The 105441-nt window shown below is 38.4% G+C and carries 86 protein-coding genes, 3 tRNA genes, 3 rRNA genes, 3 pseudogenes and 3 riboswitches; of the genes and pseudogenes, 81 read left to right on the forward strand and 14 right to left on the reverse strand.

The annotated features are described in order from the left end of the window. The 8 genes from FAR12_RS18690 to tsaD form a co-directional block, all read left to right on the forward strand. A 23S ribosomal RNA gene (locus tag FAR12_RS18690) occupies positions 1-92 on the forward strand; the annotation flags it as partial. 70 nt (positions 93-162) lie between these two features. Then, a 5S ribosomal RNA gene (gene rrf / locus FAR12_RS18695) occupies positions 163-279 on the forward strand. Between the two features lie 66 nt (positions 280-345). Then, positions 346-419, forward strand: a tRNA-Met gene (locus tag FAR12_RS18700). Positions 420-467: 48 nt separating this feature from the next. Next, a tRNA-Asp gene (locus FAR12_RS18705) sits at positions 468-544 on the forward strand. Positions 545-730: 186 nt separating this feature from the next. Next, entirely contained in the window at positions 731-1186 is a 456-nt protein-coding gene (gene tsaE / locus FAR12_RS18710) for a tRNA (adenosine(37)-N6)-threonylcarbamoyltransferase complex ATPase subunit type 1 TsaE (protein WP_126410303.1), read from the forward strand. Continuing rightward, the gene (tsaB, locus tag FAR12_RS18715) at positions 1183-1890 is read left to right on the forward strand and encodes a tRNA (adenosine(37)-N6)-threonylcarbamoyltransferase complex dimerization subunit type 1 TsaB (RefSeq protein ID WP_126410304.1); all 708 of its coding nucleotides are present in this window, start codon (positions 1183-1185) and stop codon (positions 1888-1890) included. The genes tsaE and tsaB overlap by 4 nt, the downstream gene beginning before the upstream one ends. A gap of 14 nt (positions 1891-1904) precedes the next feature. Further along, positions 1905-2354 carry a ribosomal protein S18-alanine N-acetyltransferase gene (gene rimI, locus FAR12_RS18720; RefSeq protein WP_126410305.1) on the forward strand — a complete coding sequence of 150 codons (450 nt, stop codon included), beginning with the start codon at positions 1905-1907 and terminating at the stop codon, positions 2352-2354. Next, a complete protein-coding gene (gene tsaD, locus FAR12_RS18725) occupies positions 2354-3376 on the forward strand; it encodes a tRNA (adenosine(37)-N6)-threonylcarbamoyltransferase complex transferase subunit TsaD (protein ID WP_126410306.1) in 1023 nt (340 codons plus the stop codon). The genes rimI and tsaD overlap by 1 nt, the downstream gene beginning before the upstream one ends. 210 nt (positions 3377-3586) lie before the next feature. Here the strand turns inward: tsaD and FAR12_RS18730 are convergent, their stop codons facing one another. Continuing rightward, positions 3587-5509 (reverse strand): ABC-F family ATP-binding cassette domain-containing protein, encoded by a 1923-nt coding sequence (locus tag FAR12_RS18730; protein ID WP_126410307.1) that lies wholly within the window; start codon positions 5507-5509, stop codon positions 3587-3589. A gap of 165 nt (positions 5510-5674) precedes the next feature. On the opposite strand from FAR12_RS18730, the gene moaC reads away from it, so the two are divergent. Next, the gene (moaC, locus tag FAR12_RS18735) at positions 5675-6169 is read left to right on the forward strand and encodes a cyclic pyranopterin monophosphate synthase MoaC (RefSeq protein WP_126410308.1); all 495 of its coding nucleotides are present in this window, start codon (positions 5675-5677) and stop codon (positions 6167-6169) included. Between the two features lie 48 nt (positions 6170-6217). Next, on the forward strand, positions 6218-6889 hold the full coding sequence (locus FAR12_RS18740; RefSeq protein WP_126410309.1) for a redox-sensing transcriptional repressor Rex: 672 nt from the start codon (positions 6218-6220) through the stop codon (positions 6887-6889). A 19-nt stretch (positions 6890-6908) separates the two neighbouring features. Here FAR12_RS18740 and FAR12_RS18745 read toward each other — a convergent pair whose 3' ends face one another. Together FAR12_RS18745 and FAR12_RS18750 are read right to left on the reverse strand one after the other, a co-directional pair. Then, complete coding sequence (locus FAR12_RS18745; RefSeq protein WP_126410310.1) at positions 6909-7118, reverse strand: YdiK family protein; 210 nt, start codon at positions 7116-7118, stop codon at positions 6909-6911. Then, on the reverse strand, positions 7115-7852 hold the full coding sequence (locus tag FAR12_RS18750; protein ID WP_126410311.1) for a CPBP family intramembrane glutamic endopeptidase: 738 nt from the start codon (positions 7850-7852) through the stop codon (positions 7115-7117). The genes FAR12_RS18745 and FAR12_RS18750 overlap by 4 nt, the downstream gene beginning before the upstream one ends. Before the next feature lie 329 nt (positions 7853-8181). Between FAR12_RS18750 and groES the strand changes: the two genes are divergently transcribed. The 4 genes from groES (at position 8182) to FAR12_RS23560 (ending at position 12215) form a co-directional block, all read left to right on the forward strand. Continuing rightward, entirely contained in the window at positions 8182-8469 is a 288-nt protein-coding gene (groES, locus tag FAR12_RS18755; RefSeq protein ID WP_126410312.1) for a co-chaperone GroES, read from the forward strand. Between the two features lie 93 nt (positions 8470-8562). Beyond that, positions 8563-10194, forward strand: coding sequence for a chaperonin GroEL (groL, locus tag FAR12_RS18760; RefSeq protein WP_126410313.1), 1632 nt, complete (start codon positions 8563-8565; stop codon positions 10192-10194). Between the two features lie 673 nt (positions 10195-10867). Continuing rightward, positions 10868-12025: an SDH family Clp fold serine proteinase gene (locus FAR12_RS18765; protein ID WP_170972251.1), complete on the forward strand. Its 1158-nt coding sequence runs from the start codon at positions 10868-10870 to the stop codon at positions 12023-12025. Positions 12026-12047: 22 nt separating this feature from the next. After that, a complete protein-coding gene (locus tag FAR12_RS23560) occupies positions 12048-12215 on the forward strand; it encodes a hypothetical protein (protein WP_170972252.1) in 168 nt (55 codons plus the stop codon). A 264-nt stretch (positions 12216-12479) separates the two neighbouring features. Here the strand turns inward: FAR12_RS23560 and FAR12_RS18770 are convergent, their stop codons facing one another. Continuing rightward, on the reverse strand, positions 12480-14255 hold the full coding sequence (locus tag FAR12_RS18770; protein ID WP_126410314.1) for a glycoside hydrolase family 13 protein: 1776 nt from the start codon (positions 14253-14255) through the stop codon (positions 12480-12482). Between the two features lie 513 nt (positions 14256-14768). Between FAR12_RS18770 and FAR12_RS18775 the strand changes: the two genes are divergently transcribed. The 6 genes from FAR12_RS18775 to FAR12_RS18800 all read left to right on the forward strand — a co-directional run bounded on the left by FAR12_RS18775 (position 14769) and on the right by FAR12_RS18800 (position 22755). Continuing rightward, a complete protein-coding gene (locus tag FAR12_RS18775) occupies positions 14769-16028 on the forward strand; it encodes an extracellular solute-binding protein (protein WP_126410315.1) in 1260 nt (419 codons plus the stop codon). A gap of 284 nt (positions 16029-16312) precedes the next feature. Continuing rightward, positions 16313-17587, forward strand: coding sequence for a sugar ABC transporter permease (locus FAR12_RS18780; protein WP_126410378.1), 1275 nt, complete (start codon positions 16313-16315; stop codon positions 17585-17587). A 2-nt stretch (positions 17588-17589) separates the two neighbouring features. Next, a complete protein-coding gene (locus FAR12_RS18785; protein WP_126410316.1) occupies positions 17590-18441 on the forward strand; it encodes a sugar ABC transporter permease in 852 nt (283 codons plus the stop codon). Positions 18442-18479: 38 nt separating this feature from the next. Then, a complete protein-coding gene (locus FAR12_RS18790) occupies positions 18480-19322 on the forward strand; it encodes a DUF1189 family protein (RefSeq protein ID WP_126410317.1) in 843 nt (280 codons plus the stop codon). A gap of 52 nt (positions 19323-19374) precedes the next feature. Then, positions 19375-21705 carry a glycoside hydrolase family 31 protein gene (locus FAR12_RS18795; RefSeq protein WP_126410318.1) on the forward strand — a complete coding sequence of 777 codons (2331 nt, stop codon included), beginning with the start codon at positions 19375-19377 and terminating at the stop codon, positions 21703-21705. Positions 21706-21735: 30 nt separating this feature from the next. After that, positions 21736-22755, forward strand: coding sequence for a LacI family DNA-binding transcriptional regulator (locus tag FAR12_RS18800; RefSeq protein ID WP_126410319.1), 1020 nt, complete (start codon positions 21736-21738; stop codon positions 22753-22755). 120 nt (positions 22756-22875) lie between these two features. Here FAR12_RS18800 and FAR12_RS18805 read toward each other — a convergent pair whose 3' ends face one another. Next, on the reverse strand, positions 22876-24255 hold the full coding sequence (locus FAR12_RS18805; protein WP_126410320.1) for a polysaccharide deacetylase family protein: 1380 nt from the start codon (positions 24253-24255) through the stop codon (positions 22876-22878). 576 nt (positions 24256-24831) lie between these two features. Between FAR12_RS18805 and FAR12_RS18810 the strand changes: the two genes are divergently transcribed. The 12 genes and pseudogenes from FAR12_RS18810 (at position 24832) to sipW (ending at position 40651) form a co-directional block, all read left to right on the forward strand. After that, complete coding sequence (locus tag FAR12_RS18810) at positions 24832-25956, forward strand: 3D domain-containing protein (protein WP_126410321.1); 1125 nt, start codon at positions 24832-24834, stop codon at positions 25954-25956. A gap of 270 nt (positions 25957-26226) precedes the next feature. Further along, positions 26227-27129 carry a sugar-binding protein gene (locus FAR12_RS18815; protein WP_246010446.1) on the forward strand — a complete coding sequence of 301 codons (903 nt, stop codon included), beginning with the start codon at positions 26227-26229 and terminating at the stop codon, positions 27127-27129. Then, the gene (locus FAR12_RS18820; RefSeq protein WP_126410323.1) at positions 27110-28549 is read left to right on the forward strand and encodes a sensor histidine kinase; all 1440 of its coding nucleotides are present in this window, start codon (positions 27110-27112) and stop codon (positions 28547-28549) included. Before FAR12_RS18815 ends, FAR12_RS18820 begins: the two co-directional genes overlap by 20 nt. Then, on the forward strand, positions 28530-29942 hold the full coding sequence (locus FAR12_RS18825; protein ID WP_126410324.1) for a response regulator: 1413 nt from the start codon (positions 28530-28532) through the stop codon (positions 29940-29942). Before FAR12_RS18820 ends, FAR12_RS18825 begins: the two co-directional genes overlap by 20 nt. Positions 29943-30056: 114 nt before the next feature. Beyond that, positions 30057-31339: pseudogene (locus FAR12_RS18830) on the forward strand (ABC transporter substrate-binding protein). Positions 31340-31523: 184 nt separating this feature from the next. Then, the gene (locus tag FAR12_RS18835; RefSeq protein ID WP_425456201.1) at positions 31524-32408 is read left to right on the forward strand and encodes a carbohydrate ABC transporter permease; all 885 of its coding nucleotides are present in this window, start codon (positions 31524-31526) and stop codon (positions 32406-32408) included. Then, positions 32409-33230 carry a carbohydrate ABC transporter permease gene (locus FAR12_RS18840; RefSeq protein ID WP_126410326.1) on the forward strand — a complete coding sequence of 274 codons (822 nt, stop codon included), beginning with the start codon at positions 32409-32411 and terminating at the stop codon, positions 33228-33230. It begins immediately after the preceding gene. 438 nt (positions 33231-33668) lie between these two features. Next, positions 33669-37967 carry a S8 family peptidase gene (locus FAR12_RS18845; RefSeq protein ID WP_126410379.1) on the forward strand — a complete coding sequence of 1433 codons (4299 nt, stop codon included), beginning with the start codon at positions 33669-33671 and terminating at the stop codon, positions 37965-37967. Between the two features lie 77 nt (positions 37968-38044). After that, positions 38045-38365: a hypothetical protein gene (locus FAR12_RS18850; RefSeq protein WP_126410327.1), complete on the forward strand. Its 321-nt coding sequence runs from the start codon at positions 38045-38047 to the stop codon at positions 38363-38365. A gap of 177 nt (positions 38366-38542) precedes the next feature. Then, positions 38543-39145 (forward strand): TasA family protein, encoded by a 603-nt coding sequence (locus FAR12_RS18855; RefSeq protein WP_126410328.1) that lies wholly within the window; start codon positions 38543-38545, stop codon positions 39143-39145. 126 nt (positions 39146-39271) lie between these two features. Next, the gene (gene tapA / locus FAR12_RS18860; protein WP_126410329.1) at positions 39272-40030 is read left to right on the forward strand and encodes an amyloid fiber anchoring/assembly protein TapA; all 759 of its coding nucleotides are present in this window, start codon (positions 39272-39274) and stop codon (positions 40028-40030) included. 45 nt (positions 40031-40075) lie between these two features. Beyond that, positions 40076-40651, forward strand: coding sequence for a signal peptidase I SipW (sipW, locus tag FAR12_RS18865; protein WP_126410330.1), 576 nt, complete (start codon positions 40076-40078; stop codon positions 40649-40651). 169 nt (positions 40652-40820) lie between these two features. Here sipW and FAR12_RS18870 read toward each other — a convergent pair whose 3' ends face one another. Beyond that, positions 40821-42524, reverse strand: a complete 1704-nt coding sequence (locus FAR12_RS18870) for an IS200/IS605 family accessory protein TnpB-related protein (protein ID WP_126410331.1) — start codon at positions 42522-42524, stop codon at positions 40821-40823. A gap of 230 nt (positions 42525-42754) precedes the next feature. Here FAR12_RS18870 and FAR12_RS18875 point away from each other — a divergent pair, with 230 nt between their 5' ends. The 29 genes and pseudogenes from FAR12_RS18875 (at position 42755) to FAR12_RS19015 (ending at position 75167) form a co-directional block, all read left to right on the forward strand. Further along, positions 42755-43519 carry a MurR/RpiR family transcriptional regulator gene (locus FAR12_RS18875; protein ID WP_126410332.1) on the forward strand — a complete coding sequence of 255 codons (765 nt, stop codon included), beginning with the start codon at positions 42755-42757 and terminating at the stop codon, positions 43517-43519. Between the two features lie 121 nt (positions 43520-43640). Further along, positions 43641-45230 carry a PTS transporter subunit EIIC gene (locus tag FAR12_RS18880; protein WP_126410333.1) on the forward strand — a complete coding sequence of 530 codons (1590 nt, stop codon included), beginning with the start codon at positions 43641-43643 and terminating at the stop codon, positions 45228-45230. A 32-nt stretch (positions 45231-45262) separates the two neighbouring features. Then, positions 45263-46588 carry a 6-phospho-alpha-glucosidase gene (locus tag FAR12_RS18885; RefSeq protein WP_212734398.1) on the forward strand — a complete coding sequence of 442 codons (1326 nt, stop codon included), beginning with the start codon at positions 45263-45265 and terminating at the stop codon, positions 46586-46588. Positions 46589-46842: 254 nt separating this feature from the next. Beyond that, positions 46843-47334 carry a PTS sugar transporter subunit IIA gene (locus FAR12_RS18890; RefSeq protein WP_170972254.1) on the forward strand — a complete coding sequence of 164 codons (492 nt, stop codon included), beginning with the start codon at positions 46843-46845 and terminating at the stop codon, positions 47332-47334. A gap of 173 nt (positions 47335-47507) precedes the next feature. Further along, a complete protein-coding gene (locus tag FAR12_RS18895; RefSeq protein ID WP_126410335.1) occupies positions 47508-48929 on the forward strand; it encodes an aldehyde dehydrogenase family protein in 1422 nt (473 codons plus the stop codon). Positions 48930-49184: 255 nt separating this feature from the next. Beyond that, positions 49185-50006, forward strand: a complete 822-nt coding sequence (locus FAR12_RS18900) for an MBL fold metallo-hydrolase (RefSeq protein WP_126410336.1) — start codon at positions 49185-49187, stop codon at positions 50004-50006. Positions 50007-50265: 259 nt separating this feature from the next. Further along, positions 50266-50350: riboswitch (cyclic di-GMP riboswitch) on the forward strand. A gap of 124 nt (positions 50351-50474) precedes the next feature. Next, positions 50475-51845 carry a sodium-dependent transporter gene (locus FAR12_RS18905; protein WP_126410337.1) on the forward strand — a complete coding sequence of 457 codons (1371 nt, stop codon included), beginning with the start codon at positions 50475-50477 and terminating at the stop codon, positions 51843-51845. Positions 51846-51866: 21 nt separating this feature from the next. Next, complete coding sequence (locus FAR12_RS18910) at positions 51867-53507, forward strand: pyridoxal phosphate-dependent decarboxylase family protein (RefSeq protein ID WP_126410381.1); 1641 nt, start codon at positions 51867-51869, stop codon at positions 53505-53507. A 626-nt stretch (positions 53508-54133) separates the two neighbouring features. Continuing rightward, entirely contained in the window at positions 54134-55273 is a 1140-nt protein-coding gene (locus tag FAR12_RS18915; RefSeq protein ID WP_425456202.1) for a methyl-accepting chemotaxis protein, read from the forward strand. A 466-nt stretch (positions 55274-55739) separates the two neighbouring features. Next, entirely contained in the window at positions 55740-56483 is a 744-nt protein-coding gene (locus tag FAR12_RS18920) for a MurR/RpiR family transcriptional regulator (protein WP_126410339.1), read from the forward strand. A gap of 144 nt (positions 56484-56627) precedes the next feature. Continuing rightward, a complete protein-coding gene (locus FAR12_RS18925; protein ID WP_126410340.1) occupies positions 56628-58088 on the forward strand; it encodes a 6-phospho-beta-glucosidase in 1461 nt (486 codons plus the stop codon). 75 nt (positions 58089-58163) lie between these two features. Further along, a complete protein-coding gene (locus FAR12_RS18930) occupies positions 58164-60083 on the forward strand; it encodes a BglG family transcription antiterminator (protein ID WP_126410341.1) in 1920 nt (639 codons plus the stop codon). A gap of 191 nt (positions 60084-60274) precedes the next feature. Further along, positions 60275-61030, forward strand: a complete 756-nt coding sequence (gene chbG, locus FAR12_RS18935) for a chitin disaccharide deacetylase (protein ID WP_126410342.1) — start codon at positions 60275-60277, stop codon at positions 61028-61030. After that, a complete protein-coding gene (locus tag FAR12_RS18940) occupies positions 61023-61352 on the forward strand; it encodes a PTS sugar transporter subunit IIA (protein WP_425456200.1) in 330 nt (109 codons plus the stop codon). The genes chbG and FAR12_RS18940 overlap by 8 nt, the downstream gene beginning before the upstream one ends. Before the next feature lie 104 nt (positions 61353-61456). Then, positions 61457-61762 carry a PTS sugar transporter subunit IIB gene (locus FAR12_RS18945; protein WP_126410343.1) on the forward strand — a complete coding sequence of 102 codons (306 nt, stop codon included), beginning with the start codon at positions 61457-61459 and terminating at the stop codon, positions 61760-61762. A gap of 36 nt (positions 61763-61798) precedes the next feature. Next, positions 61799-63151, forward strand: a complete 1353-nt coding sequence (locus tag FAR12_RS18950) for a PTS sugar transporter subunit IIC (protein WP_126410344.1) — start codon at positions 61799-61801, stop codon at positions 63149-63151. Between the two features lie 15 nt (positions 63152-63166). Then, entirely contained in the window at positions 63167-63400 is a 234-nt protein-coding gene (locus FAR12_RS18955) for a hypothetical protein (protein WP_126410345.1), read from the forward strand. Between the two features lie 85 nt (positions 63401-63485). After that, entirely contained in the window at positions 63486-64427 is a 942-nt protein-coding gene (locus FAR12_RS18960; protein WP_126410346.1) for an ROK family protein, read from the forward strand. Next, positions 64393-65826 (forward strand): glycoside hydrolase family 1 protein, encoded by a 1434-nt coding sequence (locus FAR12_RS18965; RefSeq protein WP_126410347.1) that lies wholly within the window; start codon positions 64393-64395, stop codon positions 65824-65826. Before FAR12_RS18960 ends, FAR12_RS18965 begins: the two co-directional genes overlap by 35 nt. A gap of 33 nt (positions 65827-65859) precedes the next feature. Next, positions 65860-67191, forward strand: a complete 1332-nt coding sequence (locus FAR12_RS18970; protein ID WP_126410348.1) for a 6-phospho-beta-glucosidase — start codon at positions 65860-65862, stop codon at positions 67189-67191. 1106 nt (positions 67192-68297) lie between these two features. After that, positions 68298-68390 (forward strand): annotated as a pseudogene (locus tag FAR12_RS18975) (AbrB/MazE/SpoVT family DNA-binding domain-containing protein); the annotation flags it as partial. A gap of 243 nt (positions 68391-68633) precedes the next feature. Beyond that, the gene (locus FAR12_RS18980) at positions 68634-68981 is read left to right on the forward strand and encodes a hypothetical protein (RefSeq protein ID WP_126410349.1); all 348 of its coding nucleotides are present in this window, start codon (positions 68634-68636) and stop codon (positions 68979-68981) included. Positions 68982-69138: 157 nt separating this feature from the next. Beyond that, on the forward strand, positions 69139-69681 hold the full coding sequence (locus tag FAR12_RS18985; RefSeq protein ID WP_126410350.1) for a cupin domain-containing protein: 543 nt from the start codon (positions 69139-69141) through the stop codon (positions 69679-69681). A gap of 169 nt (positions 69682-69850) precedes the next feature. After that, positions 69851-70297, forward strand: a complete 447-nt coding sequence (locus tag FAR12_RS18990; protein ID WP_246010447.1) for a CotD family spore coat protein — start codon at positions 69851-69853, stop codon at positions 70295-70297. 443 nt (positions 70298-70740) lie between these two features. Continuing rightward, complete coding sequence (locus FAR12_RS18995; RefSeq protein WP_246010448.1) at positions 70741-71793, forward strand: Ldh family oxidoreductase; 1053 nt, start codon at positions 70741-70743, stop codon at positions 71791-71793. A gap of 27 nt (positions 71794-71820) precedes the next feature. Further along, positions 71821-72270, forward strand: a complete 450-nt coding sequence (locus FAR12_RS19000) for a tripartite tricarboxylate transporter TctB family protein (RefSeq protein WP_126410351.1) — start codon at positions 71821-71823, stop codon at positions 72268-72270. Positions 72271-72288: 18 nt separating this feature from the next. Then, complete coding sequence (locus tag FAR12_RS19005) at positions 72289-73803, forward strand: tripartite tricarboxylate transporter permease (RefSeq protein WP_126410352.1); 1515 nt, start codon at positions 72289-72291, stop codon at positions 73801-73803. 23 nt (positions 73804-73826) lie between these two features. Next, complete coding sequence (locus FAR12_RS19010; RefSeq protein WP_246010449.1) at positions 73827-74819, forward strand: tripartite tricarboxylate transporter substrate binding protein; 993 nt, start codon at positions 73827-73829, stop codon at positions 74817-74819. A 153-nt stretch (positions 74820-74972) separates the two neighbouring features. Then, positions 74973-75167: a hypothetical protein gene (locus tag FAR12_RS19015; protein WP_126410353.1), complete on the forward strand. Its 195-nt coding sequence runs from the start codon at positions 74973-74975 to the stop codon at positions 75165-75167. A 183-nt stretch (positions 75168-75350) separates the two neighbouring features. On the opposite strand, the gene clpP is transcribed toward FAR12_RS19015, so the two are convergent. Both clpP and FAR12_RS19025 read right to left on the reverse strand, forming a co-directional pair. After that, positions 75351-75935 (reverse strand): ATP-dependent Clp endopeptidase proteolytic subunit ClpP, encoded by a 585-nt coding sequence (gene clpP, locus FAR12_RS19020; protein ID WP_126410354.1) that lies wholly within the window; start codon positions 75933-75935, stop codon positions 75351-75353. 16 nt (positions 75936-75951) lie between these two features. Further along, positions 75952-76590 carry a sigma-70 family RNA polymerase sigma factor gene (locus FAR12_RS19025; protein WP_126410355.1) on the reverse strand — a complete coding sequence of 213 codons (639 nt, stop codon included), beginning with the start codon at positions 76588-76590 and terminating at the stop codon, positions 75952-75954. Between the two features lie 926 nt (positions 76591-77516). Between FAR12_RS19025 and FAR12_RS24205 the strand changes: the two are divergent. Both FAR12_RS24205 and FAR12_RS24210 read left to right on the forward strand, forming a co-directional pair. Then, positions 77517-77771, forward strand: a pseudogene (locus tag FAR12_RS24205) (HAMP domain-containing protein); the annotation flags it as partial. Further along, positions 77766-78713, forward strand: coding sequence for a methyl-accepting chemotaxis protein (locus FAR12_RS24210; protein WP_425456203.1), 948 nt, complete (start codon positions 77766-77768; stop codon positions 78711-78713). The pseudogene FAR12_RS24205 and the gene FAR12_RS24210, both read left to right, overlap by 6 nt. 45 nt (positions 78714-78758) lie before the next feature. On the opposite strand, the gene FAR12_RS19035 is transcribed toward FAR12_RS24210, so the two are convergent. Beyond that, positions 78759-79463: an Rv1352/Rv1906c domain-containing protein gene (locus FAR12_RS19035; protein WP_126410357.1), complete on the reverse strand. Its 705-nt coding sequence runs from the start codon at positions 79461-79463 to the stop codon at positions 78759-78761. 175 nt (positions 79464-79638) lie between these two features. Between FAR12_RS19035 and FAR12_RS19040 the strand changes: the two genes are divergently transcribed. The 9 genes from FAR12_RS19040 to FAR12_RS23565 all read left to right on the forward strand — a co-directional run bounded on the left by FAR12_RS19040 (position 79639) and on the right by FAR12_RS23565 (position 88010). Beyond that, positions 79639-80028 (forward strand): hypothetical protein, encoded by a 390-nt coding sequence (locus tag FAR12_RS19040; RefSeq protein WP_246010450.1) that lies wholly within the window; start codon positions 79639-79641, stop codon positions 80026-80028. A 334-nt stretch (positions 80029-80362) separates the two neighbouring features. Next, entirely contained in the window at positions 80363-80980 is a 618-nt protein-coding gene (locus tag FAR12_RS19045; RefSeq protein ID WP_126410358.1) for a nitroreductase family protein, read from the forward strand. 390 nt (positions 80981-81370) lie between these two features. After that, the gene (locus FAR12_RS19050) at positions 81371-81943 is read left to right on the forward strand and encodes a CBO0543 family protein (protein WP_126410359.1); all 573 of its coding nucleotides are present in this window, start codon (positions 81371-81373) and stop codon (positions 81941-81943) included. A gap of 193 nt (positions 81944-82136) precedes the next feature. Continuing rightward, positions 82137-82547, forward strand: coding sequence for an RbsD/FucU family protein (locus FAR12_RS19055; protein ID WP_126410360.1), 411 nt, complete (start codon positions 82137-82139; stop codon positions 82545-82547). Positions 82548-82579: 32 nt separating this feature from the next. Beyond that, positions 82580-83593, forward strand: coding sequence for a LacI family DNA-binding transcriptional regulator (locus FAR12_RS19060; RefSeq protein ID WP_126410361.1), 1014 nt, complete (start codon positions 82580-82582; stop codon positions 83591-83593). A 200-nt stretch (positions 83594-83793) separates the two neighbouring features. Further along, positions 83794-84402, forward strand: a complete 609-nt coding sequence (locus FAR12_RS19065) for a KpsF/GutQ family sugar-phosphate isomerase (RefSeq protein ID WP_126410362.1) — start codon at positions 83794-83796, stop codon at positions 84400-84402. 16 nt (positions 84403-84418) lie between these two features. After that, positions 84419-85342 (forward strand): ribokinase, encoded by a 924-nt coding sequence (rbsK, locus tag FAR12_RS19070; RefSeq protein ID WP_126410363.1) that lies wholly within the window; start codon positions 84419-84421, stop codon positions 85340-85342. A gap of 19 nt (positions 85343-85361) precedes the next feature. After that, positions 85362-86687 (forward strand): L-fucose:H+ symporter permease, encoded by a 1326-nt coding sequence (gene fucP, locus FAR12_RS19075; protein ID WP_126410364.1) that lies wholly within the window; start codon positions 85362-85364, stop codon positions 86685-86687. A gap of 351 nt (positions 86688-87038) precedes the next feature. Beyond that, positions 87039-88010 (forward strand): N-acetylmuramoyl-L-alanine amidase, encoded by a 972-nt coding sequence (locus FAR12_RS23565; protein ID WP_170972255.1) that lies wholly within the window; start codon positions 87039-87041, stop codon positions 88008-88010. Between the two features lie 189 nt (positions 88011-88199). Here the strand turns inward: FAR12_RS23565 and FAR12_RS19085 are convergent, their stop codons facing one another. The 4 genes from FAR12_RS19085 to FAR12_RS19100 form a co-directional block, all read right to left on the reverse strand. Next, positions 88200-89057 carry a manganese catalase family protein gene (locus FAR12_RS19085; protein ID WP_126410365.1) on the reverse strand — a complete coding sequence of 286 codons (858 nt, stop codon included), beginning with the start codon at positions 89055-89057 and terminating at the stop codon, positions 88200-88202. 327 nt (positions 89058-89384) lie between these two features. Beyond that, entirely contained in the window at positions 89385-89714 is a 330-nt protein-coding gene (locus tag FAR12_RS19090) for a hypothetical protein (RefSeq protein WP_126410366.1), read from the reverse strand. A gap of 152 nt (positions 89715-89866) precedes the next feature. Then, positions 89867-90328: a YrvL family regulatory protein gene (locus FAR12_RS19095; RefSeq protein WP_170972256.1), complete on the reverse strand. Its 462-nt coding sequence runs from the start codon at positions 90326-90328 to the stop codon at positions 89867-89869. 245 nt (positions 90329-90573) lie between these two features. Continuing rightward, on the reverse strand, positions 90574-91800 hold the full coding sequence (locus tag FAR12_RS19100) for a type I restriction endonuclease (protein WP_126410368.1): 1227 nt from the start codon (positions 91798-91800) through the stop codon (positions 90574-90576). Between the two features lie 416 nt (positions 91801-92216). Between FAR12_RS19100 and FAR12_RS19105 the strand changes: the two genes are divergently transcribed. Then, complete coding sequence (locus FAR12_RS19105) at positions 92217-92954, forward strand: hypothetical protein (protein WP_126410369.1); 738 nt, start codon at positions 92217-92219, stop codon at positions 92952-92954. A 58-nt stretch (positions 92955-93012) separates the two neighbouring features. On the opposite strand, the gene FAR12_RS19110 is transcribed toward FAR12_RS19105, so the two are convergent. Next, positions 93013-93086: transfer RNA gene (locus FAR12_RS19110), tRNA-Arg, on the reverse strand. A gap of 590 nt (positions 93087-93676) precedes the next feature. Between FAR12_RS19110 and FAR12_RS19115 the strand changes: the two genes are divergently transcribed. The 8 genes from FAR12_RS19115 to FAR12_RS19150 form a co-directional block, all read left to right on the forward strand. Continuing rightward, positions 93677-94633 carry an AAA family ATPase gene (locus tag FAR12_RS19115; RefSeq protein WP_126410370.1) on the forward strand — a complete coding sequence of 319 codons (957 nt, stop codon included), beginning with the start codon at positions 93677-93679 and terminating at the stop codon, positions 94631-94633. A 1-nt stretch (position 94634) separates the two neighbouring features. Next, a complete protein-coding gene (locus FAR12_RS19120) occupies positions 94635-95855 on the forward strand; it encodes a DUF58 domain-containing protein (protein WP_126410371.1) in 1221 nt (406 codons plus the stop codon). Next, positions 95852-98062, forward strand: coding sequence for a DUF4129 domain-containing transglutaminase family protein (locus FAR12_RS19125; RefSeq protein WP_126410372.1), 2211 nt, complete (start codon positions 95852-95854; stop codon positions 98060-98062). Before FAR12_RS19120 ends, FAR12_RS19125 begins: the two co-directional genes overlap by 4 nt. Before the next feature lie 54 nt (positions 98063-98116). Continuing rightward, positions 98117-98218: riboswitch (purine riboswitch) on the forward strand. A 156-nt stretch (positions 98219-98374) separates the two neighbouring features. After that, the gene (gene guaA, locus FAR12_RS19130) at positions 98375-99925 is read left to right on the forward strand and encodes a glutamine-hydrolyzing GMP synthase (protein ID WP_126410373.1); all 1551 of its coding nucleotides are present in this window, start codon (positions 98375-98377) and stop codon (positions 99923-99925) included. A gap of 94 nt (positions 99926-100019) precedes the next feature. Beyond that, a riboswitch (purine riboswitch) is annotated at positions 100020-100121 on the forward strand. A gap of 135 nt (positions 100122-100256) precedes the next feature. Beyond that, on the forward strand, positions 100257-101561 hold the full coding sequence (locus tag FAR12_RS19135) for an NCS2 family permease (protein ID WP_126410374.1): 1305 nt from the start codon (positions 100257-100259) through the stop codon (positions 101559-101561). A 187-nt stretch (positions 101562-101748) separates the two neighbouring features. Next, positions 101749-102591: a glucose PTS transporter transcription antiterminator GlcT gene (glcT, locus tag FAR12_RS19140; RefSeq protein ID WP_126410375.1), complete on the forward strand. Its 843-nt coding sequence runs from the start codon at positions 101749-101751 to the stop codon at positions 102589-102591. A gap of 224 nt (positions 102592-102815) precedes the next feature. Continuing rightward, complete coding sequence (gene ptsG, locus FAR12_RS19145) at positions 102816-104843, forward strand: glucose-specific PTS transporter subunit IIBC (protein ID WP_126410376.1); 2028 nt, start codon at positions 102816-102818, stop codon at positions 104841-104843. Between the two features lie 383 nt (positions 104844-105226). Then, a 16S ribosomal RNA gene (locus FAR12_RS19150) occupies positions 105227-105441 on the forward strand; the annotation flags it as partial.

The raw sequence follows: 105441 nt of genomic DNA on the forward strand, positions 1-105441 counted from the left end.
AACCCTGAAAGATGATCAGGTTGATAGGTCAGAGGTGGAAGCGCGGTGACGTGTGGAGCTGACTGATACTAATCGTTCGAGGACTTAACCAAATAGATTACAACGTAATTCTTCTTCTTCAACATTATCTAGTTTTGAGGGAATAAACCTTCAATAAAATAGTCCGGTGGCGATAGCGAGAAGGTCACACCCGTTCCCATACCGAACACGGAAGTTAAGCTTCTCAGCGCCGATGGTAGTTAGGGGCTGTCCCCTTGTGAGAGTAGGACGTTGCCGGGCGAACCAATTTTTAAAAGTCTTCTACTTTATAGGAGCACGAACTGAAATAAGTTCATATAATATTATCGCGGGGTGGAGCAGTCTGGTAGCTCGTCGGGCTCATAACCCGAAGGTCGCAGGTTCAAATCCTGTCCCCGCAATCGGTTTTTTTAAGGTAAGTTATTTTCTCCTTACGTCGAAAAAACTTTGGTCCGGTAGTTCAGTTGGTTAGAATGCCTGCCTGTCACGCAGGAGGTCGCGGGTTCGAGTCCCGTCCGGACCGCCATTTTTATAAAAAGTTAGCGAAACGAAGTTTCGTTTTTTTTATGCCCAATTTTGCCTTTTGCTCATCTAAGCAAATTAAGGTAAACTACATATAGAAGAGATTGATTCCTTAGGAGAAATCCTAAGGTTTTTTCATATCTAATGAGGAGTAATTTTATTACGTCAAAATAATAAAGGATAGTTATAGATGAGTGAATATACATTTACGACAACTCAGCCTTCCGAGACGATGGATTTTGCGAAGCGTCTTGGTCAGCTTTTACAACCTTCGGATGTCATTGCATTAGAAGGGGATCTGGGAGCAGGAAAGACAACTTTTACAAAAGGATTGGCTGAAGGATTAGAGATAAAGAAAACGGTCAATAGTCCGACCTTTACGATTATTAAAGAGTATCATGGAAGACTGCCTCTTTATCATATGGATGTCTATCGCGTAGAGGATTCATACGAGGATTTAGGCTTTGATGAATATTTTGAAGGAAGTGGCGTTACAGTCGTGGAGTGGGCTCATTTAATTGAGGATCAACTACCGGACGAGCTGTTGACGATTCAGTTGAAGCACGGAGAGAATGATACGAGGACGATTAGCTTAGAGCCTAAGGGTGCTCGTTATGAGGAACTATGTAAGGAGTTATTTTCATGAAGGTATTAGCTATTGATACATCAAATTATACTTTAGGGATTGCGATCATTGATGAAGAGAAGGTTATTGGCGAGTACATAACGAACGTTAAGAAAAACCATTCGATTCGCGTTATGCCAGCAATCGAAATGCTGCTTAAAGATTGTAATTTAACCCCAAATGATTTAACAAAGATTGTTGTCGCGGAAGGACCAGGCTCCTACACAGGAGTAAGAATTGGTGTCACGATTGCAAAAACGTTAGCATGGACATTAAAGATTCCACTTGTCGGTGTATCGAGTCTAGAGATTTTAGCAGCAGCCGTCGGAAGATACTTCCCAGGTGCAGTGTCGCCTCTTTTTGACGCGAGAAGAGGGCAGATCTATACAGGTTTGTATCAATATGAAAATGGGAAGATCAAGACAGTAGAGAAGGATCAGATTTTACAATCAAAGGATTGGGCGAAGCAACTGACTAATCTTTCACAGCCAGTTCTATTTGTCGGAAACGACCTTCCGTTACATCGAGAGATTATTGTAGAAGAAATGGGAGAGCAGGCGAGGTTTGCTGAGTTAACTGAGCTGAACCCACGACCATCAGAATTAGCGTTTCTAGGAATGAATAGGGATGGAGAAGAAGTACATAACTTTGTTCCAAACTATATTCGATTAGCTGAAGCCGAAACCAAATGGATTGAGGCGAATCAAGCAAAAGACTCTAATTAAGGACGAACCAGGATATGAATAAACAAATAACACTTCGAAAAATGGTAAAAGCAGATATTGATCAAATTCTCATTATCGAGAATGAATCTTTTGCAACTACTTGGAGCAGAGAATCTTTTGAAAATGAATTAACGAAGAATCGCTTTGCTCTATACTTAGTTCTAGAGGATGAAGAAGTCATTTTTGGCTATTGTGGTGTGTGGATTATTGTCGATGAGGCCCATGTCACAAATATTGCCCTTTTGCCAAACTATCGAGGTAAAAAACTTGGAGAGACTTTATTAACTGAGATTATGAAGGTTGCCAAAGAAAAGGGAGCGAAATCGATGACGTTAGAGGTTAGAGTGTCCAATCACGTTGCTCAATCTCTTTATCGTAAATTGGGTTTCCGAGATGGTGGCATTAGAAAGAATTATTATACGGACAATCAAGAGGATGCTTTAGTAATGTGGGTGAATTTATAATGGAAAAAGATCAATATATACTCGGGATTGAGACAAGCTGTGACGAAACAGCTGTGGCAATTATTAAAAATGGGCGTGAAATTGTTGCCAATGTTGTTGCATCTCAAATTGAAAGCCATAAACGATTTGGTGGAGTTGTTCCGGAAATTGCCTCTCGCCATCATGTTGAACAGCTTACGATTGTGTTAGAAGAAGCAATGAGCCAGGCCAAACTTGAATTTAAGGATATAGATGGAATTGCTGTGACGGAAGGTCCAGGGTTAGTAGGAGCGTTACTAATTGGTGTAAATGCTGCGAAAGCTTTGTCGTTTGCGCATCAAATTCCGTTAGTACCGGTGCATCATATTGCAGGTCATATTTATGCGAATCGTTTGGTGACAGAAATGAAGTTTCCTCTTCTTTCTCTCGTCGTATCAGGTGGACATACGGAGCTTGTGTATATGAAGGAGCATGGTCATTTTGAAGTGATCGGGGAGACGAGAGACGATGCTGCCGGTGAGGCTTATGATAAGGTAGCACGGACGTTGAATATGCCTTACCCTGGTGGTCCTCATATTGATCGCTTAGCACAGGTTGGGGAGCCGAGCATTAATTTACCAAGAGCATGGCTAGAAGAGGGTTCTTATGATTTTAGTTTTAGTGGATTGAAATCAGCTGTTATTAACACAGTCCACAATGCTGAGCAAAGAGGAGAAACCATCAAGCCAGAAGATCTTGCTGCAAGCTTCCAAGAGAGTGTCATTGACGTTCTCGTAACAAAAACACTAAAGGCTACGGAAGAATATAAGGTAAACCAAGTATTGCTTGCTGGAGGAGTAGCTGCGAATAAAGGACTTCGCAATCGATTAGAAGAAGCTTTTGGAGAGAGCAATGTGGAGCTAGTTATACCACCATTGTCTCTATGTACTGATAATGCGGCTATGATTGCCGCAGCAGGGAGCATTTTCTTTGAAAAAGGACAGAGAGCTGGCCTAAATTTAAACGCTAATCCTGGATTGGATATCACCATCCACAACCAATAATTTGAACTATGACAAAATCCCCGCTTAGAAGGGGATTTTTTTGTGGATAAATGTTGATACACTGTTGATAATGTGGATAAAAACGACTTATTTTGTGGATAATGTGGAAAAGTCTGTGGAAGGCTTATATTATGGACTCCTTAATGTGAATAATTTTGTGGAAAAAAAGAACCGGGCATAGATCTTCTATCCCGGTTCTTCAGTAACGAATTATTCAGCTAATTCAGACCATTCTTCCATCAGATTTTCAAGCTCTTCTTTTGCTTGATCATTGTCTCTTGTAATGGCCAAAACGCGTTCATGGTCCTGAAAAACTTCAGGCTCACAAAGCAATTGTTCATTCGTTTCGATCGTAGCTTCAAGCTTTTCAATGAGCTCTTCGATTTCTTCCAATCTTCTTTTCCGTTGTCTTTCAAGTTTCTTTGCTTCTTTATCCTGTTGATAACTCGTTTTTTCTTGCTGCTCTGCCTGAGGAGCTGTGGATATTTTTGTAGACTCTAAGGCCTTTAGTTCTTCAATCTCTAACTTCTTCTCAATATAATAATCATAATCACCAAGGAATTCATTTGCCTTTTGAGGCTCAAGCTCGACAACTTTCGTTGCGATTCGATTGATGAAGTATCGATCGTGGGATACGAACAGAATCGTTCCTGGATAATCGATGAGAGAGTTCTCCAACACTTCCTTACTGTCTAAATCCAGATGGTTCGTTGGCTCATCCAGGATTAAAAAGTTTGCTTTTTTCATCATCAGTTTCGCTAAAACGAGTCGAGCCTTTTCCCCACCTGAGAGGGTTGAAACAGTCTTCAGAACATCATCACCAGAAAATAGGAAGTTTCCTAGTACCGTGCGAATATCCTTTTCATTTTTAAGAGGATACTCATCCCACAATTCGTTTAATACCCTTTTATTAGATGAGAGCTGAGTTTGCTCCTGATCATAGTATCCAATCGTGACGTTTGAACCGAAGTGGATCTCTCCAGCGATTGGGGATAGCTGGTCAATCAGTGTTTTTAATAGCGTCGATTTACCAATTCCGTTCGGACCAACAAGGGCAATACTATCTCCTCGAGTAATACGGAAAGAGAGATTTTCACTAACCTTTTCCCCATTATATCCGACAGCTAAAGATTCGATTTTCAAAACATCATTTCCACTTTGACGCTCGATGTCAAAGCCAAAGGAAGCTGATTTTTCATCCCCAAGTGGCCTGTCCATCACTTGAATGCGATCAAGCTGTTTTCTACGACTTTGCGCTCTTTTCGTCGTGGAGGCGCGTGCTAAATTCCGTTGGATAAAATCCTGAAGCTTTGCAATTTCCTCTTGTTGCTTCTCATACTGCTTCATTTCACGCTCATAATTGGCAGCTTTTTGATCCAAATAGGCACTGTAGTTGCCGGTGTACTTGCTAATATGCAGTCTTGAGATTTCGTACACCTGGTTAACGACCTTATCTAAAAAGTAACGGTCATGGGAAACGATTAAAATCGCTCCATCATAGCCTTGAAGATAGCCTTCTAACCAAGATAGAGTATCAATGTCTAAGTGGTTTGTTGGCTCGTCCAAAATAAGGATATCAGGCTTTGTTAAAAGTAGCTTAGCTAGGGCAAGTCTAGTTTTTTGCCCTCCACTTAAGCTCGAAATCTTTGTAGAGTAATCAAAGGAATGAAAGTTCAAGCCATGTAATACGGAACGAATATCCGATTCGTATTGGTAACCCCCATTTTCTTTAAAAGAAACCTGGAGATAGTCATACTCTTTTAAAATCCGCTCATATTCACGAGAATCATTGAAGACAGCAGGATCAGACATTTGCTCTTCTAACTTACGAAGGAGCTTCTCTTGTTTTTGTAAATCTTCGAAAACAGTCAGCATTTCATCCCAAATAGAAGAATCTGATTCCAAGCCAGTATTTTGCGCTAGATAGCCAATTTCAACACCCTTTGGCTTCACTATTTCACCAGATTCATACGAGAGTTGTCCGGCAATAATTTTAAGAAGCGTCGATTTTCCGGCTCCATTACGACCAACAAGGGCGATTCGATCACGCGTTTGAATTTCAAGCTTTATATTCGTTAAAATGGGGTCAGCCCCAAACGATTTTGAGAGTTGATTCACCTGTAATAAAATCATTTATATTCACCTCTATATGTCTAAAAATAGTGTATCCTAATCAATGGGTAAGGGCAATAAAAGAGGAGTTTCTCGAATAAACTCGAATAGTTTTATGTGAAATGGATAACAATGTTTTCACAAATTTGTCGAAATGGTGTATATTTGGAATGAGGTGTTTTCTTAATGGCAGAATTTACACATTTTAATGAAGAAGGCAGAGCCAAAATGGTGGACGTTAGTGACAAGCAGGAAACCGTACGGACAGCTGTTGCTAACTCAAGTATAACAGTGAACAAAGCAATATACGATCAAATTACGAACAATCACAACAAAAAAGGCGATGTATTGGCAGTAGCGCAGGTTGCTGGAATCATGGCTTGCAAAAAAACAGCTGACATTATTCCGATGTGTCATCCGATTCCACTAACAGGTGTGAATATTTCATTCGAATGGGAAATCGAGAATGATGACTATCGACTGATGATCACTGCATCTGCCAAAACAAAAGGAAATACAGGTGTAGAAATGGAAGCGTTAACAGCGGCTTCTGTTACGGCTTTAACTGTCTATGATATGTGTAAGGCTGTGGACAAAGGCATGGTTATTGGAGAGACGTATCTTGTCGAGAAGACAGGTGGAAAGAACGGGGATTTTAAAAGAGAAAATAGAGTGCGATAAGATTTACAATCTAATACGGACATATTTAACAGGGGTGGAGGAAATAAAATGAGCAGCGAAACGTTAAAGATTCCTCAAGCAACAGCAAAAAGATTGCCTTTATATTATCGTTTTTTAAAAAATCTACATTCCGCAGGGAAGCTAAGAGTATCCTCAGCTGAATTGAGTGAGGCGGTAAAGGTAGATTCGGCTACAATTCGCAGAGATTTCTCTTATTTTGGAGCCCTCGGGAAAAAAGGCTATGGTTACAATGTTGATTATTTATTGTCCTTTTTCCGTAAGACGCTTGACCAGGATGAGCTAACGAAGGTTGCTTTAGTTGGAGTCGGGAATCTTGGGACAGCACTATTAAATTATAATTTCTTAAAGAATAACAATACAAAAATCTCTGTTGCTTTCGATATTGATGAGGCCAAAATCGGCTCAACGATGAGTGGCGTGACGATTTATCATATGGATGATATGGAAAAGGTGTTAACGGAATTAGGAATAACAATTGCGATTCTCACCGTTCCAGCTCCTTTTGCTCAATCGATTACGGATCGCTTAGCACAAGCGAATGTAAAAGGGATATTGAACTTCACACCAGCTCGACTAACGGTTCCAGCGACGATGCGTGTTCACCATATTGATCTCGCGGTAGAGCTTCAGTCATTGGTGTATTTCTTGAAGCATTATGGGGTCAATGAGGTTGAGGAGTTAGAGGAAGTCGAAGAATAAAAAAATGAGCCATCGCGGCTCATTTTTTGTTTTTCTGGATTGTTTTAATTTTAAAATGGAAGAGGATCATCCGAATGCCGTTTCCGAAATCAAAGGTAGCTAGGATAACAAGCAAGTATGTAAAGATTCCCCACTCGCCATTTTTCTGTAAGTCTTGAACCGCGAAATAGGTAAAAAATAGTCCGAGAACTATATAAAGAATGCCTGAAAACAATGGTGTTTGTCTCATATGAAAAGACCTCCGATGAAGCTTTGAATTTTTTCTGATTGCTCGATGATTTTTTCGAGATCTTCTTTAAATACAGATTGAACTAAAACAACGAATGTATTCATCGCGACGTGTGCGAAAATCGGTACGAGAATTCGTTTTGTTTTTACATAAAGATAAGCAAATGTGAATCCCATCGCCGAATATAATAGGACATGTTCAACTTCCATATGGGCTAAGGCGAAAATAACCGAGCTGAAAAGGGCTGACAGGAAAAAGTTAAATCGCTTATAGAATGTACCGAAAATGATTTTTCGAAAGACGATTTCCTCTAAAATTGGTCCAATAATGGAGCTAACGATAATCACAATCGGAAAAGATTCGATCAGTGAGATGATTTGCTGCGTATTCTCTGACCCCATTTCAATTCCAAGCCAGCTTTCCACTGTGGCAGCTAAGCTTTGTGCGATTAAGGCAAGAAAAATTCCACATACAGCCCAAACGACGGATGCCCCTACAGATGAAGCATTTCGATCGAGTTGATTACTTTTCATTTCATTTCGGAGTAGTAATAGAACGATCAGAAGCGCTAAGGCAAAGCTGAATACAATCCAGATTACGCCGGCTAAGACGGCCATATCTTCTAGATTTTGACCAAGCAAGACGCCGCCAAAAGTAATCGCGGGAACGCCAACAAAGCTTGATAGCTGCATCCCAATATAAGTAATTAGAATATACCAATATTCTTTTTTCAAATTATGATTCCCCTTTGATATAGGCTTTTTTCTTATGTATCAATATTTATAAAGAATCTCTAATTTACGACTCATCCTACACTATAAACCATTCTACTAAGAAAAAGGAGAAAGATACAATTAGAAGTAGGAAAAAGTTCGGATATTTTCTCAAAACTTGTATATACTCTAAAGGTTGTACTTAAAAAAAGTTGTTAAATTTTATGTAAAAAATCATCCTTGACGCTTGCAAAAATTATTTGAATTCATTAATATAATAATTGTGTTAGCACTCGAGTAGATAGAGTGCTAATAAATAAAACATAGTCAAATTGAGGAGGTTGTTTCACTTGTTAAAGCCACTAGGTGATCGCATTGTTATCGAGCTTGTTGAAACTGAAGAAAAAACTGCTAGCGGAATCGTGTTACCTGACTCAGCTAAAGAAAAGCCTCAAGAAGGAAAAGTTGTAGCTGTAGGTACTGGTCGCGTACTAGACAACGGTGAGCGTGTAGCTCTAGAAGTTGCAGTAGGCGAAAGAATTATCTTCTCAAAATACTCTGGTACAGAAGTGAAGTACCAAGGTGCAGAATACTTAATTTTACGTGAAAATGACATCTTAGCTATTGTTGGCGAATAAATAAAGTAGAGTTGAATTCATTTCATAAGGACACGTCTAGTCGCTTGTGAATCAATTTTTAAAAGATAATCAATCCAAGGAGGTTTTTTACAAATGGCAAAAGAGATTAAATTCAGTGAAGACGCACGTCGCGCGATGCTTCGCGGTGTAGATGCTCTTGCAGATGCAGTAAAAGTAACTCTTGGACCAAAAGGTCGTAACGTGGTTCTTGAGAAGAAATTCGGTTCTCCATTAATTACAAATGATGGTGTAACTATCGCAAAAGAAATCGAATTAGAAGATGCTTTTGAAAACATGGGTGCAAAGCTAGTTGCTGAAGTTGCTAGCAAAACAAACGATGTAGCTGGGGACGGAACAACTACTGCTACAGTTCTTGCTCAAGCGATGATTCGCGAAGGCTTAAAGAACGTAACTGCTGGTGCTAACCCAATGGTTATCCGTAAAGGTATCGAAAAAGCGGTTATTACTGCTATTGAAGAATTAAAAGCAATTTCTAAGCCAGTTGAAAGCAAAGAATCAATTGCACAAGTTGCTGCAATCTCTTCTGCTGACGAAGAAGTTGGTCAATTAATCGCTGAAGCTATGGAGCGCGTTGGAAACGACGGCGTTATCACAATTGAAGAATCTAAAGGCTTCACTACAGAACTTGATGTAGTAGAAGGTATGCAATTCGACCGTGGATATGCATCTCCTTACATGGTTACGGATTCTGATAAAATGGAAGCTGTCCTTGATAACCCATACGTGTTAATCACTGACAAGAAAATCAGCAGTGTTCAAGAGATTCTTCCAGTTCTTGAGCAAGTGGTACAACAAGGTAAGCCACTATTAATCATTGCTGAAGATGTTGAAGGGGAAGCTCTTCCAACATTAGTATTAAACAAATTACGCGGAACATTCAATGCAGTTGCTGTTAAAGCTCCTGGATTTGGTGACCGTCGTAAAGCAATGCTTGAAGATATCGCAGTTCTTACTGGTGGTACAGTAATCACTGAAGACCTAGGTTTAGAACTTAAGTCTGCGAACGTATCACATCTTGGTCGCGCTGCAAAAATTGTTGTAACAAAAGAAAATACAACAATCGTTGAAGGTGCTGGAGATGCTGATCAAATCGCAGCTCGTGTAAATCAAATCCGTGGCCAAATGGAAGAGACTTCTTCTGAATTTGACCGTGAAAAATTACAAGAACGCCTTGCTAAATTAGCTGGTGGTGTGGCAGTTGTTAAAGTTGGTGCTGCTACTGAAACTGAGCTTAAAGAACGCAAGCTTCGTATCGAAGACGCTCTTAACTCAACTCGCGCTGCTGTTGAGGAAGGAATCGTTTCTGGTGGGGGAGTTGCCCTACTTAACGTTTACAACAAAGTGGCTGCTCTTCAAGCTGAAGGCGACGAGCAAACTGGTATCAACATTGTACTTCGTGCAATCGAAGAGCCAGTTCGTACAATCGCTGCAAACGCTGGTCTTGAAGGATCTGTCGTTGTTGAGCGCTTAAAGCACGAAGAAATCGGTATGGGCTTCAACGCTGCTACTAACCAATGGGTAAACATGATCGAAGCTGGAATCGTGGACCCAACTAAGGTAACGCGTTCAGCTCTTCAAAACGCTGCATCTGTAGCGGCTATGTTCTTAACTACTGAGGCTGTAGTTGCTGACAAGCCAGAACCACCAGGTTCCGCTTCAATGCCTGACATGAGCGGTATGGGTGGAATGGGCGGAATGATGTAATAAGGGTTTTAAAATCTTGTTATATCAACGTCTAAAATGATAATATGCTTTTCTTGTCTTCGGATTTGTCCTCGTTTTTATAAGAAACAGGGCAACCTATGACTAAAAAGCTATCTATAGGAGAAGGTCTTTCATCAGTTTGCTAAACTGTTGGGAGGCCTTTTTCCATATATGTGTCTTACGAGGAAAATTATTCATTGTAGTATTATATCTGTACATCTAAGTCGCTGTTGTATCGTTATTACCGATTCCAACTTCAATTGTAAGTGAAATGTAGGTATGTTAGAAGGAATGTGGAGTCTTGTTCTTTTCCATTTTTTAAAAGTCGTTTAAATCGACTCTCAACTACTTTTCTTAATTGTAGATATCCATCCTCACGAAAAAATTCGTTATTCTGATAATTAGGCCACTGTATAACTAATTTTATTCTGTTTAATTCGGGGGTTAACATGTAAACAACATATATACTAATACAGTGAATACACGAGTCAATTAACGCGTTTTCCAATTTTTCTGGCATTAATGTAGTTGTTGTACTCCTTAACTTTAGGTAGATTTTTTGTTGTTAACATTTTGTTCACAAGGAATTTACGAATATTTGTCAAATATATTACTATATAACAGAAGGAATTTTCAGACAAATAGAGAACTAAGGTTGTATGGAGGCGATGTTATGGGGATATTCACCGAATACTTGGAAAGAACTTTTAACTTTGAGGAGTTAAACATTGAACGAAAAAAGCAATTACAAAGAATATCTAGTTTGAGGTCAGGAAGAGACATTCTAGTTTATGCTGCCGATTATAATAAAGGCAATGCACCAATATCAATTATTTTTGATGATCTTCTTGCTATCAATGATCAATTAAGTAATTTAAACGGTAATGCATTAGATATTATAATTGAAACTCCCGGAGGATCCGGCGAAGTCGCAGAAGATATTGTAAAGCTTATCCGAGAAAAATATGATGATGTTGCTATAATAATCCCTGGTTGGGCGAAAAGTGCTGGAACAATAATAGCTATGTCCTGTGATGAAATTCTAATGGAACCGGCTTCTGCATTAGGTCCTATTGATGCACAGATAACTAGGAACGGAAAAACTTTTTCTGCTGAAGCCTTATTGAAAGGCATGGACGAAATCAAGGCGGAGGTTACATCTACAAATAATTTAAACATGGCATACATACCAATTCTTCAGGGGATTTCACCCGGTGAGCTACAAGGAGCTAAAAATGCTCTAGATTTTGCAAAGGTTCTTGTAAAAGAATGGTTAATAAAGTATAAATTTAAAGATTGGAATCATCATTCAACATCAGGTCTTCCGGTGACTGTGCAGGAGAAAGAGCAACGTGCAGAAGAAATTGCTTCAGATTTAGCTGAACATAGTAAATGGTTAACTCACGGTAGATCAATAAAAATTACTGATTTAGAAAGAATGAAACTAAAAATTAATGACTATTCTAAAGATGTAGAATTAGCAGATGCCATCCGGAGATATTATACGTTATTAAAGATGACCTTAGATACAAATATTTATAAGGTCTACGAAACTGTTGAATCACAAATTTTTAAGTCTTTACATGAACCAAACCAACCACCAGCTCATAAGCCGGACCAAGGAAATATAGCTGTATTTGATGTCAATTGTCCAAATTGCAGGAGCCTGTATAAAATACAAGCAAACCTAGGAGTAGAGAAACCAATAGAAAAAGGCCATCTAGAGTTTCCTTCCGATAACATACTGATATGTCCTAAATGCAGGTTTGAAATAAATTTATCCCAAGCTAGGCAACAAATTGAGTCTCAAACTGGAATACCTATAGTATAATTTATAGAGGGAGGAATATATCATGGAAAAATATGAAGTTATTTTCAGAAAATTAGATGAACTTAAAGAAAAAAATGAGGTAGAATTTATTTACAAGGTTATTGAAAAAAATTCTGAAAATATCCAAGAGTTAACTAAATTATCCTATGAAATAAACAATCCACAACCCTTGACTTATAGCTTTTCATAAAACTTTTCTGCCCTCTCAATCGAGAGGGTCTATTTATTAATTATTTCTTGAGTTTGATTGTCACGAAATACCGACTTGTTAAATTAGGTAAGTTATATTGCACAAGGGTTTAATACGAAAATCAATGTATTTTTGTATTGTCAAAGAACCCCTGATGAAAATAGAAAATTTAAAGGAGACTGAGATTGCATCCTTACAGGAGCAAAATTACATAATAAAAGGACTGAAATAGCATATAAAGTGCTTTCTCAGTCCCTTTCCCATTTATCCTATTATTTCCTCAAACACTCGGAATCCTAATCCATCTACCTGAATTGAATTTTCAAGCGTGATAGATGTCTTTTTAACCGAACCATCTTCCATCGCTAACTCATGAATCGTTTTCCCACAAGATAGTTGCTCTCTCGATACTTCTATCTCTTCATCGCTATTATTCAGCACGAACAATAATCTACGTTGCTCATCCGATTTTTCATAGACGACATAGCTCTTTTCCACATCCGCATGGATAAAGCGGAAATCTCCACCATTGCCAACGAGTGGATCTTCCTTACGCCATGCGATTAGTGTCTTCACATAGTTAAATAGCTCGCGGTCCTGCTTACTTTCATCCCATTCCATACAAGCACGGCAACCCGGATCCTGACCGCCTGCCATCCCAATTTCATCCCCATAGTAAATACAAGGTGACCCTATAAAGCTTAATTGGAATAGGTACAACAGCTTAACGCGTTCAGGATTATCGTTAGCAAGTGTTAAGATACGAGGTGTATCATGACTATCCAATAGGTTAAAGGCTACTTCATTCACATTTTTTGGATACATATGAAGTACTTTAACAATGGAATCAGTGAAATCTTGTGCTGAGATCGTGTCCTTCGCAAAGAAATCGATTGCACTATTGGTAAAAGGATAGTTCATAACAGCATCAAATTGATCTCCTTGTAACCAAGGCATTGAGTCATGCCAAATTTCTCCCAATATATAGGCATCATGTTTAGCAGCTTTAACTACTTTACGGAATTCTCTCCAAAACGCATGGTCGACTTCATTGGCAACATCCAAACGCCAGCCATCAATATCAAATTCCTCTACCCAATAACGAGCAACATTTAATAAATATTCCTTTACTTCCGGATTCTCTGTATTCAGCTTCGGCATTTGAGAAGTAAATGCAAATGTATCAAAATTAGGCTTTGGCTCCGTAACGACAGGGAACTCCCATAAATGGAACCAATCTTTATACGATGATTTTTCCTGGTTTTCTAATAGATCCTGGAATGCAGGGAAATAGAAGCCACTATGGTTAAACACCGCATCTAACATGACACGAATTCCACGTTTATGACATTCCTTTACGAGTCGGCGAAAAGTTTCTTTATCCCCAAACTGAGGGTCAATTTCTATATAGTCAATCGTGTCATATTTGTGATTCGAATATGCTTTAAAAATAGGGGTGAAATAGATACCGCTAATTCCTAGTTCAACGAGATGATCTAAGTGGTCGATGACTCCTTGAAAATCCCCACCGAAAAAGTTACTAGGAGTAGGAACAGTGCTTCCCCATTCTAGCGTCCCTTTTGGATTAATTGAAGAATCTCCATTCCCAAAGCGCTCTGGGAAAATTTGATACCAAACCGTGTCCTTTACCCAATCTGGTGCTTGAAAGACATCGATATTATTGAGATATGGGAAACAAAAATAGTTTGCAATTTCAGTTGGTTTATTGGAGAAGAAACCACCCTCCGTGAAATATAATGTTTCCTTTTCATCTGAGCATTTAAACCCGTAGCGCATACGATGGAATGTTGGTTCTATTTCAATAATCCAATAATCATAAAGTGAAGTAGTACCAGATTTAGTCATAGGACTTGATGTGGTTTGCCAAGTACCGTCTACCCAATCATACGGATCACCAGCAATTAGCTGAACATCTACAACATCGTCTTTCTTCGTTTGTAGCATAATGTGTAAGGTGTCTTTGTCATAGGCATAGGCAAAGTTATTTTTTGGTCGGTGAAAAATCGCTTCTTTTATCATAGAAATTCTCCTTTTATTTTGTTTTATAGAAAGGGAATGCAAGCTTTAATAGGGGGAATTGTTACCTTAATAGAACCCGCCTTTAAATGAAAACAACCCCGTTTACAAATGTAAACGGGGTTGTTTTTGAACAAAGCATTGCCCTCAAATTTTTATAATCTTAATCTACTGTAAGCGTTTTAAGTTGTCAACTATCTAAACAACTAATATTTTTATCAACTTAAAATTGAAAAAAATAATGAAAACGGTTGCACAAAGAAATAAAACAGGGTACAATGTTTTTGTAAGGTTGCGCAAACGTTTTCGCAAAAATGTTAGCGAACTAAAAGGGGGCAAAATGGTTAATGACAAACATTAAACTTACAGACGAGAAATAGATAGAGAGCTTTTTCGAATGTGTAAGATTAATATTGTCATCAAGCATTCAGCTTACGAGTTATTAGATTGAAGCCTTACAAAATAAAAAGTTTTTGTTAGGTAATAACTAAAAAAGAAAGAGGGGAAAAACAAGTTATGAAATTTACTTGGAAAAAATTCGCTTCAGTAGCAATGGTAACTAGCTTACTAACATTAACAGCATGCGCAGATAAAGAAGAAGGCGGAGAATCCACTAAAGGTGGAGAAAAAAGTGCTGGAACTTTAGAAATCGGTGTTGAGGCTGGTTATATTGATTATGTAAATTCTATTGTACCTGCTTTTGAAGAAGAAACTGGTATTGACGTAACAGTTACAGAAAGAGATTTATTTGAAACTTTGGAAGCACTTCCATTAGATGGACCTGCTGGCATTGCTCCAGACGTTATGATTGCTCCTTATGATAGAGTTGGTAACTTAGGTCAACAAGGACATCTTGCTGAATATGCTTTCCCAGATGATGGTCGTTTTGATGATTTAGATAAACAACAAGTAACAATTGATGGTAAGATTTATGGTGCGCCATTTGTTATTGAATCTCTAATTCTTTACTATAATAAAGATTTAATTGATAAAGCTCCTGCTACTTTCGCAGAATTAGAAGCGTTAACAGAAGATGAGCGTTTTGCATTTGAATCAGAAAAAGGAAGAAGCACAGCGTTCCTAGCTAACTGGTTAGATTTCTATAGCACATACGGATTACTGTCTGCTTACGGTGGTTATGTATTTGGTGAAAATGGGACTAACCCATCAGAAATCGGTCTAAATAATGAAGGTGCTATTGAAGGCATTAAATATGCTACTGAATGGTTCGGTAAATGGCCACAAGGTATGTTAGATTCAACTACTGCTGGAAGCTTTATTGATGAGCAATTTACATCTGGTAAAGCAGCAGCTATCATTGGTGGACCATGGTCTGCTTCTAACTACAAAGAAGCTGGTGTTAACTATGGCGTATCTATGATTCCTACACTACCAAATGGTGAAGAATATCAACCATTTGCTGGTGGTAAAGCTTGGATTGCAAGTAATTATGCAAAAGATAAAGAAGCTGCAAACAAATGGTTAGATTTTGTAACAAACGAAGCAAATCAACAAAAATTGTATGAAGCTAAAGGCGAAGTACCTGCTAACCAAATGACAAGAAAAACAGTCGCTGAAGCAGGTGATGAGCTAACAACTGCGGTTATCAACCAATATAATAATGCAATTCCTATGCCAAATATTCCTCAAATGGCTGAAGTTTGGACAGGTGCTGCTACATTAATGTTTGATGCGGCTTCTGGAAATAAAACTCCAGAACAATCAGCAAATGATGCAGTTGACGTTATTAGTGAAAATATCGATCAAAAATACTAATAATGGGATAATAGACTTTGGCAGAGATTTTTTCTCTGCCTCAGTTTATTTATAGATAAGAAAGTATAATTTTTGAACTTGAGAATTGTCCAGCTTCAGGCGCCATCGGGTCGAGTGAAAAAGAAAATACACTTTTTCCTTGGTCATAAGCCAATCCATCGGGAAGGTAAAGAACAACCTTTACGCCGGCTTGTCTTATGCTTGTCGCCGATAGTCGGGCGCCTTCAGCTTTTCTTATAAGGGAGTGAGATAATGTGGAATATATAGAAACTGACAAAAAACGTATGAGAACAGCAACATTGCTCTCTATAGTTCCTGGTTTAGGACAAATTTATAATAAGCAGCTTTTTAAGGGTATTGCATTTCTAATTGTTTTCGCTTTATTTGTAATCGAAATGATTAACTTTGGAGCAGAAGCATTGATTGGTTTAATCACACTTGGAAGTACTCCTGGCATGGACCATTCACTTTTCATACTAATTGAAGGTTCCTTACAACTACTAATTCTTCTATTATTTATACTTTTTTACGCGATTAATTTAAATGACGCTAGAAAAGTTGCTAAATTATGGGCGGAAGGTAAAAAAGTAAATACCTCTATCAAGTCCATTCTATTTAATATGGTTGAGCATGGATTCCCATATTTATTTACAATTCCAGCATATGTAGCAATGGTATTTGCAATTGTATTCCCAGTATTAGTAACAATATTTATTGCATTCACCAATTATGATTTTTATCATATTCCACCAGCAAAGCTTATTGACTGGGCGGGATTTGAAAACTTTACAAATATATTCTTCTTAAGTTCTTATCGTGATACGTTCTTAGCTGTTTTTGGTTGGACGGTGATTTGGACTGTAGCAGCAACAACTCTTCAAATAACAATTGGTATTTTTACGGCTATCGTATTAAACCAAAAGTTTATTAAGTTCAAGCGAGTATTCGGAATTATTTTCCTTTTACCTTGGGCAGTACCTGCTTTTATTACAATTATGAGTTTCTCTAATATGTTTAATGATAGTATTGGTGCGATTAACACACAGGTCATTCCGTTAATTGATGCGTTAATACCGTTTGTGGATATTGGAAGTATGCCGTGGAAGACAGATCCGACATTTACAAAAATCGCCATTATTTTGATTCAAGGGTGGCTAGGATTTCCATTCATTTATGTACTTGTATCTGGTATCCTGCAATCTATTCCAGAGGAACAATATGAAGCTGCTCGCATTGATGGTGCTGGGGTCTTACAGCGTTTTAGACACGTTACCATGCCGGCAATCTTCACGATTGCAGCACCAATTTTCATTACGCAATATACTGGTAACTTCAATAACTTCTCTATGATTTACCTATTTAATGAAGGTGGTCCAGGAAGTATTGGGGCTGGAGCAGGTTCAACCGATATCTTAATCTCGTGGATTTATAAATTGACAACAGGAACGTCACCTCAGTATTCAGTTGCATCTGCCGTGACATTATTTATTTCCTTATTTATCATAGCTATTTCGTTGATTGTCTTTAAGAAAACGAAAGCATTTGAAATGGAGGATTAATGATGAACAAAATAATGAAATCCCAAAAAACCTCCCAGTTCGTTGGTAAATTTTTTACGTATTTCTATCTACTGATATTAGCAGCTATCATCATCTACCCACTGCTGATTACAGCGAGTTCGGCGTTTAAAGCAGGAAACGTAGCAGCGTTTGACCTGAGCTTTGATACAGAGTGGACTTTAGATAACTTTAAGAGGCTATTTGGCGAAACTTTATTTGGTGAGTGGTACTGGAATACACTTATTATTGCTTTAGTTACGATGGTTGTCCAAGTAACTGTTATTACACTAGCAGGTTATACGTATAGTCGTTATCGTTTTGTAGGTCGTAAGAAAAGCTTAATGTTTTTCCTAATTGTACAAATGGTACCAACTACTGCAGCATTAACAGCATTCTATGTTATGGCATTATTAATGGGGGCTTTAAATCAAACCTGGTTCCTAATGTTCCTATACATTGGTGGTGGTATTCCAATGAATACATGGCTAATGAAGGGATATTTCGATACAGTGCCATATGATTTAGATGAATCGGCTAAACTAGATGGTGCTGGTCACTTCCGAATTTTCATACAGATTGTTCTACCATTAGTAAAACCTATGATTGCCGTACAATCCTTATGGGCGTTTATGACACCATTTGGCGAGTATATGCTAGCAAAATTCCTATTACGTACACCGGAAAAATATACGGTTGCCATAGGATTACAAACATTTATCAATAACCCACAGAACCAAAAGGTTGCATTATTCTCTGCGGGTGCCATTTTAATCGCAATACCAATCACGCTATTATTCTTTATGCTTCAAAAACACTTTGTTGCAGGATTAACTTCAGGTGGTACTAAAGGATAATACATGAATTCTATTTTTAAAGAAATGAAGTGACCAACATGAAAACGGATATATTTCCACTCAATTTTTTTAAGAGCATAATAACACCAAAACGTGTGTTTACAGGTAGAAAACAATTGAATTGGTTTCAAATGGTTATTGTGCTGTTATTTTTAAATGGATTAATGATGATTCCATTATCTGTGAATATGGCAAAAATGGATTCTTATCCGGTAGAAGAAACGTATCCTAATGCTTTTGCCATGTTAGATGAATCCGTAGTCGAATTCTTGGATGGTGCGGAGTTTTCAGAAGGAACTCTGTCATTATCAGAGCCCTTTATTGAAGAATATGATGCTGGAATTGTTGGTGGAAATGTATCAACAGCACAAAAGGAGCAAGCTTTAGAGGCTCCAAATACACTTTTATTTCAAGAAAATGAATTGATTATCAAAGATGGCGAAAATCCGGTTACTTCAGTCACCTATACGAAAGATTTTTCAATAGAAGAAGTATCCTCTGTTGAGGAACTGAAGTCGGAGCTGTCTAGACAATGGTTTATCCAAAATAAAAGCTTCATTGTTGGAAGCTTACTAGTATCTTTATTTATTCTATTGCTCGTTAGTATTGTTTTGATAACTTTGGGTTCATCTTTATTTGTATACTTAAGCAAGAAAGGACAGCTATCAACGATTCGTACGTATAAGGAATCAGTTAATTTAGTTGTTAATACACTTGGGTTGCCAACGATTATCGCAATGATATTAGGTTTTATTCAATTCGATATTATTACGATGATTATGACGCAAACGTTTGGTTTCGTTATCTTGCTTTTAGTGGTATTTACCAAAACTCGTTTTAGTGATGACGTGGTTAATCAAATGAACACTAATAAAAAATAAATGAAAATGGATACGGACAGTTGTACATTTTTTGTTAACAGGAGGTACATCTATGCTTGAAGATACAAGTTTTGCTATACACCCAGGAAAAGAAAAAAGGGATGGAGCAATCACCTACACTGATATCGGTAATTTAGTTGGTTATGAAAAGGATGCAGCTGGTTATATGTTTAACTGTACAAACGGATTTGTTGCCTTACAGGTATTTACAGATTCGATCGTTCGATTAACAATGAATCCGACCAACAAACCTGTATTGGATAAATCTAAAGCAGTGATGGTTCGTCCGGAGCCTGTAGAAATAGAAGAAATTAACACAGAGCATGCTCTAACCCTAAAAACGAAAGCGCTTGTTCTGACTTTACAAAAAGAACCATTCCGTGTGACGGTTGCAGATACGCATGGGAGAGTCCTTGTAAATGAGGACGGGCACGGGATGGCTTATCGTGAAAACGGAGAAGTGATCGCATTCAAGCAAATGCACGAAAACGATCACTTCTATGGCTTTGGTGAAAAATCTGGTCATTTAGATAAGCGCGGCGAGAAATTGGAGATGTGGAATACCGATGTATATGCCCCACATAACCCGGAAACAAAAGCACTGTATGAGTCGATTCCTTATTTCATGACATTACGTGATGGAAAGGCACACGGAATCTTTTTCGATAATACGTTTAAAACTTACTTTGATCTGCAATCATCTGAAGCGCATTATTCCTTCTCGGCTGAGGGCGGACAGTTGGATTACTATGTGTTAGCTGGACCTCACCCGAAAAAGGTGTTGGAGCAATACACGTATCTAACTGGTAGAATGCCACTCCCACCAAAATGGTCTCTCGGCTATCATCAGTCTCGTTATAGCTATGAAACAGAAGCGGAAGTAAGAGAGCTTGCACAGAACTTTATTGAAAAAGATATCCCGGTTGATGTGATTCATTTAGATATTCACTATATGAATGGCTATCGCGTATTTACGTTTGACAAAGAAAAATTCCCGAATCCAGATCAACTCATTGCTGATTTGAAAGAAATGGGAATCCGTATTGTCCCAATTGTAGACCCTGGTGTGAAAAAGGATGCAGAATATCCGATTTATCAAGAAGGAGTTCTTGGGGATCATTTCTGTAAATATATTGAGGGTGATATTTACAACGGTGAAGTTTGGCCAGGTGTGAGTGCATTTCCTGATTTTACAGAGGAAAAGGTACGCAAATGGTGGGGCGAGAAGCATGCATTCTACACTTCAATGGGAATTGAAGGCATTTGGAATGACATGAATGAGCCAGCTGTTTTCAATGAATCGAAAACAATGGATTTAGAAGTCATGCACCGAAATGATGGTCATCCAACGACCCATCGCGAATTGCATAATGTGTACGGGTTGTTAATGGGGCAAGCGACCTATGAAGGAATGAAGGAAAACCTTCAAGGAAAACGTCCATTTTTACTGACTCGTGCAGGTTATGCTGGCGTCCAACGTTATGGTTCTGTATGGACAGGGGACAACCGTAGTTTCTGGGAGCATTTGCAAATGTCTCTTCCAATGGTGATGAACCTAGGTCTGTCTGGGGTTCCATTTACCGGTCCAGATGTTGGTGGTTTTGCGCATGATACAAACGCGGAACTATTAACACGTTGGATGCAGGTCGGAGCATTTACTCCATTTTTCCGAAACCATTCGGCGATTGGTTTCCGTTATCAAGAACCATGGCAGTTCGGTGAAAAATACGAAGCGATTATGAAAAAATATATCCAAATGCGTTATCAATGGATGCCGCAGCTGTATTCGCTATTCTATCAAGCTAGTGAACAAGGTCTGTCAGTTATGCGTCCATTATTAATGGAGTATCCAGACGATGCTAAAACGTATAATTTAAACGATCAATTTATGCTTGGGGATAATGTAATCTTCGCGCCGATTTTAAATCCTTCTGTCACTGATCGAGCGGTGTATTTACCTAAAGGAGATTGGGTGGAATATACAACGGGAACAACCTATGAAGGGGAACAAGCTCATCTCGTACATGCAGAATTAGAAGATTTACCGATTTTTGTGCGCAAAGGGACTGCACTTATGCAAACTGAGTGGACATCAAATCAAGATAAAGAAACCAAAACACTTACGATGAAAGTTTTTGCTTCTGATAATGAGAACTACTCGTTTACATTCTATGATGATGATGGAGAAACCTTTGCCTATGAGAACGGGGAATATCTCAAAATGGCTTTTGATATTCAATCCTCTGCTGATAAAGTAGAAATCAATGTAGTATCAAAAGAAGGAAATTATCAACCTGCATATAAGGAAATTAGGATCGAATTATTTTGTTTAGACAAAACTGTTCTAGTCAATGGGAAAAATAGTAGTATAATTAATCTATAATCTTAGCTGGAAAAAGGTAGAGGTGGGAATATGGTAACGATAAAAGATGTAGCAAAAATAAGTGGGGTTTCCCCCTCTACAGTTTCTCGAGTCATTGCGAATAACCCAAGAATAAGTGAAGACACGAAAAAAAAAGTACGGAAAGCCATGAAAGATTTAGGATACCATCCGAATATTAATGCGCGTAATCTAGTCGCCAAGTCGACAAAAGCAATTGGCGTCATTATGCCATCATCTACGAATGTGGCTTTACAAAATCCATTTTTCCCAGAAATTTTACGAGGGATCGGTTCGGTCCTTCATGATGCTGAGTATTCCATGTATCTATCAACAGGGGAAACGGAAAAAGAGATTTTAAGTGAAGTGCAACGCATCGTATATGGAAGCTATGTGGATGGCGTCATTCTTCTTTACTCACGAATTAATGATAAGGTTACCAATTTCTTGAGAGAACAAGGTTTTCCATTTGTCATCGTTGGGAAGCCCTATGATTTTGATACAGAAATCAATCACGTGGACAATGATAATTTTAGAGCAGGGAAAGAAATAACCAATCATTTAATCGATATGGGGCATGAGAAAATTGCTTTTATTGGTGGCTCAAGGGAATTGTTTGTGACACGTGATCGTGAAAGTGGATATGTGGCTGCTTTAAACGAGGCAGGCATAGAAGAGTGCGATGCGTATAGGATTCATACGGAATTTCTCAAATCAGGTGGGCGAGAGGCTGTAGAACATCTCATGTCTTTAGATACAAAACCAACCGGCTTAGTAGTCAGTGATGACCTAATTAGTCTCGGGATTTTAAGTATGTTAGAGAGCTATGGTATTCGAGTGCCACAGGATATTTCCTTAGTAAGCTTTAACAATGTCTATCTTTCTGAGATTACTAAACCAGCACTGACAACGGTAGATATTCAAATCTATGAACTTGGTGCCCAATCTGCTAAAGTTCTGATTGAAAAAACAAAGAATAAAAACGAACCCGCAAAGCGAATAATTATTCCGTATCAAATTGTTTATCGGGATTCTGTGAATAGGCTATCTTAGGGGGATTTCTCCTGAGATAGCTTTTTTATTTATGCATTCAATGGCGAAGTAAAATGGTAAAATTTCTATTTATAATGACATGTCATCATCAATGAAATTTGCACTATAGTGTATATCCTGTTATTGAAGCGGAGGTCTAGCTTGGTCGATTACCTTACTTAGATCAAACAAATCTTCTAGTCTTTCTGGGAACTGTAGCATGGCCTGACCATCTAGTGGTCTTCTAGTCATTCTGACATACTCTTTCCCTACTTGCATCCAAGGGCTTTTATACACACCAAAAAAGTAATCAAATCCACTATCTTTTAAATAATGATATTTTTCACCATCATAAATATCTTGATCTTCAATATCAACTCCAAATGGAAAAATATAGAGATCCGTAGGTCCAATTAAAGACCCAACTTCCTCTTGCCACCTTTTGGTATCATGGACTAGGAATGAATAAGTATAGGCGTTCATATCACGATGACCATAACTATGAGAGGCAAATTCCCAGCCCCATTCCTTTAGTACTTTGACAACTCCCTTTACAGCTTCTTTATCCTGTTGGTAGGTTGGTGAACTCGGATCTTGTGTTCTATAACCTAGAGCACCTTCATACCCGGTTAAAGCGATTATTCCTCTCGCCCCTTTATAAGAAAAATCAGGGTGCTCTGCTATAAATGTTTCTAGCACAGGTATTAAATCATAATCGCCAATAGATGTTGTTCCATCATTTAGGATCATTTCAGCAGTCGGACGGCCATTCTTGTCAATAACAATCCTTGATGCAAATCCGTCCCCATCCATATATTTATAATAATTTACATCATCTTGAGATAGGACAAAAGGCTTTTTATCTGGAGGAAGCATAATATCTCCAGGAATAAATTGTGTTGAACCATCCTCTAATGTTTCTTGTCTTACTATATCGTGTATGCTAACAAGCACATAGCCTTCATTGTACATTTGTGTCATCATATTTTTAAACTCAGAGACCGTCGTCATATAATAATTGTAGCCATTTGAATCATAATCGCCATCAAAGGCTTTTTGTGTGTCAGCAATTAATGAATGAAAAAACACATGATTGATTTGATCAATGGAATTGTAGGCACCAAATGGTACTAGACGATCTTGATCAAGTTGATAGCTTGCTAGTTTCTCAGATATGGTATCATCTGTTCCAAATTGCTTAGTAAAAGCTTGAAGCAAGTTAATAGCTCCTTCAAAGTCATATCCAGCTGCTAAAGTATCTGCTTGTTTCATAACTAGATTTACTTTTTCTTCACGCTCTTTTTCTTTGCTAGAATCGTCCGTGTTATCAATGGTATCCTCTACATTAGATTCCTCAATTGAACCGTCCACCGGATTGCTGACAGAAGAAGTGCTTTCAGGACTCCTTAAAACTCTGGCCGATACATAAAAAGTAAATACTGCTATCGCACAAAGTGCAATGATATTAATGATTAAAGTTTTTCTGATCCTTTTCCTCCTGTATCGTTGTAATCTTGACATTGATACCCCTCCCTTGCCATTTATCGATCGCTTCATTATGAGATTGGAGAGCAGTTTTCACTATTTGTAATTCAAAATTTTATCACTGAGCCTTATTAAAAACTGTTTTCTAATTGATAGTTTATTTTCTGGCGAAAAAAACTTGTTGTTTATTTCGTAAATGTCCTAAAGCTGACATTTACACCTCCTACGAGGTTTAGTGCTACAAATTATTTTTGCACGGCACTTTTCGCTGCCCATTTACTATTTTTAGAAGGACAAATTGCTAGTCATTTAAATCAATTTTTATCTAAAAACAACAATTTTTGCGAAAAGAGCCTTATTAATAATTAGACGTTATTTGGAATTAATCTGTTTCTCTTCTTTTCAATTTTTACAATAAACTGAGGCATCAATGTCAGTAAAATTACTTTGAAATAAAATAGATTCATACCTACAATGTTTGCACTCTATATATCTACCGTCATGCACATTCAACTGTAATATATGAAATGATTTGTATTACTATTTTAATATAAATGTAATCAAAGCGACTCCTTCCTGTGATATAAATAATCTATAGAAAGGGGTTGTCTTATGCATTCCTTAAAAAGGGTAGCCATCACTTTTACAAGTATCTTTTTACTTTCAACAAGTATCGTGGCCAATGCAGAAACAAGTCAAGAAATTATCAATTCTAGTAAAAACAAGCTTCAGCAAAAGGATGAAATCCTACAGGAAAAAACAGTCGAGAAACAACAAGTAGCTGCGGAACTTCAAAATGTACAAAAGGATTTAGCAGCAATAGAAGATGAAATCGTTGAAACGACTGAAACAATTAATGCTATTCAAGAAAAGATAAATGAAACAAAACAATTAATTGAAGATAAAAAAGAAGAAATCGTTATCCTTGAAGATAACGTCCATAACCGAAAAGGTGTGATGGAGGAACGATTGGTTTCTTTACAGCATAACGATCAAGTGAACTTAATCGTATCTATTCTTATTAATTCGGACAGTATTACCGATTTATTCGAACGAGTAACGGCTGTTTCTACGATTCTTGGAGCAGATAAAGATTTACTTGAACAACAGAAAAACGACCTGGCGAAAATTGAAGAAGAAAAAAAACTCATTGATGAACAAGAGCAATCATTACAAGTTCAATATACTGAATTAGCTACGAATCAAGCAAACTTGGAAAATAGTCTACATAAAAGACAAGAAGAGTTAGCTACGGTTCAAGCAAAGTATGATTCGATTAGTAAGGAAATTAATTTGGCTGAAAATGAAAAGGCATCTATTCAGAATCAGTTAAATCAGGCTCAAGCAAAATTAAAACAAGAGCAAGAAAATGCGGCTAAGGCACGAACTGTCGTGAATGAGAACAAAACGCAACCGAATAATACGGTGGCGAAAGAAAGTAGTAATGTTAAACAAGAAATGTATGTAACAGCCACAGCCTATAGTCATGAGACTTCAACTACTGGATTGACCTATATGGGGCATAACATCAAGAAGAATCCAAACATGAAGATCATAGCGGTAGACCCATCTGTTATTCCATTAGGTTCTAAGGTATGGGTAGAAGGTTATGGGGAGGCAATCGCTGGTGATACAGGAAGTGCTATTAAAGGTCACAAAATCGATGTATTAATGCCAAATGCTGCTCAAGCCAAACAATGGGGACGTAAAGTCGTTAAAATTTCTATTTTAAATTAATAATTATGATTCGGGCGCTTACTAATAAGCGCCTTTTTATATTTCTGAATAACATCCCCAAAACACTATTCTACCTATCTGCTCGAAAAATTCTAAAAATAAAATATATAACCAATTTTTGTATTATATAATAAATATTGGGTATCTCCGAATAAAGGGGGAGTAGACATAAAAAGAGCCGTTATTTACGGGCTTTCCTTCATAACATTTCTCTTTTGTTTCTCATCCATGATCTATTTTGGGAAAGAGACCTTTTACGTGAAAAGTGAAATGGAATCTACATTTTCATATCAATATCATTTTGTCCTCATCACTGAAGAGGTTGGGAATGATTATTGGCACCTCATTGAAAATGGAGCACAGGAAGAAGCCGAATTACAAAATGTGTACTTGGAATATGTGGGACCAACGAGGTCGAACAATGAGGAAAAGCTAGAAATATTAGATCGCATGATCTCTGCTCATGTAGATGGCATTATTGTACCTGGAATACCTGGAGAACAATTTAATAATTTGGTGAAAAAGGCTGTTGATATTGGGATACCTATTATTACAATTGATGGGGACGCGCCTACTAGTGAACGAGATGTCTATGTTGGCACAGATAATTATTTGGCAGGAGTGTTAGCTGGACAAACTTTAGTGGCTGAAACAAAGGGTGAGCAATATGTAGGAGTGGTTGTGGGAACGTTTGATGCTCCTAATCAGAAACTCCGATTAGAGGGCTTTAAAGACGCCATTGAGAAAGAGACTAGAATTCATTTAGTGGAAGTGGTTGAATCCAATATTACCGAAATCGGTGCGATTGACGCGACCTATTCTTTAATGAAGAAATACCCGCAAATGAATGCATTCTTTGGGGCTACTGCTTTAGATGGAGTTGGTATTGTTCAAGGAGTCGAGGAAATGATGCCAAAAAATGCTCCCTATATAATCGCATTTGATACACTTCCCCAAACACTAGATTTAATCGAACAAGGAAAAATTCAAGCAACGATTGCGCAAAATCCAACTGAAATGGGGAGACAAGCGGTGTCTAGTCTAATTAGGGTTTTGAATAAGGAAAAAGTAAACCGCTTACAATACACGGAAACGAGTGTTATTCATAAGGGTGATATTAAAAATGGAGAAATTATTCCATTAGAGGCTGATCATGAAGTCAATAAGAGATAAGTTAATTGTCTATTTTTTCGTATTCGCCGCCCTGTTCACAGTCGTTTCCATTTCGATCTATTTCAGTTCTAGTAGACTAATGAATGAATATCATAACAGTTTTAACCACTTCCTTGTTTTGAATGGAGTATCACAGACAACAACTAGTCTCTCTGAGTCAACGAGAGATTATGTGATCGAAAGAAAAGATGAAGATTTAGAGCGATACTTTCAGTTGTTAACTGAATTGAAAAAACAAAAAGTAGAGCTAGAGGAAAATAGTAGAGAAAGAGAGCAAATTCAAACAAAAAATTATCTGAACCTAATCGATGCGTTTGTGATGGAAACGGAGTTAGCTGTCGGTTTTGTTTTACTAGATGACATCCAAAGCTCTACGGCTCATTTGAAAGAAGAACAACGCATGGCTGCGTACATACAAGAAACCACGCTTCAGTTAATCAATACGAAGCTATCAGACTATCAATCTTTTTATAATGATTTACAGCATCGAAATAGTTCCTTTCAATTATTTATTTTATTTTTATTTTTGACCACCGTTATTTTAGGTGCCTTTATGGCGATTCGCTTTGCCCAAGGGATAAATAAGCCGATTCAAATCCTTTCTAAGGAAGCGAAGGAAGTATCACTGGGGAATTTTCATACAGAGCCTATTAACATTAAAACCAATGATGAATTAAAGCTATTAGGTGATTCTTTTAATAAAATGAAGTTTAGTATTCGCGAATTGATCGAAGAAATGAAGGAAAAGTCTGAGCAGGAAAGATTGATGAAGGAACTAGAATTAAAGCATTTACAGAATCAAATCAATCCACATTTTTTATTTAATACCTTGAATACTGTCTCAAAAATGGCTTATTTAGAAGACGCGAAGTCTACATCGGATTTGATAGATTCTGTTGGGGCGATTTTACGACATAGTTTAGGTGATATTGATAAAGAAGTGACATTAAAAGATGAGGTAAAAATAGCCTGTGAATATTTGAATATCCAGAGAAGCCGTTTTTTTGAGCGAATTAAGTTTGTGATTGATTTGGATGAGCGATGCTTAGATATTCCTATTCCTCGATTGACCTTGCAGCCGCTAATCGAGAATGTCTTTATCCATGGGATTGAGTCGAATGAAAAAGGTGGGACGGTTCGACTGTCGGTGTATGCTTCTGAAAAACATATTGTAGTTGAAGTTGCAGACGACGGGGTAGGAATGTCAGATGAACAAATAAAGCAAGTTTTATCGTCTTCCGACACAAAAACACATACCGGTCACTCTACTGGTCTAGGACTTAACAATGTTATTCGGCGGTTACAACTCTTTTACCATGAAAATGAAATCGTTGAAATAGAATCAGAGATTGATGTAGGAACCGTGATTCGCTTACTGTTACCTATGAGGAGGGCAGAGAATGAGAGTCTTGATTGCTGAAGATGAATTTTTAGAACGGAAAGCAATGAGGAAATTTATTGAGGAGAATTTTGAAGACACCTCTGTCATTGGTGAAGCGGTGAATGGTCGTGAAGCGATTGAGCTAGCCGCAAAACTGGAGCCAGATATTATTTTAATGGATATAAAGATGCCGGGAATTAATGGTTTAGAGGCCATCGAAATCATTAAAAAGAATCACTCAGATAGTAAGTTTATTATTATTTCAGCCTATGATTCTTTTCATTATGCTAAGCAGGCAATAGGTTTAGGGGTCAGAGACTATATTCTTAAGCCGAGCAAAAAGGATGAGATGCTGGAAGTTTTTAAGCGGATTATCCATGAGATAAAGACAGAACGAGAGAATATGAGGAATTCCCATTCAATCGCAAGTGAATTATGGGTGACGAAACTGATGAAGCATGAATCTAGCGAGAGCTTAGCGGTTATGCAGAAAACTTTATATCCAGAGATGCAATCCGGTTACTTTTTTATTTTGAGTGAAAAGGTAGAAGATGTAGAGTTACTTGTGGAAAACGCGAGCCATCTCTCTGGAGATACAGTTATCACAAAGGAAGATGACCATCATCTTGTTCTATTATTTATTTCAAAAGTGAGGCGGAGAAAAACAGAATTATTAAAGGTTGCTAGAAATCTTCATCTTCTATTAGATAGTCGCACTCTCATTGGAATTGGTCAGCCCTATACAAAAATAACCGACTTACCTCGTTCATTTCATGAAGCCTTAACAGCTATCCAGGATTTAAAGCATGTGGTCCATCGGCAATATGGATTTGGGGGAGAAGTGGATCGGGAGTTTGAGGAAAGTGTGGAACAAATGATTCAAGGAGTTATGGAAGGAAACGAGGAAAAGGCGATACACGCTCTATCAGAGCTTTTTAGAACAGAGCCACAGGAGCATTTACTACACGAACTATTTTATAGAGTGAAACATCTAATGGATGACAAGCAAGTGAATATGCCGTCCCAATCGTTTGTGCATATGCATACAGAGCAAGAGTGGATTGATTTTATTAAATTATGTTGTTTTAACATCCAGCTTTATTACAAATCAAAAGATAAAATCGAGCGGGCCAAGAGATATATTCATGAGCATTATCAGGAGCAGATTACACTAGAAGAAGTTGCGCAAATGATCCAGTTGAGCCCTAACTATTTTTCAGCTCTATTTAAAGAGAGCTGCGGAGAAACGTTTATCGATTACATAACGACGCTTCGAATGAATAAGGCGAAAGAGCTGTTGGTCGATCAAAATATTAGTTTAAAAGAAATATGCTTTCTCGTCGGCTATAAAGATCCGAATTATTTTAGTCGGGTATTTAAAAAGCAGTTCCAAGTCTCACCTAAGCAATATAAACAGTCGATCGTAAAATAGTGAAGAAATTAGTAAAAAAATGAAGATATTCACGATCGGAATAGGTATTAAAATCCCATACAATTGATATGAAAGCGTTATCATTAGATAACGAATAAAAGGGGGTTTAGGCAAGTGAAGAAATTGTTCAGTCTAATTTTTGTACTGTTTTTAGCCATTTTTCTTGGGGCATGCTCATCAGATTCTGCAAATGATACGCCATCTGATTCTGATGAGGGTACTTCAGGTGAAAAGAACGATGGAGCTGTCGAGATTTTCAGCTGGTGGACGGGTGCTGGTGAAGAGGATGGATTGCTTGCATTAATTGATTTATTCGAAAGTAAACATCCAGATATTAAAGTAGAAAATGCGGCTGTTGCTGGTGGTGCCGGTACAAATGCAAAAGCAGTACTAGCCACTCGTATGCAAGGGAATGAGCCACCATCTACGTTCCAAGTTCATGGCGGTGCTGAGTTGAATGAAGGCTGGGTTGCAGTGGATAAAATGGATACTTTAAATGATTTTTATGAAGAACAAGGGTGGATGGATATTTAATTAATATGGTTAGTAAAGATGGAAATATTTATTCTGTTCCTGTGAACATTCACCGTGGAAATGTAATTTTCTACAACAAACATGTATTTGAAGAAAACGGTGTTGAAGTACCAACTACTTTTGATGAATTTTTCGCTGCAGCAGATAAGCTCAAAGATGCTGGTATAACACCTCTAGCGCTTGGAGATAAAGAAGCTTGGACAGCTACACAGATTTTCGAAAATATTCTCCTAGGTGTACTGGGTCAAGACGATTATAAAGGCTTATTCAGTGGAGATGTTGCTTTCGATGATGAACGTGTGATTGAAGCAGCTGAGTTGTTTAAAAAGACTTTAAGCTATGTCAATGAGGATCACGCTTCTCGTAACTGGCAGGATGCTGCTCAACTAGTTGGAAATGGGGAAGCAGCCATGACCATTATGGGTGACTGGGCGAAGGGCTATTTCTCTAATGACTTGAAATTAGAAACAAATGTGGACTTCGGTTATACGACAACTCCTGAAACAGATGGACATTTCATGGTAATTACCGATACTTTTGGTTTGCCAAAAGGAATTGAAAATCCAGATGATGTGAAGGAATTTTTAGCAGTACTAGGTTCTGTTGAGGGCCAAGATGCGTTTAACCCATTAAAAGGTTCCATTCCTGCTCGTGTTGATGCTGATGTTTCGAAATACGATCAATATGGAAAAGACACAATGGAAGACTTTAAAGCGGCTAAATTATCTGCAAGCTTAGCTCACGGCTCAGCAGCTGCAGAAGGCTTTTTAACAAAAGTGAATCAAGCGGTTAATATTTTTGTTACCCAACAAGATGTAGACAATCTCATTAATGCTTTGAAAAATGCTGCATCTGACCTGTAAGTTGTTCAACTAACAGGGGTGTGAACAAGATTATGCCCCGTATCTTTCATTGGATACGGGGCTCATTTGTAAGTTTTAGAGGAATTCCCTCTTTCGTTAGGAGGACATGGCAATGGAGCCGCAATTAGAGGTGAAACAACAGACGGAGCTAAAAAGGAAAACTCGGTTAAGCAAGGATCGAGCGATGGCAGTAGCTTTTCTTGCGCCTTCTTTTATTCTGATCCTTATTTTTATTTATGGGTTTATTGGCTGGACAGGATGGGTTTCAGTGAGTAATTGGAATACGCTTGTTCCAGATTTTTCATTTGCAGGCTTGAAAAATTATATTTACTTATTTGGGGATTATCGTTTTCAAGCAGATTTGCGCAATACTGTGTTTTTTACCATATTGTTTATTGGATTGGTCATTGTTTTAGGATTAGGATTGTCGATTCTGATTGATCAAAAACTAAAGGGAGAATCCATTTTTAGGAATATCTTTTTATTTCCGATGGCCTTATCATTTGTTGTTACGGGTGTGGTTTGGCAATGGTTATTAAATCCATCAACTGGATATAACAAATTTCTTCAATTCTTTAATATTCAACCGAAATGGTATACAGATACAAAAATTTTAGCTGGTTTTGAATGGGGCCAAATAGAATTTGGATTACCTGTAGCTATATTTGCTGTTGTGATTGCAGCTGTCTGGCAAATGACAGGATTTTCGTTAGCAATGTACCTTGCTGGATTACGTGGAATTCCAGAGGAATTGCGAGAAGCGGCGAGAATCGATGGGGCAAGTGAGTTTCAGATTTATCGAAAGGTAATTTTGCCAATACTCATGCCGATTACCGTAAGTGTCGTCATCATTATGGCGCATATTTCACTGAAAATCTTTGACTTGATTTATGCTATGACAGGCTCGGGGGCGAATTTTGTGACGGATGTTCCTGGTGTGTATATGTTTGAAACGACATTTAGAGGGAACTATTATGCCAACGGTGCAGCCATTGCCATTATCATGTTGCTGTTAGTTGCAGTGTTTATCGTTCCATATTTAATTTCGAGCAGAAGGGGGGACCAATAGATGGCACAGCTCAGATTTAGTACAATAGCAAAATACTTCATCTTAGTAGTGTTAGCAATCTTCTTTTTAACACCTGTCTATGTCATGTTAGTGACGAGCTTAAAGCCTTTAGATGAAGTATCACTAAATACAATGTGGTCCCTCCCGACTTCTCTCGACTTTAGTAGCTATACACATGCTTTTCAAGAGCTGGCACCGAATTTTATGAATAGTATTTACTTGGTTGTTCCGGCAACCTTGCTATCAGCGGTATTAGGTGCGATGAACGGCTATGTATTATCTAAATGGCGTTTTAAAGGGTCAGAAGTCATTTTTACTGTTATGCTATTCGGCATGTTCATTCCTTATCAAAGCATTCTGATACCTTTAATCCAGTTTTTGAGTAAGGTCGGCCTCTACAATACAATTTGGGGGCTCATCATAACTCATGTGGTGTATGGTTTGCCGATCACGACACTGATGTTTCGAAACTTTTATGCCAATATTCCAGATTCCATGATCGAGTCGGCACAGATTGATGGTGCGAATTTCTTAGGTGTTTTTCGGCATATCATGTTGCCGTTGTCGATATCAGGATTTGTGGTCGTAGCCATCTGGCAGTTTACGAACATCTGGAATGAATTTTTGTTTGCCGTGACGATTACGAATTCAGATAATCATCCGATTATGGTGGCCTTACAAAACTTATCGGGTAGTCAAATTGTCCAGTGGAACGTGCAAATGGCCGGTGCGTTATTGGCAGCGCTACCAACTTTGCTAGTCTATATTATTTTAGGTAAGTTTTTCGTGCGCGGGTTACTAGCAGGGTCAGTGAAAGGTTAAAAATAGGCTATTTTTAATAGATAGTTAAATTGTAAATAATATTAAGTGATTTAAAACTGTAGAGGTACTAGACTCTGCAGTTTTTTTATTTGGCGTTGATTGACCAATCAAATCCAAAAGTAATAAGTATGCATAGGACTTATCTACCCTTTTTGGCTTTTTGGAAAAATCGTCCACTTTTTTATTATCTTTTTCCCATGTGCGTAATAAATATTAGTAACACCTATATTCCTCCATGCCTACATAGATAGTTTACTATTTTGCTGCTTTAATCAAGAAAAGTGTCAAAGTAGCGCTAGTGACTTAAATCTTTATTTCTATGGAATATAGGAATCTAAGAAAGGAGGTAAACGTTCGTTATAAAAATGTAGAGGAGGAAGCTCATTGAGAGTAAAGAGAAAAGTAAAAAGAAATTTTGCTAGAGTTTTCAGCATTATCATGTGCGCGCTCTTATTGGTCCCGGGTTTTACAATTAACTCTGCTTTTGCAGCGGAGAAAAAGGGGACGTCGGTTTCTTACAATGGGAGCAAAGAAGTAGCAGCAAACAAGATTAACAAAAAAGTAATAGATAAATTTGATAAAAGTGACAAGGTGTCATTCCTCGTCAAATTTAAAGAGCAAGTGGATACGGCAAGTGTAGCAAAGCAAGCTGAAAAGAAGGCAGCTTCTCAAAAACTTACAGCTGCTAAAACAGAAATTGCAAAACGTTCTACTATCGTCAATGAACTGAGAGCAACTGCAAAAGAATCACAAGCAAATGTCCTATCTTATTTGGAAAATGAAAAAAATGCGAAGGATATTAAATCTTTCTATATTGTTAACGGTCTTGCTGTGACTGCTACGAAAGAGGTCATGGAAAAACTAGCTTCTTTTCCAGAAGTAGAATCTATTAATCTGAATGAAGTTAGAAATGAGCTTCATACAGATACAGCTACTGAAGAACAAGTCCTAAACGCGATTGAGTGGGGTGTGGACCGTGTCGGTGCTCCAGCAACTTGGAACTTAGGAATTGATGGTGCTGGTGTCGTTGTGGCCAATATCGACACAGGCGTTCAATGGGACCATCCAGCATTAATGGCAAAATACCGTGGTTATAACGCGGCAACTGGAGAAGTCGATCACACCTTTAGTTGGTTTGATCCTCATGGTTCTTCTACTCCGGTTGATACAGATGGTCATGGTACTCATACGATGGGTACAATGGTAGGTTCTGACCCAAGTGGTAATAACCAAGTGGGTGTTGCACCAGGTGCACAGTGGATCGCAGCAAGAGCGTTTGGTCCATTAGGAGCAACTGATGCTATCTTCTTAGAAATCGCAGAGTGGATGTTAGCTCCAACGGATGAAGCAGGTAACCCACATCCAGAAATGGCACCAGATGTCATTAACAATTCTTGGGGCTCAACTGTGGCAGGATTAGATGAATGGTATCGTCCAGCTGTTACGGCGTGGAGAAATGCAGGTATCGTACCTATTTTCTCTGCAGGGAATGTTCGTGATACAAATCCAGGTGGACCAGGTTCTGTATCCTCACCAGGGAATTACCCTGAGGCTATTGCAGTAGGGGCAACTGATATTAATGATGCATTAGCAAGCTTCTCACTACAAGGTCCATCACCAACTGGTGAAATGAAACCAGAAGTATCAGCTCCAGGTGTGGGAGTTCGTTCGTCCATGCCAGGAAGTTCATACGGTGGAAATAGTGGAACTTCGATGTCTGCTCCGCACGTGGCAGGAGCGGCTGCCTTGATCCTTCAAGCAGATAGTAGTTTAACAGTAGATCAAGTTGAACAAATTTTAAAAGATACAGCAACACCTAGAACAAATGCTCAATATCCTACAGCTCCAAACAACGGTTTCGGTCACGGCATTATTAACGTGTTTGATGCTGTTTCTTCTGTTGTTTCCGGGTTAGGAGTTTTAAAAGGTCAGGTAACGATAGATGGTGACGATACTGAAGCGGCAGTAATCGAGCATTCAGGCCCAGCTGAAGTTTATGCTGGAATGCCTCTAACTCTAGAAGCTACAGTAGTAGACAACATTAGTGTCACGAGTGTTTCGTTAGAATATCAAAAAGAAGATGGTTCTTGGGCATCGTTAGAAGCTGGGCGTACTGGTGGTGATTACAAAAACGGAACGTTTAGTGCGACGATTCCTGGTGAAGAGTTTTCAGAAGGATCATTTACGTATCGCTGGAAAGCGGTAGACTTTGGTGGAAATGAAACTGTAACGGACGAATATACGATGACTGTACAGGCATCACCAACTGTTGGATATTTCCAAGACTTTGAAAGTAATTTTAGCGGCTGGAGAGTTGCTATGGGAGAAGCTTGGGAATGGGGTGTTCCAACAAGCGGTCCAGGAGCAGCATTCTCTGGTGAAAAAGTTGTTGCTACAAACCTAGATGGCACATATGCCAATAATGCATATGAGTCACTAGAGACTCTACCAATTAGTATTCCGGAAGATGGAAATGCTTATCTGCAATTTAAACAATGGTATAACCTCGAAAATAACTGGGATTTCGGAGGCGTATTTGTCACAGCAGATGGTGGTACTACGTGGGAAACGCTCGCTGAATATACTGGCACAACTGGTGGTTGGATCGATGCAGAATTTGATTTAAGTGCCTATGCAGGTGAAACGGTTATTTTCTCATTTGATGTTGCAACAGATGGAAGTGTTGTGCGAGATGGCTGGTACATTGATGACTTCAAAATCTCAGATACACAGCTAACTTCTCCTCTAACAGCTAAGCCTGAAAAAGAAAGAGCAACGACAAAGAAAGGCGAGAAAATCGAAATTAGTAAGTTAAAGCAAAAAATGTCTCAATCTTCAAAAGAAACAGAAACAGTGAAAGAAGAAGCTGCTTCTCCAATGGCATTGCCATTACAAGCAAAAGTTTCTGTAGTAGAAACTGGCAGATCAGTAAATACAGATCCAGCAACTGGTAGTTATGTATTATCTCATGCAACTGGAGATTATACTGTAATCGCTGAAAGCTATGGATATGCTTCGCAGACACAAACTGTATCGATTTCACAAGACAGTGAAACAACTGCAAACTTTAATTTAGAAGAATTACCTGAAGGTACTGTAACTGGAACAGTCGTTAACGAACAAACAGGTGAACCAGTTGAAGGTGCTACCCTTTATTTACTAGAGGATGCTGTAGTTACCCCAGTAACAACGGGTGCTGATGGTCAATATTCCTTAACTGGATATGAAGGCGACTATACACTTAAAATTGTTGCACCAAGTTATTATAGCCAAGAAGTTTCTATTTCCTTAGAAGGAAATGTTGAACAGAACTTCGAATTAAAGCCATTCATCGGTTTCCCTGGGGAAATCGGTTATGACGATGGCACTGCTGAAAATGCAAGAGCGTTCTATGATGCAGGTAATGGCTGGGGAGTGAAGATGTCACTTGCTGAAGGTCATGAAAAAGCATTAGTTACAGGTGGATTATTCCGTACATGGGATACTGAATGGCCAGTTCCTGGTGGAAATGAGTTCCAGGTGGCTGTATATGCGGCAGATGGAGCGGATGGAAAACCTGGTACGAAGCTTGCAGGTCCGTTTAATGCAACGACACTTCGGGATGGAAACTGGACGCATGTAGACTTAAGTGAAGAAGGTATCATCGTTGAAGGTGACTTCTACATGGTATACATTCAAAATCATGCTAATCCAAATACTCCAGGTCTTGCTACAGACGAAGATGGTGAATATGCAGGACGTAGTTACCAATTAGTAGGTGGAGTGTGGGATCCAGCTCCTGAAGAAGAAGGGAACTACATGATTCGTGCTACGGTAAATTATGAGGTTACTGCACCAACTATTACTTCTCCAGTAGATGGTTTATTTACAAATGAAGCAGAAGTAACGGTAGAAGGTAGCGCTGCACCTACAACTACAGTTCATGTTTTCAATAATGGTGAAGAAGCTGGAACGGTTGCCACATCAGATGATGGTACGTATTCTCTTCCTATCACATTAAGTGATGGAGCTAATAGCCTTACAGCTAAGGCTGCAACAGAAACTGGTATGACGGATGCATCGGAAGCTGTTACTGTTGTACTGGATCAAGCTGCGCCTGAACTAACAATTACAAGTCCGGCAGATGGAACGAAAACAAATAAAGAAACAGTCACAGTAGAAGGTACAGTTGCGGATGCTAATATCGATAAAGTAACGGTTAATGGACAAAATGCGACTGTAACTGATGGTTCATACTCTAAACGAATTATCCTTGATAATGGCGAGAACACAATTGCCGTCGTTGCAACGGATAAGGCTGGAAACTCGACAACTCAAGAAGTAGTCATTGATGCTAAATATGATGAAATTGAGATTGCTAATATTCAACCTGCTCAAGACGTAACGCTGAGAACTGGTGAAAATGATACGGTCACTATTTCTTTCACAAGTGAAGAAGATTTAGACGCAAGCTTTGCGCTACGCTTGCCAGTTGCAAATAACGCTACTCAAAGTAGTGAAACAGAGCTTCCATTCACAGAAGTGGAGCCAGGTCACTATGAAGCTACTTGGACTGCACCTGCTAGCATTAGTGCATCTGGAGTAGAAATCGAAGTCATTGCAAGAGATGCATATGGTAACGTATCTCGAGCAACAGCTGCAGGTAAACTTTATATTAACGTTTGGAGCCCTGGTGATAAAGATAGACCGGTAGCACCTAGACCTGGCAGACCAGATCTTCCAAATTTACCAAGATAAAAATAGTACGGGGAGGATGTAAGGCAACTTACATCCTTCCTAAAATAATTGTTTTTTCCCGAAAGGAAGAGAAGTAATTGAAACGAAAAGGAAAGACTACTCTACTTTCAATTATCATATCGGTCACTTTTGTTTTTACCCTAACTTATTTTTCAATCTCAGCTTTTTCAAAAGAAAACACATCCAGAGGCCAAGTCTATGAGCGTGAAGCAAAGGAAATAGAGAAGACGGTATCTCCTAGAAAAGAAACTGTAGGTAGCACGGCTCCTATTGTCGAAAATAGGCCAACCCTACAACAAAAAGAGAGACCTGAAAGACCTGCCCTAGGTAGACCTGAACTAGAAAAAGTATCAGGCTTTCAAGGGAAATTAAAAAGGGTTCACTCAAGTGGAAAATAAGTAATTCTATTTTCTAGTAGATTTTTGAAAAATATTAAAATATTTTAGTATTTTACGAGAAAGCTTGTCATATATATCAGTAACGATTCTCTAATAAGAACGAACTAGAATTAAATAGTATGAAATTTAGAGGGTTGAATCTATTATTTTTTAAAGTAAAAAAAGGAGGATGGACGAATGAATGTAAAAAAGAGAATTGGACTAAGTCTAGCATCAGCTGCACTAGGATTGTCGCTATTGGCCGGAGGGACTTATTCGTACTTTAGTGATACTGCGGAGGCATCTGGTTCGTTTGTAGCAGGAACGCTAGATTTAGCCGTTGATCCTGAAGTCGTTATTGATGTAGATGGGATCAAGCCAGGGGATTGGATGAACCGAGTATTTTATCTTGATAATTTAGGTTCCATTGATATTTCTGAAGTCGTACTGAATACCTCTTATACCGTGAATGATGCAAATGGTGATAACACTGATGACTTCGGAAAGCATATCCGTGTGAATTTCCTTGAGAATGTGGACAAGCAAAGCCCATTTGAATATAACGACATTGTCTACTCAACTACTTTATACGATCTTCAAAATCTGACTCCTGACTTAGTAGAGTTGAGAGTACTTGAAGGTTTTGAACAGAGTGGTCTTGAAGCCGGTACTAGTGATCTGATGTTTGTCCAATTCGAATTTGTTGACAATGGCGAGGATCAAAATCAATTCCAAGGTGATTCCTTAAACTTAACACTTTCATTAGAGGCGCAGCAAGGTGAAGGAGAACATAAAGAGTGATGTAAGGTATAGCGTAAACGAGATTGATCAGATTCTCAATCTCGTTTACTAGTTTTTGATTGCTATCTTAAGTCTACAACACCCAAGTGTACATTTAAGATAACAATTAAAGAAAGGGAGGTACGAATGAAACATTTATTTAACGTTCGTAAAATGTTTATTTTAGTCATCTTACTTGCATTTGTGTATGTATTTCTATTAACTACTTCATTGGTTACCTCTAGAACTGAAGCTTACTATAGTGATAGTGAGCAATGGGATTCTGTCATCCAAGTGGGCACCTGGTGGGATAAAAGCGATTTGCAATTTACAACGAATTACCCCAAAAATGTGGTTTCATGTACTCCTGTTACGATCAAAGCTGGAATCGTGAATAAAGGATTTTCTATGATAGGAACCACAGAATATGAAGTACACTACGCTGATTCCTTGCAGCCGAATCAAAAAATAGCTGAGGGTATAATTGAGGAAGTGAAGTCAAACAGTACATTGAATCTAACCTATCAAGCTGATAAACCTGGATTTTACACCTTTAAAGTTTTTCAGCGACCTGGCTATCAAGAAAACTATGAATCACGCTCAGTCGTATGGAGTGAAAAAATTCAAGTTACTTGTATTGATAAATCAGCAGAGGGAGAGGCAACACCAGAAAAAGGGGTGCAAGAAGGTATTGAACAACAGATTCCTACAAATGAAGAACAAAAAGAACAAATAGAACAAGAAGTTGAAGAGATTGCCCAAGAACAACAAGAGATAGTGGAAGAACAAGAAGTAAAAGAGGAACAAGAAGAACAAAAAGTACAAGAAGCAGAAGAAGTACTAGAAGAACAAGTAGGTGATCAAGGACAGCACATTCAGGAGGAGCAGGATGAACTAGAAGAGTAGGTCTGTTTTATAGCCAGATTAGATAGGGAATAGGAGAGAATATTAATGATTCTAAAATCTATAACTAGGTTGCTTAGCAAAATCTTAGCCTTTCTATTTTATGTAGCCCTTCTGTTTATGTTTTTTGTCATTGGTTCAGCCATTTTTTCAGGTGGAGAACCAAACCTATTTGGCTATCAAATCAAAACAGTTCTATCTGGTTCCATGGAGCCGAATATCAAAACCGGTTCTATTGTTATCGTAAAGACAGGTGGAGACCCAACAACTTTTAAAGAAAACGACATCATCACTTTTAAAGCAACTGAAAACAGAATTGTTACACATCGTATCGTAGATGTGGTGCAAAAAAATGGGCAAACAATGTATAGGATGAAGGGCGATAGTAATAAAACGAAAGATATGAACCTTGTTTTACCACAGAATGTCATCGGAGAATATACGAATATCACCATTCCATACATCGGGTATTTCATTGAATTTACAAAGTCAAAGGGTGGAAGCTTGCTCCTTTTTTTAATCCCTGGCTTACTACTGTTCGGCTATTCATTAGTAGCCATTTGGAGGGCCTTTACACAACATAAAAAGGAAAACTCACCTGAGAGTGTCGCGGGTACCAAATAAAGATAGAAAGACTGAACAGATAGCCTGTTCAGTCTTGTTTGTTCGTTGTGTATAATATTAATAAAAGCATTGTAGTTGAACTACCCCTACCTAAAATCCAAATGAATTTTTGAGGAAGGGGATTCCTAAAAAGGCTACTAAAGAATTTAGTAGACCATCGCCCGTTCAACTAGGCAATGGGTTTTCTACTTCTCACCTTTGACAAACCTTTTGCCTCCAAGTCTGAGAGAGCCCCTTGAGGAAAGAGTTGATTCAGCGAGTCAATCTTGTCGCAGGCAGAAAGTTCTATCCGATAGAACGAGTGTTTACGAACATAGGATAGGCATGATGAAACCCACTTCCACTGCGCCCAGTGATGTAGACCTGCTATCTTCTCCGGTAACAGGGAATGCAACACTGGTGGAAGCGTTTCTTTGAATCCCATTGCACGACGTGCAATCACATAAGAAGCAGCTTGGTGAATCGAGATTCCCAAACGCTTCATGTATTTGATTTTTCCAATTTGGGAGGTATAAGCGGGATTCACATCAAACACGGCTACCCCCATTTTCTCTGCCCGGTTTTTAATGGCAGAAATCATTTTATTATATGCAAATTGACTCATCATTTTATTGGCTTTTCTATTGCCGTATGGATGAGAAACTTTTGATTGGGTGGTATTTAATTTTTCCAAAGCAATTGGCTTATTTAACTTCATCGCTAAATCAACAATCACTACGGCTTTGTTTTCAATGACTTTGGTTATTTGTTCAGACGTTTTTCCTTCTAAATCAAAAGAAAACACACCTGATTTTATCAGTTGACCTTTTGCATTGATATTGGACCATGCGATGTGGTCTATATTTAAATCTAATCCTAATAAGCCGTCTGCCCGACTAAAATTTTTTTGAGGGTTTTCTGGAACATCCACTATACACTTAAAAATATAGTAGTCCCCATGGTCTTCGACAGACCACGCAATTGGCTTTCCGTATTTCTTTTTGTTTTTGCAGCTCATCTGTGTTTCAATTGAGTGGTCAACCTGTTCTTGACCATACGGAAATACAAGATTGTCAATTTCTATCTTAGTACCATCCGGGGTTATAAATTGTAGTTTTTGCTTCCCCGGAATATAACAAAACACGAAATTGCCGACCTTGGCATCTTTTCGCCCACTAATCGTCATTTGATGATAGCGAGCTTGTTCCCAATCTTTTCGCCACTGTTGATGGTCGTTTTGATAGTTTTCTATTGTATGTTGTGCTTTAAATAATTTTTTCGTGCCAAAAACTACACTGTTACTATTATGTTTCAAACTTTTTACTTGTTTTTGCAACCTATCTAATCTGAATTTCAATCTACCTAATCTATTTTTGAAATGAGCGATTTGAACATCTAAATAGTCATGTTCAAACTGATAGGCGTGATAGTAAATGTCTGTTTTTTTATAGAATTTCACGACAAAAAAATGTCCAACTTGTTGTTCTCTAGAGTTTTGATTAAATTTTGGATTTCCGTTTACAAAGGATTGTTTGATTTTTAAAAGAGTAGTTAAATGGCGTCTGGTTGATTTTATTTTCTTTTTAACTGAAGTCATTTGAACTTCTTTGTTTTCTATATACATTTTTCGAAGTTCATTTTGAGATTGGATTAGGGCATTCGCTTCTTGAATAGCACTACCTGCATAATGATCATTCAATTGAAAACGTTCTTTTACGGTAAGATGCAGAGATTTTTTTCTCCTCGATTCATTCGAACGTTTTTCTAATACTTGTGTTTGAAATGCGAAGTGTTTAGAACGACTGAACAAAAGAAGGGTATGAGAAATAGAGTCGTTATATTTTTCAGGTAACATATTTTTGTATACACGAGTAGAAAAATAGGTTTTCCTCATTTCTCAACCACCCCTAAAGGAACGTCTGTTCTTAATTTTATTTTATCAAATTCTCAAAACGTTGTCCTTTAAATTTCATTTAATTCCGAAATTAGACACAAAAAGCGATTCATCTCCTCCCTACGTCGTTGAGGAAGGAGTCTTCTCGCTAGTGTAGATAAATTGCTAATCCGATAATATAAATTGAACAGTAACAGGAGCATGCTCCCAAGATTGAGAGTGATGTATAGATGATTGATATTAGCAAGTTGATTCAAGGGAAAAATTTAACGGAACTAGACGTTCAACTTGTCCAATATATTGTCACGAACATTGATAATGTATTGCAAAAAGGTGTACGTACGATTGCGAAGGAAAATTTCACTTCCCCAGCGACGGTGATTCGTCTATCAAAAAAATTGGGTTATAGCGGATTTATCGATATGTATTATCAGCTATTACCACTCGTGAAAAAAGTGGATACTCCGAATAACGAAATGAACGAAGACTTTTTAGGAAGTAGCCAGCACGATCTCTTGACCCATAATACGATTGCGGAAATTGAAATGTTTATTGAAAAAGTGCTCAAGCTTAACCAAAAATATATCTTTGTTTATGCAACTGGCTTTTCCGCGATTGCAGGAGAGTATCTATATAAAAAGCTATTGGTTTTAGGGAGAAAAACGATTTTCGCCAGTGGAACAGATTCTATCGGTGTTTTCGAAAATAATCTTGAGGATATAGGTGCACTCGTTGTCATCTCGAAATCAGGTGAAACTCAGGTGGTCATTGATAAGTTACTGGCAGCTAAGGAACATCGTATTTTTACTGTCTCGTTTACAAAAGAAACGAATAATCGGATTGCGAATCAATCTGATTTAAACTTTAAAATAATTGACCATAATAAGCTCGATGACCGAAACATGTTACCGAACAGCTTCTTTCCAAGTCTACTTCTTATGTTTGAATTCATTTTCAAACAGTATATTGAAGGGTTTCTTTCAAAAAAAGAATAGGAATTCATGAAACGTGTTTCTATGAGTGAAACACGTTTTTTAACTTCTCGAATCTATCGACAGTAAAGCGGTTACATTGTAATCTAAACGTGTTAGAAAAAATGCATAGGGGGAAGGCAATATGAAAACAAAAATCATGGATGGCATGCAGCGCTTTTCAAAAGCTATGTTCATTCCAGTACTTATTCTACCAATTGCTGGTATTTTAATTGCCTTAGGAAATTTATTAACAAACGCAAGATTAATGGAAGTAATGCCATTTTTAGATAATCCGATTACGACAGGATTCGGAACCATTTTAACCGGATCTTTAGTATCTATTCTTGGTAACTTAGGACTCATATTCTGTGTTGGTATCGCGGTCGGTTTGGCGAATAAAGAGAAAGCGTTTGCTGGATTCACTGCTTTATTAGGATATTTAGTGTTTGTAAATGCAATGAATAAATTCATGGGTCTCAGCGGGGTGCTTTTTGAAGGAGAGTCCTTACAGGGAACCGGACAAACTCTAGTATTAGGGGTACAAATTCTTGACATGGGTGTGTTCCTAGGATTGATTCTCGGAGCAATCACAGCCATGGTTCATAACAAGTTTATTGATAAGGAATTCAAAGGTGCTTTTCAAATTTATGGTGGCTCACGATTTGTCTTTATCGTACTGATACCAGTCGTTGTTTTACTATCAATTGCACTTACTTATATCTGGCCGTTCTTCCAAAGTGGAATCAATCAACTGGGAACACTGATTAATCACAGTGGAAGCTTCGGAATTTTCTTATATGGCGCGTTGGAGCGTTTGTTAATTCCAACTGGACTACATCATTTAGTTTATACACCATTTTTATACACAACATTGGGTGGTGTAGTAGATGTTGGTGGGCAAGTCTATGAAGGTGCGAGAAACATTTACTACGCAGAAATCGCTGACCCAGCTGTAAAGGTTCTTTCTGAAAGTGTTATATGGGACGCTCGTGGTATTTCAAAAATGTTCGGTTTAATCGGAGCATGTTTGGCGATGTACCATTGTGCGAAGCCAGAGAACAAGCGTAAGGTAAAAGCGATTTTAATACCAGCTGCAGTTACTTCTATGATTGCAGGTGTAACAGAACCAATCGAATTCTCATTCATGTTTGTCGCTCCATTATTATTCGTAGTTCACGCTGCTTTAAGTGGTCTAAGCATGGTGACATTGAATTTATTAGATGTTAGAGCAATTGGTCCAAACGGAATGATTGACTTCCTATTATTCAACTTACCGTTAGGAATCGAAAAAACACATTGGCCAATGTACATTTTAGTAGGTCTAATCTACTTCGGTATCTATTATCTTGTGTTCCGTTTCTTAATTACAAAGTTCAACTTTAAAACAGTCGGAAGAGAAGATGCAGGCGAAGAAACAAAATTATATTCAAAGAAAGATTACAACGAGAAAAAAGCTGGCGTATCTAATCCAGAAGCTGAGGATGACATTGCTGGAGTTATTGTTGGCGCACTAGGTGGAGCAAGTAATATTAATACAGTCACAAACTGCTACACAAGACTTCGATTAACTCTAGATAACCCAGAGGCTGTTGATGAAGATGTGTTGAAGCAACAAACAGGTGCTAGTGGAGTCATCATTCGAGATAAAAATGTTCAAGTTGTTTATGGATTACAGGTAACAAGCATTCGAAAAGCAGTAGACAGTTATTTAGGATTTTCGGCAAACGAATAAAAAATATAAAACAGTAGAAGGGAATGGAGAACATGAAAAAATTCTCAGTAGTTATTGCAGGCGGAGGAAGCACTTATACACCAGGAATCGTGATGATGTTACTGGATAACTTGGATCGTTTTCCACTTCGTAAATTAAAATTATATGATAATGACGAACAAAGACAGGCTGTTTTAGGTGAAGCACTTGATATCGTTTTAAAAGAAAAAGCTCCAGATATTGAGTATACTTTTACGACAAACCCAGAAGAAGCGTTCACAGATGTTGACTTCTGTTTCGCCCATATCCGTACTGGAAAATACGAAATGCGTGAAAAGGATGAAAAGATTCCTTTAAAATATGGAGTAGTTGGCCAAGAAACATGCGGACCAGGCGGAATTGCGTATGGAATGCGAAGCATCGGTGACATGATCGAAATGATTGACCTGATGGAAAAATATTCACCGGACTGCTGGATGTTAAACTATTCTAACCCTGCAGCAATCGTAGCAGAAGCATGCCGCGTTTTACGTCCTAATTCAAAGGTATTGAACATTTGTGATATGCCAGTTGGAACATTGCGCAGAATGTCTCATATCATTGGCAAAGAACCGAAAGATTTAGAAGTACGTTACTTCGGATTAAACCACTTTGGTTGGTGGACAAGTGTTAAGGACAAGGAAGGAAACGAATATCTTCCACAAATTCGTGACTATGTAGCAGAGAATGGCTACCTAACGCAAAAAGAAGTAGATACGCAGCATATGGATGCTAGCTGGCAAGAAACACATAAAAAGGCGAAGGATTTACTCGCAGTTGACCCAAGATTCTTACCAAATACGTATTTAAAATACTATTTGTATCCTGATTATGTGGTTGAACATTCAAATCCGAACTATTCAAGAGCGAATGAAGTCATCGATGGCCGCGAAAAAACAGTTTTCTCAACAGCAAAAGCGATTGTTGAAAAAGGAACAGCAGAAGGCTCTGAATTCGAAATGGGCGCACATGCAACCTTTGTTGTCGACTTAGCTCGTGCGATTGCTTTTAACACACATGAAAGAATGCTATTAATCGTAGAAAACAACGGAGCAATTGCTAACTTTGACGATGATGCAATGGTAGAGGTTCCATGTATCGTTGGAACGGATGGTCCAGAACCATTAAGCCAAGGTAAGATTCCTGAATTCCAACGTGCTCTAATGTACCAACAGGTTACGGTCGAAAAATTAGTTGTTCAAGCTTATGTTGAAGGCAGCTACCAAAAGTTATGGCAGGCATTAACGCTTTCTAAAACAGTACCAAGTGCAAAAGTGGCGAAAGACCTTTTAGATGATTTAATCGAAGCAAACAAAGGGTACTGGCCAGAATTAAAATAATAGTAGATAGAGAGAAAGGGCGAAAAATGCATAGTGCTTTTTCGCCCTTTTCATAAGGCACTTTTCGCAAAGATGTTTTTTTAAATAAAAACAATAAAAGTAGTAGCGAAAAGTGCTGTACATAAATAATAAGTACCTCTAAATCATATAAGATGTGTAAATGTCGGCTTTAGATTTTTTTTCGAAGAAAAAAAATTAGGACATTTACAAAAAAGATAGAAGTAAAGAGCCTAAATCAAAAGGAGATAATTAGGATGTTGAAGAAACTGTTTGGAAAAAAAGAGACATTGGTAGACCTTGTTGCACCAATTACGGGAAAAGTAGTTAAAATTGAAGATGTACCAGACCAAGTGTTTAGTCAGAAAATGATAGGAGATGGCATTGCGATTGAGCCTGTTGAAGGGGTAGTCGTTGCTCCTGTAGATGGAGAGATTGCACAAATTTTTCCAACCAATCATGCTGTTGGGATTCGCACCCAAGATGGGTTAGAAGTCTTAATTCATATTGGGATGGAAACGGTCGCCATGGGTGGAGAAGGATTCACAGGCCATGTGAAACAAGGTGACAAAGTTAAAGCAGGTGACACACTTGTTACCTTTGATTTGGACCTTGTGAAAGAAAAAGCAGAAAGCACAATATCACCAATTGTTATCACCAACTCTGAAGCGGTAGAATCCTTAACCAAAACAGAAGCAAACCTAGTAACATTCGGCAAATCCGTTTTGCTACAAGTGAAAATGAAATAGATTATTTAAAAAGGCTTCTCATGAGTTATTCAAAAACTGGTGGGAAGCTTTTTCTCATTGGAGATTGATAGAATGCAATAGTTTTTAAAAGTCGAAAGATTTTGTGGATTAAGAATACTCTGTTAAAATATAGATGAATAGAACCAACCTAAAACACAAAAGAGGGTATGAATATGAAAAAGCAATATTATGTAAATGGTGAATGGAAGACTGCAGAGAAATATGCTGATCTCTACTCCCCTTATTCTAAAGAAGTCATTGCTCAAATTCCACAAGCAACTCTTGGAGAAGTAGAACAAGCAATTGACATTGCCCATAATTCAAGAAAGCAAATGGAAGAACTGACTGCTTATGAGCGCGCAGTGATTTTAGAACATATTGCACAACTATTCATGGAGAACCGTCAAAAGGCTGCTGAGATTATCTCGTTAGAAGCAGCAAAGCCAATGAAATTCGCGTTAGGCGAAATCGATCGTACGATTGAAACGTATAAATTTGCTGCGGAAGAAGCAAAGCGTTTAACTGGTGAAATGATCCCGATGGACGCGGCAAAAAACGGTGCTAATCGCTTTGGTTACACAATCGAGCAACCACTCGGAGTGATTGGTGCGATTACGCCATTTAACTTCCCGCAAAACTTAGTAGCACATAAAGTAGGACCGGCTATTGCATCTGGGAATACTATCGTACTGAAGCCAGCTTCCCAAACGCCACTTTCAGCTCTATTTTTAGCTGAATTAATTGACCAGACAGCATTGCCTAAAGGTGCCTTTAACGTCATTACAGGTAGTGGCAGAATCGTTGGGGATGCATTGGTAAAGAGTGACAAAGTCAAAATGATTACATTCACCGGCAGCCCTGGTGTAGGAATTGATATTCGCAACAAGGCGGGCTTGAAAAAAGTGGCTCTTGAGCTTGGATCAAATGCGGGCTTAATTATTGATAAAAATGTAGATTTAGCCCAAATCGTTCCGAAATGTGTGACAGGTGCTTTTTCAAACCAAGGGCAAGTCTGTATTTCGTTACAACGTACCTATGTCATGGATGAACTTTTTGATGAATTTGTTGAACAATTTACAGCTGCTACGAAGCAGTTAGTGGTCGGTAGTCCGCTTGATGAAACAACAGATATCTCTGCCATGATCAATCCAGTTGAACAAGATCGAGCTCTTAGCTGGGTACAAGAGGCAATGGAAAACGGTGCTGAGGTTGTAGCAGGTGGCAATATCGCTGATGGCGTCTTTATGCCAACGATTTTAACAAATGTAGATGCGACGTTAAAGGTTTCATGTCAGGAAGTTTTTGCTCCGATTGTAGTCGTCAACAGAATTTCTTCTGTAGAAGAAGGAATTGCAGCCATTAATGATTCCAATTATGGTCTCCAAGCAGGAATTTTCACAAATGATATTCAAACAGCCTTCAAAGCTTCAAAAGAGTTAGAAGTCGGCGGTGTCATGATTAATGATATTCCAACCTACCGTGTCGACCAAATGCCATATGGTGGCGTGAAAGAAAGCGGCACGGGTAAAGAAGGACTAAAATATGCGATTCATGAAATGACCGAAACAAAGCTTGTTGTTTGGAATCAAAACTAATATCTCTGCAGATGCAGTTAAGAATTTAATGGCAGCTCATAATATGGAATATAGCAATATGAATTTGATTTGATATCGTTTACTTTATCTGCAAAATGGACTACTTCCTAATACAAGGAAGTAGTCTTTTACATATATAGGGAAATGATTGGAGTACTCGCTTCGGAATGAGCGCAGGACAGAATATTTAGAAATATTCATACATTTAATGTATCATTTAATAGAGTTCATTTGTAAAACACGGAGGTGGAAATCTTGAACTACCATATTTGTGCAACCTGTGGAGTTCAATATGAAGGTTCAACTGAATCACCAGAACAATGTACGATTTGTAATGAAGAAAGACAATATGTAAATCCTAATGGACAGTCTTGGACAACCTTAGGGGAAATGAGTAAAAACGGATATAAGAATAACTTGAATTTGGAGGAAACAGGCTTATACAGCCTGAAAACTACTCCAGATTTCGGAATCGGTCAAACGGCGTACATAGTACAAAGTGAAGGTTTCAATATGATGTGGGATTGTATCACATATATAGATGAGGCGACGATAAAAAGGATAGAAGATTTAGGTGGCCTCCAAGCGATTGCCCTTTCCCATCCACATTATTATTCCACACAAGTTGAATGGGCAGAAATATTCAATGCACCTATCTATATTCATGAAGATGATAAAGAATGGGTCACAAGACGAAGTGATAAAATCATCTTTTGGTCAGGGGAATCCCTCGAATTAGATAAAGGCAAAGTTATACATCGTTTAGGTGGGCATTTTAAGGGTGGTTCTGTCTTAGAATGGAAAGATGGGAATGAGCAAAAGGGAATTTTGCTATCGGGTGATATCATTCAAGTTGTTGCAGACCGCGAGTGGGTTAGTTTTATGTATAGCTATCCTAATTTAATCCCACTACCTGTCTCTAAAGTACAAGAAATAGCAAAGAGAGTAAATGAATTGAAATTTGACCGACTATATAATGCTTTTCATCGAATTGTAAAAGAAGATGCAAAAAACGCTGTACAAAAGTCAGCGGCTCGATATATTGCAGCATTAAATGGTACTTTGTTTAACACCTAATTCTTTTATTTTCTTGGGTTTTAAAGGGTTTCCTATAGGATCGTTGATCTTATGGGAGGCTCTTTTTTGTGCAAGGAAAAGGCTACAAGAAATTTTATAGGACAATTTACACCTTTTATTAGTATAATAATAATGGTAAAATCATACTGTTGTAGAAAAAGTAAACATCTTTTTATAACGCTTTATTCCTATCTTTTACCCAAATGGGTGAGTTTTGTAGGGGTAAGAATCGAATAATAATTTTATTTTTGTAATACTCCTTCGATAATAGCAAACCCATTGAAAGATGGGGACGCAAAGCTGCGGGCCTAATGAAATCATTCTATGGCAGCCGGGTTGCCGAAAAGGTTGGATAGTTACTTAATAAGGCTGATTTTTGCCTTTTTATGTCCACCTAGTGTGGACTTTTTTTGTCGAAAATTGTCTAGCAACTAGAAGGAATGGTATTCAAAAGGAAAGGAAGTAGAAATGTCACAACAAGAACAATGGAAATCAAAAATCGGCTTCGTTTTAGCAGCAGCGGGGTCAGCTATTGGTTTGGGAGCCATCTGGAAATTCCCTTACGTCGCAGGAACGGGTGGAGGAGGAGCCTTCTTCCTAATTTTCTTAGCATTTACACTCGTTTTAGGAATGCCTTTATTATTAGGAGAATTCATGATTGGAAGAATGGGTCAAAGTGATCCGATTCAAACCTATAGCAAACTAGCATCAAGTCCGAAGTGGAACTTTATTGGAAAAATTGGTGTTTTTACAAGTTTCATACTTTTATCATTTTATAGTGTTGTCGGTGGATGGATCATCCTTTATATTCTCAAGATTTTGAGCGGTGGATTATCTGGTTTGACGCAGGACCAGTATGGGCAGATGTTTGGGGAGATTATCTCTGAACCATATTCAACGATTTTTGCACAGCTTGCATTCATGCTCATTACGATTTTTGTTGTTGCCCAAGGGGTGCAAAAAGGAATCGAGCTTGCAAGTAAAGTGATGATGCCAGCATTACTTATTCTTTTTATCACATTGGTGATTCGTTCGTTGAGCTTAGATGGTGCGATGGAGGGTGTGAAATTCCTACTGGTACCTGATTTTTCAAAACTGACATCTGAGAGTATTTTATTTGCACTAGGACAAGCGTTTTTTACCCTTTCATTAGGGGTTTCGGTCATGCTTACATATGCCTCTTACTTACCAAAGACGCAAAACCTACCTCAATCTGGTATCTCTATCATTATCTTAAATGTTGTTATTGCTTTATTAGCAGGCTTGGCCATTTTTCCAGGTGTATTCTCGTTTGGACTCGAACCAAATGCGGGACCTGTGTTAATTTTCTCAGTTTTACCAGCAGTCTTTAGCCAAATGCCATTTGGGATGCTGTTCTTCTTGGCGTTCTTAATCTTATTCTTATTTGCTGCCTTAACATCAGCATTCTCGATGATCGAAATTATAGTGGCGGCTGTTACGAAAAATGATGCGAGTAAGCGTAAAAAGACAACTTGGATAATTGGAATTCTTATTTTTATCGTCGGAATCCCGTCATGTCTATCTTATGGCGTGTTAGCAGACGCAAAACTATTTGATAAGACGATATTTGACCTGATGGATTATGCTGTAAGCAATATTTTAATGCCATTAGGTGCCTTATTAATTTCAATTTTTGTCTCAAGGAAAATACCAAAAGCAGAATTGTTTGCAGAATTAAAACAGGGCTCGAACGTCGGATACACGTTCTTTTCAATCTGTTATTTTTCCTTAAAATACATCGTCCCAATTGCGATCATCGTTGTCTTTATCGATGCGGCAGGAATATCCGATTGGATTTTAGCTCTATTTAACATCTAGGAGGGAATAAACATGACATCAATGAACGATATACAAAAATTATTTCCTAGCATGGACGGAAATGACGGTCAAAGAGAGGACGTATTGTCCCACTTTAAGACGATTTTAACAAAAATCGATGCGTTAAAGGATCCGAACAAGTTAACGTTAGGAAAAATGCCGGACTACACGGAAGATTACTATAATCGTGTGATTCAAAAAGCAAATGTCCCGAAAATGGGCGTGCCGATGGAGGAAGTCATACAAGAGCTTCTTAAATTGGTAGAAGGACATCGTTACGTCAATCGAAACTATGTAGCCAATGCAGCTCCTCTACCAAATATTGCAAGTATTATCGGAAATCTAGTTATGGTGCTCGTTAATGGCAATGGACTGTGGGATGTAGAAGGCCCAGCGGCTGCAACAGCAGAAGTCGAAGTAACAAGTATGCTTTCTAAAATGATCGGCTACGACGAAAATATCAGCACAGGCTACACAACTTGGGGTGGACAAGGGGCTGTTTTTAACTCCTTACGCCTTGCGATTGCTCGTTATGCACCTGCTTCAAATCAAACGGGTGTACCTGAAAATCTCTATTGCTTCTGTTCAGAGCTTTCACACTACAGCCTTTATAAATCTGTAGAAGCGACTGGAATTGGCGTCGACCACATGATTCGCGTCAAGGTTAATGACGATCATTCTATGAATCTAGAAGATTTAAAGGAAAAAATGGAGCTTGTCATCGCAAAAGGCGGAGTTCCTCTTTATGTCCTTGCGACAATGGGTACAACCGATACATTTGGAATTGACGATCTTGCTGGAATCAAGAGCTTAACCGAGGAATTGGAACGAAAGCACGGCTTAGATCCAGTCTATATCCATGCTGACACGGCTATGGGTGGGATGTATACCTTCTTTAATGAGTATGACTTTGAAAGAAATCCTTTAAGTCTAGAAGGCAGTGTTTGTGACGTATTAAAAACGTATCAGCAGAAGTTCAAACATATCAATCTTGCAGATAGTATGGTATTCGATTTTCATAAGCTTGGACAAACACCATATATCACGAGTCTATTTTTAATCAAAAATCGAGAAAACCTGAAGTATGTGGATTTAGATGCGGATGAAACTCCGTATGTTGGAAATCGTGGCTACGGTAGCTATCATACGGGGTACACACTCGAGTGTTCTCGAATGGGTAGTGCTATGGCGATTTATGCTTCACTATTAGCATTTGGTGTGGAAGGCTATCAAGAGCTGTTAGCGAACTATATTCGCGTCAATATGGCTTTTAGAGAGAAGTTAACAGAAGCGGTGCCGAGTGTAGCCATAACAAACGAAGTTTCTCCGATTACCACATTCCGTTTTTATCCTGAAACGGTGAAATGGAATGACGAATTGAATGGCCGTTTAACAGCTGAAGAAATAACAGAGATTAATCAATTTAATGATGACTTTGCAGAAGTTATTGGTGCTGAGCGCGATACCGTCTTTTTTGGAAATACAAAAAAACAACGTCTCGTGGCAGCAGCAAATTCTAGCAAACAAATATCTGTTTATGCGCACAAATTTTTCTCGATTTCACCATACACAACAATGGAAGAGGTCGACCGCTATGTTGGTTTCTTAAAAGAGCATCTAGAATTTTTCCTGAAAACTCGAGAACAAGTGCTTGTATACTAGATAGGGAAGAGGGATAAGTGATGAAAAAGTTAAAACAGCTATCATTTACGCTAAAAACGATTCTTTTAACGACCATTTTAATGCTACTAATTGGAGTTATTCTACTTGTTAGTAGTATCGAGATTCAAAAAAGCGTCTTAGAAAAAGAAATGGAAAATCAAGCGATGACTATCGCGAATCAATGGGGAGAAAAAATTAAGCTTGATTTAGTTGAAAAAGCGGCAGAAAACCCTAATACGAATGGCCCTGATCAGAAGAAGCTTATTGAGTTTTTTGATTCCATTTCAGAAAATAACCCGATGGTTGCGCAAGGGTATGTCCTTGGAACTGATCTCCAAGAAGGAAACCAATCGGTCATTATTTCAACACCACGTCATATGATTGATGCGTTAGCTGAATTTGATATCCATATTGGGGATCTGTATGAACAGCCACCGTTAATCGTGGATGAAATCAAAAAGCTTGTAGAAACAAAGAAACCAACGTCAACGGAAGTGTATGAGGATGACTTTGGAACATGGATCACAGTACTTTACCCGATTAGTAACAGCTCAGGTGAAGTGTATGCCTATTTCGGTGTTGATGTAGATGCAAGCATGGTAACGGAGGGAACAAGTCGATTCCTAATGAATTCACTTTTCATCCTAATTCCTTTACTGATTGTGTTTGTGCTAGTGCAAATTTTTGCGATTCGTAAAAATGCTCAGCCATTGAAGCACTTAAGTGTAGGAATTGACGAAATGAGAAATGGCAACTTAGATATCAATTTACCAACTCGAGAAGATGATCTTGGAAAAATGAACGAGGCCTTCAACGATATGGCTTTAGAATTGAAACAAATGATTAGCAAAATTGGTGAAACGTCTACAACTGTTTTACAATCATCAGGTCTTGTAAAACAAGTGACGGATCAATCGATGGATGCATCTACTCAAGTGAGTGATAACATTAAGCAAATGACAAATGAAACTCAGGTCCTTGAAACCTCTGTCATGGAATCATCTGCAGCGATTGAACAAATGGCAATTGGAATTGGTGAAATCGCAAGTTTCTCACAAGATATTGCTCAAGTATCAAAGGATATGGAATCATTTGCACACGATGGATTAACGTCTATTCGAAGTGTAGTAGCGCAAATGGATACGATTAACGAGACAGTAGAAAAATCCAGTCAGGTTGTGAGTTCTTTACAAGAGCGCTCAGATGAAATTAGCAGCATTCTAGATGTCATTACAGGAATTTCAGCACAGACCAACTTACTTGCGCTAAATGCAGCAATCGAAGCAGCTCGCGCTGGTGAGCATGGAAAAGGATTTGCGGTGGTCGCACAAGAGGTTCGAAAATTGGCTGAGGAATCATCTAAATCAACTGAAAGAATTTCTAAGATTATTGAGGAGATTCAAGTAGAGACAAGCAAAGCTGTATCTGCAATGGTAGTCGGTACGAAAGAAACACAAAAAGGAACAGAGTACGCACATGCTACAGGACAACTTTTTGAGAAGATTAAAGCGTACACGGATCAAATCTCATCAAAAATCGAAAGTATTTCTGCTTCTTCACAGGAAATCTCAGCCGGCGCTGAAGAGGTATCTGCAACATCTAAGGAATTAACGGCGATTGCAAGCAACAATTCTGAGTTCACACTAGAAATTGAAGCAAGCACGCAGGAACAAATGGAATCCATTAGCCAATTGTCTGATGCGGCTCAAAAATTAAACAAATTAGCGAACGAGCTACAGTCGATGGTGACTAGATTTAAGGCGTAAGATTTTAGTAGCCTGGTTCATGGAGACAACTTTTCTATGAGTCTAGAGCTCAGTGTCCTCATGCTGGCTGCATGAGGACACTTATCATAGGAATCCAGTGATAGATGTCTTTATGACGCGCTCATGGGGACAACTTTTGAAAGAATCCGGTGATTAATGTCTCCATGACCGCTTCATGCGGACACTCTTTATAGAAATCCGGTGATTAATGTCTCCATGACCAGTTCATGGGGACATTGTTTATATGTACCCAGTAGTCAATGTCCTCATGCTCGCTGCATGAGGACATTTTTCACAAAAATCCCGCGATTATTGTCCTCAATACCGGCTACCTTCATAGAAACGCCTCTACCACATCTCTTCGACATTCCATGACAAGTTCTAGGTTATTTAGCTAGGAAATTACAAATCATTAAAAAAATGAGATAATGCCTTTAAAGTGAAAAAACGAAAAGGGATTGATCGTATGTTTTCTCTACAAGAAATTCGTAGCTTGAATGAGCTTGAGCTGGCTGTTTATAATTACGTCATCTCCAATATTGAAAAAGTCAATCATATGAGTATTCGAGAATTATCAGAAGTCACGCATGTCTCAACCACGACAATTCTGCGTTTTTGTAAAAAGATGAATACGGATGGATTTACAGAATTTAAATTCAAACTCAAAATGTATAAAGAAAGCCAGGAGCAATCTTTTCCGACTGAAGATGCTTCCCATATGATCGACTTTTTTAAGAAGATTAATAACGATGAATTCGATAGTTTATTGAATCAGGCTGCCGAACTGATCGTCAATAAAAATAAAGTAATCTTTTTAGGTATCGGTTCTAGTGGAGCACTAGGAAAATATGGGGCAAGATTTCTTTCAAACGTCGGTAAGTTTGCCCAGCATTTGGATGATCCGTTTTATCCTGTGCCTGATGGCTACTATGATTCATCGGTTACGATTGTCCTGTCCGTATTTGGAGAAACAGAAGAGACGTTGAAGCAAGTAAGTCGTTTTAAAAGTATGTCTTCAGCCATCATTAGCATTACGAACTATGAAACGTGTACCTTAGCGAAACTATCTGACTTGAACATTGCCTATTATATGCAATTTATGAAAGTGAAAAATGAATATAATATTACTTCTCAGGTTCCTGTCGTGTATATTTTAGAAATGATTGGAAGAAAGGTTCAAAGGCTACTGGAACAAAGAAAAACCAAATAACCATGACTGCTTGTTTTTTTTATGTAACATTTTTTAAACACCGTAACAAGTTTTTTTCGCCATCCAACGTAGTGACTCACGTATTTTTTCTTTCTACAATATACGAAAGCGGTTTCGCAATTGAGCATGTAGGAGGAGACAGAAATGGTAGGTTTTCCAAAGGATTTCTTATGGGGTGGAGCGGTAGCAGCTCATCAACTTGAAGGCGGCTGGAATAAGGGTGGAAAAGGGGTCAGCATTGCAGACGTGATGACTGCAGGCAGACATGGTGTTCCTCGCCAAATTACAGATGGAGTAGTGGAAGGCTACAATTATCCGAATCATGAAGCGATCGACTTTTACTCAAGATATAAAGAAGATATTAAACTATTTGCGGAAATGGGATTTAAGAGTTTTCGGACTTCCATTGCTTGGTCAAGAATCTTCCCGAATGGGGATGATGACCAGCCGAATGAAGAAGGCTTGCAATTCTATGATGATTTATTTGACGAACTATTAAAATATAATATTGAACCCGTTGTTACACTTTCGCATTTTGAAATGCCTTATCATCTTGTAAAAACATATGGTGGCTTCAGAAATCGCAAATTGATTGATTTCTTTGTTATATATGCTGAAACAGTAATGAAACGGTACAAGCATAAAGTAAAGTATTGGATGACCTTTAACGAAATCAATAATCAATCCGATACAACGCATGATTTACATATTTTCACGAACTCTGGCATCCTTTTTCAAGAAGGGGAGAACAGGGAAAAAACGATGTATCAAGCAGCTTTGTATGAGCTCATCGCAAGTGCAAAAGTGGTGAAGCTTGGTCACGAAATCAACCCAGAATTTCAAATTGGCTGTATGATGGCCTATGTTCCAATATACCCTTATTCTTGTCATCCTGAGGATATGATGGAATCGGTTGTGGCGATGCGGAACCGATGGTTCTTTAGTGATATTCATGCTAGAGGGGAGATCCCTACGTATATTAAAAAATATTGGGAGCGTAACGGCTACGATATCGAATATACAGAGGCGGATGAAGCGGTATTGAAAGAAGGCACTGTTGATTATATCGGCTTTAGTTATTATATGTCCGGTGTTGTCAGCTCTCGTGAAGTTGAGGGAAGCAGCCAATCAGGTGAGTTCAAACATATTGTTCGAAACCCTCATGTGAAGGCTAGTGAATGGGGCTGGCAAATCGATCCTGTCGGGCTTAGATACACATTAAGTGTCGTATATGAAAGATATCAAAAACCATTATTTATCGTTGAAAATGGTTTTGGGGCACGAGATGTGATTGAAGCGGACGGCTCAATTCAAGACGACTATCGCATTCAATATTTAAAACAGCATATAGTGGAGATGGAGAAGGCCATCAATATTGATGGTGTAGAGTTAATCGGATACACACCTTGGGGCTGTATTGATATCGTCAGCTTCGGAACAGGTGAAATGGAAAAACGCTATGGCTTCATCTACGTGGACAAAGACAACAATGGTCATGGGACGCTAGAAAGAAAAAGGAAAACATCGTTTGAATGGTACAAACAGGTTATTGAAACCAATGGCAAGGAATTATGCTTAAAAGACAAAGTCTTTTCTCGTCAATAAATTACTGAAATAAACGCGTGTCGACAGTCTTTCAGTTTGTTTTGAAGGGCGTCCGAAGAAGGAGGAATACATTCTATGTTTTCCAAACGTCAAAAGGATATATTTTCAGTATTATCGAAGGTAAATGAATCGATTACCTCAGAATGGATTGCAAAAGAAATAGGTGTCAGTGATCGGACTGTTCGAAATGAGATTAAGCTAATTCAGCAAAAATCTGCCTCTTTTGGAATCGTAATAGAATCTTATAGGGGTAAGGGCTATTCGATGAAAGTATTGGACCAACAGCTATTTTCATCAGCCGTTGGTCAAGTATCTGATGAAGCGGATACGACCATAGTGAATTATGCCGATCAGGAAAACCGTGTTCTCTATATGCTGACGAGGTTATTGTTAGTAAAAGACTTTATAAAGATTGAAAAGTTCTCCGATGAACTGTTTGTATCGATTTCAACCGTTCAAAACGATCTGAAAATCGTGCGCTCGATCTTAAAGAAATACAATTTAAAATTGACGACTCGACCTTACTATGGAACAAAAGTAGAAGGGGACGAGTATATGAAAAGGCAATGCCTGTCCAATTCAGTCTTGAACCGTAAGCAAGACCCTTTTGTGGACAGTGATTCTTTTCAGCTATTAGATCAAGAAGTTTATGAAAATGTAAAAAAGATTTTGATAGATAAACTGATCACCTACAAAATTGATATTTCGGATATTTCCTTAACCAATTTGGTTACCCATATTACGATTGCTTGTAAAAGGATTGAGGAAGGCTGGATCATTGAGCATCTTGAAGATTGGATCATTCAACAATATCCATTTGAACAGATGGTAGCAAAGGAAATTATTGCAGAGGTGGAGCGTTTTACTGGCCTTACGTTTCCTACGTCTGAAATGGATTACATCATTATTCATTTATTAGGAACGAAATTACTAAATGAAAAAGAATTACAGGAAATCAATGATCATGATGAGGTTGGAAAAATTGTCAATCTCATTCTCGAAAGGCTCAAGAATGAATTGAATTGGGATTTTAGGGATGATATCGAGTTTATTCAAGCCCTAACGCTTCATATTCGCCCTGCCATGAATCGATTGAAATACAAAATGAATATTAGAAATCCATTGCTCAATGATATTAAAACAAAATATCCGATTGCATTTGACGGGGCAGTAATTGCCAGTAAATGTATTGAAGAGTACTTAAATCTAGAAATTGTCGAGCATGAGATTGCTTATATTGCCCTTCATATCGGTGTTGCTCTAGAAAGAATGAAAACAAGAAAAAATGAGCTGAAAAAAGTGCTAGTGGTTTGCGCTTCTGGCGTAGGAAGTGCAAGGCTTCTTTACTATCGTTTGAAAAACCATTTTGATCATAGTATCGAAATCGTGGATACGATTAATTACTATAATTTAGTTTCCTATAATCTTGCATCCGTTGATTTAATCATTAGCACCATTCCGATTCTAGAAACTTTGCGGGTTCCGGTACTAGTCGTAAATCCATTTTTAGACGATAAGGATATACAAAAAATCAATGGTTTTTTAAAGAAGAGCTCATATCAAGTCGAATCTTATTTGAATTCATCAAGAATCTTTTTACAGCAGGATTTGCAAGATAAGGAAAGTGTTATCGAGTTTCTATGTAATGAGCTGTATAACCAGGGGCTTGTTCCTGCTGATTACGTAAACCTTGTGTTAGAAAGGGAATCTTTGGCACCAACTTGTTTTGGGGACCTAGTAGCGATTCCTCATCCGATGACGCCTGTTACAGAGGAAACATTCTGGACGATTTGTACATTAAAAAAGCCAATTCAATGGCACGAAGATCAAATGGTCCAATTTGTTTGCTTACTAAATATTAGAAAAGGCCCAAACAGTGACCTTGATCAAATGTATCAAAACATGATTGCTATTTTAGACAATCGAATGCTGATTCAAAGACTGATCGAAAGCAAAAACCAGAACGAAGTAATAAGCTTGTTAAAAGAGAAATAGAAGTGAGTTCTTCTACACTTGTGTTCTGAATAAAATAAATAATGAGAAAATTGACCTAAGTTTTTCCGTTGAGCAACGGAAAAACTAAAACTTAAAGTAAAGCGCTTACATGTTAAACTAATATTATAGGATCCTTTATAATATTTCAGTTCAAAATCGCAACTACAGTTCACGAACCGGGGATGATACGTTTGAGAAAATGGGTAGTAAACGCTGATGATTTTGGTTATTCAAAGGCAGTTAATTATGGAATTCTGGATGCCCATAAATACGGAATCGTTACATCAGCGACTTTAATGGCAAATATGCCGGGAGCCTTTCACGCAGCTCAACTTGCAAAAGAGTGTAAAGAGCTAGGTGTGGGTATTCATTTAGTATTAACCTGCGGAAGTCCAGTAAGAGATGATGTCCCATCTTTGGTGAATAGTGAAGGAACCTTCCACAAATTATCGGATATCGAGAAGCATGCATCTCTTGAGGATGTGAAAAAAGAACTGACCAGTCAAATCGAATTATTTTATTCTCTTGGTTTGACACCTACTCATCTTGATTCACATCATCATATTCATACAATGAAATCATTTTATCCAATTGTGAAAGAGTTAGCCGAAACATATCAACTGCCGATTAGAAGTGCAGGGAATGCAGATCGGAAGTTACATCCAATTGAGTATTTGTGTGCAGATTTCTATGGAAGTCATTTGACTGTGGAAAACACTTTAACTCTTTTTGAAAGTTTATTAGATTTTGAGACTGTCGAAATTATGAGTCATCCGTCATTTATTGATAATGCTTTATCAGCGGGTAGTTCGTATAGTAAGGAACGCCTTAATGAACTAGATATCTTAACAGACCCGTCAATTGCTTCATTTTTTGAAGAAAAAAACATTCAGCTCATCAACTACAAAGATTTCGCAAATCAGATTAAGAGTGGAAGGAATGAATAAAATGACAACAATTTCTGAAGAGACTATTTTCCAAATCATTCTTCACGGTGGCGATGGAAAGAGTCATGCTATGGAAGCAATTGCGTTAGCCAAAACCGGAGATATTGAAGGTGCTGAAGCTAAATTAAAAAATGCAGAAGAGGCGCTTAACCAGGCTCACCGGATTCAAACTTCTCTGATCCAAGAAGAAGTTAGAGGGAACAACGCAACAATCTCTCTTCTTATGGTACATGCTCAAGACCATTTGATGAACTCGATTACTGTTAAAGATTTAGCTAGAGAATTTGTAGATATGTATAAAGTCATTTTGAAAAAAGGTTGATCAATATTTTTTGAAAGGAGTGGTTCACCTAAAAAAAAGTGAAAAATTTATCTGTTTTGTAACCGCTTTCTTACGTCGCAGAAATTATCAAGGGGGAGTTAACGATGAAAAAAATTCTATTAGTATGTGCTGCAGGAATGTCAACGAGCCTATTGGTTAACAAAATGAAGGATGCTGCAAACAAACGAGGAGAAGAAATCGATATTTTTGCACTTCCAATTTCAGAATCAAGCTCAGTGATTGACGAAGTAGATGTCGTGCTATTAGGACCACAAGTGAGATTTCAAAAAGCACAGGTTGATTCTATGGTAAAAGGACGTGTTCCTGTAGAAGTAATCGAAATGCGTGCCTATGGAACGATGGATGGAGAAAAGGTTCTAAACAGAGCATTTGAACTCATTGGAGAATAATTAGGTAAATGCCTAGATAAAAAGGAGCGAAAAACTATGGGGTTTATGGCTGGCTTTGAAAGAGGAATGGAAAAAGTTCTTGTTCCTATCGCAGCAAAATTAAATTCACAAAGACATGTTGTTGCCATTCGTGATGCATTCATTTTAGCATTTCCAATCACGATGGCGGGTTCATTAGTTTTACTATTAAACTTTGCGATTTTAGCACCAGATGGTTTCCTTGCAAAAATATTATTCTTGCATAAACTGTTTCCTAATTTAGCTGATTATCAACAAGTATTTACTCCAGTTCTAAATGGTTCGACAAATATTCTCTCGATGTTTATCGTGTTCCTGATTGCCAGGAATATAGCCATTGCATTAAAAGCGGATGAATTATTGAGTGGGATTACCGGTCTATCTACTTTCTTTATTATCTATCCTCAATATTTAAACGTGGAAGGTGCAAACTATCTTTCTACACAATGGGTAGGGGCACAAGGTTTATTCGTTGCAATTATCGTCGGTTTATTAGTTGGAGAGCTCTTTAGTAGACTATCCAAATCTGAAAAACTTCAGGTTAAGATGCCTCCATCTGTACCGCCAGCAGTTGCAAGAACATTTAAGGTATTATTCCCGATCATTATCATTACTTTGATTTTTGCGATTGGTAACGCGATCATCAATGCACTCTATGAAGATGGTTTGCACCAATTCATTTATACGGTGTTACAGACTCCGTTGAAAAACATAGGTGATAGTGTTATTTCCTTAGTCATTTTAGCCGTTGTTTCAAACTTATTATGGATCTTCGGTATCCATGGTCCAAACACAATTGCTGCGATTCGTGAAGGGATGTTTGCTGAAGCAGGTATTGAAAACTTAAACTTTGTTGCAGCGAATGGTACAGCTTGGGGAGCTCCTTATCCAACAACATGGGCAATCAACGATGCATTTGCCAACTATGGTGGATCAGGGATGACATTAGGTCTTCTTATCGCGATTTTCCTAGTTTCAAAAAGAAAGGATTACCGAGATATCGGTAAACTATCAATCGCACCAGGTTTATTCAATATCAATGAACCAATCATTTTCGGTTTGCCGGTTGTATTAAATCCAATCTTGATTATTCCATTTATCTTAGTTCCAGCAATAAACATTATCATTGGATGGACAGCGATTCACTTTGAGTGGATTCCACCAATTGCTTATTCTGTACCATGGACAACACCTGGACCAATATTAGCCTTCTTAGGAACAGGTGGTAACTGGTGGGCCTTGATTCTTGGGTTTGTTTGTTTAGCTGTCTCTACTCTTATCTATATGCCATTTGTTATGGCGGCTAATAAAGCGGCTGCAATTGAATCTGATAATATTACTACTACAAAAAGCTCAGAGCTAAACGCCTGAAAGGGATGATTTACAATGAATCAACATAGAGTAAACGTTTTTTGTGGGCAAATTAAATTTTTACATGAATTTATCGACAATTTTAGTGATGAAACAGTGAGAGTAAATGTTGAGCAATTGAATAAAATCGACATGAACGTCACTGTAGAAACAGAATTATCGGGAGAAGATACGGTCAAGTATTTGAAAGAACTGTTGAAAAATTCTCCAATGGGAAGTGCTCTGCATTTTTCCGTGAAATTACAATAATGATTTTGGAGAATGGGAGTCCTGATTATCAGGCCTCCCATCCTTGTTAAAGCATCTCTATCAATTGTTTGAGAGGGAGAATCGTATGGAAAAATATATTACCTTCGACGTAGGTGGCATGAAAGTAAAACATGCTCTCATCAAAAGAAATGGAGAGTTTGTTACGAAATCCGAGTATCCAACTGAAAGAAATTCTTTGGATATTTTTCTAAAAGATATGTTAGACACAATAAACGATTATAGAGAGAACAGTGAAGTAAGCGGGATTGCGATCAGTTTGCCAGGTTATATCGATGTCATGACTGGCTATTCAGAACTGGCAGGGGCAATATCTGCTCTTCATGGACAAAATTTAAAAATCCTACTGGAAGAGAGTACGGGCCTTCCAGTTGAAATAGAAAACGACGGTAATTGTGCTGCTCTTGCTGAGCGTGTTAGTGGGAATGCCCAAGGATGCGAGCATTTTATCTGCATGACGATTGGAACCGGTGTAGGTGGAGGCATTTTTTTAAACGGAGACATTTATCGTGGCCATAGCTATCGTGCTGGAGAGTATGGTGGGATGTTCACCGTTTTTCAAAATGGTGAACGCAAGGATATGCATGAAACGGCTTCAATGACTGCGCTTATTAAGGCATATGAAGATTACAAAAAGATAGATGACCAAATAGATGGGAAAGACATTTTTACAGAAGCAGAGTCGGATCCAGCTATTAAGGCAATCTTAGATGATTGGATTAACCACATTAGTAGAGGAATTTATAATCTTGCGACCACCTTTAATCCGGAAAAAATCTTAATCGGTGGCGGAGTCAGTACTCAAAGCTACTTGTTTGATGAAATTAACAGACAGCTAGAGGAGTATGGGCTTTGGTCATACTTTAAGATGCCTGTTGAACCATGTAAGTTCCGTAATGACGCTGGAATGTTAGGGGCGTTTTATCATTTTAAAAAAATGCAGGGGACCCAGCGAATAGAAGGAGTTGACAAAGATGATTCATACGAAACTAGCAAATTTCTCGGATGACTTTTTATGGGGAGCAGCATCCGCAGCCTATCAAGTTGAAGGGGCATGGAATGAAGATGGAAAAGGCTTATCCAACTGGGATCAATTTGTTCGCATTCCGGGAAAAACCTTTAAAGGCACAAATGGTGATGTAGCGGTTGACCATTATCACCGATTTGAAGAAGACGTTCAATTGATGAAAGAAATGGGCTTGAAAGCTTATCGTTTTTCTGTTGCATGGACACGTGTTTTGCCAACAGGTAAAGAAGAAGTCAATGAAGCAGGTCTAGAGTTTTACGACAAGCTCATCAATGAACTCATTAAAAATCAAATTGAGCCCATTCTTACAATTTATCATTGGGATTTGCCACAAGCACTGCAGGATGAATATGGCGGGTGGGAATCACGTCAAATCGTCGAAGACTTCACAAATTACAGTGTTCTTTTATACAAAAGGTTTGGCGATCGGGTCAAATATTGGGTCTCCTTAAATGAGCAAAACGTATTTACGTCCCATGGCTACAAGCTTGCATCACACCCACCGGGTGTAAAGGATGATAAATTGTTTTACCAGGTGAACCATCATGCTAATTTAGCCAATGCAAGTGCGATTAAGGCCTTCCGTAAATATGTTCCAGATGGAAAAATTGGTCCAAGTTTCGCCTATGGTCCAGCGTATCCTTATTCGTCCAAACCGGAAGATATTTTAGCATTTGAAAATGTAGAAGAGTTCAATGCGCATTGGTGGATGGATGTATATGCTTGGGGAGAATATCCAAAGGTTGCCTGGAACTACCTTGAATCAAAGGGACTTGCACCAAAATTAGAAGATGGAGATCTGGACTTGTTAAAAGAGGGGAAGCCAGATTTTATGGGCTTGAACTACTATCAAACAGGTGCAGTGGAGCATAACCCGTTGGATGGTGTTACCGAGTCTGGTCATTTTAATACTTCAGGTAAAAAAGGGACGACAGAAGATCGAGGAATCCCTGGTCTCTATAAATCTATAAAAAATCCATATGTGGAGACAACGAATTGGGATTGGGCTATTGACCCAACTGGATTAAGAGTTGCACTGAGGAGAATAGAAAGCAGATATCGTCTACCGATTTTAATCTCAGAGAATGGTCTAGGAGAATATGACACCGTAGAAGATGGCGAGGTCAATGACGATTACCGCATAGAGTATATTCATGCTCATATTCGAGCAATTAGAGAAGCTGTAACGGATGGCGTGGATGTTTTAGGGTACTGTGTCTGGTCATTTACTGACTTACTAAGCTGGCTGAATGGTTTCCAAAAACGCTACGGCTTAGTCTATGTGAACCAGGATGAAGATGGAGATAAGGATTTACGAAGAATGAAGAAGAAGAGCTTCTATTGGTATAAGGATTTGATCAGTAAGAACGGTAATGTGTAATACCTATTTTAAAATATCGAGGAGGCGTTCGTAATGGGATTAAAAATTGCAACGATTGGCGGAGGTTCAAGCTATACTCCAGAGTTGATTGAAGGATTTATTAAGCGGTATGAGGAATTGCCAGTATCGGAAATTTGGCTTGTCGATGTTGAGGCAGGAAAAGAAAAGCTAGAAATTGTCGGGAATCTTGCGAAACGGATGGTTGAAAAAGCAGGTCTTCCAATTGAGGTTCATTTAACATTAGATCGAAGAGAAGCGTTAAAGGATGCTGATTTTGTCACAACCCAATTCCGTGTTGGGTTGCTCGATGCTCGTGCAAAAGATGAAAGCATTCCTTTGAAATATGGTGTATTAGGTCAGGAGACAAATGGCCCAGGTGGATTATTTAAAGGTTTGAGAACCATTCCGGTGATTCTAGATATTTGTAAAGACATGGAGGAACTGTGCCCGGATGCTTGGCTCATTAACTTTGCGAATCCTGCTGGTATGATAACTGAAGCGGTGCTGCGCTATTCCAATATCAAAAAAGTAGTTGGGCTATGCAATGTACCAATTGGAATGGAAATGGCTGTTGCTCATTTATTAGAAGTTGAACATTCTCGCATTCGCATTGATTTTGCAGGACTAAATCATATGGTCTACGGTTTAGAAGTGTACTTAGATGGCAAGAGCGTGAAGGACAAAGTCATTAAAATGGTGACAGAGCTTGATGATAGTAGCTTTGTTAAAAACATTCAAGGTATTGCATGGGAACCGGCATTTTTGAAAGCATTAAATGCAATTCCATGTCCTTACCATAATTACTATTATAAAACACGAGAAATGTTTGAAAAGACGAAGCATGATGCGGAAACAAAAGGTACTCGTGCAGAAGTAGTAAAGGCATTAGAGAAGGATTTATTCGAGCTTTACAAAGATCCAGAACTTGATATTAAGCCTCCACAATTAGAAAAAAGGGGAGGGGCTTACTACTCTGATGCTGCTGTCCGCTTAATCTCAAGTATTCATAATGATAAGCGAGATATCCAACCGGTAAATACCATCAATAATGGGGCTATTGCAAGCATTCCAAATGACTCAGCTGTTGAAATTAGTTGTGTCATTACAAAAGAAGGTCCAAAACCGATTGCGATTGGAGACCTGCCTGTAGCTGTAAGAGGACTGGTGCAGCAAATCAAATCATTTGAACGTGTAGCAGCAGAAGCAGCTGTTACTGGTGACTATGATTTAGCTGTATTAGCACTAACGATTAATCCATTGGTGGCTTCTGATAAATTGGCAAAAGAAATTGTCGATGAAATGATGGAAGCCCACAAGGAATATTTGCCTCAGTTTTTTAAAGGTGAGTTAGTGCAAGGAAACTAAAGTTTTTTGGAGGAGCTGTCCCAGTGGCGTTTTAGCTACGCACTAGGATAGCTTTTTGTTTTTATATGAGGAATTTTGTATCTATGAAAATCTTTCGGAACCCCTACAAGTAATGTTACTTTAGAGATTGCTGATTTTATGAATTTTGTCCGATTTTTCACAAAAAACACCCGAAAACCTATCTTACGAAAACAACGCAAAAAATTAACTTTGGAGTTGAACGAGCCAGGCCATAAGCGACGTGGAGAATTAGATCAAACGTTTGATTGGCAGGTTACTTTTTGCTTTCCTACAATAATAAGACGAATTCGAAGGAATTTTACCTCAAATTCGCTATTATTCCTATCTCACGAAAACAACTCGAAAAATCAACTTTGGAGTTGAACACGCCAGCCCATAAGTGACGTGGTAAATTAGATCAAACGTTTGATTGACGGGTGATTTTTTGCTTTTTTGCTATAAGGAAACGGCTAAAACAGCTAGTTTTGGTCATTTTTCCCCTGGTTGCTATCTTACGAAAGTAACGCAAAAAATTAACTTTGAAGTTGAACGAGCCAGCCCATAAGCGACGTGGCAAATTAGATCAAACGTTTGATTGGCAGGTCAGTTTTTGCTTTCTTGCTATAACAAGACTAAAAAATCGTCCTTTTTTGCCGAGATCCTATCTTGCCAAAACAATTCGAAAAATTAACTTTTGAGTTGAAAGCGCTAGCCCATAGGTGACGTGGCAAATTAGATCAAACGTTTGATTGGCAGGTCAGTTTTTGCTTTCTTGCTATAACAAGACTAAAAAATCGTCCTATTTAGCCTAGATTTTATCTCGCAAAAACAATCGAAAAAATTAACTTTTGAGTTGAGCGAGCAAGCCCATAAGTGGCGTAGTAAATTAGATCAAACGTTTGATTGACGTCCCTATTTAACCTTTACTAATATAATTCGGTTCCGAATAAGGGTTCTGAAGGGTTCGAAGGGGAATGTACAATATCACTTGAATGGACTTATACTGAGTGACACGAGATATACCTTTTGAAACTAGAACAGTTCCTTGGTATGATGAAGAAAACACATCGGTGGTGAATCACATGGATAGTAAAGACTCGCAAGTTAAAAAGCCAACTTTAGAGGAACTATTAAAAAGGATAACACCTGAGAATCGTCATGCTGAGATAGATTTTGGCGAGCTGGCCGGAAAAGAACTAGACCCTGACTTTATAAAAGGGATCGAAAGTTTAATAGAAAAATATGATACTACATTAGCGAAACTTGCTAAGCGAAAATAAATAATAACTGAAATATCCAAAGAAGCTTTCACCAAGTCTATGAACTTATTGGAGGCTTCTTTTTTAATTTATTCATAGTAGTATCAATGGAACATATTGGTAAATAATGTTACAATTGTAAAGAGAAATAAGCTTTTTACATAAAAAGGGGGAAGTAAAAATATGTATATGGTGCAAACTTTACCAACTGTTTATGTGGATAATAATACTGGAATGACGTTAGCGAATATTACAATAACATTCGATGGATCCGAGGCTAAAGAACCTACTTTTAAAAAAATAAAGAGTGGGGAAAGAGTTAGTATGGCTTTATATAATAAATTCGTAGGTAAAAGAGACGTGTATATGAAATATTATAATGAAAAATTAAGAATTACAGAAAGACAAGTTATTTTTGAAGGGTTGGATAGCACGTTCTTAGGAACAATGGGGACGATTCTGGTCGAGGTAAAGTCCAAACAAAAAGACGGCAGATTTTTACTAGATATCACAAAGAATTTTACTCTTTGAAAACAGGATTTTCCATTCCAATGTTATAGGAACAGGTGCTTTAGTACAGGTAAAGCGTGAGGATAGATAATCGGAGAAAACAAGAAAAATAACAGGGGTACATTGGATTTGCTAAATGCATAGAATAATTTAGCAAATTTAGGAAGGTGTTGAAGTAATGTATCAGTCTCCTAAAATGTACCCTCAATATCCTTATTACTCGTATATCCCCATGTATCCTTACGGAAGTCATACCTATTATGGGCCAAATGAAAATCGACAGCTAACGCCAAGAAGAATTGAGTTAAAAGATTATGGACCTTATCCATATGTAGTGGATATAGAAGAAGCTACGAAACAAAATACTACTTATCGTACCGCTTTATGGACAGGAAACCATTTGCAGGTGACATTAATGAGTATTCGGCCCGGTGAGGATATCGGGTTAGAAATTCACCCAGACACGGACCAATTTTTACGTGTGGAACAAGGCGATGGTGTTGTACAAATGGGGAATAGAAGAAATAATCTAACCTTTGCTACTCGAGTTCATGAAGACTCCGCCATTATGATCCCAGCGGGCACTTGGCACAATGTAACGAATACAGGGAGAATGCCATTGAGGCTTTACTCCATTTATGCTCCTCCCCATCATCCATTTGGTACCGTTCATAAAACGAAAAAAGACGCTTTAGCAGCAGAACGAAGCTATCGATGGTGATCAAGAAAAACGATAGAAGCATCCTACGGGGTGCTTTTCGTAGTTATGCGATCGTTTTTAGAGAACTGGTGGCTTGGTCTAGGACAAGCAATCCCCTCTTGCGTAAAATATATTATCTCGAGATAAGGGGGTGAACCAAATGGGATATAGAAATAACAATAACAATGTAATGGGAGCAAGCTATAACAAAGGTAACGGTGACGTAATGGGAGCAGGTTATAACAAGGGGTATAACAACAACGTCATGGGCGAGAGCGATAACCACGACTATAACAATGTCATGGGCGCAAGAAATTCCAAGCGATCTGGAAACAACAATGTAATGGGAGCAAGCGACAATAATAGAGGCCGTTGCTGCGATCATGATCGAGTAGAAGAAATTGTAAGTCCGACTCGACAAATCGTCAATACAAGAACAAAAACACGCACAGTCCGACGCATCCACCCAGTCGAAGTGATTAATGTAAACAGAACCGTGGTTAGAAATGAAAACTTCTTTCCAGTGACACAAAGGACCGTAAATGAAACAGTCGAAGAAAATTTTGATTGCGGTAGTGATTTGAACAATCCAAACTGTCGAAGAAATGGCGGCGGAGGAGGGCTCTTCAGTCTATAACTGTGGGTTAAGTGAAGAGAATTTTTCTCCTAATGTCGAAAAAGGCTAGTCCACAACCCTTCCATTCCTGTTATATTAAATTGGGTCTCTGATCAGTAAGGAGACCTTTTTTTCATTTTTTGCTTTATGTGTTCATATACATATAATGTAAAAATGTTAAATTCAACACACACCTTTTTTCAATTAAAACTAAATAATTGATCTGATATGAGTCTACCGTACTGACAATCATAGGCCTTGCTCTGCTTTTTAAGCGTGCAGGGCTTTTTGCTTCAATTGAATTTGGAAGCCTCATTATAGAAGCAAAAATGATCATCAAGTAAAGGATTTTCCCCTCTAACAAACGAATATACGTAAACAGAGATAGTGGAATAGAAATCCAAAATGGGCATAGCATTTGTAAGTAAGACGGTAAATTTTATACCAGTATAGAAAAGGCAGTGGTGATAGTGGGAATATATGATGCACAACATTTAAAATCATTTATCGTCAAAGTGTTAACAAAGCAAAAGGTAAACGAAGAAGACGCAGCGGTTGTAGCCGATGCGTTGGTCAGAGCTGACTTGGAGGGGGTTGGCAGTCATGGCATTAGCCGATTACCGGTCTATTCAAAACGAATTAAAGAAGGACGTTTCAATGCGAACCCAACGATTGCCATTGAGAAAAAAGGGTCATCTGTATTAACTGTGGATGGAGATAGTGGCCTTGGTCAGGTTGTAGCTTATCGCGCTTTACAGGAAGGGATTCCCATTGCGAAAGAAACGGGTGTTGCCGCCATTGGGATCCGAAATAGCAATCACTTTGGCGCTGCCTCCTATTATTGTCAAATAGCTTGTCAGGAGAATATGGCCATCATTGCCACGACGAATGCTCCGCCTGCAATTCCACCATGGGGAGGTAAAACAGCATTTTTGGGCACGAATCCCATCGCTTTTGGTTTTCCTGTAACTGGTCAGCCTGATGTCATCATTGATATGTCCGCGAGTATCGTGGCAAAAGGGAAAATTATTTCTGCAGCGAGAGAAGGCATCTCGATTCCAAGTGACTGGGCAATCGGTCCGGATGGTGAACCTACGAATGATCCGAAGATAGCTTTAGAAGGAGCGGTCCTTCCTACGGGCGGTGTTAAAGGCTATGGGTTGGCCCTAGCAGTAGAGATTCTTTCTGGCATTTTAACAGGAGCTGCTTTTGGTCCCCATATTAAAAGTATGTACGAGGAGGAGACATTGGATCCAGCGAATATTGGTCACTTCTTTTTATTAATCGATATTGAAAAATTTCTGCCGATGGAAGTTTTTTCAGGTGTGTTAAAAACGATGCTATCCGAAATCAAGGATAGCCCGAAAATACAAGGCGTAGAATCAATTCTTTATCCAGGGGAGAGGAGAGCCAAGTCGTACCAAGAGAAAGCAGTAACAGGTATCTCATTATCCACAGAAGTAGAGCAGGAATTACAGATTCTAGCTAGACAACTTGAATTGGCATTCCCTGGCTAAACGAGCATTAAGAAAGGAGAGCTCTGAATGGGCACGAAATTTCTTTCTCCTGACCGTATCGGTGCGTTTGTAGCGATTATTTTAGGTGGATTGTCCATTTTTGAAGCGATTAGACTGTATCCTTATGGCAATAACCTTTTGACTGGAGATCACACGTTTCCGGGAATAATTGGTGTCCTATTGATCCTTGCGGGAGGCATGCTTTTATTCGAGCGAAAAAAGAATGAAGTCGTCCTCCCGAAAGGTAGAAAAGCCTTTATGATGGTCGCCTCGATTGGGAGTCTCTTAATCTATAGCCTTTTAATTAAATATATCGGTTATTTTTTCAGTACCGTCCTTACATTTCTCTTCTTAATAAAAATTATCGGAAGCTATCGCTGGATTTTTTCTATCGTGATAGCGACCATCCTCACAACAGCTCTTTATCTACTATTCATCGTCCTGCTGAAAACACCGTTTCCCAGTCTACTATTATAAAAAGGGGGAAGCAAACAAGTGGAATCAATCCTCTACCTTTTACACGGTTTTAGTGAAGTTCTGACCCCTTTCAATCTATTAATTGTTCTATTGGGCTCACTTCTTGGAACTGTTGTTGGTGTGCTCCCAGGTCTGGGTCCAACTTCGGCGATTGCGATTCTTTTACCAATGACGACGATTCTCGATCCTACTCAAGGAATTATGATGATGGCGGGAATTTATTATGGCTCGATGTATGGAGGCTCGACAACAGCGATATTAATGAACATTCCCGGTGAGTCCTCGTCTGTGCCGACGACATTAGATGGCTATCCATTAGCGAAAATGGGGAAGGGGGGAGCGGCCCTTGGTGTTGCAGCGATCGGTTCCTTTCTCGCAGGAAGTATTGGATTAATTGGCCTTGTCCTTTTTGCACCGATTCTGGCTGATCAAGCATTGAAGTTTGGCCCACCCGAGTATTTTACGTTAATGCTGATTGCCTTATTGATATTATTCAATATGACCGGTTTCTCGCTGGCTAAGTCGATTATTATGGGCCTATTTGGGTTCTTAATCTCGCTTGTGGGAATTGGCATTTCAAGTGGAGTACCAAGATTTCATTTCGGATTTGATGCGCTTCTTGGTGGCTTTGAAATGATCAGCATCATTATCGGCTTGTTTGCCATCACGGAAGTATTAAAAGGCCTCGAAGAAAATCGGGTACGTATCAAGCACGAAAAAATCAAAAATGTCTATCCCAATAAAGACGATATGAAAAAAAGTATGTTTCCGATTTTAAGAGGAAGTCTACTTGGATTTTTTCTTGGCATTTTACCAGGAGTGTCGGCCACGATTACTTCGTTTCTTTCCTATGATGTGGAAAAAAAAATTTCAAAACATCCAGAGAAATTTGGCAAGGGTGCCATTGAAGGCGTGGCTGGTCCAGAGTCGGCAAATAACGCCACAAGTTCAGGGGGATTCATTCCGTTATTAGCCTTAGGAATTCCTGCCTCACCGCCACTCGCTATTCTCCTTGCGGCTTTAATGATCTATGGATTAACGCCAGGACCGGTTCTGTTTGAACAAAATAGCCAAATGGTTTGGACGGTTATTGCGAGTATGTTTATTGGCAATATTATTCTCCTAATCTTAAATCTCCCCTTGATCGGACTGTGGGCAAAGCTGACGGAAGTGCCGTTTGGAATATTAGGACCAATCATTTTAATGGTGAGTATATTAGGTGCCTACTCGGTAAGAAACAGTATGTTCGATGTCGTTGTTGCGATTATTTTTGGTATATTGGGTTATTTTTTTCATAAATATCAATGGCCGATTATTCCTTTTGTCTTGTGTCTCGTCCTTGGTCCAAAAATGGAAAGCTCCTTTATTCAATCGCTAGAGATCTCTTCTGGCAATTGGCTGATTTTTTTCGAAAGGCCGATTTCGTTAACACTTCTCCTATTAGCCGCCGTCCTAATCATCGTCTCTATCTTCTTAACGAAACGAACGAAAAAAAGAATCAAACAGGAGACAGGGGAACACATGGAATTTTGACAACTTAGATTGGGGGTATACAGGTGAAAAAGTTCTGTTTATCAGTGTTGATTCTATTAGGGATAATGATTGCGGGCTGCTCGAATGAAGCGGGATCCTCGGACAGTGCTTCATATCCGGAACGACAAATTGAGCTCGTTGTTCCCTTTGCGGCAGGTGGAGGGGTTGACTTGGCTGCCCGAGCAGTGGCTGAGTACTTGAGCAAGGAATGGGGGCAATCGATCGTTGTCACGAATAAAACGGGTGGTGGCGGAATTGTTGGGGCTCAGTATGCGTTAAAGGAAGCGAAGCCAGATGGCTACACGGTTTTAGTGAACAATAACTCTTCGACAACAATGTATGAAGCAGGGACATCAAATCCTACGATCACGTCAAAAGATAATAAATTCGTTTCCCGGATTGCGGAAGCCTCTTTAACTTATGCGGTAAAAGCAGATGCCGAGTGGGAGAGTTTTAAAGAGTTCAGTGATTGGGTCAAGGCAAATCCAGAGGAATTAACATGGGCCAGTGTCGGACCAGCGGGCTTTTCTTCCTTTGGTGTAGCGGAATGGCTCGATTCTATTGGCGTCGATTATAAACAAACAAGCATGGTTTCATCGGAAGGGGCGAGTGACTCAACAGCCAAGGTAGCAGGAGGTCATGTCATTCTCGCCGTGCACAACGTAGGAGAAGTATATTCCTTAGCGGAGTCTGGAAAAATCAAAGTTCTTGCTGTGCAATCGTCGGAGCGCAGTCCGTTATACCCTGATGTGCCAACGGTGGAAGAGGAAGGGTTCACAAGCTTAAAGGTGAAATGGTGGACCGGATTGTCCTTTGCTGCAGATGTTCCGGATGAGATCGTAGAAAAATGGGATGAGGCAGTCGCCAAAATGGAGAAGGATGAAGATTTTATCGCAGAATTAGAGAAGATTAAGCTAGAACCTTCTTATTTAAACTCTGCAGATTTTACAAAAGCAGTTAAGGAAGAAACAGAACTTTATACAAAATTAGCGGAAACGACGGGAATTCGCAAATAAAGCTGTCGGTTCTTGTTTGAACGGGTTGGATTTTTTCCATTCCTTGTGGATCCTGGGGAGAAATGTAGATTTGTTTTGGTTGTTTAGGGCAGGAAATCAACACACCTTTCTAAAATTAGTATAGGTAGACAATAGTGAAAGGTGTGATCGTTGATGAGTTCCGAGATAACCTTGCAGCAAATTGCCGAAAATATTACAAAGTCGATTCTCAATGCCAATGATAAGGATATTGAAGGATTTCAAAAAATCCTTGAAGAGTCTATTAAGCTTCGAGAAAGCCATCGAAGTCTACAAAAATTAGTAAAGGACTACTCCACCTCGAACTTTATTCGAGCAAAATCGAGTTGAGGATTAGGGAATGACGGGGTAAGTTTAGGAAGCTGTTCCAATGGCGTTTATATGCACACTTGGGATGGCTTTTTTCTTTTTTGATGAGTTCATGAGGACATAATTTAAGCAAAACCTAGAAATAGTGTCCTCATGATGATATCGTCCATTTCACAAAAAAAATCTCCCTATCGAGGGAGAAAGTTAATCCTTTTTACTAATGATTTTATCTATAATCCCGTATTCCAAGGCCTCCTGGGCGTTCATAAAGTAGTCCCGATCGGAATCCTTTGCCACTTTTTCAATCGACTGACCCGTACGTTCGGCGACGATCGAATTGATGTGTTCACGAAGCTTCAGAATTCTCCTCGCGGAAATTTCGAGTTCAGTGGCTTGCCCTTTTGCACCGCCAAGTGGTTGATGAATCATCACTTCACTGTTCGGTAGTGCATAGCGTTTTCCTTTTGTCCCTGCGAGAAGGAGCATTGCGCCAAAAGATGCTGCCATCCCGATGCAAATCGTGCTGATATCAGGCTTAATAAGCTGCATCGTATCAAAAATGGCGAAGCCTGCTGTAATCGAACCTCCGGGACTGTTAATATAAATGGAAATATCCTTATCCGGATTCTCCGATTCCAAAAATAATAACTGAGCAATAACACTATTGGCGAGCTGGTCGTCAATTTCATCACCAATCATAATAATTCGGTCCTTTAATAACCTCGAATAAATATCATAGGAACGCTCTCCGCGACTTGATTGTTCAATGACGTAAGGAATAGTTGCCATTTTATTTACTCCCTTTTTAAGCTGCCATGCTGTACATGTTGAGAGGTGTACCAGGAGTTTTTGCGAAAATTTCCGTAAACCGATCGATTAGTACCTTCGGGTCCTCTTCCTGCAACGACTGATACATCAGCTGGAAAAGAAGTTGATGATCACTTTCTTCCGTCCAAGTATCCTCCATGGAAAAAGAGTCCTCCTTATCGAGGCGTCTTCTTGCCCTGTGTAAAGTTGCCTTTACAGCCATTTCCGTCGTATCGAGCAGTTCCGCAATCTCCTTCGAACGAAATGAAAATGCTTCTTTTAGCAAAAAGGTTACTGCCTGCTTCGGCGTCAATTCCATTAACTTCTGAACAGAATTCATCAATTCATCAGGTGACATTTGTTTTTCTGCTGAAAGTAATTCAAATGGTATTCCGGTACATTCATCCTTCTTCTTGCGTAACGTATCAATCCAATAGTGGTAGGCGATCTTTTTAAGCAACGCAGGACTAATATCGGATTCTGGATAACGCTGAACAGCCCGAAGAAACGATTCCTGGGCTAGATCATCTCCATCCCATTGATTTCGAGCAAGGAATCGGCAGTATTGCTGCAGGCCGTGATAAAACTCCTCCAATTTTTCAAGCGATTCCTCTTTTGGCTTTCTGTTAGATGACATCCTGTTCAACTCCTTTATACCTCTCACCCTTAATAACGGAATTAGAGAGAAAAAAGATACGGGTAAAAAACATTTTCTTTTATCTTATGCGATACAAGTCAAAAGATAAAATTTTAAATATTATAAATTTTATAGGTATTCCGAATTTAAGGAATGCGAAATATTTTATGGAAATAGTTCTTAGTAAACGGTAAAATTTACTCATATGCTTCATTATTGTGAAAAAGCAAACTAATTTAAAAATTAGAACTAGCTTGCCGATAAAGTAAACATAGGACTAACTAAGAGGAGGATGCCTGATGAAGAAACGTTTACGCTTGAACTTAAAAGATGTAAATAAAAAGAATCCCAGGGCAAAAAACTTTCCTTTGAAAAGTTTTAAATTCAAAGGTTTTAAGCTAAAAGGGTTTAAATTCAAGGGGTTTAGTAAAAAAGGCTTAAACATGCAAAGTTTGCGCACGAAGATCTTAATGGGCTATGGAGTAGTATTGTTACTGCTTATCATTTTAGGAGTCAGTGTTATTTTTAATATTCAAAGTCTGAATAATCAAATTGAAAAAACGATTCAAAAAGATGTAGAACAGCTTACATATGAATCTGAATTGAGCTTTAGCCTAGCTGAAAGAATTTCAGCTACGCGCGCATATTTATTATTCGGCGACGCAGCACAGAAGGAACGTTTTGATGAATATACAAAGAGTAGCCAAGAAATTGAAGAAAAGCTTGTGAAGTTGGATAATTCGAGCGAGCTTGAACAAATGATTTTTGCCAGTAAAAACTGGGGAAAACTCATTCAAGAACGTGTTTTTGGTTCTTATGATAAAGGGGACAAGGAGTTAGCTTTAAAAATTGTCAATGATCAAGTAGGTCCTATCGGCGAACAATTGATGGAATCATTTAATAAACGGGTCGACGAGAAGGAAAAAATGGTTGCGCAAAGTGGCAGCGAACTGGTGAAACGAGGAATCGCTGTTAACAGTATCGTTATCATTTTAACAATTGCTGCGATAGCGATCGGTGTTGTAGTAGCATTTATCCTAGCAAATTATATCGTTAAGCCTGTACACAGAGTTGTGGCAAAAATGGACAAAATCGCTGAGGGTGATTTTACAGGAGAAGAGTTAACGACGAGATCCAAGGACGAAATTGGCCAATTAAGCAATTCGGTAAACGCAATGACATCAAGTCTTAAAGGTTTGGTTGAGAGTGTTCAACATGTGGCAGAGCAGGTGGCGGCTTCTTCCGAAGAATTATCTGCAAATGCGGAACAAACGACGGCAGCAACGGAGCATGTCGTAAATCTTATTAATGAAGTGGCGAAGGGAGCAGAAGTTTCTGCTGAGGTTGCTACTCATAGTGCTCAAGCAATGGATGAAGTGAGTGTTGGTGTTCAACGAATTGCCGAATCTTCATCTGAAGTAGCGGGTATGGCACAACAGTCTACTGAAATTGCGAAAAACGGTAACGAAAAGATTGAGAGAGCCGTAGGGCAAATGAATAAGATTTCTGAATCAGTGGAATCAACATCTACGGTAATCAAGCAATTAGGCGAAAGATCCAAAGAGATTGGTGCGATTGTTACAGCGATTACTGAGATTTCAAGCCAAACGAACTTACTAGCGCTCAATGCAGCGATTGAAGCAGCTAGAGCTGGGGAGCATGGAAAAGGGTTCGCGGTCGTGGCAGATGAAGTTAGAAAACTAGCTGAACAGTCACAGAACTCGGCAGGAAAAATTTCTGAAATCATCCGCAATATTCAAGCTGATACAGAGCATTCTATTCAAGCAATGGTCAATGTAGTAGCTGAAGTGCAAGCCGGTACGCTCGATGTGAATGAAGCGGGTGAAGCGTTTAAACAGATCTTAGCAGCTGAACTTCGTGTTGCAGAACAAATTCATGAGGTATCTGCTATTTCTGAGCAAATGTCAGCGAACTCTGAAGAAGTTTCGGCATCCGTTCAAGAGGTTCAAACGATTTCGACTGAAAGCTCTGAAGGGGCCAACACGATTGCAACTGCCTCTCATGAACAGCTTGCTTCGATGGAAGAGATTTCTGCTTCTGCTAAGTCTCTGAGCGAAGTGTCTGAAGCACTACAAAAGGAAATATCGAAATTTAAAATCTAATGGTGAAAAACGAATGTCCCAAAAGCAAATGCCTTTGGGACTTCTTTATTTTTGAATTTTTACATCTTGTAACTTGATGTATTGTCCATCCGTAACGGTGATGTACATGTCTGCTTGGACATTTTCATTAGTGACGATGCTATCGATTTGATGGCGGCTGTCTTTTGCCACTTCTAAGTAACCCATTCCTACCGCACTGTCTAAAATAACCTTGTATTCACCGGCAGGAATATCCTGTCCTACTTTGTACATGCCATTTTCGTATAAGCCATCCTCAGGAACGACAGATGGGGCAGACTCCACTGGAAACATATGACTACCCTGTAATTTGAAATATTCCCCTTCATTCAAGGTCACATAAGAATGAGCCCCACTCGGTAAATTATCATTAAATAAGATGCTATCTAACTCTCCAGTACTGTCAGAAGCACTCTCGATATATCCAGTTGAATCGGCAAATACAAGGTATTCCCCAGGAGGAAGATCGGTCCCAATTTTATAAGTACCAGCCTTGATTTTCGTATCATTATTTTCTTCCACTTGCTGCTCCTCTTCAGCGGTATCCTCGGGTGTGGCCTCTTCTTGTTCCCCATCTTTATTGTTCTCGGTTGTATCTTCTGTTTTCGTTTCGGTAGCTGGTTCAGTCGTCTCATCATCGCCACATTGTGTTAAAGCAATAATGACAATAAGAGCCAATAGCCAAAACCACCATCTTTTATAAAAAGGTTTCTTCACACGTTCATGTGCCATTCTTGTCCTCCTTAGGTGTTGAATTTAAATAGCATCACCTAGTATGGACAAAACTATGCCAAATTACCCATAATGTCGAAAATTATGCTCTCTTTTTTCGACAAAAAACGACGTTTGATATTTACAAGTTTATTCAACAATGTTTATAGTAATTAATAGAATTATGAGCACTCAGATGAAGGTAGGATGTGAAGAACGGATGCTTGTAACAGAGCTTATCGAAAAAATTAATCGATGTGTCGAAGAATTCGATTATGTTAGAGCGCGTAAATATATCGAAGAAAATCTAGAGGTTTTAGAGGCAAAGAAGCTTTATTTAAAGAGTAATGCCCGCGAAATCCATAAGTTTTTATCGGAGCAATTAAAGTCTGGAGTACGGCCCATTTCCAGATCAGATTTAGCCGTTATCAATTCTATTAATGCATACGCGTATCAATTTGATTTACGGGGAATCAAAGTTGTTCTAAGAGATCATGCCCAGTTATTTTTAAAAGAAGAAGCTGTTGCATATCTGAATAGTGATGCAAAGACGATATTGTCTGGAATGAAGGTCATCAACGGATAAAAGTCAAAAAAAACCACGAAGATTTTTTTCGTGGTTTTTCATGTTATTTATAGAGCGAGAATTGTAATTCCGCAAACTAATAAAAGCAATGTACTTGCCAGTAAAACAATTTTAGTAGGGCGATTTGATTTGTGAAAAAGTCTAACAAACATATTCGTGTCCCCTCTCTTATTCATGCTTCATTCTAATTATATAGCAGTTTCTGTTTTTTACGCGAAAAGGTTTTAATTTAATTCCATCAAATGAACTGTGAGACTATATTCTTGATCCCCTCACTTTCAGATGATAAGTTATCGAAGAAAACTATTTTTTTGTAAGTTTAGGGGGAAGAACTATGTCAAATCTTGAGAGCATCGTGCAACAACGCAAAGCTGTTAGAGTTTATGATCCGAATTTTACTATTCCGAAAGAGGAAATTGCAAACTTATTAAGCCTTGCATCACGCGCTCCGTCAGCAAATAATTTACAGCCATGGCGTGTCATTGTGATTCAGAATAAAGAGTTGCAAAAAGAACTACGTGCAATTGGAAACAATCAAGCCCAAATTGAAGAATCATCTGCAGTTATTGCGATTTTAGGTGATATTGAGGCTCACAAAAATGTCGAGAGAATCTTCAACCAAAATGTGGAGGAAGGCTATGTTTCACAAGAAATTGCGAACCTTTCGATTGAAAGAACGTTGTCCTATTATCCGACTATGCCATTAGAAACACGCAAGCAAAGTTCGGCTTATGATGCTGGTGCATTTGCGATGCAATTCATGTTACTTGCAAAAGAGCGTGGCTACGATACGGTGACAATGGGCGGGTTTGATAAAGTGAAATTCGCGAAACGCTTTGAGCTACCAGAAAATGTTTTTCCTATTACCTTGATTGCGCTAGGAAAAGCTCTTGCTCCGGCATTCGGTACATCACGTTTGCCAATTGAGTCATTCACCACTTTCTATGAATAAAATAGTGCCTTAAAAAGTCAACAGTGATGTTGACTTTTTTTATGGGATGGTCCTGTTATTATTTATTGTTGATTTCGTGTAGGTATGAGAATTCATAGGCGGAGAATTTCCGACTATTGTATATTGAGAAAGCTTAAGAAGCAGATTTAAGCGGAGATATTCCGATTAACTGCTCTAAATAAGGCAAAATCCAAAGATTTAGATCATATAAGCGGAAAAACTTCCTTTATTTTTAAGAAAATATGAGTATTTTCTAATTTAAGCGGAATTTTCCCGTTTATTTTTCAAACACAGTGAAATCAACATTCAGGTATAAAGAGAGATTATGGGATAAACTTTTCCATTAGAGACAAAATAGGGGGTACAGACTAAGCAAAAGGTGTGAGTTTGGTGAGTGAAAAACAAGTAGAACTACTAGATAAAGTTAGGGTTTTAAATGAAGAACTCTCAAAACTTAATACGGAATACTGGAAGGAATTTTCGAGTTTTAATGATCTGAAATTCTGGATTGTTGTTTTAATATTGGTTATTCCATTGATTGTCTTACTTTGGAAAATTGACCGAGATAAAATGTTGCTACTAGGTTTTTATGGAATGAATTATCATATATGGTTTGCTTACACGAACTCTGCAGCAATTAGAATGGGCTTTATCGATTACCCTTATGAGATATTACCAATCCTTCCTAGCTTTGCATTAGATGCATCACTAGTTCCAGCCTGCTATATGCTCGTCTATCAGTGGACGCTCAACCGGAACAAGAATTTCTATCTGTATTCAATCCTTTTATCAGCTGTATTTGCATTTATTATGAAACCAATTCTCATCATGCACGATCTCTTTAGAATGTTCAAAGGCTGGAACTATTTTACTTTATTTTTATTCTATGTAGGATTGTTCATCTTCTCGAAGGTGATTACGAATATTTTTCTTAAGATGCAAGAACAGCATGGAGGAAAGTAGGGGAGTCCGTATAGGGCTCTTTTTCTGATCTAGAGCTGTGTATAAATGATAATCAATGAATCATGAAAGAAAACGATTACTTTTTTCAGTATATTTTAAAATGTGTGATTGACATCCATATGAAAACGTTTTACTATGTAATAGTAAACGATTACTATAAGCACGCTTTTCATTTAAGAGGAGGAATAGCATCGTGTTAACCATCGATTGTATACATCCAAAAATATTAGAAGTAATTGCTTCATGCGGACATGGAGACAAAATTTTAATAGCAGATGGGAATTACCCTCTAAATTCAGCAACAAACGAAGGTACAACGAAGGTTTTTCTTGGTTTGAGCCCGGATTTACCGACTGTAACGGACGTTCTAAAATCGTTAAACAGTGCGATGAATTTCGAAAAGGCAGAAGTAATGGATCCAGAGAGTGGAGCAGAACCTGAGATATTTAAAGAATTCCTTGATATACTAGATGTTAATGAATTGCAAAAGTTAGGTCGTTATGAGTTTTATGAAGCAGCTCAAGCGAAAAACATCATTCTTGGTATCAATACAGGAGAAACTCGTACTTTTGCAAACATCATGCTCACGGTTGGCGTGAGATAGAAACCTAGGTGATTGGAAAAGGATGATCAATAGTGGATTTAAAAAATGTCACAATGAAAGATATTGCTAGATATACTGGCGTATCAACTGCAACTGTTTCGAGGGTGCTAAATGATAACTACCCAGTGAATATTGAAACAAAGCAAAAAGTACTGAAGGCAATAGAAGAATTAAATTATGAGCCGAACTTAGTAGCTAAAAATTTGAGATCTAGAAAATCAAATTTGGTTGCGATTGTTGTGGCAGATATAAAAAATCCCTATTATATCAGCATTGCTAAAGAAATTGATGATTACCTTTTTGAGGAAGGGTATAACTTAATTACATGCAGCACGGACGAATCCATAGAAAAAGAAACGGACATCATTCGCCTTCTATTAAGTAAGCAAATTGATGCCGTCGCTATAGCACCAAGTGATAGTGAAAAATCAAAGTTAACAGAACTGATAAAGAAACATGTACCGATTGTACTCGTCGATAGAAAAATAGATGACCTGTCTATTCCATTCGTTGGGACGAATAACTTTAAAGAGGCCTATAATCTTACGGAGTACTTGATAAAGAAGGGTCATGAGAAAATTGGTGTCATGACTGGTAAGCTTAATACGAGTACGGGGAAAGAAAGACTGAAAGGCTTCAAGATGGCAATGGAGAATCACGGCTTAACCGTTGATGAAAAGTGGATTTTTAACGGGGATTTTGAGGAAATACAAGCTTATGAAGTGCTTTCGCAATTCCTAAAAAACAAGCAGGATTTACCGACTGCGTTAGTAAGTTGTAATAACTTGATGACAAAGGGAACGATGCTAGCATTGAACGAGCACAGCATAAGAATCCCAGAAGATATTTCCATCGTTTCCATTGGTGTCATGGAAAATCACGAGTTTTTTAGCACGAAAATAACTTCCGTTGAGCAAGATACGAGCTTTATGGGGAAAAAAGTTGCTGAACTGTTATTGTCACAGTTACAAAACAAACAGAAACTGAAAAACATCGTAGTAGAAAGTGCATTTATCAAAGGAAATTCGGTGAAAGAATTGAATTAAATCGTTGACGGCTGTTTGAATCGGGACAGCCGATAAATTAACCATTATAGTAATCGATTACTATAAAATCTTAATATACAGAATATTTTACTAGAATTTTGCTATGAAACAAGCATTTTTTCATAGTTCCCTACGTAAAATAGTGAAATTGACTCATGTTGGTATAGTAATCGATTACTACAAAAGAAGAGGAGAATGAAATGAATATTACAGAGATGTTGAATAGAGTAATGGAATCGGAGATCAATTCCATCGTTGATGTTAAAAGGAGTATGGATGATGCCTATGTGCAAGCGGTAGAGAAGATTTTTCATTGTAGCGGGAAAGTCATTTTTCTAGGTGTTGGAAAATCAGGTCATATTGGCAAGAAATTGGCTGCTTCATTTGCAAGCACGGGAACACCTGCATTCTTTGTTCATGCAACAGAAGCTGTACATGGAGATCTTGGCATGATTGAAAGAGAGGATGTCGTAATTGCCATTTCAAACAGCGGAGAAACAAGAGAAGTATTAGATACACTTCGCTCTATCAAAATAATTGGAGCTAGTATGATAGCGATTACAGGAAACAATCAATCTACTTTAGCGAAGGCTAGTGATGTTGCCCTTGAGGTAAAAGTACAAGGAGAAGCAGACCCACATAACTTAGCACCAACCAATAGCTCAACAGCTACCTTAGTAGTTGGGGATGCATTAGCGATTACGGTATCGCAAATGAAGGGATTCAAAAAAGAAGATTTCGGTTTATTCCATACAGGTGGAAGCTTAGGAAAACAATTGTTTGAAGCGGGATTAATAAAAGAAAAGTAAAGGGGGGACATGGCTTATGAAAAAAATATTGGTTATTGGAAGCTTTATGACAGATTTAGTTGTACAAACCCCGAAGGTGCCAGTAGAAGGTGAAACGATCATCGGAAGCACTTTTAACCGCTTCACTGGAGGAAAAGGGGCCAACCAGGCAGTGGCCGCTGCAAGATTAGGTGGCGATGTAACGATGATTGGAAAGCTTGGAGAAGACGATTTTGGTAGAGAACATATTGATGCTTTAAAAGCTGAACATATTAATCATCAGTCCGTTTTATATGACTCTCAATCAAATACAGGTGTCGGAAATATTGTCATTGACCAAAATGGGAATAATCGAATTGTTGTGATTCCAGGATCGAATTTGAGGCTTACAGAAAAAGATATTGCCTCTTTTGAAAACGTCATCATCGATTCTGATATTGTCGTTTTACAATTAGAGATTCCAATGGAAACAGTCTATAAATCTATTGAACTTGCTCATAAGCATGGAAAAACAATTATTTTAAATCCAGCACCAGCACAACCTATTAAATCGAGTTATATCGATAAAGTGGATTATTTTGTACCAAATGAAACGGAAGCGAGTCTTTTGACGAATATCGAGGTTAGTAGCCTTGAGACTGCAGAAAAGGCAGTGGAGACTTTATTAATGCAAGGATATAAGAATGTGATTATCACATTGGGCAGTAAGGGCGTCCTTTTTAAAAATAGCTCTGAGATGAAATTCGTGAAAGCGCACACAGTCAAAGCAGTGGATACGACTGCTGCAGGAGATTCCTTTATCGGAAGCTTTGCATTCGGATTATCAAACGAAATGAGTATTGAACAATCTCTTAATCTAGCTGTTGCTGCATCCGCACTAACTGTCACGAAGCTTGGTGCACAACCATCATTACCGAAGATTGACGATGTAAATGAACTACTACTAGCGCCACAAAAATGATGAAAAGAAGGGATCAATCATGAACAAGAAGATTACACAATTCTCTGATGGGTATTTAAGCCGTGTACCAATTTTGCAGTTCGTGTTAGTAACAATGCTCTTTCCACTCTGGGGGGCAGCGGCAAGTTTAAATGATGTTTTAATTACGCAATTTAAGGCAGTATTTGAGTTAAGCGATGCAGCAACTGCATTTGTACAAAGTGCATTTTATGGAGGGTATTTCCTGATCGCCATCCCAGCGGCAACGATTATCAAAAAAACAAGTTATAAAGTAGCGATTATTATTGGGTTGCTACTATACATTATTGGATGTTCACTATTCTTTCCGGCATCACATATGGCAACGTATTCCATGTTCCTCGTCGCAATTTTTGGAATCGCCATTGGATTAAGTTTTTTAGAAACATCAGCGAATACGTATACAACAATGCTTGGGCCAAGAGAATCGGCAACAAAACGTATCAATATGGCACAGCTTTTTAACCCAATTGGGAACGTAACAGGTATCATGCTTGGTAAATATTTTGTTTTTACAGACGGTGCAAGCATGGAATCTCAGCTTGCCAGCATGACTCCAGCAGAAGCGGAAGCATTCAGCTTGGAAATGCTGCAACGTACATTGATTCCTTACAAGGTCATTTTGGTTATTTTGTTAGTTGTGCTTCTAATGTTCTTAATCGTGAAATTTCCAAAGGCAAAACCGGAAATTCCGAAAGAGATCAAGAATAAGGTTAGCCTGAAAGAGACATTAAAGTATTTGTCTAAGAATAATCCATTCAAAAAAGGGATTTTAGCTCAATTTATTTACATGGCATTACAAACGACTGTCTGGTCCTTTACGATTCGTCTGGCATTAGAAGTAAACCCAGATATTAATGAACGTTTTGCTTCAAACTTTATGATTTACAGTTTTATCGCATTTTTCGTGGGTCGACTAATCGCGAATATCCTAATGGCTAGATTCAAGCCAACATTTGTATTATCACTGTATAGTATCATTGGTGTATTGGTATTAGCGTATACGGCACTTGTTCCAAACATGACGGCCGTATATGGTGCCATCTTTGTAAGTGTTCTATTCGGACCATGCTGGCCAACCATTTATGGAAGAACACTAGAAACAGTGGAAGATAAATATCGCGAAACGGCTGGTGGAGTAGTGGTTATGGCGATACTTGGTGGAGCGGTTGGACCAGTTGTTCAAGGATTCTTCTCTGATATCGTTGGTTCTTTACAGCTATCATTCTTAGCACCAATGGCATTCTTTGCATATCTTGCTTTCTATTTCTACAAAGAAAACAAAGCAGCAGCAAGTTCTGTGGAAGAGGAATCGAGTGTGGCTTAATAGATAAAGAGAAAGCTGTTAGTATGTGGGTGCACATACTAACAGCTTCTTTTTTTGGAGTGAAATATATCTAGTTTTTGGGATGTAGGAGCCTTAAAAGTTCCAACACTGATGGTCAGCGCTTATCGTTCAGTATGGTATTTTACCAAAGCTCTTTTTCTTACCAGTTGATTCTCTTGTGCTAGGGATTCAACTGTTTTTTATGCCGGGGGGGTATAATCCTGAAGTGAATTGTGTATATTCTCATGAACGCCTTATCTATAGTGGGGACCTTTGAATAATATTGGTAAATAATAACATGCCCATTCCATTGCTCCTTCACGGCATAAAATGATCAGAGGTGAATTTACAATGGTGAAATTATTTATTGATCCAGGTCATGGCGGTTCTGATTCAGGTGCTGTAGGGAATGGCTTAAGGGAGAAAGACCTGACCTTAACACTTGCTAAGAAAGTACGCGACCTGTTAGCAAACTATGAGAATGTTCAAGTACGATTAAGTCGGGATACAGATATCTTTATATCACTCAATGGACGTGCAGATATGGCAAATAATTGGGGAGCCGACTACTTTATGTCTATCCACATTAATGCGAGTGGGGGAACAGGCTTCGAAACCTATATTCATACCGGTGCCAGCAGTGCGTCTGTTAGATATCAAGACATCATTCATCCTGCTATTGTAAGCTCTGTCGACCTAAGAGATCGGGGCCAGAAGAGTGCAAACTATGCAGTGTTACGAGAAACGACGATGCCGGCAATTTTAACGGAAAACGGCTTTATTGATAATGCCTCAGATGCAAACAAACTAAAATCAGATGCCTTTTTGAATAATGTAGCAAAGGGGCATGTTGACGGACTTGTTAAGGCGTTTGGGCTCAAGAAAAAAACAACAGCACAGCCAACGCCGCCTAAATCTGTTGTTAGACCTACAAATCCAATTGCTACTTTCCAGCAATGGTTAAACAACACCTACAAGACTGGTTTAGCAGTAGACGGACTTGCTGGCCCTAAAACAAGAGCTGCGGCTGTTAAGGGGATTCAAACGGAACTCAACAAACAATATAATGCTGGATTGAGTGTTGATGGGGATTGGGGCCCGAAAACAAAGGCTGCCTTCAGGTCGGTGGAAAAAGGTGACCGAGGAAATCTTGTCTATATCATCCAAGGATTACTGTACTGCGTAGGTTATAGTCCTGATGGGATTGACGGTATCTTTGGAGCAAACACGGAAGATGCAGTACGTGCTTTTCAAAAGGATCAAAGAATTACTCAGGATGGGATTGTCGGGAAAAATACAATGGAAAAATTGGTTGCACAATAAATATCCCCCTTGTGTTTCCGCTATAAAAATATGCTCACTATAGAACCGCCTAATGTTAAATCATTGGGCGGTTTTATACGGTGTGCATTATGCGGGATTGATACAAACTTGTATTCGAACATAGATTATAAAGAAATAGAAACTATCAGGGGTGATTCTTAACCAAATGAAAAGAGCCATTGTAGGCTCTTAATTGTTTAAATCATATAGACCAGGTGCGTGTTCATTTGGCATATCTGGCATTTGTGGTACTGGATATCCTTTCGGTGGTTCGATTACAGAAAGCTCTCCACCGTTACGACTAGGGGTTGTACCTGTAAATACTTCCCCAATTAAAGTTTCGTCGAGTCTAAAATTAAATTGCGCATTGTGGAATCCCATATCAACATATTTTCGACATTCAGGGTACTTATTTAAATCATAGTTAGGAATAGGAAAAATCTTTCCCCAATCTACCCCTAATGTCTCAAGTGCTTTTGCAAATGCATTTTGATGCGCATTGTCTCTCACAATTAGAAAGGCAATGGTTTCGCGAAGGGTTTTGTTGTTACTCATTTCATAGATTCTTGATTTTTGAAGGACCCCGGTTGACTCTAAAATAACGTTATTTAGTAAATTGGCAGCCAAATTCCCATGGTCGTATACCCAGGAGCCATTCCACGGATTACCTGCAGCGTCAACAGGGAGAGATGCTTTTGCTCCAATGATGTAATGATGAGGATTTACCCCATTTTCGATCACATCATTTAAAGGTGCACTATCACTTGCTTGGTTGCCAGGCATGTCACCACCCGATTCATTTAAAAGCTGGTTAATTGTTGTTTGAACGAGTTCTACATGACTAAGTTCTTCAATGAATACACCTCTAATTAAGTCTCGGTACTTTTTAGCTTTTCCTCTGAAATTAGCACTTTGGAAAGAAAACTGCATTAGTGTCCGCATTTCTCCGAATTGCCCTCCAAGCGCTTCTTGAAGAACTTTTGCTGCTACTGGATCAGGTTTATCGGGAACGATCATGTTTATTAGATCTTCTTTGTAAAAATACATTTTTCATCCTCATTTCGCTTAAGATGTTTTTAGATTATCCAACCTAGTTCTTAATATTCTTCATGAGGAGCAGGGTTTGTAGTGAAAATGTGCAACGGATTGATGTTTGCTAGAACTGAAAAAGACTAGTGCATATTCATCCCCTATAAATGAAAAACCCATCCTTAAAAAGGATGGGCTGAAGACTACTTTTCTTTAAAATATTCCATATAAGCTTGGAAGATTTCAATTCCTTGATAAGCAATCAATGTTAAGGATGTTAACGAGAAAAAGCCAATTAATAAAAAACGAATCCACATAACTATTGTCCTCCTTTGAATTTTTTTATTAATAATTCAAAAGAGGTAAAGCTACATAATTCGATTTAAAACGAACAGGAGTAAGTAAGGTTAAGTTCCTTAAAAATGTTATGAGCATGTAACTTAAATATGCGATCGTAATGATTAAGGATGCGACAAAAGGAATATATGAGAAAGTATCATAAGAGGTCTGTTTGTCTGAATCATCAAGTGGCAACTCATTATTTTCTGAGGAGAACTTAAACGTAATTTTTTCTTGTTCAGTATAGACTTTCAAGCCGTCGATATGACCGCCAAATTGATAATACGAAAAAATCGAGATTAGTAAAATCAAAAAGAACGCAAAGTGTCTATTCAAACATTACACGCCTCCTTTTTGAGTATAGTTACAATTATAAACCAGTTTCATATGTTGTAAAATATATTGTTTGTGACATATTTTTACTAAAAAGTTGTGAGAGGCTGCTTTTGAATGATTCAAAATAAAGTAGCTAGCTGTGGGGGAAAGAATCAATCAGATGAATTCTTTTTTGAATCATCATCAATTGTTACTTCAATTATCGCTAGAATGATGGAGATGACAATTTGGGTCAATGTATTGATTTCGATTGTGTGCATGAGGCTATTCAATAAAGAGATAACTGCCCAGTTGCTCAAAAAAGTTAAAATAAAAATCCCCATCTTTAATTGGGACTTGCTGAATTTATTTGCGAGAATCATAAGCTTATGCAAGCCTTTTAAAAAGATTTCAAAAATAATTCCTAGCAGAAAATAAAGTAAAACGAACCATAGTAGGGAGCCAAACGAATCGTAGCTAACTCCTAATAGGTTAAATAATCCTAAAATGCCAAAGTAATAAATGGCTATAGCAAATCCAATAGCACCAATTAGCAAAAGAGATATCGTGACGATAATAAATAATTTTGTCCCGATTGTTTCTTCTTTAAATGGTTTATCCTCTTTTTCATCCATTCGGACCACCCCAATTCTCCTCGCTCTTTTCATATATACGGCGAAGTATTAAATAAGATTCAGAGAGGTCCTAATTAATCATGCAATCTAAACAGAATAGGCTCCCGAGCAAGAGTCGTGGTGTGCAAAATGGAGGAGGTAACTTGCTCGGGCTAATTAAGATAACCTAGGGTGGAGATAAATATTCATATAGATGGAGAAAAAATCACTTACTAAAAAGGCTATTGTTATTTACTCGCAATGAATCATTGCATGCTCTTAAAGAACTCATCTAAGTCATTCACTTTAGATACAAGGTTCGGGATATCTTTAAAAGAAAGATTTGGGATACAGCTTTTTAGGTAAAAAATCTTTTCGTTTGTTGTCTTATTTGAACGATATCCTAAACGGGCATTGATGAAACCAGTTGTTTCAACAATTGGATTCTTTTTTAAGAAGTCGGCTATTTCATTGGCTTTTACTGTGTACAGTGTAGTGTCGTTTTGATTGTTGTAGTATTGTCCAATCAAATACCCTACGATAGAACTTCCTTGCATTAGAACGGATGAAACAAAGAAATCACTTAAAGGGTTCCCTTTCTCAACAGAGTAATCTTCAGGAGAGCATTTTAATATTTTCTGATAAGATTCTGCCTTTGGAAGCACCACTTTCACGCCTTCAAATTCCTCAAATGTGCCTAATGAATTGATTTCTTCTGGAGTGTAATAAACCTTTTTTTCTTCAGGTTGTTTTTCGACAGTTGGAGCTGCTTCTTGAATGGGTTGCTCTTGCATGGAGATGTCGAACTTTTCGCTGATAATATCAGTTAAAGCTTCTTGGATACTTTTTTGAATGAGTGGACGAGAGGTATTGATAAACTGTTGTGTGACTTTAAATTTGAAACGTTCTTTTACAACGAATCTGATAAAGTCATCGCTAGGGTTTTCAAATATTTCTTTAATAACTGTTTTAAATGATTGATAGTACATTAAGGATTCTGCAAGAGCTTTGATACTATCGTAGTCATATAGATTTTTAGAGAACTTAATCAAATGGTTAAAATCTTCTTCGTTGTAATTGGTGATGTTAAAAATGAAAAAGGGTTTAGAGTCCATGATGTTTGCATCTTTTAAATCAGTAAAAAAATGATATTCAATTCCATTTGTTAAAATTCCTAATCTAACACTAGGGAACGTACTAAAATACCGACTCAATTGAGGGGCACTCTTATTTATTGGTTTGTTCATCGTTTTTGCTTCAACAAAGATCTTTGGATCTCCATTAATAGAAATTGCATAATCGACTTTTTCGTTCTTCTTGTGGAAATCGGCAGTAAATTCAGGGGTAACTTCTTGGGGGCTGTATGTATCGTATCCAAGTCCTCTTAACAGCGGCAAAATCAAAAATTGTTTAGTAGACTCTTCGTTTCTGATTAATTCAGCGTTCTCGCCAATAACCTTATTCAGCATCTCCAAAGTCTCTTTGAGATTCATTTTGAAACACTCCTCTATTTTTAATTTCATACAAAGTGAAAAGGTAACGTTTTGTTGAAATGAGCTCTTAGAAGATTACTTATTGAAGTTGATTCAAGAGGTAGGAATATGTAGAGTAACTATGTTTCGAAGAAAAACAGGGATTTATTCCTGCACCTACATAATACGACAGAAAGGTAAATGATTCCTTTTTATACTGGAAAATTTATAAAAACTACCGATAATAAAAATAAATATTTATAGTTCGACTAATATAATTCTCCATACCAAAGAAATTACCCTAACAAACGGAAACTTTATTACACACAAGAGCATATAGTTATCTATTCGATTAAGGAGCAGTTTTTAATATGCGAAGGAACATTAGAAGATACCGTCGAAGAATAAAAGTTAGTTACTTGAAGTTATTAATAAACATGAACAAAATTAGATGGAAAGTGCATCTGAAAGCTATAGCATTTTATGCGTTTAAATGGATTCTAATATTTTTCATTTTTTTAATTATGTTATGGTTGCTAGTTAAATTACATTTACCAACTAATATACCGATTAGTTTAATTAGTGCATTTATAACATTTGTTTTAACTTGGGATATTCTTAAATTTTTTAATAAGTTGATCGTTTATTGGGAAAATATACATTTTTCAAAACCGTACAAGGGAATAAAGGGCATTAATCTATATAGATGGGCAGAAGGGATAGAGGTTGAAGAAAGTACTTTCTACAGGATTTTATCTGATGGGTCAAGTACAAATACTATAAATAATTTAGCACTTATAAAAGAAAAAATAGAGGTTTTTTGCTCAAATGATGTGACGAAGCTGCGGCTTCTAAGTGCATTTGTTGAAAGAAGACTATCCAATAATATTTTGGAAAAAACAAGTTCAATATTACTTGGGATAGTAGTTAGTATAGTAACTTCATTTTTGAATAAATCTAGCTTAGGGGAAACATATTTTCAAAAAGTAATCAATTATTTAGATGGTAGTGATAACATTTTTAGCTCATCTAATATAACAATTTTCATAAAGTATTTTACATTTTTTTTGATTTTTCTTGCTTTATGGCTTTACATTTTAAATATACTTACTCGTGATAAAAAGAGATTAAGCTTAATTCACCAGATAATTAAAATCTCGATTGATGAAAAATAGATTTTGATAATGGATTTTGATTCAAAAAAGAAGCCCCTATTTATAAGAACTTCTCAAGCGTCCCAGAAGGGATTCGAACCCCCGACCTACAGTTTAGGAAACTGTTGCTCTATCCTACTGAGCTACTGGGACATATTGATATTAGTAAATTCCTCCAAAAGTGAGCATACATAATTATAATTTATTCTCAAAAAAATTCAAGTCTTACAGTTGCTGTGATGCTATTCCAAAAATCTCCCAATATATCAAATGAAACTTTTCCTAAAGTGAAACGTCCATTTGAAAGGGAGATTTTTTGCTTTTAAGAGGATGAATTCAAAAGTAAGTGAGATTGTGAAAGTTAGCGTATTTTTGCAGAAGAAACCACATTCTTTTTGTCCTTAAGTCTAGCCCAATCCAGATTGTTGATTGGAGCGGAAGGCCCGAGACTCCTGCGGGAAAAGCTGTCAGGTATGACCCCGCAGGCGCAAAAAGGCGCCGAGGAGGCTCCACAACTGCCCGCGGAAAGCGAGTGGCCTGTAGCGGAAATCAACAATCATAATCTCCACCCCTTATCCATGTTATTAGGACAATAACCAAGGGTAAAGAAAGTCGAAAGGCTAAAAACTCAACTCACAAAACTTATTTTGTAAAATTTATCCTATAAACAGGAATATTGCTGAAAAGTATCGAAATAAAAAGAAAGAGAAAAAACTTCGAACGTAAAAACCGGGAGGGAAAACATGGCAAGCGAAAAAATGAATCCAACGATTGAAAAAATTCTACAAAATATAGAAAGAGTCATGATCGGCAAACGAAACGTCGCCGAACTAAGCCTAGTCGCACTACTAGCAGAAGGACACGTACTCCTTGAAGACGTACCAGGCGTCGGAAAAACCATGATGGTCAGAGCACTTGCGAAATCCGTCAACGCTAATTTCCGCCGTATACAATTTACCCCAGATCTCCTACCATCTGACGTAACAGGTGTTTCCATCTACAATCCAAGAGAAATGGAATTCCAATTCAGACCAGGACCAATCATGGGTAACATTATCCTAGCAGACGAAATCAATCGGACCTCGCCGAAAACCCAATCAGCCTTACTAGAAGGAATGGAAGAAAGCAGCGTAACAATTGATGGCGTCACGCACAAATTAGAAAAGCCGTTTTTTGTTATGGCAACACAAAACCCAATTGAATACGAAGGAACTTATCCTCTACCAGAAGCTCAGCTTGACCGTTTCCTTTTAAAAATGAAAATGGGTTACCCTGAAATTGAAGAAGAAATGGAAGTCTTAAACCGTGCTCAAGTACTTGCGCCAATTGAAGAACTTGAAGCAGTCATTGACTTAGCGGAGCTTCGTGAATTACAGCAGGCAATCAAAAGGGTAACTGTAGATGACACGATTAAACGATATATCGTCGACATTGCCAACTGGACGAGAACAAACACGAGTGTCTACCTCGGAGCTAGTCCCCGTGGATCAATCGCTCTCATGAAGGCAGCCCAAGCTTATGCTTACATGTACGGAAGAGATTATGTGTTACCAGATGACGTGAAATATTTAGCACCGAATGTGTTTGCTCATCGGATTATTTTAAAATCTGAGGCGAAGTTTGAAGGAATTACCGCAGAAGATGTTGTGCTTCGCGTATTAGATCGGGTGCCGGTTCCTGTTCAAAGGTTAGTGAAGTAAGATGAGACGTTTTTTTGCTCGAATCAAACCAATATGGAAGCTGGTCGTACTCATCTTTTTGATTCTGTTGACCTTTTCCTATGCGATGTTCCAAGGTGGTTTTGTAAGCTGGTTCTTGTTTTATAGCTTCCTGCCTTTTGCCCTATACAGCTTAGCGCTAGCACTCTATAAAGTAAAAAACATTGAGCTACAGCGCGAATTTGTCAAAACGGAATTCAATGCTGGTGAAAAGCTAAAGGTTAAGATTCAACTGAAGAGACCCTCTTCCTTTCCTCTTTTTTATATGATTATGGAAGATCGGATTAGTGATGAGTTAGGTCACTCAACGCAAAAAAATATTGCGAAAACCTTTATCTATCCACATTTCCGTAGAAATCTGGAATTCGAATATGAAATTGAGAAGCTCCCACGTGGGGAGCATCATTTTAGTGGGATTGAAATTCGCCTTGGAGACCCACTAGGTCTAATCGAAAAGCAATTTCATTTTCCAACGGAGGACGACAAAATTGTCGTGTACCCTTCCTATGAAGATATCATTTATCGAACGATGGATAATCATTACGAACAAGGGATGACCGCGTCAAAAGAGAGGGTACAACGGGATACATCAATGGCTATTGGGATTAGAGAATATCAGCCAGGGGACCGGTTTTCCTGGATTAACTGGAAAGCTACAGCGAAAAGAAATGACATTATGACTAAGGAATTTGAACAACGTAAGTCGCATGATGTGTTCATCTGTATGGATTGTGCACCGGAAAAGCGATTTGAGGCGATCGTTTCCTTTTCTGCTTCCCTCGTCAGGGCGATTCTACGTAAAGGAGCACAGGTAGGATTTCTTTCTTCAAGCGAAGACCGGGTTGCAATTCCGATTCGGAGTGGGGAGACCCATCAGCAGCAAATTTTTTATCACCTAGCAAAGGTGAAGGATAAATGTCCGGTTAAGCTCGATTTGGTTTTAGAAGGAGAAGGCTTTGCGGCTTGGCAAAATGCGACCTTGATCCTCGTGACTGCGCAGCTAACGAAAAGATTGGTGGAAAAAGCAGGCTATTACTCTTCTAAAAAAGGAGTCATCACGATATTCCTTATTAAAGAAGAAAAAGAGGCCGCAAGTGCAGAGGAACTATCCTTGAAAGCAGAAGCGCAAGCACGAGGAATACAGGTGGTTATGGTTCATGACGGCCGCTTTTCAGAAGCCTTTTCGGGGGTGACGAGAGGATGAAGAGAAAGGTTAAAATGAAGTCTGACGCGTTAACGTTGTGGCTATATGTATGTGGATTCCTTCTTTTGTGGGAATGGTTGAGGCCGTTAAAACAGTTAACAGATACAAGTAATATCGGTGTTTTTATTGGATTTTTAGTCCTCTCGCTTGTTTTAAGCTATTTTCAAGTTCATATCCTCGCGCGCTCGGGGATTCGCTTGTTGTATGTATTATATACGATTAATTTCATGTATTACGTTGGGCCTTTTTTTCAATTCAAATGGATTGGTATTTTGACCAGCGATTTAATTGAAAATATGAAGCTAGTATTTGGTGCGAATTGGACCGCATTATCAGATTCGTTTAGAAGTCTTCTTTTCTATTTATTACTAGTGTTAATGACTTATTTGCTGCGGTATTGGCTCGTTCATCGAAAGCAGATTTTTATCTTCTTTTTCATGACACTTGTCTATATCACGGTGTTAGATACTTTTACACCTTATGATGCGACTTATGCAATTGTGAGAATCATCATCCTTGGCTTCGCCTTAATGGGGATTTTGACGTTTTATCGCATTATGGATCGGGAAAAATGGCAGAAGCAACCTGGCTTTGTACGAAAATGGCTCATGCCTTTAGTAGTCATGGTTTGTGCCAGTGTCTTAATTGGATATGCTGCACCAAAGGCAAGCCCAATCTGGCCAGACCCGGTTCCGTACATCACATCCTATTCAGAAAAAGGGGAGAATGATGGGCCCGGTGGACTGAGCAAGGTCGGCTATGGGACCGATGATACGGAGCTTGGTGGTCCTTTTAGTGCGGATGACACGGTCGTTTATGAAACAGAAGTCGATACTCGACAATACTGGAAGGTTGAAACAAAGGATGAGTACACGGGAAAAGGCTGGGTTGCTTCAGTCGAGAATGGCTTACGGACTCCTTTCACGCAAGAGGATACGTACCCGTTTACAAATTATTTGGATCCTGAGATGGAAGTGACCAAGCGTACGGGAATTATCAAACCTCAGGTTGGTTATCCTCATTTGATTTACCCATTAGGATTAACTTCAGTGAAAGATAATTCCGCTAGTACGTTTGAGATTGAAGAGAATTTAGAAAAAATATACCTTGTGGATAACGATGCTGCCGGAATGGGAGAGTATAGGGTTGAGTACGATACACCGAGGTTTAGCGTCCAAGCGATGAAAAATACGGTGGATACCTCAAATCCAATACTGACTGAAGAATTTCTTGCGCAGTACACGCAACTACCAGAGTCGCTGCCGCAACGTGTAAAAGATTTAGCGGTTGAAATTACAATGAATGAAACGAATTGGTACGACAAAGCAAAAGCGGTTGAAAATTACTTCGATCGGGCCGATTTTCAGTATGATCAAAAAAATGTTGCGGTGCCAGGACGAACGGAAGATTATGTCGACCAGTTTTTGTTTGATACGCAAATAGGGTATTGTGATAATTTCTCGACTTCAATGGTCGTGCTGATGCGTTCATTAGGCATTCCGGCGAGATGGGTCAAGGGCTATACAGAAGGAGCCTTTCGCGGGATGAGTGAGAACGACCAACGGATTTATGTGATTACGAATAACAATGCCCACTCTTGGGTAGAAGTATTTTTCCCAGAGGTAGGTTGGGTCCCATTTGAACCGACAAAGGGTTATTCGAATAACGCTCAATTCAACTATGACGATGTTTCAACAGAAACTGAGAATCAAGATGAGCTTGAGGCACCAGTTGCGCCAAAGCCTGAAAAACCAGAGGCAAAAGAGGCAACGACGCAACCAAAGGAAACGGAATTCTCGTGGAAACAGCTTTGGGAAGGAACAAAGGATTTCGTCAATCTGCATTGGGGTTGGATTCTAGGGGCGTTCTTAACGATTGTGGCAATTGCTTATCTGTTGTATGAAACACGGATCAAATGGTTACCACATTACCTTGTGTTCCGATTCAGATGGAGGAAGAAGGACGAAGATTTTCCTGACGCGTACTTTGCTTTATTGAATCAGTTAAATCGCTATGGACTAAAGAGAAAACAAGCACAAACGCTGAGAGATTACGCCGAATATATCGACGAGTACTTCTCTTCAAATGAAATGGGTACCTTAACAGCGAGCTACGAACGATTTTTATATAAAGGAAGTTTGGAAGTAGGTAGCTGGGAACAGACGAAGGAATTGTGGGAAAATTTAATCAAAAAGACTACATCTTGACCTGTCGATCTTCATGTTGTTACAATATGTCTAAATTGAGTAATTTAAGTTTAGATATTTATATACATGAACCTTCATATATCCTCGGTAATACGGACCGAGAGTCTCTACCGGGTCACCTTAAATGACCTGACTATGAAGGCAGGATTAGTCTATCTTTCTATCTATGAAACTAGAATTCTGCCTTCAAAGCTTTTTTGAAGGGGAGTTCTAGTTTTTTTTGTTATTAGGGAGTTTAGTTAAGCTTTTCTTATATTTCCAGTATTTAATACACAAACTATTTTTATCCACTACTTTGACGAGGTGAAAGCAATGACGAGCGAGGGTTTACAAGGTCAAGAAAAGATTGTTGTTTTGGATTTTGGGAGTCAATATAATCAATTAATTACGAGAAGAATTCGTGAGTTTGGGGTTTATAGTGAGCTTCATCCGCATACGATTACAGCTGAAGAAATTAAGAACATGAATGCGAAAGGGATCATTTTTTCTGGTGGCCCAAATAGTGTTTATGATGAAAATTCATTCCGTGCAGACGAAGCGATTTTTGAATTAGGGCTTCCGATTTTAGGGATTTGCTACGGCATGCAGCTGATGACGACTCATTTTAAAGGAAAAGTAGAACCTGCTAAGCATCGTGAGTATGGAAAAGCAGCTCTTAACATTCAAAATGAGACAAGATTATTTGGTCAGCTTCCACAAGAACAAATCGTGTGGATGAGCCATGGCGATTTAGTTGTTGAAGCACCAGAAGGCTTCGCGATTGATGCAACAAGTCCGTCTTGTCCGATTTCTGCGATGAGTGATGAATCTCGTAATCTTTACGCTGTTCAATTCCATCCAGAAGTTCGTCATTCTGAATATGGGAATGAGTTATTGAAGAATTTCGTTTTCAACGTTTGTGAATGCGAAAATAATTGGTCAATGGAGAACTTCATTGAGATTGAAATGGAAAAAATTCGTCAGACTGTAGGCGATAAACAAGTACTTTGTGCGCTAAGTGGTGGCGTTGATTCATCAGTTGTTGCGGTACTGATTCATAAAGCAATTGGCGATCAATTAACTTGTATTTTCGTTGACCATGGGCTCTTGCGGAAAGGGGAAGCGGATAGTGTTATGAAGACCTTTGCTGACGGCTTCAACATGAATGTCATCAAAGTAGACGCGAGGGATCGTTTCCTAAGCAAGTTAAAAGGCGTTAGTGATCCTGAGCAAAAACGTAAAATTATCGGTAATGAATTTATCTATGTATTCGATGATGAAGCAACAAAGCTTAAGGGTATTGACTATTTAGCTCAAGGAACGCTTTACACGGATATTATTGAGAGTGGTACAGCAACTGCACAAACCATTAAATCTCACCATAATGTTGGTGGATTACCAGAAGATATGCAGTTCCAATTAATCGAGCCTTTAAATACATTATTCAAGGATGAGGTTCGTGCAGTAGGAACGGAGCTTGGCATTCCTGATGAGATCGTTTGGAGACAGCCATTCCCAGGTCCTGGTCTAGGAATTCGTGTACTTGGAGAGATTTCTGAGGATAAGCTAGAGATCGTTCGTGAATCAGATTGGATTTTACGAGAAGAAATCAAAAATGCTGGATTGGACCGCGACATTTGGCAGTATTTCACGGTACTACCTGACATTCGCAGTGTTGGGGTAATGGGAGATGCTCGTACGTACGATTACACGATCGGAATTCGTGCGGTAACATCGATTGACGGTATGACATCTGACTGGGCAAGAATCCCTTGGGACGTATTAGAGGTCATTTCTACTCGTATCGTCAACGAAGTAAGCCATGTCAATCGCGTCGTGTATGATATTACAAGTAAGCCACCTGCTACGATTGAGTGGGAATAAAACAATAAAACACGAACGTTAAAACGAACATTGTAAAAAAATGTTCGTTTTTTTCTTGACGAACCAATAAGTCGTTGCTAAAATAAGAGAGAAATTAAATATCATCGTATTACGTCGTATAACGTTGGGAATAGGGCCCAAAAGTTTCTACCAGGCTACCGTAAATAGCTTGACTACGAAGTAAGTGATAAACGGACGGATCTTGCTATTATTTTTTTCATTCTTATTCCTCGTTTATTTCACGAACTTGTTGTCGAGCGCTCCTGGTAATAGGGAGCGTTTTTTATGTTTTTGTACGACAGAGATAAACATTTTTAAGGGGGAAAAAAGAATGAAGAATTATTTTCAGTTCGCAGAATTAAAGACAAACTTCAGAACGGAAATTATTGCGGGTGTAACAACTTTCTTAGCAATGGCTTACATCTTGTTCGTTAATCCAACAGTTTTAGAAGGAGCGGGCATGGACAAGGGGGCTGTATTCACAGCTACTGCTCTAGCGGCTGCTCTTGGAACAATGGTCATGGGTGTTATTGCGAAATATCCAGTAGCCCTTGCACCAGGTATGGGATTGAACGCATTTTTCACCTATACTGTAGTTCTTGGTTATGGCATTGCATGGGAAACAGCTTTAGCTGGTGTATTAGTTTCAGGTCTAATCCTTGTTTTATTAACATTAACAGGTATTCGCGAAATCATCATTAACGCGATTCCAGCGAACTTGAAAAATGCAGTTGGTGCTGGTATCGGATTATTCATTGCTTTTATCGGTTTAATTAATGCTGGTATTGTAGTGCCAAGCGAAGCTACGACTGTAGCAATCGGTGATATCTTATCAGGTCCTGTATTATTAGCGATTTTTGGTTTGATTGTAACAGTTATTTTACTAACTCGTGGCGTAAAAGCAGGCGTTTTCTACGGAATGATTATTACAGCAGTTGTGGGAATGATTTTTAATCAAGTTCCAGTACCAACTGGTCTTAGTGATATCGTAGGTTCAGTACCGAGCATTGAGCCGACTTTTGGAAAAGCATTCCTTCACTTAGGCGATATCTTTACTCTAGATATGCTGGTTGTTATTCTTACATTCATGTTTGTTGATTTCTTTGATACAGCTGGTACCCTTGTGGCAGTAGCGTCTCAAGCTGGAATTATGAAGGACGGAAAGTTACCACGTGCAGGAAGAGCATTAGCATCTGATTCATCAGGTACAGTTATCGGTGCGATTCTTGGAACATCAAGCACAACTTCTTATGTGGAATCTTCTGCAGGGGTTGGAGCAGGTGGACGTTCTGGTTTTACAGCAGTTGTAACATCAATTTGTTTCTTGTTAGCTTTATTCTTCTCACCATTACTTGCGATTGTAACGAACCAAGTAACAGCACCTGCTTTAATCATTGTTGGGGTGTTAATGGCTGTTCAGCTTAAATTTATTGAGTGGGATAAATTCGAAGTGGCAGTACCAGCATTTTTCACAATACTAATGATGCCACTCACGTATAGTATTGCAACAGGGATTGCGATTGGTTTCATTTTCTATCCAATCTCCATGATTACTAAGGGTCGTGCAAAAGAAATTCATCCAATCATGTATGTTCTCTTTGCCATCTTTGTTCTCTATTTTATTTTCTTAAACTAGTCATTTTTGGAGAGTCACACAGGGGTGTGGCTCTTTTTGTCTTTGATGCTTTTCGCGTAAAAAGAGTTATGCTTGGATATTTTTGGATAATTACCAATCATTATGAGAACAGCGATTTCTTTTGACTTCTACTAAAAGAATTTATATGATAAGAAAATATTAGGGTTGTCGAAAGAGGAAAACAATTATGGGTCAATTGCAGATAAAGAAAACGCTTAATAATAATGTTTTAATAGGGGATCATGACGACTATGGGGAAGTAGTCTTGATCGGAAAAGGGATTAGTTTTAATCGAAAACAGGGGGAAGTTGTTGATCCTTCTTTAGCGGAAAAATTTTTCGTGCTAAAAGACAATAAGGAAAAAGAGAACTATTTGAAGCTTCTTCCTTTTTTGGACACTGATCTTCAAGAAGTAATCATTTCTTGTATTGAGCTAATCAAAACCAGAAGCAATGCCGTGTTGAATGAACATATTCATGTTGCTTTGACCGATCACTTAATGTTTGCGATCACACGCCTTTCAAAAGGGATGGAAATGAAAAATCCTTTTTTGATCGAAACAAAAGCACTTTATCCTTTTGAATACGAAATTGCACGCGAGGTTGTAAGGTTGATAAAAGAAAAAACGGATATTGAGCTTCCAGAAGGGGAAGTAGGATTTGTTGCCCTTCACATTCATAGTGCGGTTATGAATAAAAGCTTATCTGAGGTAAATCAGCATTCCCAGCTTGTGACAAAGCTAGTCGATATGATCGAAGAACGATTAGAAATTATTCTAGACAAAGAAAGTATTGACTACATGAGGCTTGTTCGTCATATTCGATTTACGATTGAGCGCGTTCGTACAGGGGAAAAAGTAGAAGAACCAAAAAAAATAACTTTACTCTTGAAAGAAGAATATCCTGTATGCTACAATCTTTCATGGAAACTCATTAAGGTTATGCAACAAGAATTAAGGAAGCCTGTGTACAATGCAGAAGCTGTTTATCTAACGATGCATTTACAACGCCTTCAAAACAAAGTTAAATAAAAAGTTATTATACTATATTTTTTTGCTTCAAATGAAAACGAATTCTTTGAAGTACTTCACGTGTTACTGATTCGATCAGGCATGAGTGAAAAATTAATTGAAATAGCCTATTAGGGGTAGTCTATACCCAAATAGCTCTATTCAGTTATTTTTCCTCATGTCTTTTTTGTTGTTCTTTTGAAAACGCTTAATGAGTTCAAGAATATTTTCAGGAGGTTTTCCTTATGTTTAAAAAAGCATTTGGTGTTTTACAAAAAGTCGGTAAAGCTTTAATGTTACCGGTTGCGTTATTACCAGCTGCGGGGATTCTATTAGCATTGGGTGCTGCTCTTCTAAACCCAACATTATTAGAAATTGCTCCATTCCTAGATAATTCTGGTGTTGAAATGGTAGCATCTATCATGCAAAAAGCTGGAGACATCGTCTTCGGGAACTTGCCAGTTCTCTTTGCGGTTGGTGTTGCAGTTGGATTAGCAGGTGGAGATGGTGTTGCTGGATTAGCGGCTATCATCGGTTACTTAATCATGAACGTAACAATGGGTACAGCTCTTGGAATTACAGCAGAAGATGTTAACGGTTTAAACTACGCTAGCATTTTAGGTGTTCCAACGCTTCAAACAGGCGTATTTGGTGGTATTATCGTCGGTATTATCGCTTCTGCTCTTTATAACAAATTTTACGAAATTGAGTTACCTTCTTATTTAGGTTTCTTTGCAGGTAAGCGTTTCGTTCCGATTATTACTGCAGGTGCATCAGTTCTTTTAGGTCTATTAATGTTAATTATCTGGCCTCCAATCCAAGATGGATTGAATGCCTTCTCTCAAAACATGGTTCATGCAAACTTAACAGTTTCAGCGTTTATTTTCGGAGTAATTGAACGTGCGTTAATTCCTTTCGGCTTGCACCACATTTTCTATTCTCCATTCTGGTATGAGTTTGGACAATACGTGACGGCAGCTGGAGAAACAGTTCGTGGTGACCAACGTATTTTCATGGCGCAAATTCTTGATAACGTACAAGACTTAGATGCAGGTACATTCATGACTGGTAAATTCCCATTCATGATGTTCGGTTTACCAGCTGCAGCATTAGCGATTTATCATGAAGCACGTCCAGAAAGAAAAGTATTTGTCGGTGGATTAATGGCATCTGCTGCTCTTACATCTTTCTTAACAGGTATCACAGAGCCAATCGAATTCTCATTCTTATTCGTAGCTCCTGTTCTATTCGGAATTCATGCGATTTTCGCAGGTCTTTCATTTATGACAATGCACATTTTAAATGTAAAAATTGGTATGACATTCTCTGGTGGATTAATTGACTACATTCTGTTCGGTCTAATTAACCCGCAAACAAATGCTTGGTTAGTAATTCCGGTTGGTCTAGTATTTGCAGTTATTTACTATTTCGGATTCCGTTTTGCAATCCGTAAGTTTAACTTAAAGACTCCTGGTCGTGAAGATGAAGTAGAAGAAGAGGAAGGTGCTGTACAAGGCAAAACTTCTGATCTTCCATACGAAATTCTTGAAGCGATGGGTGGAAAAGAAAATATCTCTCATTTAGATGCTTGTATCACTCGACTTCGTGTTTCTGTAAATGATGCGAAAAACGTTGATAAGGCTCGTTTGAAAAAATTAGGTGCATCAGGTGTTCTTGAAGTAGGAAATAGTATCCAAGCGATCTTTGGTCCTCGTTCTGAAACAATTAAGGGTCAAATGAAGGATATTATGGAAGGTAAGAGACCACGTGTTGTAGCTGAAAAAGCTGTAGCACAACCAACTGCAGTTCAAGGTGCAGATGATTTTGTATCTCCGATTAAAGGGGAAATCAAACCAATTACTGAAGTTCCAGATGCAGTATTCTCTGGAAAAATGATGGGTGACGGTTTTGCTATTCTACCGGTTGATGGAACAATTGTGTCTCCTGTTGATGGAAAAATCGTTAACTTCTTCCCAACAAAACACGCTGTAGGTATTTTATCTGACTCTGGTCGCGAAATCCTAATCCATGTAGGTATCGATACAGTTAACCTTAAAGGTGAAGGTTTTGAAGCTCTTGTAAGTGAGAACGACACTGTTAAAAAGGGACAACCTTTATTAAAAGTGGATCTTGAGGCTATTAAAACAAAAGTACCTTCTATTATGACTCCAGTTGTTTTCACAAATCTTGCTGAAGGTGAGCAAGTAGTGATTCAAAAACAAGGAAATGTAGATAAAGGTGAAGAAAATATCGTAACCATTTCAAAAGCGTAATATATAGTAATATATATAAGAAGAAACTCGGTCGACCTCCATACTTTGTGGAGGTCGATTTCTTTTTGTGTGCAATTGTATAATTTTACCTGCATAAAACATGTTGATCTTCGGTTGTATAGGTGTTACTATAAGAAAGTCGTCTCGAGCAGATGACAAGATAAACCAACAACATTATTTAAGAAAAAAGATTTTCAAAAATAGTTGTTGACATTGTTTCAACAGAATGTTATTCTAATATAGTTGCTGCTGAAGCAATAAAGAAAATCAAATGAATGATATTTTCTCTTTGAGAAAAATCACTATTGTACTTTGAAAACTAAACAAATCATACGTCAACGTTAGTTTTATTTTAAGTTTTATTTAAGAGCTAATCTTACTCTTTATTGGAGAGTTTGATCCTGGCTCAGGACGAACGCTGGCGGCGTGCCTAATACATGCAAGTCGAGCGGATCTGAGGGAGCTTGCTCCCTCAGATTAGCGGCGGACGGGTGAGTAACACGTGGGCAACCTGCCTGTAAGACTGGGATAACTTCGGGAAACCGGAGCTAATACCGGATAATGCTTTTGAACTCATGTTCGAAAGCTGAAAGATGGT

The organism is Bacillus yapensis (assembly GCF_005280205.1).
Taxonomy (GTDB): Bacteria; Bacillota; Bacilli; order Bacillales; family Cytobacillaceae; genus Robertmurraya; species Robertmurraya yapensis.

What these genes read in the sequence shown, in the direction of transcription:
- tsaE (WP_126410303.1), top strand. Translation starts at nt 731, where the DNA reads ATGAGTGAATATACATTTACGACAACTCAGCCTTCCGAGACGATGGAT.
- tsaB (WP_126410304.1), top strand. Translation starts at nt 1,183, where the DNA reads ATGAAGGTATTAGCTATTGATACATCAAATTATACTTTAGGGATTGCG.
- rimI (WP_126410305.1), top strand. Translation starts at nt 1,905, where the DNA reads ATGAATAAACAAATAACACTTCGAAAAATGGTAAAAGCAGATATTGAT.
- tsaD (WP_126410306.1), top strand. Translation starts at nt 2,354, where the DNA reads ATGGAAAAAGATCAATATATACTCGGGATTGAGACAAGCTGTGACGAA.
- FAR12_RS18730 (WP_126410307.1), bottom strand. Translation starts at nt 5,509, where the DNA reads ATGATTTTATTACAGGTGAATCAACTCTCAAAATCGTTTGGGGCTGAC.
- moaC (WP_126410308.1), top strand. Translation starts at nt 5,675, where the DNA reads ATGGCAGAATTTACACATTTTAATGAAGAAGGCAGAGCCAAAATGGTG.
- FAR12_RS18740 (WP_126410309.1), top strand. Translation starts at nt 6,218, where the DNA reads ATGAGCAGCGAAACGTTAAAGATTCCTCAAGCAACAGCAAAAAGATTG.
- FAR12_RS18745 (WP_126410310.1), bottom strand. Translation starts at nt 7,118, where the DNA reads ATGAGACAAACACCATTGTTTTCAGGCATTCTTTATATAGTTCTCGGA.
- groL (WP_126410313.1), top strand. Translation starts at nt 8,563, where the DNA reads ATGGCAAAAGAGATTAAATTCAGTGAAGACGCACGTCGCGCGATGCTT.
- FAR12_RS18765 (WP_170972251.1), top strand. Translation starts at nt 10,868, where the DNA reads ATGGGGATATTCACCGAATACTTGGAAAGAACTTTTAACTTTGAGGAG.
- FAR12_RS23560 (WP_170972252.1), top strand. Translation starts at nt 12,048, where the DNA reads ATGGAAAAATATGAAGTTATTTTCAGAAAATTAGATGAACTTAAAGAA.
- FAR12_RS18770 (WP_126410314.1), bottom strand. Translation starts at nt 14,255, where the DNA reads ATGATAAAAGAAGCGATTTTTCACCGACCAAAAAATAACTTTGCCTAT.
- FAR12_RS18775 (WP_126410315.1), top strand. Translation starts at nt 14,769, where the DNA reads ATGAAATTTACTTGGAAAAAATTCGCTTCAGTAGCAATGGTAACTAGC.
- FAR12_RS18780 (WP_126410378.1), top strand. Translation starts at nt 16,313, where the DNA reads ATGAGAACAGCAACATTGCTCTCTATAGTTCCTGGTTTAGGACAAATT.
- FAR12_RS18785 (WP_126410316.1), top strand. Translation starts at nt 17,590, where the DNA reads ATGAACAAAATAATGAAATCCCAAAAAACCTCCCAGTTCGTTGGTAAA.
- FAR12_RS18790 (WP_126410317.1), top strand. Translation starts at nt 18,480, where the DNA reads ATGAAAACGGATATATTTCCACTCAATTTTTTTAAGAGCATAATAACA.
- FAR12_RS18795 (WP_126410318.1), top strand. Translation starts at nt 19,375, where the DNA reads ATGCTTGAAGATACAAGTTTTGCTATACACCCAGGAAAAGAAAAAAGG.
- FAR12_RS18800 (WP_126410319.1), top strand. Translation starts at nt 21,736, where the DNA reads ATGGTAACGATAAAAGATGTAGCAAAAATAAGTGGGGTTTCCCCCTCT.
- FAR12_RS18805 (WP_126410320.1), bottom strand. Translation starts at nt 24,255, where the DNA reads ATGTCAAGATTACAACGATACAGGAGGAAAAGGATCAGAAAAACTTTA.
- FAR12_RS18810 (WP_126410321.1), top strand. Translation starts at nt 24,832, where the DNA reads ATGCATTCCTTAAAAAGGGTAGCCATCACTTTTACAAGTATCTTTTTA.
- FAR12_RS18815 (WP_246010446.1), top strand. Translation starts at nt 26,227, where the DNA reads ATGGAATCTACATTTTCATATCAATATCATTTTGTCCTCATCACTGAA.
- FAR12_RS18820 (WP_126410323.1), top strand. Translation starts at nt 27,110, where the DNA reads ATGAAGTCAATAAGAGATAAGTTAATTGTCTATTTTTTCGTATTCGCC.
- FAR12_RS18825 (WP_126410324.1), top strand. Translation starts at nt 28,530, where the DNA reads ATGAGAGTCTTGATTGCTGAAGATGAATTTTTAGAACGGAAAGCAATG.
- FAR12_RS18835 (WP_425456201.1), top strand. Translation starts at nt 31,524, where the DNA reads ATGGCAGTAGCTTTTCTTGCGCCTTCTTTTATTCTGATCCTTATTTTT.
- FAR12_RS18840 (WP_126410326.1), top strand. Translation starts at nt 32,409, where the DNA reads ATGGCACAGCTCAGATTTAGTACAATAGCAAAATACTTCATCTTAGTA.
- FAR12_RS18845 (WP_126410379.1), top strand. Translation starts at nt 33,669, where the DNA reads ATGTGCGCGCTCTTATTGGTCCCGGGTTTTACAATTAACTCTGCTTTT.
- FAR12_RS18855 (WP_126410328.1), top strand. Translation starts at nt 38,543, where the DNA reads ATGAATGTAAAAAAGAGAATTGGACTAAGTCTAGCATCAGCTGCACTA.
- tapA (WP_126410329.1), top strand. Translation starts at nt 39,272, where the DNA reads ATGAAACATTTATTTAACGTTCGTAAAATGTTTATTTTAGTCATCTTA.
- sipW (WP_126410330.1), top strand. Translation starts at nt 40,076, where the DNA reads ATGATTCTAAAATCTATAACTAGGTTGCTTAGCAAAATCTTAGCCTTT.
- FAR12_RS18870 (WP_126410331.1), bottom strand. Translation starts at nt 42,524, where the DNA reads ATGAGGAAAACCTATTTTTCTACTCGTGTATACAAAAATATGTTACCT.
- FAR12_RS18875 (WP_126410332.1), top strand. Translation starts at nt 42,755, where the DNA reads ATGATTGATATTAGCAAGTTGATTCAAGGGAAAAATTTAACGGAACTA.
- FAR12_RS18880 (WP_126410333.1), top strand. Translation starts at nt 43,641, where the DNA reads ATGAAAACAAAAATCATGGATGGCATGCAGCGCTTTTCAAAAGCTATG.
- FAR12_RS18885 (WP_212734398.1), top strand. Translation starts at nt 45,263, where the DNA reads ATGAAAAAATTCTCAGTAGTTATTGCAGGCGGAGGAAGCACTTATACA.
- FAR12_RS18890 (WP_170972254.1), top strand. Translation starts at nt 46,843, where the DNA reads ATGTTGAAGAAACTGTTTGGAAAAAAAGAGACATTGGTAGACCTTGTT.
- FAR12_RS18895 (WP_126410335.1), top strand. Translation starts at nt 47,508, where the DNA reads ATGAAAAAGCAATATTATGTAAATGGTGAATGGAAGACTGCAGAGAAA.
- FAR12_RS18905 (WP_126410337.1), top strand. Translation starts at nt 50,475, where the DNA reads ATGTCACAACAAGAACAATGGAAATCAAAAATCGGCTTCGTTTTAGCA.
- FAR12_RS18910 (WP_126410381.1), top strand. Translation starts at nt 51,867, where the DNA reads ATGAACGATATACAAAAATTATTTCCTAGCATGGACGGAAATGACGGT.
- FAR12_RS18915 (WP_425456202.1), top strand. Translation starts at nt 54,134, where the DNA reads ATGAATTCACTTTTCATCCTAATTCCTTTACTGATTGTGTTTGTGCTA.
- FAR12_RS18920 (WP_126410339.1), top strand. Translation starts at nt 55,740, where the DNA reads ATGTTTTCTCTACAAGAAATTCGTAGCTTGAATGAGCTTGAGCTGGCT.
- FAR12_RS18925 (WP_126410340.1), top strand. Translation starts at nt 56,628, where the DNA reads ATGGTAGGTTTTCCAAAGGATTTCTTATGGGGTGGAGCGGTAGCAGCT.
- FAR12_RS18930 (WP_126410341.1), top strand. Translation starts at nt 58,164, where the DNA reads ATGTTTTCCAAACGTCAAAAGGATATATTTTCAGTATTATCGAAGGTA.
- FAR12_RS18940 (WP_425456200.1), top strand. Translation starts at nt 61,023, where the DNA reads ATGAATAAAATGACAACAATTTCTGAAGAGACTATTTTCCAAATCATT.
- FAR12_RS18945 (WP_126410343.1), top strand. Translation starts at nt 61,457, where the DNA reads ATGAAAAAAATTCTATTAGTATGTGCTGCAGGAATGTCAACGAGCCTA.
- FAR12_RS18950 (WP_126410344.1), top strand. Translation starts at nt 61,799, where the DNA reads ATGGGGTTTATGGCTGGCTTTGAAAGAGGAATGGAAAAAGTTCTTGTT.
- FAR12_RS18955 (WP_126410345.1), top strand. Translation starts at nt 63,167, where the DNA reads ATGAATCAACATAGAGTAAACGTTTTTTGTGGGCAAATTAAATTTTTA.
- FAR12_RS18960 (WP_126410346.1), top strand. Translation starts at nt 63,486, where the DNA reads ATGGAAAAATATATTACCTTCGACGTAGGTGGCATGAAAGTAAAACAT.
- FAR12_RS18965 (WP_126410347.1), top strand. Translation starts at nt 64,393, where the DNA reads ATGATTCATACGAAACTAGCAAATTTCTCGGATGACTTTTTATGGGGA.
- FAR12_RS18970 (WP_126410348.1), top strand. Translation starts at nt 65,860, where the DNA reads ATGGGATTAAAAATTGCAACGATTGGCGGAGGTTCAAGCTATACTCCA.
- FAR12_RS18980 (WP_126410349.1), top strand. Translation starts at nt 68,634, where the DNA reads ATGTATATGGTGCAAACTTTACCAACTGTTTATGTGGATAATAATACT.
- FAR12_RS18985 (WP_126410350.1), top strand. Translation starts at nt 69,139, where the DNA reads ATGTATCAGTCTCCTAAAATGTACCCTCAATATCCTTATTACTCGTAT.
- FAR12_RS18990 (WP_246010447.1), top strand. Translation starts at nt 69,851, where the DNA reads ATGGGAGCAAGCTATAACAAAGGTAACGGTGACGTAATGGGAGCAGGT.
- FAR12_RS19000 (WP_126410351.1), top strand. Translation starts at nt 71,821, where the DNA reads ATGGGCACGAAATTTCTTTCTCCTGACCGTATCGGTGCGTTTGTAGCG.
- FAR12_RS19015 (WP_126410353.1), top strand. Translation starts at nt 74,973, where the DNA reads ATGAGTTCCGAGATAACCTTGCAGCAAATTGCCGAAAATATTACAAAG.
- clpP (WP_126410354.1), bottom strand. Translation starts at nt 75,935, where the DNA reads ATGGCAACTATTCCTTACGTCATTGAACAATCAAGTCGCGGAGAGCGT.
- FAR12_RS19025 (WP_126410355.1), bottom strand. Translation starts at nt 76,590, where the DNA reads ATGTCATCTAACAGAAAGCCAAAAGAGGAATCGCTTGAAAAATTGGAG.
- FAR12_RS24210 (WP_425456203.1), top strand. Translation starts at nt 77,766, where the DNA reads ATGACATCAAGTCTTAAAGGTTTGGTTGAGAGTGTTCAACATGTGGCA.
- FAR12_RS19035 (WP_126410357.1), bottom strand. Translation starts at nt 79,463, where the DNA reads ATGGCACATGAACGTGTGAAGAAACCTTTTTATAAAAGATGGTGGTTT.
- FAR12_RS19040 (WP_246010450.1), top strand. Translation starts at nt 79,639, where the DNA reads ATGAAGGTAGGATGTGAAGAACGGATGCTTGTAACAGAGCTTATCGAA.
- FAR12_RS19045 (WP_126410358.1), top strand. Translation starts at nt 80,363, where the DNA reads ATGTCAAATCTTGAGAGCATCGTGCAACAACGCAAAGCTGTTAGAGTT.
- FAR12_RS19065 (WP_126410362.1), top strand. Translation starts at nt 83,794, where the DNA reads ATGAATATTACAGAGATGTTGAATAGAGTAATGGAATCGGAGATCAAT.
- rbsK (WP_126410363.1), top strand. Translation starts at nt 84,419, where the DNA reads ATGAAAAAAATATTGGTTATTGGAAGCTTTATGACAGATTTAGTTGTA.
- fucP (WP_126410364.1), top strand. Translation starts at nt 85,362, where the DNA reads ATGAACAAGAAGATTACACAATTCTCTGATGGGTATTTAAGCCGTGTA.
- FAR12_RS23565 (WP_170972255.1), top strand. Translation starts at nt 87,039, where the DNA reads ATGGTGAAATTATTTATTGATCCAGGTCATGGCGGTTCTGATTCAGGT.
- FAR12_RS19085 (WP_126410365.1), bottom strand. Translation starts at nt 89,057, where the DNA reads ATGTATTTTTACAAAGAAGATCTAATAAACATGATCGTTCCCGATAAA.
- FAR12_RS19095 (WP_170972256.1), bottom strand. Translation starts at nt 90,328, where the DNA reads ATGGATGAAAAAGAGGATAAACCATTTAAAGAAGAAACAATCGGGACA.
- FAR12_RS19100 (WP_126410368.1), bottom strand. Translation starts at nt 91,800, where the DNA reads ATGAATCTCAAAGAGACTTTGGAGATGCTGAATAAGGTTATTGGCGAG.
- FAR12_RS19105 (WP_126410369.1), top strand. Translation starts at nt 92,217, where the DNA reads ATGAACAAAATTAGATGGAAAGTGCATCTGAAAGCTATAGCATTTTAT.
- FAR12_RS19115 (WP_126410370.1), top strand. Translation starts at nt 93,677, where the DNA reads ATGGCAAGCGAAAAAATGAATCCAACGATTGAAAAAATTCTACAAAAT.
- FAR12_RS19120 (WP_126410371.1), top strand. Translation starts at nt 94,635, where the DNA reads ATGAGACGTTTTTTTGCTCGAATCAAACCAATATGGAAGCTGGTCGTA.
- FAR12_RS19125 (WP_126410372.1), top strand. Translation starts at nt 95,852, where the DNA reads ATGAAGAGAAAGGTTAAAATGAAGTCTGACGCGTTAACGTTGTGGCTA.
- guaA (WP_126410373.1), top strand. Translation starts at nt 98,375, where the DNA reads ATGACGAGCGAGGGTTTACAAGGTCAAGAAAAGATTGTTGTTTTGGAT.
- FAR12_RS19135 (WP_126410374.1), top strand. Translation starts at nt 100,257, where the DNA reads ATGAAGAATTATTTTCAGTTCGCAGAATTAAAGACAAACTTCAGAACG.
- glcT (WP_126410375.1), top strand. Translation starts at nt 101,749, where the DNA reads ATGGGTCAATTGCAGATAAAGAAAACGCTTAATAATAATGTTTTAATA.
- ptsG (WP_126410376.1), top strand. Translation starts at nt 102,816, where the DNA reads ATGTTTAAAAAAGCATTTGGTGTTTTACAAAAAGTCGGTAAAGCTTTA.